Origin of the sequence: Staphylococcus sp. KUGN1, assembly GCF_045984185.1 — a bacterium.
Lineage (GTDB): Bacteria > Bacillota > Bacilli > Staphylococcales > Staphylococcaceae > Staphylococcus > Staphylococcus warneri_A.
Genome location: NZ_JBJQIL010000002.1, coordinates 115,344 through 230,686, shown reverse-complemented (window position 1 = coordinate 230,686; position 115,343 = coordinate 115,344). Strand labels below are relative to the sequence as shown.

General features: G+C 32.3%; 111 protein-coding genes, 3 pseudogenes and 1 riboswitch (2 of these 115 cut by a window edge). Of the genes and pseudogenes, 73 read left to right on the top strand and 41 right to left on the bottom strand.

The genetic code is table 11. The annotated features are described in order from the left end of the window. From nirB to ACJQQZ_RS07530, 11 genes are all read left to right on the top strand, one after another. A protein-coding gene (gene nirB, locus ACJQQZ_RS07580; RefSeq protein WP_145505592.1) for a nitrite reductase large subunit NirB crosses the window boundary here: on the top strand, positions 1 to 1,083 show its 3' end. It extends 1,323 nt beyond the left edge of the window; the window shows 1,083 of its 2,406 coding nt (coding positions 1,324-2,406); the start codon falls outside the window, past its left edge; it ends in the stop codon at positions 1,081 to 1,083. Positions 1,084 to 1,085: 2 nt separating this feature from the next. Then, positions 1,086 to 1,400: a nitrite reductase small subunit NirD gene (gene nirD / locus ACJQQZ_RS07575; RefSeq protein WP_002450340.1), complete on the top strand. Its 315-nt coding sequence runs from the start codon at positions 1,086 to 1,088 to the stop codon at positions 1,398 to 1,400. Beyond that, positions 1,391 to 2,317, top strand: coding sequence for a uroporphyrinogen-III C-methyltransferase (gene cobA / locus ACJQQZ_RS07570; protein ID WP_002450339.1), 927 nt, complete (start codon positions 1,391 to 1,393; stop codon positions 2,315 to 2,317). Before nirD ends, cobA begins: the two co-directional genes overlap by 10 nt. Positions 2,318 to 2,494: 177 nt before the next feature. Beyond that, a complete protein-coding gene (locus ACJQQZ_RS07565) occupies positions 2,495 to 6,178 on the top strand; it encodes a nitrate reductase subunit alpha (RefSeq protein ID WP_145505590.1) in 3,684 nt (1,227 codons plus the stop codon). Next, complete coding sequence (gene narH / locus ACJQQZ_RS07560) at positions 6,168 to 7,721, top strand: nitrate reductase subunit beta (protein ID WP_049425528.1); 1,554 nt, start codon at positions 6,168 to 6,170, stop codon at positions 7,719 to 7,721. The genes ACJQQZ_RS07565 and narH overlap by 11 nt, the downstream gene beginning before the upstream one ends. Further along, on the top strand, positions 7,714 to 8,289 hold the full coding sequence (gene narJ / locus ACJQQZ_RS07555) for a nitrate reductase molybdenum cofactor assembly chaperone (RefSeq protein WP_002450336.1): 576 nt from the start codon (positions 7,714 to 7,716) through the stop codon (positions 8,287 to 8,289). Before narH ends, narJ begins: the two co-directional genes overlap by 8 nt. Continuing rightward, the gene (gene narI, locus ACJQQZ_RS07550) at positions 8,282 to 8,959 is read left to right on the top strand and encodes a respiratory nitrate reductase subunit gamma (protein ID WP_049425529.1); all 678 of its coding nucleotides are present in this window, start codon (positions 8,282 to 8,284) and stop codon (positions 8,957 to 8,959) included. Before narJ ends, narI begins: the two co-directional genes overlap by 8 nt. A gap of 21 nt (positions 8,960 to 8,980) precedes the next feature. Beyond that, complete coding sequence (gene nreA, locus ACJQQZ_RS07545; RefSeq protein WP_002450334.1) at positions 8,981 to 9,433, top strand: nitrate respiration regulation accessory nitrate sensor NreA; 453 nt, start codon at positions 8,981 to 8,983, stop codon at positions 9,431 to 9,433. A gap of 9 nt (positions 9,434 to 9,442) precedes the next feature. Beyond that, positions 9,443 to 10,474, top strand: coding sequence for a nitrate respiration regulation sensor histidine kinase NreB (nreB, locus tag ACJQQZ_RS07540; RefSeq protein WP_049425531.1), 1,032 nt, complete (start codon positions 9,443 to 9,445; stop codon positions 10,472 to 10,474). Positions 10,475 to 10,496: 22 nt separating this feature from the next. After that, entirely contained in the window at positions 10,497 to 11,150 is a 654-nt protein-coding gene (gene nreC / locus ACJQQZ_RS07535) for a nitrate respiration regulation response regulator NreC (protein WP_145505587.1), read from the top strand. A gap of 334 nt (positions 11,151 to 11,484) precedes the next feature. Next, positions 11,485 to 12,636, top strand: coding sequence for a nitrate/nitrite transporter (locus ACJQQZ_RS07530; RefSeq protein ID WP_002450330.1), 1,152 nt, complete (start codon positions 11,485 to 11,487; stop codon positions 12,634 to 12,636). Between the two features lie 53 nt (positions 12,637 to 12,689). On the opposite strand, the gene ACJQQZ_RS07525 is transcribed toward ACJQQZ_RS07530, so the two are convergent. Both ACJQQZ_RS07525 and ACJQQZ_RS07520 read right to left on the bottom strand, forming a co-directional pair. Next, positions 12,690 to 13,106 (bottom strand): Hsp20/alpha crystallin family protein, encoded by a 417-nt coding sequence (locus ACJQQZ_RS07525; protein ID WP_002450329.1) that lies wholly within the window; start codon positions 13,104 to 13,106, stop codon positions 12,690 to 12,692. Between the two features lie 238 nt (positions 13,107 to 13,344). Further along, complete coding sequence (locus ACJQQZ_RS07520) at positions 13,345 to 13,791, bottom strand: MarR family winged helix-turn-helix transcriptional regulator (protein ID WP_002450328.1); 447 nt, start codon at positions 13,789 to 13,791, stop codon at positions 13,345 to 13,347. Positions 13,792 to 13,955: 164 nt separating this feature from the next. Here ACJQQZ_RS07520 and ACJQQZ_RS07515 point away from each other — a divergent pair, with 164 nt between their 5' ends. The 3 genes from ACJQQZ_RS07515 (at position 13,956) to ACJQQZ_RS07505 (ending at position 16,606) form a co-directional block, all read left to right on the top strand. After that, on the top strand, positions 13,956 to 14,585 hold the full coding sequence (locus tag ACJQQZ_RS07515) for a nitroreductase family protein (RefSeq protein WP_145505584.1): 630 nt from the start codon (positions 13,956 to 13,958) through the stop codon (positions 14,583 to 14,585). Positions 14,586 to 14,713: 128 nt separating this feature from the next. Next, positions 14,714 to 15,079, top strand: a complete 366-nt coding sequence (locus ACJQQZ_RS07510) for a DUF3139 domain-containing protein (RefSeq protein ID WP_002450326.1) — start codon at positions 14,714 to 14,716, stop codon at positions 15,077 to 15,079. Between the two features lie 249 nt (positions 15,080 to 15,328). Further along, complete coding sequence (locus tag ACJQQZ_RS07505; RefSeq protein ID WP_002452444.1) at positions 15,329 to 16,606, top strand: cation:dicarboxylate symporter family transporter; 1,278 nt, start codon at positions 15,329 to 15,331, stop codon at positions 16,604 to 16,606. Positions 16,607 to 17,061: 455 nt separating this feature from the next. On the opposite strand, the gene ACJQQZ_RS07500 is transcribed toward ACJQQZ_RS07505, so the two are convergent. From ACJQQZ_RS07500 to ACJQQZ_RS07485, 4 genes are all read right to left on the bottom strand, one after another. After that, complete coding sequence (locus ACJQQZ_RS07500; RefSeq protein WP_002452443.1) at positions 17,062 to 17,406, bottom strand: DUF4889 domain-containing protein; 345 nt, start codon at positions 17,404 to 17,406, stop codon at positions 17,062 to 17,064. A gap of 376 nt (positions 17,407 to 17,782) precedes the next feature. Continuing rightward, positions 17,783 to 18,214, bottom strand: a complete 432-nt coding sequence (locus ACJQQZ_RS07495; protein ID WP_408023110.1) for a pyridoxamine 5'-phosphate oxidase family protein — start codon at positions 18,212 to 18,214, stop codon at positions 17,783 to 17,785. 61 nt (positions 18,215 to 18,275) lie between these two features. After that, complete coding sequence (rsp, locus tag ACJQQZ_RS07490; protein ID WP_408023109.1) at positions 18,276 to 20,378, bottom strand: AraC family transcriptional regulator Rsp; 2,103 nt, start codon at positions 20,376 to 20,378, stop codon at positions 18,276 to 18,278. Between the two features lie 1,185 nt (positions 20,379 to 21,563). Then, the gene (locus tag ACJQQZ_RS07485; RefSeq protein WP_002452439.1) at positions 21,564 to 21,935 is read right to left on the bottom strand and encodes a YbgA family protein; all 372 of its coding nucleotides are present in this window, start codon (positions 21,933 to 21,935) and stop codon (positions 21,564 to 21,566) included. A 188-nt stretch (positions 21,936 to 22,123) separates the two neighbouring features. On the opposite strand from ACJQQZ_RS07485, the gene ACJQQZ_RS07480 reads away from it, so the two are divergent. Continuing rightward, positions 22,124 to 23,563 carry a sucrose-specific PTS transporter subunit IIBC gene (locus tag ACJQQZ_RS07480; RefSeq protein WP_408023108.1) on the top strand — a complete coding sequence of 480 codons (1,440 nt, stop codon included), beginning with the start codon at positions 22,124 to 22,126 and terminating at the stop codon, positions 23,561 to 23,563. 68 nt (positions 23,564 to 23,631) lie between these two features. Here the strand turns inward: ACJQQZ_RS07480 and ACJQQZ_RS07475 are convergent, their stop codons facing one another. Both ACJQQZ_RS07475 and ACJQQZ_RS07470 read right to left on the bottom strand, forming a co-directional pair. Beyond that, positions 23,632 to 24,579, bottom strand: a complete 948-nt coding sequence (locus ACJQQZ_RS07475; protein WP_145505576.1) for a magnesium transporter CorA family protein — start codon at positions 24,577 to 24,579, stop codon at positions 23,632 to 23,634. Between the two features lie 61 nt (positions 24,580 to 24,640). After that, complete coding sequence (locus ACJQQZ_RS07470) at positions 24,641 to 25,249, bottom strand: TetR/AcrR family transcriptional regulator (RefSeq protein WP_002452436.1); 609 nt, start codon at positions 25,247 to 25,249, stop codon at positions 24,641 to 24,643. A gap of 162 nt (positions 25,250 to 25,411) precedes the next feature. Here ACJQQZ_RS07470 and ACJQQZ_RS07465 point away from each other — a divergent pair, with 162 nt between their 5' ends. After that, positions 25,412 to 26,689: a YhgE/Pip domain-containing protein gene (locus ACJQQZ_RS07465; RefSeq protein WP_145505573.1), complete on the top strand. Its 1,278-nt coding sequence runs from the start codon at positions 25,412 to 25,414 to the stop codon at positions 26,687 to 26,689. A 117-nt stretch (positions 26,690 to 26,806) separates the two neighbouring features. On the opposite strand, the gene ACJQQZ_RS07460 is transcribed toward ACJQQZ_RS07465, so the two are convergent. Continuing rightward, on the bottom strand, positions 26,807 to 27,232 hold the full coding sequence (locus tag ACJQQZ_RS07460) for a lipocalin-like domain-containing protein (RefSeq protein WP_049424211.1): 426 nt from the start codon (positions 27,230 to 27,232) through the stop codon (positions 26,807 to 26,809). Positions 27,233 to 27,268: 36 nt separating this feature from the next. Continuing rightward, positions 27,269 to 28,024: an SDR family NAD(P)-dependent oxidoreductase gene (locus tag ACJQQZ_RS07455; RefSeq protein ID WP_145505570.1), complete on the bottom strand. Its 756-nt coding sequence runs from the start codon at positions 28,022 to 28,024 to the stop codon at positions 27,269 to 27,271. Positions 28,025 to 28,323: 299 nt separating this feature from the next. Here ACJQQZ_RS07455 and ACJQQZ_RS07450 point away from each other — a divergent pair, with 299 nt between their 5' ends. Together ACJQQZ_RS07450 and ACJQQZ_RS07445 are read left to right on the top strand one after the other, a co-directional pair. Further along, positions 28,324 to 28,905 (top strand): LysR family transcriptional regulator, encoded by a 582-nt coding sequence (locus ACJQQZ_RS07450; protein ID WP_261369319.1) that lies wholly within the window; start codon positions 28,324 to 28,326, stop codon positions 28,903 to 28,905. A gap of 32 nt (positions 28,906 to 28,937) precedes the next feature. Beyond that, on the top strand, positions 28,938 to 29,237 hold the full coding sequence (locus ACJQQZ_RS07445; RefSeq protein ID WP_408023107.1) for a LysR family transcriptional regulator substrate-binding protein: 300 nt from the start codon (positions 28,938 to 28,940) through the stop codon (positions 29,235 to 29,237). A gap of 59 nt (positions 29,238 to 29,296) precedes the next feature. Here ACJQQZ_RS07445 and ACJQQZ_RS07440 read toward each other — a convergent pair whose 3' ends face one another. Next, complete coding sequence (locus ACJQQZ_RS07440) at positions 29,297 to 30,211, bottom strand: phosphatase PAP2 family protein (protein WP_145505568.1); 915 nt, start codon at positions 30,209 to 30,211, stop codon at positions 29,297 to 29,299. Positions 30,212 to 30,558: 347 nt separating this feature from the next. Here ACJQQZ_RS07440 and ACJQQZ_RS07435 point away from each other — a divergent pair, with 347 nt between their 5' ends. From ACJQQZ_RS07435 to ACJQQZ_RS07395, 9 genes and pseudogenes are all read left to right on the top strand, one after another. After that, positions 30,559 to 31,338 (top strand): SDR family NAD(P)-dependent oxidoreductase, encoded by a 780-nt coding sequence (locus ACJQQZ_RS07435; protein ID WP_002452429.1) that lies wholly within the window; start codon positions 30,559 to 30,561, stop codon positions 31,336 to 31,338. A 167-nt stretch (positions 31,339 to 31,505) separates the two neighbouring features. Beyond that, the gene (locus ACJQQZ_RS07430) at positions 31,506 to 31,925 is read left to right on the top strand and encodes a MarR family winged helix-turn-helix transcriptional regulator (RefSeq protein ID WP_002452428.1); all 420 of its coding nucleotides are present in this window, start codon (positions 31,506 to 31,508) and stop codon (positions 31,923 to 31,925) included. Positions 31,926 to 32,021: 96 nt separating this feature from the next. Next, positions 32,022 to 33,377 carry an MATE family efflux transporter gene (locus tag ACJQQZ_RS07425; protein WP_049424218.1) on the top strand — a complete coding sequence of 452 codons (1,356 nt, stop codon included), beginning with the start codon at positions 32,022 to 32,024 and terminating at the stop codon, positions 33,375 to 33,377. A gap of 207 nt (positions 33,378 to 33,584) precedes the next feature. Then, a complete protein-coding gene (locus ACJQQZ_RS07420; protein ID WP_145505565.1) occupies positions 33,585 to 34,838 on the top strand; it encodes a copper resistance CopC/CopD family protein in 1,254 nt (417 codons plus the stop codon). 11 nt (positions 34,839 to 34,849) lie between these two features. Continuing rightward, the gene (locus ACJQQZ_RS07415) at positions 34,850 to 35,440 is read left to right on the top strand and encodes a YcnI family protein (RefSeq protein WP_145505562.1); all 591 of its coding nucleotides are present in this window, start codon (positions 34,850 to 34,852) and stop codon (positions 35,438 to 35,440) included. Between the two features lie 188 nt (positions 35,441 to 35,628). Continuing rightward, the gene (locus ACJQQZ_RS07410) at positions 35,629 to 36,042 is read left to right on the top strand and encodes a DUF2871 domain-containing protein (protein ID WP_002452423.1); all 414 of its coding nucleotides are present in this window, start codon (positions 35,629 to 35,631) and stop codon (positions 36,040 to 36,042) included. 319 nt (positions 36,043 to 36,361) lie between these two features. Then, a pseudogene (locus ACJQQZ_RS07405) lies at positions 36,362 to 36,526 on the top strand (IS5/IS1182 family transposase); the annotation flags it as partial. Between the two features lie 129 nt (positions 36,527 to 36,655). Beyond that, a complete protein-coding gene (locus ACJQQZ_RS07400) occupies positions 36,656 to 37,690 on the top strand; it encodes an NAD(P)/FAD-dependent oxidoreductase (protein ID WP_002452422.1) in 1,035 nt (344 codons plus the stop codon). A 24-nt stretch (positions 37,691 to 37,714) separates the two neighbouring features. Continuing rightward, on the top strand, positions 37,715 to 38,116 hold the full coding sequence (locus tag ACJQQZ_RS07395) for a GNAT family N-acetyltransferase (RefSeq protein WP_002452421.1): 402 nt from the start codon (positions 37,715 to 37,717) through the stop codon (positions 38,114 to 38,116). 62 nt (positions 38,117 to 38,178) lie between these two features. Here the strand turns inward: ACJQQZ_RS07395 and ACJQQZ_RS07390 are convergent, their stop codons facing one another. Continuing rightward, positions 38,179 to 39,174: an acrylyl-CoA reductase family protein gene (locus ACJQQZ_RS07390; protein ID WP_002452420.1), complete on the bottom strand. Its 996-nt coding sequence runs from the start codon at positions 39,172 to 39,174 to the stop codon at positions 38,179 to 38,181. Positions 39,175 to 39,500: 326 nt separating this feature from the next. On the opposite strand from ACJQQZ_RS07390, the gene efeO reads away from it, so the two are divergent. The 3 genes from efeO to ACJQQZ_RS07375 are packed head-to-tail and all read left to right on the top strand — an operon-like array spanning position 39,501 to position 43,271. Beyond that, positions 39,501 to 40,355 (top strand): iron uptake system protein EfeO, encoded by an 855-nt coding sequence (gene efeO / locus ACJQQZ_RS07385; protein ID WP_145505559.1) that lies wholly within the window; start codon positions 39,501 to 39,503, stop codon positions 40,353 to 40,355. Continuing rightward, a complete protein-coding gene (gene efeB / locus ACJQQZ_RS07380) occupies positions 40,352 to 41,578 on the top strand; it encodes an iron uptake transporter deferrochelatase/peroxidase subunit (protein WP_145505556.1) in 1,227 nt (408 codons plus the stop codon). The genes efeO and efeB overlap by 4 nt, the downstream gene beginning before the upstream one ends. Continuing rightward, entirely contained in the window at positions 41,559 to 43,271 is a 1,713-nt protein-coding gene (locus tag ACJQQZ_RS07375) for an FTR1 family protein (protein ID WP_408023106.1), read from the top strand. The genes efeB and ACJQQZ_RS07375 overlap by 20 nt, the downstream gene beginning before the upstream one ends. Before the next feature lie 22 nt (positions 43,272 to 43,293). Here ACJQQZ_RS07375 and tatC read toward each other — a convergent pair whose 3' ends face one another. Both tatC and tatA read right to left on the bottom strand, forming a co-directional pair. Further along, positions 43,294 to 44,028 (bottom strand): twin-arginine translocase subunit TatC, encoded by a 735-nt coding sequence (gene tatC / locus ACJQQZ_RS07370; RefSeq protein ID WP_002452416.1) that lies wholly within the window; start codon positions 44,026 to 44,028, stop codon positions 43,294 to 43,296. Further along, positions 44,012 to 44,230 carry a twin-arginine translocase TatA/TatE family subunit gene (tatA, locus tag ACJQQZ_RS07365; RefSeq protein WP_002452415.1) on the bottom strand — a complete coding sequence of 73 codons (219 nt, stop codon included), beginning with the start codon at positions 44,228 to 44,230 and terminating at the stop codon, positions 44,012 to 44,014. The genes tatC and tatA overlap by 17 nt, the downstream gene beginning before the upstream one ends. Before the next feature lie 247 nt (positions 44,231 to 44,477). Between tatA and ACJQQZ_RS07360 the strand changes: the two genes are divergently transcribed. The 3 genes from ACJQQZ_RS07360 to ACJQQZ_RS07350 all read left to right on the top strand — a co-directional run bounded on the left by ACJQQZ_RS07360 (position 44,478) and on the right by ACJQQZ_RS07350 (position 48,117). Then, positions 44,478 to 44,990 (top strand): GNAT family N-acetyltransferase, encoded by a 513-nt coding sequence (locus ACJQQZ_RS07360; RefSeq protein ID WP_002452414.1) that lies wholly within the window; start codon positions 44,478 to 44,480, stop codon positions 44,988 to 44,990. A gap of 153 nt (positions 44,991 to 45,143) precedes the next feature. Continuing rightward, the gene (locus ACJQQZ_RS07355) at positions 45,144 to 47,306 is read left to right on the top strand and encodes a bifunctional glycosyltransferase/CDP-glycerol:glycerophosphate glycerophosphotransferase (protein WP_145505550.1); all 2,163 of its coding nucleotides are present in this window, start codon (positions 45,144 to 45,146) and stop codon (positions 47,304 to 47,306) included. A 163-nt stretch (positions 47,307 to 47,469) separates the two neighbouring features. Continuing rightward, positions 47,470 to 48,117, top strand: a complete 648-nt coding sequence (locus ACJQQZ_RS07350) for a TpgX protein (RefSeq protein ID WP_145505547.1) — start codon at positions 47,470 to 47,472, stop codon at positions 48,115 to 48,117. A gap of 84 nt (positions 48,118 to 48,201) precedes the next feature. Here the strand turns inward: ACJQQZ_RS07350 and ACJQQZ_RS07345 are convergent, their stop codons facing one another. Next, positions 48,202 to 49,884, bottom strand: a complete 1,683-nt coding sequence (locus ACJQQZ_RS07345) for a CDP-glycerol glycerophosphotransferase family protein (RefSeq protein WP_002452411.1) — start codon at positions 49,882 to 49,884, stop codon at positions 48,202 to 48,204. Positions 49,885 to 50,225: 341 nt separating this feature from the next. Here ACJQQZ_RS07345 and ACJQQZ_RS07340 point away from each other — a divergent pair, with 341 nt between their 5' ends. Then, positions 50,226 to 51,827, top strand: a complete 1,602-nt coding sequence (locus ACJQQZ_RS07340) for an L-lactate permease (protein ID WP_002452410.1) — start codon at positions 50,226 to 50,228, stop codon at positions 51,825 to 51,827. A gap of 76 nt (positions 51,828 to 51,903) precedes the next feature. Here the strand turns inward: ACJQQZ_RS07340 and ACJQQZ_RS07335 are convergent, their stop codons facing one another. Then, entirely contained in the window at positions 51,904 to 53,049 is a 1,146-nt protein-coding gene (locus tag ACJQQZ_RS07335) for a glycosyltransferase family 4 protein (RefSeq protein ID WP_145505545.1), read from the bottom strand. A 436-nt stretch (positions 53,050 to 53,485) separates the two neighbouring features. On the opposite strand from ACJQQZ_RS07335, the gene mqo reads away from it, so the two are divergent. Further along, positions 53,486 to 54,964 carry a malate dehydrogenase (quinone) gene (gene mqo, locus ACJQQZ_RS07330; RefSeq protein WP_002452408.1) on the top strand — a complete coding sequence of 493 codons (1,479 nt, stop codon included), beginning with the start codon at positions 53,486 to 53,488 and terminating at the stop codon, positions 54,962 to 54,964. Between the two features lie 58 nt (positions 54,965 to 55,022). Here the strand turns inward: mqo and ACJQQZ_RS07325 are convergent, their stop codons facing one another. The 4 genes from ACJQQZ_RS07325 to ACJQQZ_RS07310 form a co-directional block, all read right to left on the bottom strand. Then, complete coding sequence (locus ACJQQZ_RS07325) at positions 55,023 to 55,487, bottom strand: DUF3021 domain-containing protein (RefSeq protein ID WP_002452407.1); 465 nt, start codon at positions 55,485 to 55,487, stop codon at positions 55,023 to 55,025. Next, positions 55,484 to 55,957 (bottom strand): LytTR family DNA-binding domain-containing protein, encoded by a 474-nt coding sequence (locus ACJQQZ_RS07320; RefSeq protein ID WP_232133582.1) that lies wholly within the window; start codon positions 55,955 to 55,957, stop codon positions 55,484 to 55,486. Before ACJQQZ_RS07320 ends, ACJQQZ_RS07325 begins: the two co-directional genes overlap by 4 nt. Before the next feature lie 118 nt (positions 55,958 to 56,075). Beyond that, positions 56,076 to 57,443, bottom strand: a complete 1,368-nt coding sequence (locus ACJQQZ_RS07315) for a sensor histidine kinase (protein ID WP_145505542.1) — start codon at positions 57,441 to 57,443, stop codon at positions 56,076 to 56,078. Continuing rightward, the gene (locus ACJQQZ_RS07310) at positions 57,436 to 58,110 is read right to left on the bottom strand and encodes a response regulator transcription factor (RefSeq protein ID WP_145505539.1); all 675 of its coding nucleotides are present in this window, start codon (positions 58,108 to 58,110) and stop codon (positions 57,436 to 57,438) included. Before ACJQQZ_RS07310 ends, ACJQQZ_RS07315 begins: the two co-directional genes overlap by 8 nt. A gap of 133 nt (positions 58,111 to 58,243) precedes the next feature. Here ACJQQZ_RS07310 and ACJQQZ_RS07305 point away from each other — a divergent pair, with 133 nt between their 5' ends. Continuing rightward, positions 58,244 to 59,302, top strand: coding sequence for an ABC transporter permease (locus tag ACJQQZ_RS07305; RefSeq protein WP_145505537.1), 1,059 nt, complete (start codon positions 58,244 to 58,246; stop codon positions 59,300 to 59,302). Next, a complete protein-coding gene (locus tag ACJQQZ_RS07300) occupies positions 59,302 to 59,976 on the top strand; it encodes an ABC transporter ATP-binding protein (protein WP_145505534.1) in 675 nt (224 codons plus the stop codon). Before ACJQQZ_RS07305 ends, ACJQQZ_RS07300 begins: the two co-directional genes overlap by 1 nt. A gap of 60 nt (positions 59,977 to 60,036) precedes the next feature. Here the strand turns inward: ACJQQZ_RS07300 and ACJQQZ_RS07295 are convergent, their stop codons facing one another. Beyond that, on the bottom strand, positions 60,037 to 60,999 hold the full coding sequence (locus ACJQQZ_RS07295; protein WP_145505532.1) for a YdcF family protein: 963 nt from the start codon (positions 60,997 to 60,999) through the stop codon (positions 60,037 to 60,039). 181 nt (positions 61,000 to 61,180) lie between these two features. Here ACJQQZ_RS07295 and tcaR point away from each other — a divergent pair, with 181 nt between their 5' ends. From tcaR to tcaB, 3 genes are all read left to right on the top strand, one after another. Then, positions 61,181 to 61,639 carry a MarR family transcriptional regulator TcaR gene (tcaR, locus tag ACJQQZ_RS07290; protein ID WP_049424884.1) on the top strand — a complete coding sequence of 153 codons (459 nt, stop codon included), beginning with the start codon at positions 61,181 to 61,183 and terminating at the stop codon, positions 61,637 to 61,639. Between the two features lie 256 nt (positions 61,640 to 61,895). Next, on the top strand, positions 61,896 to 63,311 hold the full coding sequence (gene tcaA / locus ACJQQZ_RS07285; RefSeq protein WP_145505529.1) for a membrane-associated protein TcaA: 1,416 nt from the start codon (positions 61,896 to 61,898) through the stop codon (positions 63,309 to 63,311). Between the two features lie 180 nt (positions 63,312 to 63,491). After that, on the top strand, positions 63,492 to 64,697 hold the full coding sequence (gene tcaB / locus ACJQQZ_RS07280) for a putative multidrug effflux MFS transporter TcaB (RefSeq protein WP_145505527.1): 1,206 nt from the start codon (positions 63,492 to 63,494) through the stop codon (positions 64,695 to 64,697). 71 nt (positions 64,698 to 64,768) lie between these two features. Here tcaB and ACJQQZ_RS07275 read toward each other — a convergent pair whose 3' ends face one another. Further along, entirely contained in the window at positions 64,769 to 65,320 is a 552-nt protein-coding gene (locus ACJQQZ_RS07275) for a TetR/AcrR family transcriptional regulator (protein ID WP_002452397.1), read from the bottom strand. 117 nt (positions 65,321 to 65,437) lie between these two features. On the opposite strand from ACJQQZ_RS07275, the gene ACJQQZ_RS07270 reads away from it, so the two are divergent. Both ACJQQZ_RS07270 and ACJQQZ_RS07265 read left to right on the top strand, forming a co-directional pair. Further along, positions 65,438 to 66,085 carry an HlyD family secretion protein gene (locus tag ACJQQZ_RS07270; RefSeq protein ID WP_002452396.1) on the top strand — a complete coding sequence of 216 codons (648 nt, stop codon included), beginning with the start codon at positions 65,438 to 65,440 and terminating at the stop codon, positions 66,083 to 66,085. A gap of 12 nt (positions 66,086 to 66,097) precedes the next feature. Continuing rightward, complete coding sequence (locus ACJQQZ_RS07265; RefSeq protein WP_002452395.1) at positions 66,098 to 68,065, top strand: DHA2 family efflux MFS transporter permease subunit; 1,968 nt, start codon at positions 66,098 to 66,100, stop codon at positions 68,063 to 68,065. 421 nt (positions 68,066 to 68,486) lie between these two features. Here the strand turns inward: ACJQQZ_RS07265 and ACJQQZ_RS07260 are convergent, their stop codons facing one another. Continuing rightward, positions 68,487 to 69,125, bottom strand: coding sequence for a hypothetical protein (locus ACJQQZ_RS07260; RefSeq protein ID WP_145505524.1), 639 nt, complete (start codon positions 69,123 to 69,125; stop codon positions 68,487 to 68,489). Between the two features lie 228 nt (positions 69,126 to 69,353). Here ACJQQZ_RS07260 and ACJQQZ_RS07255 point away from each other — a divergent pair, with 228 nt between their 5' ends. After that, a complete protein-coding gene (locus ACJQQZ_RS07255) occupies positions 69,354 to 70,256 on the top strand; it encodes an alpha/beta hydrolase fold domain-containing protein (RefSeq protein ID WP_145505521.1) in 903 nt (300 codons plus the stop codon). 47 nt (positions 70,257 to 70,303) lie between these two features. Here ACJQQZ_RS07255 and ACJQQZ_RS07250 read toward each other — a convergent pair whose 3' ends face one another. Next, positions 70,304 to 70,702, bottom strand: a complete 399-nt coding sequence (locus ACJQQZ_RS07250) for a hypothetical protein (protein ID WP_002450252.1) — start codon at positions 70,700 to 70,702, stop codon at positions 70,304 to 70,306. Beyond that, positions 70,699 to 71,184 carry a thioesterase family protein gene (locus ACJQQZ_RS07245; protein WP_002450253.1) on the bottom strand — a complete coding sequence of 162 codons (486 nt, stop codon included), beginning with the start codon at positions 71,182 to 71,184 and terminating at the stop codon, positions 70,699 to 70,701. Before ACJQQZ_RS07245 ends, ACJQQZ_RS07250 begins: the two co-directional genes overlap by 4 nt. 115 nt (positions 71,185 to 71,299) lie before the next feature. Between ACJQQZ_RS07245 and corA the strand changes: the two are divergent. Next, positions 71,300 to 72,247: pseudogene (gene corA / locus ACJQQZ_RS07240) on the top strand (magnesium/cobalt transporter CorA). A gap of 45 nt (positions 72,248 to 72,292) precedes the next feature. Continuing rightward, positions 72,293 to 73,342 (top strand): type 2 isopentenyl-diphosphate Delta-isomerase, encoded by a 1,050-nt coding sequence (gene fni, locus ACJQQZ_RS07235; protein ID WP_002450255.1) that lies wholly within the window; start codon positions 72,293 to 72,295, stop codon positions 73,340 to 73,342. Between the two features lie 62 nt (positions 73,343 to 73,404). Here the strand turns inward: fni and gltS are convergent, their stop codons facing one another. Then, a complete protein-coding gene (gene gltS, locus ACJQQZ_RS07230) occupies positions 73,405 to 74,613 on the bottom strand; it encodes a sodium/glutamate symporter (protein WP_002451949.1) in 1,209 nt (402 codons plus the stop codon). Positions 74,614 to 74,947: 334 nt separating this feature from the next. Between gltS and ACJQQZ_RS07225 the strand changes: the two genes are divergently transcribed. From ACJQQZ_RS07225 to ACJQQZ_RS07215, 3 genes are read left to right on the top strand one after another with little or no spacing between them, the layout of a single operon-like run. Further along, positions 74,948 to 75,271 carry a PadR family transcriptional regulator gene (locus ACJQQZ_RS07225; protein WP_002451950.1) on the top strand — a complete coding sequence of 108 codons (324 nt, stop codon included), beginning with the start codon at positions 74,948 to 74,950 and terminating at the stop codon, positions 75,269 to 75,271. Next, complete coding sequence (locus tag ACJQQZ_RS07220; protein WP_049424193.1) at positions 75,264 to 75,824, top strand: HAAS signaling domain-containing protein; 561 nt, start codon at positions 75,264 to 75,266, stop codon at positions 75,822 to 75,824. The genes ACJQQZ_RS07225 and ACJQQZ_RS07220 overlap by 8 nt, the downstream gene beginning before the upstream one ends. After that, entirely contained in the window at positions 75,821 to 76,609 is a 789-nt protein-coding gene (locus ACJQQZ_RS07215) for a DUF4097 family beta strand repeat-containing protein (RefSeq protein ID WP_002451952.1), read from the top strand. The genes ACJQQZ_RS07220 and ACJQQZ_RS07215 overlap by 4 nt, the downstream gene beginning before the upstream one ends. 47 nt (positions 76,610 to 76,656) lie before the next feature. On the opposite strand, the gene ACJQQZ_RS07210 is transcribed toward ACJQQZ_RS07215, so the two are convergent. Further along, on the bottom strand, positions 76,657 to 77,265 hold the full coding sequence (locus ACJQQZ_RS07210; protein WP_002451953.1) for a DNA-3-methyladenine glycosylase: 609 nt from the start codon (positions 77,263 to 77,265) through the stop codon (positions 76,657 to 76,659). Positions 77,266 to 77,462: 197 nt separating this feature from the next. On the opposite strand from ACJQQZ_RS07210, the gene ACJQQZ_RS07205 reads away from it, so the two are divergent. The 3 genes from ACJQQZ_RS07205 (at position 77,463) to ACJQQZ_RS07195 (ending at position 79,141) form a co-directional block, all read left to right on the top strand. Next, entirely contained in the window at positions 77,463 to 78,077 is a 615-nt protein-coding gene (locus ACJQQZ_RS07205; protein WP_002451954.1) for a DUF805 domain-containing protein, read from the top strand. A 129-nt stretch (positions 78,078 to 78,206) separates the two neighbouring features. Beyond that, positions 78,207 to 78,398, top strand: coding sequence for a helix-turn-helix transcriptional regulator (locus ACJQQZ_RS07200; protein ID WP_037552506.1), 192 nt, complete (start codon positions 78,207 to 78,209; stop codon positions 78,396 to 78,398). A gap of 86 nt (positions 78,399 to 78,484) precedes the next feature. After that, entirely contained in the window at positions 78,485 to 79,141 is a 657-nt protein-coding gene (locus ACJQQZ_RS07195; RefSeq protein ID WP_261369317.1) for a hypothetical protein, read from the top strand. 68 nt (positions 79,142 to 79,209) lie between these two features. Here the strand turns inward: ACJQQZ_RS07195 and ACJQQZ_RS07190 are convergent, their stop codons facing one another. Continuing rightward, positions 79,210 to 80,835, bottom strand: coding sequence for a ribulokinase (locus ACJQQZ_RS07190; protein WP_408023105.1), 1,626 nt, complete (start codon positions 80,833 to 80,835; stop codon positions 79,210 to 79,212). 201 nt (positions 80,836 to 81,036) lie between these two features. Here ACJQQZ_RS07190 and ACJQQZ_RS07185 point away from each other — a divergent pair, with 201 nt between their 5' ends. The 4 genes from ACJQQZ_RS07185 to ACJQQZ_RS07170 all read left to right on the top strand — a co-directional run bounded on the left by ACJQQZ_RS07185 (position 81,037) and on the right by ACJQQZ_RS07170 (position 84,868). Next, the gene (locus ACJQQZ_RS07185) at positions 81,037 to 81,936 is read left to right on the top strand and encodes an ABC transporter ATP-binding protein (protein ID WP_002451958.1); all 900 of its coding nucleotides are present in this window, start codon (positions 81,037 to 81,039) and stop codon (positions 81,934 to 81,936) included. After that, complete coding sequence (locus tag ACJQQZ_RS07180) at positions 81,929 to 83,161, top strand: ABC transporter permease (protein WP_145505513.1); 1,233 nt, start codon at positions 81,929 to 81,931, stop codon at positions 83,159 to 83,161. Before ACJQQZ_RS07185 ends, ACJQQZ_RS07180 begins: the two co-directional genes overlap by 8 nt. A 340-nt stretch (positions 83,162 to 83,501) precedes the next feature. Beyond that, positions 83,502 to 83,828: a YnfA family protein gene (locus ACJQQZ_RS07175; protein ID WP_037552511.1), complete on the top strand. Its 327-nt coding sequence runs from the start codon at positions 83,502 to 83,504 to the stop codon at positions 83,826 to 83,828. A 29-nt stretch (positions 83,829 to 83,857) separates the two neighbouring features. Beyond that, complete coding sequence (locus tag ACJQQZ_RS07170; RefSeq protein WP_145505510.1) at positions 83,858 to 84,868, top strand: aldose epimerase family protein; 1,011 nt, start codon at positions 83,858 to 83,860, stop codon at positions 84,866 to 84,868. 72 nt (positions 84,869 to 84,940) lie between these two features. On the opposite strand, the gene ACJQQZ_RS07165 is transcribed toward ACJQQZ_RS07170, so the two are convergent. Continuing rightward, on the bottom strand, positions 84,941 to 85,594 hold the full coding sequence (locus ACJQQZ_RS07165) for an MOSC domain-containing protein (RefSeq protein WP_049424181.1): 654 nt from the start codon (positions 85,592 to 85,594) through the stop codon (positions 84,941 to 84,943). Positions 85,595 to 85,763: 169 nt separating this feature from the next. Between ACJQQZ_RS07165 and ACJQQZ_RS07160 the strand changes: the two genes are divergently transcribed. Further along, the gene (locus ACJQQZ_RS07160; RefSeq protein ID WP_002451963.1) at positions 85,764 to 86,456 is read left to right on the top strand and encodes a ribose 5-phosphate isomerase A; all 693 of its coding nucleotides are present in this window, start codon (positions 85,764 to 85,766) and stop codon (positions 86,454 to 86,456) included. A gap of 103 nt (positions 86,457 to 86,559) precedes the next feature. Here ACJQQZ_RS07160 and sdpC read toward each other — a convergent pair whose 3' ends face one another. Beyond that, entirely contained in the window at positions 86,560 to 87,657 is a 1,098-nt protein-coding gene (gene sdpC, locus ACJQQZ_RS07155) for a peptidoglycan release complex CPBP-like subunit SdpC (RefSeq protein ID WP_145505507.1), read from the bottom strand. A gap of 235 nt (positions 87,658 to 87,892) precedes the next feature. On the opposite strand from sdpC, the gene hutG reads away from it, so the two are divergent. Then, positions 87,893 to 88,828, top strand: coding sequence for a formimidoylglutamase (gene hutG / locus ACJQQZ_RS07150; protein ID WP_002451965.1), 936 nt, complete (start codon positions 87,893 to 87,895; stop codon positions 88,826 to 88,828). Here the strand turns inward: hutG and ACJQQZ_RS07145 are convergent. Next, positions 88,823 to 89,692: a LysR family transcriptional regulator gene (locus tag ACJQQZ_RS07145; protein ID WP_002451966.1), complete on the bottom strand. Its 870-nt coding sequence runs from the start codon at positions 89,690 to 89,692 to the stop codon at positions 88,823 to 88,825. The genes hutG and ACJQQZ_RS07145 overlap by 6 nt on opposite strands. A gap of 213 nt (positions 89,693 to 89,905) precedes the next feature. Between ACJQQZ_RS07145 and hutU the strand changes: the two genes are divergently transcribed. The 7 genes from hutU (at position 89,906) to ACJQQZ_RS07110 (ending at position 98,101) form a co-directional block, all read left to right on the top strand. Continuing rightward, entirely contained in the window at positions 89,906 to 91,567 is a 1,662-nt protein-coding gene (gene hutU, locus ACJQQZ_RS07140; RefSeq protein WP_002451967.1) for a urocanate hydratase, read from the top strand. Next, positions 91,567 to 92,802, top strand: coding sequence for an imidazolonepropionase (hutI, locus tag ACJQQZ_RS07135; RefSeq protein ID WP_002451968.1), 1,236 nt, complete (start codon positions 91,567 to 91,569; stop codon positions 92,800 to 92,802). Before hutU ends, hutI begins: the two co-directional genes overlap by 1 nt. 150 nt (positions 92,803 to 92,952) lie before the next feature. Next, on the top strand, positions 92,953 to 94,074 hold the full coding sequence (locus tag ACJQQZ_RS07130) for an amidohydrolase (protein ID WP_145505502.1): 1,122 nt from the start codon (positions 92,953 to 92,955) through the stop codon (positions 94,072 to 94,074). Positions 94,075 to 94,164: 90 nt separating this feature from the next. Further along, complete coding sequence (locus ACJQQZ_RS07125; protein WP_408023104.1) at positions 94,165 to 95,046, top strand: SDR family oxidoreductase; 882 nt, start codon at positions 94,165 to 94,167, stop codon at positions 95,044 to 95,046. Between the two features lie 247 nt (positions 95,047 to 95,293). Then, positions 95,294 to 95,866, top strand: coding sequence for a hypothetical protein (locus ACJQQZ_RS07120; RefSeq protein WP_002451971.1), 573 nt, complete (start codon positions 95,294 to 95,296; stop codon positions 95,864 to 95,866). A 53-nt stretch (positions 95,867 to 95,919) separates the two neighbouring features. Further along, positions 95,920 to 96,017, top strand: a riboswitch (SAM riboswitch). A 76-nt stretch (positions 96,018 to 96,093) separates the two neighbouring features. Further along, positions 96,094 to 97,389 carry a Na+/H+ antiporter NhaC family protein gene (locus ACJQQZ_RS07115; RefSeq protein WP_037552513.1) on the top strand — a complete coding sequence of 432 codons (1,296 nt, stop codon included), beginning with the start codon at positions 96,094 to 96,096 and terminating at the stop codon, positions 97,387 to 97,389. Between the two features lie 199 nt (positions 97,390 to 97,588). Beyond that, positions 97,589 to 98,101 carry an SRPBCC family protein gene (locus ACJQQZ_RS07110; protein ID WP_002451973.1) on the top strand — a complete coding sequence of 171 codons (513 nt, stop codon included), beginning with the start codon at positions 97,589 to 97,591 and terminating at the stop codon, positions 98,099 to 98,101. 87 nt (positions 98,102 to 98,188) lie between these two features. Here the strand turns inward: ACJQQZ_RS07110 and ACJQQZ_RS07105 are convergent, their stop codons facing one another. Further along, positions 98,189 to 98,950 (bottom strand): MurR/RpiR family transcriptional regulator, encoded by a 762-nt coding sequence (locus ACJQQZ_RS07105; protein WP_002451974.1) that lies wholly within the window; start codon positions 98,948 to 98,950, stop codon positions 98,189 to 98,191. 208 nt (positions 98,951 to 99,158) lie between these two features. Between ACJQQZ_RS07105 and ACJQQZ_RS07100 the strand changes: the two genes are divergently transcribed. Continuing rightward, entirely contained in the window at positions 99,159 to 100,757 is a 1,599-nt protein-coding gene (locus ACJQQZ_RS07100) for an alpha-glucoside-specific PTS transporter subunit IIBC (RefSeq protein ID WP_145505499.1), read from the top strand. 72 nt (positions 100,758 to 100,829) lie between these two features. Here the strand turns inward: ACJQQZ_RS07100 and ACJQQZ_RS07095 are convergent, their stop codons facing one another. Continuing rightward, entirely contained in the window at positions 100,830 to 101,360 is a 531-nt protein-coding gene (locus ACJQQZ_RS07095; RefSeq protein ID WP_002451976.1) for a hypothetical protein, read from the bottom strand. A gap of 318 nt (positions 101,361 to 101,678) precedes the next feature. Here ACJQQZ_RS07095 and ACJQQZ_RS07090 point away from each other — a divergent pair. From ACJQQZ_RS07090 to ACJQQZ_RS07080, 3 genes and pseudogenes are all read left to right on the top strand, one after another. Then, positions 101,679 to 102,605, top strand: a pseudogene (locus ACJQQZ_RS07090) (bile acid:sodium symporter family protein). Positions 102,606 to 102,695: 90 nt separating this feature from the next. After that, complete coding sequence (locus ACJQQZ_RS07085; protein ID WP_145505496.1) at positions 102,696 to 103,334, top strand: HAD family hydrolase; 639 nt, start codon at positions 102,696 to 102,698, stop codon at positions 103,332 to 103,334. A 10-nt stretch (positions 103,335 to 103,344) separates the two neighbouring features. Then, positions 103,345 to 103,533, top strand: coding sequence for a hypothetical protein (locus ACJQQZ_RS07080; protein ID WP_002451979.1), 189 nt, complete (start codon positions 103,345 to 103,347; stop codon positions 103,531 to 103,533). Between the two features lie 70 nt (positions 103,534 to 103,603). Here ACJQQZ_RS07080 and ACJQQZ_RS07075 read toward each other — a convergent pair whose 3' ends face one another. Beyond that, the gene (locus tag ACJQQZ_RS07075) at positions 103,604 to 103,786 is read right to left on the bottom strand and encodes a hypothetical protein (RefSeq protein WP_002451980.1); all 183 of its coding nucleotides are present in this window, start codon (positions 103,784 to 103,786) and stop codon (positions 103,604 to 103,606) included. Beyond that, positions 103,786 to 104,139, bottom strand: a complete 354-nt coding sequence (locus tag ACJQQZ_RS07070) for a hypothetical protein (RefSeq protein ID WP_002451981.1) — start codon at positions 104,137 to 104,139, stop codon at positions 103,786 to 103,788. Before ACJQQZ_RS07070 ends, ACJQQZ_RS07075 begins: the two co-directional genes overlap by 1 nt. 367 nt (positions 104,140 to 104,506) lie before the next feature. Here ACJQQZ_RS07070 and ACJQQZ_RS07065 point away from each other — a divergent pair, with 367 nt between their 5' ends. Then, positions 104,507 to 105,904 carry an amino acid permease gene (locus ACJQQZ_RS07065; RefSeq protein WP_145505493.1) on the top strand — a complete coding sequence of 466 codons (1,398 nt, stop codon included), beginning with the start codon at positions 104,507 to 104,509 and terminating at the stop codon, positions 105,902 to 105,904. A 186-nt stretch (positions 105,905 to 106,090) separates the two neighbouring features. Here ACJQQZ_RS07065 and ACJQQZ_RS07060 read toward each other — a convergent pair whose 3' ends face one another. From ACJQQZ_RS07060 to ACJQQZ_RS07040, 5 genes are all read right to left on the bottom strand, one after another. Then, complete coding sequence (locus ACJQQZ_RS07060; RefSeq protein WP_408023103.1) at positions 106,091 to 106,963, bottom strand: MurR/RpiR family transcriptional regulator; 873 nt, start codon at positions 106,961 to 106,963, stop codon at positions 106,091 to 106,093. Position 106,964: 1 nt separating this feature from the next. Beyond that, the gene (locus ACJQQZ_RS07055) at positions 106,965 to 108,407 is read right to left on the bottom strand and encodes a PTS transporter subunit EIIC (RefSeq protein WP_145505490.1); all 1,443 of its coding nucleotides are present in this window, start codon (positions 108,405 to 108,407) and stop codon (positions 106,965 to 106,967) included. 13 nt (positions 108,408 to 108,420) lie between these two features. Then, positions 108,421 to 109,308, bottom strand: coding sequence for an N-acetylmuramic acid 6-phosphate etherase (gene murQ / locus ACJQQZ_RS07050; RefSeq protein WP_145505487.1), 888 nt, complete (start codon positions 109,306 to 109,308; stop codon positions 108,421 to 108,423). Positions 109,309 to 109,311: 3 nt separating this feature from the next. Beyond that, a complete protein-coding gene (locus ACJQQZ_RS07045) occupies positions 109,312 to 110,367 on the bottom strand; it encodes a MupG family TIM beta-alpha barrel fold protein (RefSeq protein WP_145505484.1) in 1,056 nt (351 codons plus the stop codon). A gap of 172 nt (positions 110,368 to 110,539) precedes the next feature. Beyond that, the gene (locus tag ACJQQZ_RS07040) at positions 110,540 to 110,884 is read right to left on the bottom strand and encodes a hypothetical protein (RefSeq protein ID WP_107532643.1); all 345 of its coding nucleotides are present in this window, start codon (positions 110,882 to 110,884) and stop codon (positions 110,540 to 110,542) included. Between the two features lie 45 nt (positions 110,885 to 110,929). Between ACJQQZ_RS07040 and ACJQQZ_RS07035 the strand changes: the two genes are divergently transcribed. Then, entirely contained in the window at positions 110,930 to 111,667 is a 738-nt protein-coding gene (locus ACJQQZ_RS07035; RefSeq protein WP_107546764.1) for a CPBP family intramembrane glutamic endopeptidase, read from the top strand. A gap of 20 nt (positions 111,668 to 111,687) precedes the next feature. Here ACJQQZ_RS07035 and ACJQQZ_RS07030 read toward each other — a convergent pair whose 3' ends face one another. Further along, positions 111,688 to 112,386, bottom strand: coding sequence for a helix-turn-helix transcriptional regulator (locus ACJQQZ_RS07030; RefSeq protein WP_002450258.1), 699 nt, complete (start codon positions 112,384 to 112,386; stop codon positions 111,688 to 111,690). Positions 112,387 to 112,808: 422 nt separating this feature from the next. Between ACJQQZ_RS07030 and ACJQQZ_RS07025 the strand changes: the two genes are divergently transcribed. From ACJQQZ_RS07025 to fdhF, 3 genes are all read left to right on the top strand, one after another. Further along, positions 112,809 to 113,600, top strand: a complete 792-nt coding sequence (locus ACJQQZ_RS07025) for an inositol monophosphatase family protein (protein WP_145505481.1) — start codon at positions 112,809 to 112,811, stop codon at positions 113,598 to 113,600. 158 nt (positions 113,601 to 113,758) lie between these two features. Further along, entirely contained in the window at positions 113,759 to 114,718 is a 960-nt protein-coding gene (locus ACJQQZ_RS07020; protein ID WP_408023102.1) for an LCP family glycopolymer transferase, read from the top strand. A 275-nt stretch (positions 114,719 to 114,993) separates the two neighbouring features. Next, on the top strand, positions 114,994 to 115,343 hold the beginning of the coding sequence (gene fdhF / locus ACJQQZ_RS07015) for a formate dehydrogenase subunit alpha (RefSeq protein WP_145505476.1). The gene runs 2,620 nt beyond the window's last position; only the first 350 of its 2,970 coding nucleotides appear in the window; the start codon lies at positions 114,994 to 114,996; its stop codon lies beyond the right edge, outside the window.

The following is a 115,343-nucleotide window of genomic DNA, read 5'->3' as shown; positions in this document are numbered from 1 at the left end:
GTAACAAAAATGACTAAAGCAGGAAATTCGTGTGGGAAATGTAAAGGGCAAATCGCAGATATTCTACAATATGCTTTAGGCGATGATTTTGTAGCATCCAAACCAACTGGTATATGCGCTTGTACAGATTTATCACGTGATCAAATTGTTACTCAAATTAGAGCCAAAGGACTCAAAACATCTAAAGAAGTGAGACATGTACTCAACTTCAAAGATAAAAATGGTTGCCCGAAATGTCGCCCAGCTATCAACTATTATTTGAACATGATTTATCCATATGAGCATAAAGATGAAAAGGAATCACGATTCGCAAATGAACGCTATCATGCAAATATTCAAAATGACGGTACATTTTCCGTTATTCCTCAAATGCGCGGTGGTGTTACAGATGCAGATCAACTTATTAGATTGGGAGAAGTCGCTAAAAAATATAATGTACCACTTGTCAAAGTGACTGGCTCTCAACGTGTGGGATTATATGGATTGAAAAAAGAAGAACTTCCAAGCGTATGGGAAGACTTAGGCATGCGTTCAGCTTCGGCATATGGTAAAAAAACACGTTCAGTTAAAAGTTGTGTAGGTAAAGAATTCTGTAGATTTGGAACACAATATACTACTCAACTTGGTATTAGATTAGAGAAGACATTTGAATATATTGATACACCTCATAAATTCAAAATGGGGGTGTCAGGTTGCCCTAGAAGCTGTGTAGAATCTGGTGTTAAAGATTTTGGTGTAATATCTGTAGAAAACGGTTTTCAACTCTATATCGGTGGCAATGGCGGTACTGAAGTAACAAAAGGACAATTACTAACAACTGTAGAAACAGAAGATGAAGTGATTCGTATTTGTGGCGCATTGATGCAATATTATCGTGAAACTGGAATCTATTCTGAAAGAACTGCGCCATGGTTAGAACGTCTTGGCTTTGAAAATGTGAAAGAAGTATTGTTAGATCCCGAACGTCAACAAGCACTTTTCGATAGAGTGATGGAAGCGAAACAAGCGATTCAAGATGAACCTTGGCAAGCAATCGTAAATGATAAAGCATCACAAAAAATCTTTGAAGTTGAGAGGGTTTAATCATGAAAAATATGCAGAAAATTAAAGTGTCTCGTATAGATGAGTTAACACCACTAATTGGTAAAAAAGTATTCGTAAACGATAAAGAGATTGGTTTGTTTTTAACAAATGAGGGTGAGATATTTGCAGTTAATAATATTTGTCCCCATAAGGAAGGCCCTTTGTCAGAAGGTACTGTAAGTGGAAGTTATGTTTATTGTCCATTACATGATCAAAAAATTGACCTTAAGACAGGTAATGTGCAGGAGCCAGATACTGGTTGTGTAAAAACATATCCAGTAGAAATCATAGATGGAGATATATTTATATGTCTATAAATGAATACGGAACTGTCTACTTAGTAGGTGCAGGTCCAGGTAACCCTAGCTTATTAACTAAAAGAGCACAACGGCTCATTGAAAATGCTGATATCATATTATATGACAGATTGGTTAATCCCTTTATCTTACAATATGCTAAGCCAGAAATAGAAATTGTTGATGTTGGTAAGAAACCATATACTAAGCATATTCAACAAGAAAGCATTAATCAAAAAACGATTGAAGCTGCAAGTAAACATCATCATGTGGTTAGACTTAAAGGTGGCGATCCCGCTATATTTGGACGAGTCCAAGAAGAAGTTGAAGCATTAAATAAGCTGAATATCGACTTTGAAATTGTGCCTGGTGTAACATCGGCAAGTGCAGCAGCGCAATCCATGAACTTAGGTCTAACGATGAGGAGTATAGCTAAAAACGTCACTTTTTCAACAGGTCATTTTAAAGATTCAAAAGATAATGACATTGATATTAGTACATTATTAAATAAAGGAACGCTAGCAGTTTATATGGGGGTTAAACGATTACCTAGAATTATTAAGCAAATCAGACAATATACATCTTATGATTACCCAATTGCTATTGTCTTTCGTGCATCACTTTTTGATGAGAAAATATTGACTGGAAATATCAGTAATATTGAGCAAAAGTTAACCCAATATAATGTAGAAGGATTACCAGGTATTTGTATCATTGGAGATATCATCAACTATTCACTACCTCAAAATAAGGCTAAGCATACAGAAATCATATATATTGTAAAAGGGAATAGAAATCACGCATTGGAAAAATGTGAATTATTATATGAACAAGGATATGGATCCATGATTGAAGTAGATGAGACGTATCATTATTCTCAACAAGCATTATACAAATCAGTACTAAAGCAGTATGCACATCAATTTATTGAAATATAAATCCACAATGAATATTAACTATAACGCAGTGTCTATCTAGAATAGGCACTGCTTTTTTGTAGGAAATTTATAAGTGCAATTAGGACATTCCCTAATATATAAATATTGTGAAAAAATGTACAATCTAATTGAAAAGTTAGGAACGCATATATGAAGTAAAGGTCTAGGAGGATACTTATGGGGAAATTTGGATTAAATTTTTTTAAGCCAACTGAAAAGTTTAATGGTAATTGGTCAGTACTTGAAAGTAAAAGCAGAGAATGGGAAAAAATGTACCGTGAACGATGGAGTCACGACAAAGAAGTGAGAACAACACACGGCGTGAATTGCACTGGATCATGTTCATGGAAAGTTTTTGTTAAGAATGGCGTCATTACTTGGGAAAATCAACAAACAGATTATCTTAGTTGTGGTCCAGAAATGCCGGAATATGAACCAAGAGGATGTCCTAGAGGTGCATCATTTTCATGGTATGAATATAGTCCATTAAGAGTTAAATATCCCTATATCAGAGGTCAACTTTTAGAATTATGGCAAGAAGCACTTGAAGAAAATCATGGAAACAAAATAGCTGCATGGGCATCTATTGTAGAAGATGAAGAAAAAGCAAAACGTTATAAACAAGCACGTGGTATGGGTGGTCATGTAAGATCAAATTGGAAAGATGTAACTGATATTATTGCTGCTCAATTATTATATACCATCAAAAAGGACGGTCCAGATAGAATAGCTGGATTCACACCTATTCCAGCGATGTCTATGGTGAGCTATGCAGCTGGCGCACGATTCATTAATTTATTAGGCGGAGAAATGTTAAGTTTTTATGATTGGTATGCTGATTTACCACCAGCATCACCTCAAATTTGGGGAGAACAGACAGATGTTCCTGAATCAAGTGATTGGTATAACGCTGCTTACTTGATTATGTGGGGTTCAAACGTGCCATTAACACGAACACCAGATGCGCACTTTATGACAGAAGTGAGATATAAAGGGACTAAAGTCGTTTCTATCGCGCCGGATTATGCTGAAAATGTAAAATTTGCTGATAATTGGTTAGCACCTAACCCAGGTACTGATGCTGCAGTTGCTCAAGCAATGACACATGTTATTTTACAAGAATATTATATCAACAATCCTAATTCACGATTTATTAATTATGCTAAACAATATACAGATATGCCTTTTGTATTAATGTTAGATCAAGATGACAATGGTTTGAAAGCAGGCCGATTTTTAAGAGCAAGTGATCTTGGACAAGATACAACAAACGGAGAATGGAAGCCTGTGTTATTTGATAACTTATCAAATCAACTAGTTGTTCCAAATGGCACGATGGGACAACGTTGGGAAGATGGTAAACAATGGAATCTTAAATTAGAAGATGAAGATGGCAATGTTATTCAACCTAGTTTATCCATGGATGAAAGCGATTTTGAATTACAACAAATTCAATTTCCATATTTTGATAGCAATGGTGATGGTGTCTTTGAACGCCCTATACCTACTAAGAAGATTAAATTAGCTAATGGTGATGAAAGATATATTACTACTGTATATGATTTGATGGTTAGTCAATATGGTATCAAACGTTTTAATCATGAATTAGAAGCGACGGGATATGATGATTCGCATTCTAAATATACACCTGCATGGCAGGAAGACATTACAGGTATAAAATCTAGTTTAGTCGTTCAAGTTGCAAAAGAATTTGCCCAAAACGCTATAGACACAGAAGGGCGTTCAATGATCATTATGGGTGCTGGTATCAACCACTGGTTTAATTCCGATACAATTTATCGTTCGATTTTAAATTTAATTATGTTATGTGGCTGTCAAGGAGTAAATGGTGGCGGTTGGGCACACTATGTTGGACAAGAAAAATGTCGACCTATTGAAGGTTGGAATACGATTGCATTTGCTAAAGATTGGCAAGGACCACCTCGTTTACAAAATGGTACAAGTTGGTTCTATTTCGCGACAGATCAATGGAAATATGAAGAATCAAATGTCGATAAATTGAAATCACCTTTAGCGAAACATATTAAACATCAACATCCAGCTGATTACAATGTTACAGCTGCTAAATTAGGTTGGTTACCATCGTATCCTCAGTTTAATAAGAATAGTTTGTTATTCGCAGAAGAAGCTAAAGAAAATGGTGATGATTCAAATGAAGCCATATTAAAACGTGCGATTAATGAAGTGAAAACGAAACAAACAAAATTTGCAGTAGAAGATCCGGATTTAAGAAAAAACCATCCTAAAACATTATTCGTATGGCGTTCTAATTTAATCTCTAGTTCTGCTAAAGGACAAGAATATTTTATGAAACATTTATTAGGTACAAAATCAGGATTATTAGCATCACCAACCGAAGATGATAAACCTGATGAAATTCAATGGCGAGAAGAAACAACAGGTAAATTAGATTTACTCGTATCACTCGATTTTAGAATGACAGCGACGCCATTATATTCGGATATTGTTTTACCAGCAGCAACTTGGTATGAAAAACATGATCTTTCTTCTACTGATATGCATCCTTATGTTCATCCATTTAATCCAGCCATAGATCCATTGTGGGAGTCTCGATCAGATTGGGATATTTATAAAACACTCGCTAAAGCAGTGTCAGAAATGGCGAAGGATTATCTACCAGGTACATATAAAGATGTCGTAACAACACCGTTAGGTCATGATTCCAAACAAGAAATAGCAACACCATTAGGTATCGTAAAAGATTGGTCTAAAGGAGAGATAGATGCCATACCCGGTAAAACCATGCCTAACTTTACAATCGTAGAACGTGACTACACGTTAATTTACGATAAATATGTTTCTGTTGGACCGAAATTAGAGACAGATAATGTAGGGGCACATGGCGTTAGTTTTAGCGTGAAGGAACAATACGAAGAATTAAAAAGTATGCTAGGGACTTGGAATGATAAAGACCCTAATTCTATCAAAAATGATAAACCAAGAATTCACTCTGCTCGAAATGTAGCAGATGCAATGTTGAATATTTCATCTGCTACAAATGGTAAATTATCACAAAAATCTTATCAAGACTTAGAAAAACAAACAGGTATGACGTTAACAGATATTTCAAGTGAACGTGCGTCTGAAAAAATAACATTTTTAAATATTGGTTCTCAACCTAGAGAAGTTATACCAACTGCAGTGTTCCCTGGATCAAATAAAAATGGACGACGTTATTCACCATTTACAACTAATATTGAACGACTCGTTCCTTTTAGAACGTTAACTGGTCGTCAAAGTTACTATATTGATCATGAGGTTTTCCAACAATTTGGAGAAAGTTTACCGATTTACAAACCTACGTTACCGCCAATGGTATTTGGTACTAAGGATAAACAAATTAAAGGTGGCACTGATACTTTAATTCTGCGTTATCTTACACCACATGGTAAATGGAATATTCACTCTATGTATCAAGATAATAAACATATGTTAACGCTATTTAGAGGTGGTCCAACAGTTTGGATTTCTGATGAAGATGCTAAAGAACACAACATTCAGGATAACGATTGGTTAGAAGTATATAACCGAAATGGTGTCGTTACTGCGAGAGCTGTTATTTCACACAGAATGCCTAAAGGTACCATGTTTATGTATCATGCACAAGATAAACATATTCAAACGCCAGGTTCTGAAATTACAGATACTAGAGGTGGATCACATAACGCACCAACACGAATTCATTTGAAACCAACACAGTTAATAGGTGGCTATGCTCAAATTAGTTATCATTTCAATTATTATGGACCAATTGGTAATCAAAGAGATGTATATGTAGCAGTAAGAAAGATGAAGGAGGTCAATTGGCTTGAAGATTAAAGCGCAAATAGCAATGGTGTTGAATTTAGATAAATGTATAGGTTGTCATACTTGTAGCGTTACTTGCAAAAACACATGGACAAATCGACCTGGGGCAGAATATATGTGGTTTAATAATGTTGAAACAAAGCCTGGTACAGGATATCCCAAACGTTGGGAGGATCAAGAGCACTATAAAGGCGGTTGGGTATTGAATCGAAAAGGCAGATTACAACTTAAATCTGGTAGCAAGTGGTCTAAAATAGCCCTTGGAAAAATCTTCTATAATCCTGATATGCCATTAATTCAAGATTATTATGAGCCATGGAATTATAACTATGAGCATTTAACAACAGCTAAGGCAGGTCAACACTCACCAGTAGCAAGAGCTTACTCTGTTATTTCTGGAGAAAAGATGGATATTGAATGGGGACCTAACTGGGAAGATGATTTAGCTGGTGGTCATGTGACTGGACCTAAAGATCCAAATATTCAAAAGATAGAAGAAGATATCAAGTTTCAATTTGATGAAACCTTTATGATGTACCTACCAAGATTGTGTGAACATTGTCTTAATCCAAGTTGTGTTGCATCTTGTCCATCAGGAGCTATGTATAAAAGAGATGAAGATGGTATTGTTTTGGTCGACCAAGATGCATGTCGTGGATGGCGTTATTGTATGACTGGATGCCCTTATAAAAAAGTTTATTTTAACTGGAAAACGAATAAGGCCGAAAAATGTACATTTTGCTTCCCTAGAATTGAAGCAGGCATGCCTACAGTCTGCTCAGAAACCTGTACAGGTCGAATGAGATATTTAGGCGTATTATTATATGATGCTGACAGAGTGGAAGAAATGGCGTCGACTGAAAATGAACAAGATTTATATGAAAAACAATTGGAATTATTTTTAGATCCATTTGATGAAGAAGTCATTGCGCAAGCTGAAAAAGATGGTGTCAATCATGAATGGATTGAAGCGGCACAACAGTCACCGATTTATAAATTAGCAATTGAATATAAATTAGCATTCCCATTGCATCCAGAGTATAGAACTATGCCAATGGTGTGGTATTGCCCACCATTAAGCCCAATTATGAGTTATTTTGAAGGTAAAAATTCAGAACAAGATCCGGATATGATTTTCCCTGCCATAGAAGAAATGCGCTTACCGATAGAATATTTGGCGAACATGTTTACAGCCGGTGCTACAAAACCGGTCAAACAAGCACTACAGAAAATGGCTATGATGAGAAGTTATATGAGAGCACAAGTGACTCAAAAAGATTTCGATGTTGAACGTTTAACGCAACTAGGACTTACTGAACGTCAAACGAAAGATATGTATCGATTATTAGGTTTAGCCAAATATGAAGAACGATTTGTGATACCGACGACACATAAAGAAACTTATTTAGATACTTATCACGCTCAAGGTTCGCAAGGTTATGGTGGTGAAAACTTCGGCGTTAATTGTGAAGGATGCGGCGTCGCTGTTGCTACGGACAAATCAGGTCAAGACATTTATAACGAGCGGTTTTATGGAGGGATTTTCCGTGATTAACTTTGACAATTTATATCGATATCAAGACAGTTTAGGATATATCGCAATGCAATTATGCTTCCCTGAGAAAAAGACATTTAATGAAAATATATTTAACGAAGTCATCGATCCTAGTCATCCGGGGTATGAAGACCTAATAGCATTTAGAGAACAGATGATGCAATATACGTTATCTGAAATTCAACAAATATATACAGATACCTTTGATTTTAGCAAAAAAGCACCATTATATATGACCTATAATCAATTCGACACTCAAAAAGAGAGAGGCCAAATGTTAGCAAAACTCAAAGTTTTGTACGAAATGTTTGGATTAAAAATGGTAGATAATGAATTGTCAGATTATCTACCATTGATGCTACAATTTTTACAGACAATAGAATGGCGTGGCGATGAAAGGGCAGAAGAAAATATTCAATTAGTCATCATGATTATTGAAGATGGAACATTTGTAATGGCAAATGAACTTGGAAAACAAAATCATCCATATGGGTACGTAATACAAGCATTAAGAAAGACTTTGAAATTATGTTTAGAAGTACCAGAAGGGGTGGCTCAACATGATTAATCAATTTTTATGGGTCATTTATCCATACTTATGTTTAGCTATATTTATCATAGGACACATTGCAAGATATAAGTATGACCAGTTTTCTTGGACTGCAAAGTCTAGCGAATTAATTGAGAAAAAGAGACTGAAATGGGGAAGCTTGCTATTTCATTTAGGCGTAATTCCAGTTTTCTTTGGACATGTAGTTGGTCTTGTTATACCGAAATATTGGATGGACTCATTAGGGATTGATGAGCATATGTACCATTTTGGAGCAGTCTATATTGGTAGTATTTTTGGTATAATGACGTTAATAGGTATGTTGTTACTTACTGCTAGAAGAATTACAATTAAAAATGTAAGGCGTTTAAGTTCATTTTCGGATATTTTTGTAAATATTCTTTTATTAATTATTATCTTCATGGGATGTTACTCTACAATAGTTACGAATATCATGCATATCGACTTTAATTATCGTGAAACCATTTCAGTATGGTTTAGACAACTCTTTATGTTTAAACCGCACGCAGATTTGATGGCCAATGTACCATTGCAATTTAAATTACATATGGTATTAGGGTTTACCATTTTTGCATGTTGGCCATTTACGCGTTTAGTTCATGTATGGAGTGTACCATTATCGTATACAAGTAGAAGGTACATTATTTATCGAAAAAATAAACTATAGTAATTCAAAGGTGGAAATAGTATGATGCCAGATTCAATGTTCGAAAGCCAAAGTTTTCAAGAAAATATTGATAGAATTAGATTAGAACAAGGTTTTGATTTTGCGGCGTTAGCTTTTTATGAATCAGCGAGCACCTATTCACCTATAAAATGGCAATATGTATCAGGTAACAATAATGATAGATATAAATTGATTATATTACGTAAAGGTCGAGGTCTAGCTGGTAATGTGATGAAAACGGGAAAGAGAATGATCATTGCTAATGTAGATATGGCCTTAACACCTGATGAAAAGGTGAAGTTTCCTATATTATTAAGTGAAAATTTAACGGCGGTCATAGCTATTCCACTTTGGTATCAACAACAGGTGTATGGGGTTATGTTGTTTGGCCAAAGAAATCATAAGCCATTACCAATTAATGTGTATGATATAGATATTTATAAACAATTAGGCATATTTAATGAAGAAATTTAGGTGATTAACTTGACGGTTAATAATGAACAACTTGAAGTGTTGCTAAGACGTTACTTTGAAAGCACAAATGAAAAGATTGTTTTTGTGAATAATAGCGGAAAGATTATAGCAATGAATGAAGCAGCTAAAGAAGTTATTTCGGAAGAAGAAAATTATAGTGCAATGACGAATGCGATTTGTAGACGATGCGAAGGTTACACGAATGAGTATGACGTACAGTCATGTAGAGATTGCTTTTTAGATGTAGCACAACCTCATCATTCACAATTCCAAGTATTTATGAAAACAAAAAACAGAAAAATCGCACCATTTACAGCTTCTTATCAAACCATAGATCCGGTTAAAGGTATTAATGCATTTACATTGCAAGATGTTGCACCTCAAATTGAACGACAAGAAAAAATGAATCAACGCCGAATGATGAGAAAAACAATATCCGCGCAAGAAAATGAACGTAAGCGTATATCTAGAGAACTACATGATAGTGTTATTCAAGAAATGTTGAATATTGATGTTCAATTACGTTTGTTAAAATATCAACAAGATAAAGAGAAAATATTGAATGATGTTAAAAATATTGAAGGTTTAATGTCACAACTCGTTGACGATGTCAGACATCTATCAGTTGAATTGCGTCCTGCATCTTTAGATGATTTAGGATTAGAGGCAGCATTTAAATCTTATTTTAAACAATTCGAAGAAAATTATGGTATGCAAATTAATTATGTTTCTAATATCGTTAATCATCGCTTTGATAGCGAGGTGGAAACCGTCGTGTATCGAGTTGTGCAAGAGGCTGTTTATAATGCTTTAAAATATGCTGGTGTTAGTGAAGTAGAAGTCACTATTCAACAAAATGAACTGACGTTAATCGCTGAAATTATTGATAGAGGACAAGGATTTGATCCGTCTTCCAAACCGAGAGGATCTGGACTAGGGTTATATGGAATGAAAGAGCGATCCGAACTTGTTGGAGGGAATTTAAATATTGAGACGCATATAGGTAAAGGAACGATTATTACTTTAGAAGTACCACTGTAAATTAATTTTTTGGGGAATAATGTTGAAAATAGTTATTGCCGATGATCATGCAGTTGTTAGAACCGGTTTCTCTATGATATTCAACTATCAAGAGGATATGGAAGTAGTTGCTACCGCTGCTGATGGTGTAGAGGCCTATCAAAAAGTTTTGGAGTTTAAACCTGATGTACTATTAATGGATTTAAGTATGCCACCAGGTGAATCAGGGCTTATCGCAACGAGTAAAATTCATGAAAGTTTTCCTGAAACAAAGATTTTAATCTTAACAATGTATGATGATGAAGAGTATTTATTTCATGTATTGAGGAACGGTGCGAAAGGTTATATTTTGAAAAACGCACCTGATGAACAACTATTGCTTGCTATTAGAACAGTTTATAATGGTGAGACATATGTTGATATGAAATTGACCACCTCATTAGTGAATGAATTTGTGAATAGTAGTAATCAGGAATATACAGATACATCAGATCCATTCAAAGTGTTATTCAAACGAGAATTAGAGATATTGCCATTAATAGCAAAAGGCTATGGCAATAAAGAAATAGCAGAAAAACTATTTGTATCAGTTAAAACAGTAGAAGCACATAAAACACACATTATGAACAAACTAGAATTAAAATCAAAACCAGAACTCGTAGAATACGCCATGAAAAAGAAACTCCTAGAATTTTAAAGCCCCTTATCGCATTAGCGATTAGGGGCTCTTATGCATTAGCGCAAGCTAAGGCGAACCGAAGAGAAAAATCGCTTTAGCGATTAGGGGCTCTTATGCATTTAAAGAAGTACTTCCATTTTCAATGGTTAGTACTTCTTACGCAGTAGCGAAAGCTACTGTGATCCTTTTTAATAGGGGAATTACATAGTCGAATAAGGGATTATCCTAATGTTCAACTTTTCACAAAGTCGATAAAATCAAATTAAGATTAGTTCTATGTTCATTAATAGAGTTATTGAAGGTCAAACCCGCATAGTACTAATAAATAAATGAATTCGACGAGGGTGAAAATATGGACAAGACAAAAGGTGGATTTCAGCTCACATTACAAACACTTAGCTTAGTAGTTGGTTTTATGGCATGGAGCATTATTTCTCCATTAATGCCATTTATTTCTCAAGACATTAAAATTTCAGCTGGACAACTATCCATTATTTTAGCAATACCAGTCATTTTGGGATCAATATTACGTGTTCCTTTTGGATATTTAACTAATATTATTGGAGCCAAATGGGTATTTTTCTGTAGTTTTATAGTGCTTTTATTTCCCATTTACTTTTTAGGGCAAGCACAATCACCAAAAATGATGATGTTATCTGGATTCTTTCTTGGTGTGGGTGGTGCTATATTCTCAGTAGGTGTTACATCAATTCCAAAATATTTCCCAAAAGATAAAGTAGGATTAGCGAATGGTATTTATGGTATGGGAAACATTGGGACAGCGATTTCATCATTTTTAGCACCGCCAATTGCAGGGATTATTGGTTGGCAAACAACAGTTAGAAGTTATTTAATTATTATTGCTATATTTGCAGTATTAATGTTTATATTTGGAGATAACCATGAGCCTAAAGTAAAAGTACCGCTAATATCTCAAATGAAAATCTTATTTAAAAATTATAAACTATACTATACAAGTCTTTGGTACTTTATTACATTTGGTGCGTTTGTAGCTTTTGGACTATTTTTGCCAAACTATCTGGTGCAACATTTTGGTATAGATAAAGTTGATGCAGGCATTCGTTCAGGTATATTTATTGCTTTAGCGACCTTCCTGAGACCAGTCGGAGGCATATTAGGTGATAAACTAAATGCAGTTAAGGTTCTAATGGTAGATTTTATCATTATGATTACAGGTGCATTGATTTTAGGTTTCTCTAATCACATCGCATTATTTACCATAGGATGTTTAATGATAAGTGTGTGTGCAGGTATTGGTAATGGTCTTATTTTTAAATTAGTACCATCATATTTCGCGAAAGAAGCTGGATCAGCGAATGGTATTGTATCAATGATGGGGGGACTAGGCGGCTTTTTCCCACCATTAGTAATCACTTATGTTACAGGGGTAACAGGTTCAAGTCATTTAGCATTTATCTTTTTAGCTATTTTCGGACTCATCGCATTAATCACAATGGTTCATTTAAATAAAAAAGAAGCATAAATATATAACACCCTCATCTTGGTTATACCGTGACGAGGGTGTTATTTTTTGATTTATAATATAGATATAGTTGTTGCGTCTTCAGAATCGTGTTGTTGTTTAGGTAAGCGTATATTTAAGACGCCATCCTCAAATGTTGCTTTGATTAAATCTTTATCTACATCCTCAAATTCAAATCGACGGACAAGTTCTCCGTTAGAACGTTCATTCAATTGCGCTTGTCCATGATGAGGTTCTAGAAACTTATTAGCTTTAATCGTTAATGTATGATGATCAAAAGTTAATGATATATTTTCCTTTTTTACGCCTGCAAGTTCAGCTTCTATTAAATAATGATCACTTTCATTATATAGGTTGGCGGGAAATGCTTGTGAGGAAAACTGATTAAACACTTGCTTACCTAAATCTCTAAACATATCAGTAGGGTCATTTTTTAAAAATGCATTGTTAAAGAAGTCATTACTAGGCATACGATTCGCTCCTTTTAATTAACTAAATTTGAATCATATTTAATTGTAGATTCATTATATGTACTGTTTAGGGTGAGGTAAAGTAAAAAGGATTTATGGAGTGATTATTAGTTCTAGAGAATACAGACAAAAGCTTACAATATGAAACATTTGTTCACATAACTTGGATTTACATGTATAAAAGAAAGATATGAATGTTGAGGGAAAGTTTACTTTTGTCTTTTTCTCTATAGAAGTATTACTTTTCTGTGGATTTATCAAAGTTTTTAGAAACAAACATTTGAAGATGGTTGATTAATTCTTTCGCTTCGTTAACGTCGATATCAAATTCGCCAAATACTTTTAGTGACACTTCAGATAATGGTTTTTTAATACTTTTACCATGATCAGTCAGTGAAATTTGAAGGTTTCTTTCATCTTTTTCTTCACGAGTTCGAACGACGTAATTTTTCTTTTCTAATTTTTTTAGTAATGGTGTTAAAGTGCCTGAATCTAAGAAAACTCTATCACCTAAAGTTTTGATGTTAAGTTTCTCATCTTCTTCAATCGCCATTAGCACTATATAACCAGTGTACGTGAGTTCGTATTCCTTTAAATAACTAGAATACTTTTTGATAATTTCTTTAGATGAAACATAGAATAAAAAGCATAATTGTTTGCTTAAATAACTATTTTCTACATACATTAAATCACTCCTTGTTAAGCTAACAATATTATGAAGTGTATGACTTGTCAAGTGCCGTTCTAAGTGATATAGGCAAATTGCTTTTCATTTAAAAATTACAAAATTATAATAAAACTTAATTGTTTTGTAATATCAAACGACTTATTTAGAAAGAGGAGAACTTTATGGAAAGAATCTCAAAATTTGATGATGTATTAAAAGGCAGAAAATCTGTAAAAGTATTTGATACCGAATATATAATTAGTCACGAAGAAATGGATGAAATGATTCAAAAAGCAACGAAAGCACCATCATCCGTAAATATGCAACCATGGAGATTAATGGTAGTGGATTCTGAAGAAGGTAAAGAGAAAATCTTACCATCATTTGGGATGAACTCAAGACAAGTGAACACATCTTCTGCGATGATTATTGTTTTTGGTGATTTAAAAAATTATGAAAAAGCTGAACAAATTTATGGTGATGCAGTAAGTAAAAAACATATGACTGAAGAGATTAAAGATAAAATGTTAAGTTGGGTGCTTCCTCATTATAAAGGGCTATCAAGAGAAGGCATGAAAGATATCGTAAATATTGATAGTAGTTTAATGACGATGCAATTTATGCTTGTAGCTAAATCTCATGGCTATGATACGAATCCAATCGGTGGATTTGATAAAGCTAATATTGCAGACGTTTTAGGTTTAGATAGTGATCGTTTTGTACCTGTTGTAGCTATTGCAGTAGGTAAAGGGGCGCAAGAAGCGCATGAATCAGTACGTTTGCCACTTGATGATGTTAGACAATATTTATAATAACGTATAGACAAGCGTTTAAGTACAAAATTCAGATAAGAATATTTTGTTACAAAAGTTTTATAAGACTTTAAAAATGTATGCTTTTCGTTCATACTAATTAAGATAAGGCAAAAGGAGTCTATAAAATGAGTAGGAAACAGAAATTAATTAGAATTATTATTATATTAATCATTTCGTTAGTTTTAGCATTTGCATTTTTCTTCGCACTTAAAACATATCAAGGCCATAAAAATATTGAAATGGTCGATAGTTATTTTAAAGAACATCATCTAAAAGATAAGATAAAAAAAGAAGAAACATTATATAGTGCTAAAAAAGGTGTGTATTATAAGGAAGTTATTTTTAAAGATGAGCCTAAAGTAACTTACGTGATACAACCTATAAGTACAAATAAAGGTATCTTTGCAGAAGGTTTTGATACTGAAACTAAGAAAAGTCTAAAGAGTGCTAAACATAATTACTTTAATAAAAATTATAAGCCCTCAAATTAGTCAAAATATTTTTAGGTTATCGATTTAAAAAATCGGTAACCTTTTTTTCTTATTGTGTAAGTTTAATATGTAGTTAGAATTGTGATTAAAACAATAAAAATGGTAAAAGTAACCGTAGTAAAATACTCTGGTTTCACAAATATTTAGAAATTTCAACACAATTATTTGTATTTGTTATTTAAAAAATTATAGCTATTTTTAAGTTATCTGATATAATTAAGTGATGTCAGATGAAGGGGAGTTTGCAATATGGCTCTATTCAAGAGAAAAATTAGTCTTCCAGTGCAAGTATTAATTGCGTTGGTTCTAGGTGTTGTCGTTGGACTTATATTATATGGAAATGAAGAAGCGGCTAACTACATAAAGCCATTTGGAGACGTCTTTTTAAACTTAATTAAAATGATCGTTATTCCAGTTGTGTTCTGTTCTTTAGCGTTATCTATTTCGAACGTAGGGGAGTCGAAAACTGTAGGTCGCTATGGATGGAAAACAATACTTTACTTTGAGATTATAACAACAATCGCTATTGGTCTTGGGATTATTTTTGGTAACTTGTTCAAACCAGGTTCTGGACTTGATCCATCCAAACTACCAAAGGGCGATATTTCTAAATATCAATCATCTGCACACGCTGCAGAACAATCTACATACGGTAATCATTTTATTGATACCATTGTAAACATTGTACCTACAAACTTTTTTGAAGCTTTAACTAAAGGAGAATTATTACCAATTATCTTCTTTGCTGTATTCTTCGGTTTAGGCTTAGCTGCCATCGGTGAAAAAGCAGAACCTGTTAAATCTTTCTTAAGTGGTACATTAGAAGCAGTATTCTGGATGATTAACAAAATTTTAAAATTAGCACCATTAGGTGTCTTTGCATTTATTTGTACAACCATTATTACATTTGGTGCATCAGCTTTACTTCCTCTACTTAAACTTGTATTAGTTGTCGTCTTCGCGATGGTATTCTTTGTAGTTGTAGTATTAGGAATTGTAGCAAGAATGTGTGGCATAAGTATTTTCTCTATTATGAAAATACTAAAAAGTGAAATTCTTTTAGCTTTCTCAACATCAAGCTCAGAAGCTGTATTACCAGTAATGATGAAAAAGATGGAAAAATTTGGTTCACCAAAAGAAATTACATCATTTGTTATACCAATTGGATATACATTTAACCTAGACGGTTCAGCATTGTACCAATCAATCGCTGCTTTATTCGTCGCACAAATGTATGGTATGCATTTAACGTTAACAGAACAAATTGTGTTAATGTTAACATTAATGCTTACATCAAAAGGTATGGCAGCAGTTCCAGGTACTTCAATCGTTGTTTTATTAACAACATTAGGTGCAATGGGATTACCAGCTCAAGGACTTGCATTAATTATAGGAGTTGACCGTTTATTAGACATGGTACGTACAGTCGTTAACGTTATGGGTAACGCTTTATCAACTGTAGTTATCGCAAAATGGGAAAACTTATATGATAAGAAACAAGGCCAAGAGTATTTAAAATCACTATAAAATAATAAATCTGACATTTTTAGAGCCCCTTATCGCTTTAGCGATTAGGGGCTCTTATGCATTAGCGCAAGCTAAGGCGAACCGAAGAGGAGAAAATCGCATTAGCGATTAGGGGCTCTTATGCATTTAAAGAAGTACTTCCATTTTTAATGGTTAGTACTTCTTACGCAGTAGCGAAAGCTACTGTGAACCTTAAAAGCACTTCCATTTTTAATGGTTAGAGGCAGTGGATGACTGGTAAGTTACTACGCGATGCTTGTAACAAACCTAGTCATCTTGTGCCGGTGAAGAACGACGAAATATAAAATTTCTGTTCTTCACCCTCTTACGCAGTAGCGAAAGCTACTGTGACCCTTAAAAGTACTTCCATTTTTAATGGTTGGAATTATGTGAATACGAGCAATATATACAAATAAAAAGGAAGCAAGCCATTGATGACTTGCTTCCTTTTTATATTACATATGCATATGTCCCATATCATGGATTTGAGTCATTAATCCATGTGGTACATCGTCATGATCTACTTTTTTCACTTTAGCAATTTTGCCAGTTTTTTCGTTCTTAGTAATCATAACAAAATCTTCTTTTTTAACAGATACTTTTGCATCTGATGGAAGTTTAATGTTCTTTTCAATTTTTTCGTCTTTTTCACTAATCATTTTATCTATTGTAGTATCATTTTTCATAACACCATAGTATGTTTCTTTTTTGCCGCCAGCCATCATTGCGACAACTAAAACAATACATACAATAAGCATAATTGCGATAAGACCAAAACCTAGTCCTTTTTTACTCTTCATTATATATTCTACTTTAGTATTGTTGTTTTCTATTTCATTTATACAGAAAATTAGAGTAATTTGCAATTAAATTCAAAATATAAGTGTTTATTATTAATTGGAAAATTCATAAAATATACGCATTTGTCATTAATTAACAAAAAATATATCTGAAAGGATTAATTTTACGGATTAGTATTGGACGATCCATTGGTCGTACAAGTTGAGTCACGTAAATGTTTTTATACATAAGCTCCTCTATCATTTAGTTAAGTGGCATTTATTCAATTACATGTGTAAATGTGATATTAAATATAAAAAAGCACAAAGATGATTTATATTTTTTAATCGCCTTTGTGCTATGATTTTGGAGTTGTGTTCTATACTCGCTATATCATTATAATTCAATTGTGAAAGGTGTATCTAAATCTTTGTCATTCATTAGTTTGATAGACTTAGGAATAACTTTTAACACACATAATTCAGGGTCTTTATTAGAATCAAAGAATGATTTGTCCTGTGTTTCCCATAACCAATCAATGACTTTTTGATCTTTAACAACTTCAATCGTTGCATCAATTTCAACAAAGCTATGATTAGTAGTCTCATTATAACCTAATAAAATATAGGCATAAGGATTATCTTCAATCTCTTCAACTTTAATTGAGTTGATATTTGTCTTAGTATAAAGCGTTAATTCATCATTATAAAACACCATATATCTACTATTAGGTTTATTATTAAAAGCAGTAGATAATACACCGACTTTAGAATGATCTAATACTTTTTCAATCGCTTCTGTTGCTTTTTGATTATCCAATATAATCATCTCCTTAGTGACAACTATATCCTTAAATGACCATTGTTAAACTTTAGCTATATTTAAATCATTAATTAGGTTTAATACAAACATACTTCACTTCATCGTGTTTTAAAATCAACTTGATATCTTGATTATCGTGTTCTAGGAGTGACAATTCAGTTTTTGGGTGATTCGAACGTTCTAGTTGTTCAACCATCTCCTTATCAAGAAACAGTTGTTGTCTACTCTTCGGTAATAAATTATCAATAGTGCCATGTTCATTATTCAACGTTTGGATAGTAATTAATGAATTTGCTTTTAAATGATTTTTAAATATGAATTCTAGTTGTGTATCAGATAAATATCGATCATTGATTTTATTAAATAAAATAAAATGATAATTACCATCTTTTCGGCTCATGATGTAATTATTAGAAATTTGAATAGGTTCATTCACAAATACATGTGCCATTTTATAAATATGAATGAGGGGAAGTGCATTACCGAATTCATTAAATAGAGAAATATAAATTGACCCCGTTGCAATCAATTGGTAACTAATGCCACCACCATAGCGTAATAGCGCAATAATATGACACACTAAGTCGGCGAGTTGTAATGGATGTGTACCGTTGTTAGTATATTTGAAACATTTTAATGATAAATAATCATACACAAAGCGTGTGGAGTCTATACCAGAATCCATGATAAATTGCTTATAATTATCAAAATGAGTGGTTGTATGATTATATGTTTTCCTTTTGTTAATCAAGGATAATGTCGTTTCTATATTTTCAATATCTATTAAATAATAATCAAAATTGAGTCTTCTTAAAATATCATATGTTTTATCTAACGTTTGTTCTTGATGCAATAATCCATCTATAGTCACACCATATTTGATATCTCTATTTTTATTTCTAATTTTTAAATGACATAGATGAATATCATGTATGGTCATTGTTGCTGAATCAAAAATGAGCATCAGTTTGACTGTCTTTTTATTTAATTGATAGTCTGTATGACCTTGTAAAAACATCAAGACGAAATGATTAACTGCCTTAAAATCCTCTTTGGATTTAATGGTCATTGCCAAGCCGATATGTCGTTCGAATAATTTATCAAAGCATCTATATAATAAATGATAATTGATTTGATTCGTTGTTAAATCCTTTATATCGTTGATAAGTATGACCGGTTCAGGTAAAAATGAAAAGTCTATATCGAAATAGTCATTGAAGGTGAAGTGAAATAATTCATTGAAATTATCAAGTCGGATAAATGCTTTGGAAGCTTTTGAATGATCTTTAGGATCAAAATGTTCTAAGTCAATTTTCGTAATTTCTGTAGTTATTTGATCATTAAAATTAAAGTTTTCTATGAGTGGTAAAAATGCCTCATTATCGTAATCAACAATGTTTAAATGTGGCATAGTATCAATTTGATTGATATAAGTACGATATTGTTTAGGGCTAAATTGTAAATAGTTTTTAAATTGATTAGTAAAATTGGTATGACTAGTAAAACCAGATGTTTCGGATATAGCGTTGATTGATAAATGAGAGGTCATAAGTAGATTAATAGAATGACATAATTTTAGACTTGTAAAGTAGTCTTTAAAATTCATATTCAAATATCGATTAAATAAATTAGAACAATAAGATTCAGAAATACTACTATTATGAGCAACATCCTTTAAAGAAATTGGCTGAGTCAATTGTTCATCTAGAAATTGAAGACAATTTGCAAATAAAGGAGAATTTACTGCAATGTTAGGTATATAATTGCTTTCTAATTTTATTACTGCTTCTTTATATAAGGTTTGTATGATTTTAGAGCAGACTTGTTGGTCTTTATGATCTTTTGAATCTTGTTGTAATAATTGAAGTAATAGCGTTTTGATGTAATCACTTGATTGCAATAAATGTCTATCAAAGTAACATTCAAAAAACGACGTATCTTCTATGTAGAAATAAAAAATAGGTATATTTAATTGAACTAAATGTGTCGCATTTTTTATTTCATATATATCACCATGATTAATAATTGCAATATGAGCATCTAAATCTTTAAGTTCACCGTTAATTTTAATCCTTAATTCATGACTTAATGAAAATAATATGATGATTTGATTAATATTACGACATGGCTGCGTTTGATGTTGAGTGAATAGGGATAAATGGCATGACATGTTATGTGATGTGACTCCTCTTAGTTTTTTAGTATTAAAATATAATAATCACTTATAAATTGTTCAAATTGAATATATATGAGAATATTCATAGTCTAAGTCATTTAATATGCGATTGAATAATAATAGTTATTATAATAGATTTTCATTCAAATAGTAATAGTTAAAAATAAAAGTTATTATAACAATTTTTGTGAAAACGTAGTCAATTTTGTGTTGTTTGCAATACAAATGGAAATTTAGAAATGTAGTAAAGAGTATTTGGAAATTTTCAATAGAGTGAGAATGAAATATTTAGTGGATAATAATAATAGATTTCAATCCAAAAGAAATTTAAAACATTTAAATCTTGGATTGTTAATCTGTGGTTTTAAATGTACGTTATATTCACATCTTAGATATAACAACAAAAGAGAGAGACAACACAGAATCACATACGCCATATTTAGTGAATAAATAATCAACTTAAAATAAGAATAAACATCGAGATTTAACGCATACAATCCTTATTTCTTCATCACACATAAACTCTATGTGTAAAGGCATAATGACATTGGTTTGAAATCTTTAAGATATATCAACTAGAACATGCAGCTGATTTTGACCAATATAGAAATAGGGTGGCATCCTGAGAAATCACATCTTCTGAAAATTAAAGTATGATGAAGCATCAATTTTTAAGTAGCGATTTTTATAATCATTAATTTGAAATACTCCCCCCGAAGTGATAACAAATTAAATGAAGCATGACAATAACTTTCACTGGATGTTATAGCATTAAGTTCTATTTATTGTTTATTATTATTTTGTGATACATCTTAGAATTAATCTTTCTTTAGAATTTAACATAATGTACATTTAATGTGGATTAAAGGTGACTACCTTTTTGACACAAAATTAAGAGGTTGAGATATAAAGCTTTTTGCTCTGGGAAACCGATTAACGGCGTCCCAAAAGCAGGATTATCGGCAGAAGGGACCCAACATAGAGAAATTGGTATTCCAATTTCTGCAAACAATGCAAGTTGGGCAAACACTCACGATTCGACAAAATTTGGAAAACAATTCAAATGAACAAACTCAACTATTGAGTTTGTAAGAACTACTAACCTATGAATAAGGAAGTAGTTCTTTATCATCGTTTGGTTCTGCACAAATCCTTAACGCTTTTGTCACGACCTCTTTTTTATTCATTTAATACTGTACTTTGTTGTATATACTGCACGTTATATTTATCAGCTAATATACTTAAAAATGACATTAAATCATGAATGGATACGTCATGGTTAATAAATAGTTTCTTTAATTTTTGAGCACTTTGCTTTTCTTCGTCAGTAGCCCATTTTTTAAAGTATCCCCACATATGATCATAAGCATTGATGACACTTCCTTGACTGGGTTCAATAGTGATAGCATGTTCAATCATCATACGAATTTCCTCGTAAGAAACTTGCGATTTTAGTTTTTCTCGAATAGCATCATATTGTTTTTGACTATGCAGTAAAACACGATATTTTTCTTCTCGCCATAATTGTTCGATGTGTCCACGTTCTTTCAAGTTGTAGCCCCCTATGCGTATAGTATTCATATATACCCGTATTCATAACTGTTCAATGACATTGATAAAGCTAATACTTTTAAATTTAATCAAAAAGTAAAAAGGTGGTGTTGATTTAATTATTGGAACCGGTTACAATTAAAGTAGTTATTTTGGAACCGGTTCTAAAAATGGGAGGGATTAGACAAATGAACTATAAACAATCTGCAGAAGAGATACTTAATGCCATTGGTGGCGAAGAGAACTTAGATTCAATGGCCCATTGTGCAACCAGACTTAGATTAATATTGAATGATGAGAGTAAAGTTGATGAAGAAGCCTTATCTAAAATGGATGTTGTTAAAGGAACATTTTCAACTGGTGGACAATATCAAATTATTATAGGGTCTGGAACTGTTAATAAAGTATTTAACGAAATGGAACATATCACTGGTAAAGAAGCGTCTACGACTTCTGAAGTGAAAGACAAATCGACTAAAAATATGAATCCATTACAACGATTTGTCAAAATGCTATCTGATATTTTTGTACCAATTATTCCGGCAATCGTAGCTGGTGGTTTATTAATGGGTTTAAACAATCTATTAACAGCTAAAGACTTATTTTATGCAGGTAAATCTTTAATTGAGGTACACAGCCAATTCGCAGGACTAGCAGATATGATTAATATATTTGCGAATGCGCCATTTACATTGTTACCTATTTTAATTGGTTTTAGTGCTGCTAAAAGGTTTGGGGGCAATCCGTTTTTAGGGGCTGCACTCGGTATGATTTTAGTACATCCAAGTTTAATGAGTGCCTATGATTTTCCAAAAGCAGTAGAAGCAGGTAAAGCGATTCCACATTGGGATGTATTTGGATTACATATTAACCAAGTGGGTTATCAAGGACAAGTATTGCCTATGCTTGTGGCAGCTTATATATTAGCCACAATTGAAAAGTGGTTGCGTAAAGTAGTTCCAACTGTATTGGACAATTTATTAACACCATTGTTATCTATCTTTATCACAGCGTTTTTAACATTTTTATTTGTTGGCCCAATTACAAGACAACTAGGTTATTGGTTATCTGATGGATTAACTTGGTTATATGAATTCGGTGGTGCTATTGGAGGATTAATTTTCGGTTTATTATATGCACCTATTGTCATTACAGGTATGCATCACAGCTTTATTGCAGTGGAAACAACGCTGATTGCAGATCAAGCTAAAACGGGCGGTTCATTTATATTCCCAATTGCTACGATGTCTAATATGGCACAAGGTGGGGCAGCCTTAGCATCATTCTTTATTATAAAAAATAATAAAAAATTAAAAGGTGTTGCTTCAGCAGCAGGTATTTCAGCAGTTTTAGGTATCACAGAGCCAGCCATGTTTGGTGTTAACTTGAAACTACGAGATCCATTTATTGGTGCCATCGTTGGCTCTGGTTTAGGAGCAGCCTATATTTCATTCTTTAAAGTCAAAGCTATTGCATTGGGGACTGCAGGTATACCAGGATTTATTTCAATCAATCCTAACCATGGTGGTTGGTTACATTATCTAATCGGTATGGTCATTGCATTTGTAGTATCTGTGATTGTAACGTTTGTCTTATCTAAAAGAAAAAAATATAAAGAAGTTCAATAAAATAAAAAGATGGACAGTTAGAGTACATTGAACTCTAGTACTGTCCATCTTTTTATATTTAAAACTGGTTATAACTTCTGTTTTCGCCATAAGTATACACTGACAATCGCAACAAGTATCAGTGAGATACCAACAACGATAATCCAAGAAATATAACTATGATCATCTAATGGTAATGGAACATTCATACCAAAGAAACTAAATACGAGTGTTGGAAGGGTTAGTAACACCGTAAACATTGTTAAAGTTTTCATAATGGTGTTCATATCATTAGATAATAGTGATGCATAGGATGTTGTAATACTTTCTAAAATGCGCTGATGTAACTCAGTAGTTTCTATCGCTTGGTTATTTTCAATAATTAAATCTTCCAGTAACTCTTCGTCATCTTCAAATCGTTTAATAGCAGGCAAACGGAATAATTTTTTAATAATGGTATCGTTACCTTTTAATGCGGCTAAAAAGTAGACTAAACTTTTTTCAACTTCCATTAATTTGAAAAGTTGTTTATTTGTAATGTTATTCTTTAATTCTCTTTCAATACGAATTCTTGATTTATTAAGCAATCTTAAGTTTCTATTATAATGGTTCGCAATAGTAGTTAATAGTTCTAAAGCGAATCGACTATGAAATTTGAGATTAATATTATCTTGTCTTGAAAAATTCTCTAAGAACTCATTTTCAGCATCACAAATTGTCATAACAATACCATTTCCAATGACGATACCCAGCGGAATCGTAATAAATGATAAAACACTACGATTAGTAGAATTGATTAATGGTAAATCGATAATAATGAGAGAGTATCCAGTGTCTTCATCATATTCGATACGTGCGCTTTCTTCTGAATCTAATGGATCTCGTATAAAATCTTCAGGTAAATGATAGTGATCCATTAAATATTCGATTTCTTCTCTATCAGGTTCAACAACATTAATCCATAATGCTTGTTGATCTATTGGTGTTTCAATAATTTCATTATTAATTTGATTTGAATGTTTATATGCAGTGATCATTTGTTAAAGTCCTTTCAAAGCTTTTTTTCAAACGCATCACTATGTTTATCGAGCAATGTGTTTAATTCATATGGTTATATCTCTGTTCGGCCATAATCCTTAGTGGACCGTAATAAATAATTTTAAAAATGTGTGTCACTAATTCGTCAACAGAGATACGGTTTGAGTCTAATACCCAATACCTAATGATAGATATTGTAGCACCAGATACGTAACTATGAAAATACATTTCAGGGATGCCTTCAATTTTGTTATCGACACTGACTTGATGTTTCATATTATATTGTATCAAATCGCTTATTTTTTCTTCTAAGCGACTTTTTCTTTCTAAACTCAAAATCGTATTGTAAAAGTCTAGATTATCATACACATGTTGAATAATGTTACGCAACACTTTATCAATAAATAATGTTGCTATCATTTCTACATTATCGCCTTGAATCTCTGAGAATTGAGTGAATTTAGAAATTTGTTCTATACACTCATCTTCCATATCAGTGAGGAGTAAATATTTATCTTCATAATGTAAATAAAAAGTACCTCGATTGATGTCAGCTTTATCTGCAATATCTTGAACTGTAATATTTTCAAGGCTTCGTTCTTTCAATAATTGTATGAAAGCATACTTAATTGCAGATTTAGTTTTGCGAACGCGTCTATCTTCTTTCAAAAATGTAAAACCTCCCTTAGTTAATAGACAATATTCATCATTGTGTTCAATAACGGACGTTTTTCTATTAATTGATTGTTGTTTATTTATTTAAACTCATTATAATTGGAAAAGTGATAAATATTCAACACAATGTTGAATTGCTTCAAGGGAGGAAAAGTTATGAATATATTTAAAAGCAAATTACTATGGTTGACACCAATCGCAATCATTTTAATATTAATGATTTTTGCAATTGCATTTTATCCAGCGTTTAATCCTAAACCTAAAGATATGCCAATCGCAATTGTAAATCACGATGAAGGTACTTCTATTCAAGGTAAAAAGATGAATATTGGTGACAAACTAGAAGATAAATTATTAGATAGTGATTCTAAAGCAATCAAATGGGTCAAAGTAGATAGCGAAAAAGATGCTAAACAAGGCATGGAAGATGAAAAATATTATGGCGCTGCTATATTTGAAAAAGATTTTTCTAAACATGCGATGAGTAAAACTCAAAAAGTAGTCATGGACAGCAAAAAAGCTGAAATGAAAGAGAAAGTTGAATCTGGTGAAGTGCCAGCGCAACAAGCACAAATGATGGCTAAAAAAATGGGTAATCAAAGTGTTGATGTCAAACAAGCACAATTAAAAACAATTGTAAGCCAAGGATCAAGTTTACAAGGTTCTCAAATGGCTACAAATGTATTGTCAGGTATGGGTGACAATATTAACAAACAAATTACTAAACAAAGTCTTCAAACATTAGAAAAACAAAATGTTAAAGTTGATGCTAAAGATATTGATTCTGTAACTAACCCTGTTAAAGTGGATAATGAAAAAATCAATAAAGTAAAAGACCATCAAGGTGGCGGTAACGCACCATTCTTAATGTTTATGCCAATTTGGATGGGATCAATTGTTATTTCTGTTCTACTATTCTTCGCATTTAGAACAAGTGGTAATATTAAAATTGCACATCGTTTAATAGCTTCTGTAGGACAAATTATCTTTACAGTGATTGCAGCATTTCTTGGTAGCTTTGCATATGTGTACTTTATGGGAGGCGCACTAGGATTTGACTTCGATCATCCAAACCGTGTTGCAACGTTTGTAGCGTTAGCGATTATGGGATTTGTTGGTTTAATATTAGGAACAATGACTTGGTTAGGTATGAAATCTGTGCCAATCTTCTTCATTTCAATGTTCTTTAGTATGCAAATGGTAATGTTACCAAAGCAAATGTTACCTAAGTTCTATCAACGTTATATTGTAGATTGGAATCCATTCGTACATTATGCTACAAGCTTAAAAGAAATCATTTATATGAACCACCATATTGAGTTGAATTCAACAATGTGGATGCTTATTGGATTTATGATTTTTGGTGCTGTATCTAGTTTATTAGCAGCAGCTATTAGAAAACATAGTACAAAACGTACTGAAGTACCATCATAAAATCAAGCTTTTTAATATACACTGTCGATAAGATATCATAACTTATCGGCAGTGTTTTGATGTATACAAAAAAGAGCAATCCCTTCTGACGGGGATTGCTCTTTATGTTATGAATAATTAATGATTAACGCGTTGCCAAACGAGTTTTTGATTGGGATTGTTTCCATTTTCAATGCTAAGTGTATGACCTTCAAGTTTGAATATACGTGGTTGTGTATCACCTAACCATGTTGGATTCATACTAACGTTCATCGTATGATAAACGGTTTGGTTTTCTTCATCTAATTCATATTTACCAGCATAAGCTAAATAGCCATGTGCAGCTTTCGCCATTTCATCTTTAGTACCAGTGTGAAGATCACCAGATGCATAAGCAGGACGACCTTGTTGCATCAATTGAGCTGACATATAACCATCTGGATTATACATAATAAACCCAGTTGCATCTTTGCCTAATGGATAGAAAATTTGGCCATTTTCATCTTCATCTTGATAACTTACTAATGACCATGTACCGATTAATTGTTCTTGTAATTGACTCATATTAAAATGCCTTCTTTCTTAAATATTAATTATGAATTATGCGTTTGAATCGCCAGAAACACTGATTGTTTCACCTGTGATCGCAGATGCACCATCTGATGCTAAGAAAACAACAGTATCAGCTATTTCAGAAGGTTCTAATAAGCGATTCATTGGTGATTTACTTGTAATATGTTTTTCCATTGCTTCTTGTTCAGTAGTACCATCTTGTTCTGCTAATTTTGCAAGTTGGTTTTCGATTAATTTTGTACGAACAGGTCCAGGTAATACAGCGTTTGCAGTAATACCATCATCGACTGTTTCAAGTGCAATTGTTTTTGTGAAACCAATTTGTGCGAATTTAGATGCTACATACGCTGATTTGAATGGATCAGCCATTTCACCATGTGCTGATGAAATAGTGATAATACGGCCTTGTTGTTGTTGTTTCATGCTTGGTAATACATGTTTAGTCATTAAGAATGTGCCTGTTTGAATAACACCAATAACTTGGTTCCATTTGTCTAATGGGAAGTCTTCAATTTTAGATATATATTGAATGCCAGCATTGTTAACTAAAACATCGATGGCACCGTATTGATTAGTTACATCTTTGATAGCATTTTTAACCGTCGTTTCATCTGTAACATCTACTTGATATGCAACACCTTTCTCTAATGACTGAGCTGCTGCTTCAGCAGCGTCTTTGCTCATATCAAAAATGAATACACGATCACCTTGTTGATCAAACGCTTGTGCGATAGCATAGCCAATACCTTGACCTGATCCTGTTACGATAACATTTCTATTCATATATGATTCCTCCTAAGCTTGAATTATGACCTAAAATGGTTCGAATAGTGTTTTAATAGTAAATAAATTGTAAAAGTAGTTATAATAATGGATACGACTAACTTAATTGTTGAAAAATCAATTCTATAGAAGCCATACAAATTAGATTTCATGAGATATAACTATTTAATTATATTAAGTTTTAATTTTTGTCGATTTGTTGACAATGATTATTATCTACCTGAAATCGTGATTTGTAAAAGACGTATTAAGATATAAAAGTCATAACTAAATAGTTATAAGGAGAAAGTGGTGAGTTAATGATTAACACAAATTCGGTCCAATATTTAGAAGCGGTAGGACGTTTTGGTAGTATATCTCGAGCAGCCAAACATTTATATATTTCTCAACCATATTTGAGTAAGTTTATTAAGGACATAGAAACTGAATTAGGTGTTACTTTCATAAATAGAGAAAGTAACCCTATCACATTAACGTATGCTGGTGAACGCTATTTAGATTATATGAACCAAATTAACTATACATATAAAGAAATGAAGCAAGAATTACAGAATATTTCAGAATTAAAAAAGGGAAGATTAGTAATAGGTGTGAATCCCATATTAGCAGCTCATACGTTATACGATATATTGCCTGAATTTATAAAAGCGTATCCCGGTATCGAATTAAAGTTAATTGAAGAGCCGTCTCATCGAATAGAGCAGCTTCTGATAGATAATAAAATAGATATCGCATTAACGATATTACCGTTTTATCAAGGGACTTTTAAATATGATGTTTTATATTCAGAAGCGATTTATTTAGCATTACCTCCTGATTACGCATTACTCTTAAGTCAACAAAGTGAGGAAAAAATGCGGAAGACATACATGATGATATAAGAAATGAACGATTTATATTATTGAAACCCAATATGGCGTTAAGACATCTTACAGATCAAATTCTAGAAAATCATGATATCACGCCACAAATTGCAATGGAGACAATGAGTGTTGATAATGCATTAAGATTAGTAAATGAAGGATTAGGTATGACTTATGTTCCTGAGAGTGTTAAAAATAGTATGTCTCAGTTTAAAGGACATTTTATCAAACTCGATGCTTCTAAATATGCTAATCACGCTGTGTTAGCTTATAAATATGATAAACTCAATCATTTGTCCAAAGGTGCATATGCATTTTTAGAAATGGCAAAGTCGATTTATAGGAAGTAAAAATAGTAGCCTGAGACATCAATTACGTGTCTCAGGCTACTATCAGTATGATAAAACTTTTATTCGTAGTGTGGCGTTGAGTGGTGAGTTGTTAATTTTTTGATAAGGAAATCAGCAATTAACATTAAACTAAACATGATAATTAAGCTCATAGTGACATCACTCGTAAAGTGAGCGCCAATTCTTATTCTACTAAGAGCCATCAATACACTATAGATTAATCCTATAATAAACATCCACTGTCTCGTTGATAGTTTTTTAAAGTAAAATGCAAAGAACATGAAGAAAGCGCCGTTTCCAGTATGTCCAGAAGGGAAGGAACTATGCCCTGTATTACCATTAATTGTTAGCCAATTGGTAAAATGACCTGCTTTATCTTCAATTTCATATGGTCTGACACGACCCCAAAGTTCTTTCATATTGTCAACGAGTTCTAATCCGATGAGTAATATCATAAAGCTAATCATAGAGACTTTGAATAGTCTTTCTAATTCTGACATATCTATACGTTTTAGCCAAAATTGATAACAAATGAATGCTATAACGATTAAGATAATAAATGAAATTAAGAAACTCAATCCAATAGATAAAGCTTCACCAGTGTTTCCTTCGTTATTTGCCATGCCCATAGGTTTATGCTTTTTAATGTTTTCTGATGTAGACATCATGTATTGTACAGTTTCAGATACCAATGCATTAGTCTTAATTAATGTATAAACAAAAGATACTATCAAAATGATAGTTTGAGCCAATCTACTCTTAAATGTCTTAAACACATAATAGTTAAAAATAATCATAGATATTATTAGTACAATTGTGGGTGGGAAGAGTCCGTAATTTTGGAAAATAGTGACGAATAACGAGTTTTGATCCATTAAATGTTTAGAAATCGATTGATCTAAAAACGTTGCAACACATAAAACAATAATAAGAACACCTAATGTAGCTGAAGCAAGTTTTTTTGAAATAACCATATGATCCTCCTAGATGTTATGTATTTGTAAAGCGAGATTACAAGCGACGTATCTATACTAAGTTTTCTATAAGTATATTTATGTCTTGTTAAAGGGTAGTAATTATTTTTTAAGTCATTGTTTTGTGAATATTAAGATTATGTAAATGGAAAGTTTTAAATAAAGTAATGTATCTATGGAAATTTTTTGAGTATATATGAGTGTTCATTTGTGCAAATCTATAATTAATTTTATCTTATAAGTGTAATATGAAAAATATTTATCTATAAAAGTAAGCGTTTGCACTATGAATTTAGATTGATTTATTTTAAAATGAGCATATATACAAACATAAGGAGATGAATTGAATGTCAGTATTAGATAAATTTAAATTAGAAAATAAAGTTGCGATTGTAACAGGTGGTGCATCTGGTTTAGGTAAAGCCATGGGGAAAGCATTAGCTGAAGCGGGTGCCAATCTTGTGATTGCTGATATGAATTTAGAAGTTGGTCAACAAACAGCTAAAGAATTCGAAGAAGAGACAGGCAACAAAGCAATTGCATGTGAAGTAGATGTTACAAATATTGATCAAGTTAACGCTATGGTAAAAGAAACAATGGATACATTCGGTCATATCGATATTTTATTTAACAATGCAGGTATTAATGAGCATGTTAACTTTGAAGATATGCCGTATGAACGTTGGAAAAAAACGATGGATGTTAACTTAAATAGTATGGTATTAGTAACGAACGCAGTAGGAGAAGTATTCCGTAAACAACAAAGCGGTGTGATCGTAAATACATCTTCAATGTCAGGTGTTATTGTTAACACACCACAACCACAAGCTGCATATAATACATCAAAAGCAGCTGTTATCATGTTAACTAAAAGTTTAGCTAACGAATGGGCTAAACATAATATCCGTGTCAACACTATTGCACCAGGATACATGAAAACAGAATTAACAAAAGATTATTTCGCTAAAGGCGGCGACATGATTGATACTTGGATGAACATGACACCAATGAATCGTCCAGGTGTTCCTGAAGAATTACAAGGTGCTGCACTTTACTTAGCTTCAGATGCATCATCATTCGTTACAGGATCAGTCATTACTGTTGATGGTGGTTATACTGCATTATAATAATGAAGATTTATAAAGCTAGCTCATTTTTGAGTTAGCTTTTTTATTATTTATAGGTCTATGTACCTGTTTAATAATCAGAAAATTAGAACTTTAATATATCGGTTGTAAATTTGAAAAAGCATGTTATTATATTACTTAGATATCTAACTAAATGAGGTGAAGCGATGGAATTAACGTATCAATTTTTATTAAGAAGCTTAGCGCACCAAATGAAAAACTATGCAGATCGAAGGTTAGATGATTTTGGAATTACTCAAGAACAGAGCCATACATTAGGTTACATTTATCGGCATCAAGATAAGGGTATATCTCAAAAAGATTTGATGCATTTTTTTGATAGAAAAGGATCTACAGTTAGTAACATACTAAAAAATTTGGAGACACAGGGATTAGTTTTTCGTAAAGTAAACCCACAAGATACACGTAGTAAAATATTAAAACTAACAGATGAAGGTGTGTCGTTAGTTGAATCATTTACAAAAGTGTTTGATGAAATTGAAGAACGAATGTTATTAAATTTTTCAGATGAAGAAAAAATAAGATTAAAAGAAAATTTGGAACAGATGATGAAAAACTTAGAATAATACGTGGTTATTGCTAATAATAATAACCACATTATTTTTTGATATATATTTAGATATCTAACTATTAGCCATCTAACGAAAAAGGGAGTAAGAATAATGAAAGACGAACAATTGTATTTTTTTGAAAAAGCACCTATCTTTAAAGCGATGATGCATTTCTCATTGCCAATGATGATAGGGACTTTATTAAGTGTTATTTATGGGATTTTAAATGTATATTTCATAGGATTTTTAGATGATAGTCATATGATTTCAGCTATCTCATTAACATTGCCAATCTTTGCAGCTTTAATGGGGTTTGGTAATTTATTTGGAGTTGGTGGTGGAACATATATTTCACGACTACTGGGTGCTAAAGATTATAGTAAAAGTAAATACGTAAGTAGTTTCTCAATATATGGTGGATTATTATTTGGTATAATTATTGCATTAATTACAATACCGTTTACAGATCAAATTGCACAAATATTAGGTGCACATGGTGAAACAATACATTTCACAAGTGAATATTTAAGAATTATGTTCTTAAGTGCGCCATTTGTTATTTTGTTCTTTATTTTAGAACAATTTGCGCGTGCGGTAGGCGCACCATTTGTATCTATGGCCGGTATGTTAGCAAGTGTTGTATTAAATATGATTCTAGATCCAATATTAATTTTTGGATTTGATTTGAATGTAGTTGGAGCAGCTTTAGGAACAGCTATTTCAAACTTAGCGGCTGCGATCTTCTTTATCATTTATTTTGTGAAAAAAATTGATTCATTATCATTAAATATTAAATTTGCTAAACCTAAAAAAGATATGATGGCAGAAATTTTCAAAATAGGTATTCCTGCTTTCTTAATGGTAGTACTTATGGGAGTAACTGGACTAGTATTGAACTTATTCTTAGCTCATTATGGTAACTATGCGATTGCAAGTTATGGTATTCAATTTAGATTAGTACAATTCCCAGAATTAATTATTATGGGATTAAGTGAAGGGGTTGTACCATTAATTGCTTATAACTTTGTTGCTAATCAATCAAGAATGAAAGATACAATTAAAGCAGTTATAATATCTATCTTTGCAATCTTTGCAGTAAGTATGGTAATTGTGTTCATCTTTGGACACCAAATTATTCAGTTATTTAGTACAGATCCGCATATTGTTAGCCTAGCAACATTTATGCTACAAGTTACAATGACATCATTACTATTAAATGGTATCGGATTCTTATTTACTGGTATGCTACAAGCAACTGGTCAAGGACGTGGTGCAACGATAATGGCTATTTTACAAGGCACAATCATTATTCCAGTTTTATTCGTTATGAATAGTTTGTTTGGTTTAACAGGCGTAGTATGGTCATTATTAATTGCTGAGACATTATGTGCTTTAGCAGCAATGTTAATCGTTTATTTATTAAGAAATAAACTAACTGTTGATAAAGAAGCATTATTAGAAGAATAATCATTAGCATTCAATTGGAGGTTGAGACATAAAATTATTGTGATTTGGGAAACCGATTAACGGTGTCCCCAAAGCATGATTAATCGCTTTGTCTCGACCTTTTTTGTCTAATTCGTGAACAATTTTTAATATTATTGTGAATGATACTGGTAATCGTTATGATGTAATGTGGAAAGAAAGTTGAAGTAATAAAGATAGGGGGATTCGATGGTACATATTCAAAGGTACCCAAAAATCGTTATTGCTTTAATAATGATTTGTTTTCTTTCGTTGATGCCATCACTGATGAATGAAGCTTCAGCTCATGCAACTTTGGAAAAGACGAATCCTAAACAAGATGGCGTTGTAAAACACATGCCTAATGAGATTGAATTAGAGTTTAATGAACCTGTTAACTCTAAGTATTCCAATATCACATTATACAATGATAAAGGAAAAGAATTAGGTAAAGTGAAACCATCGACGTCTGGATGGTCTAAAACGTTAGCATTTTCAACTGACAAAGTCGGCAAAGGTACACATACAATTAAATGGCAAGCTATTTCGGCCGATGGACATGAAGTTGGAGACCAATTTGAATTTTCAGTTGGTAAAGTTACTGCGAAAGATATAGATACATCTAATGCCTTTTATGAAGAACCAAGTTTCTGGTTTGGTGTTATGCGATATATTGCGGAAGGCGCTACGATTATATTAGTTGGTTTCTTTTGGTTGAATCGTATAGCCCAACGAAAGCAATTGAAGTCGTTTGATCTATTTCCAAAACAGTTTGGTATTGCATTGATGTTGATGATGTCATATGTAATGGCATTATTGCTTTACATGATGACATTAACTTCTGACGTAGTAGATGATATTTTGTCGCTTGATATTGATGTTTTGATGCAATTTCCATTTATTTTAAGCTCAATTGCAATGATATTATTATATGCGTTAATCGTAATTAGAAATATGGATCGCATATGGTATGTACTTGTTTCAATTGTAATGGTTTTAACAATAGCGATGTCAGGTCATGCGTGGTCACAAACATTTCCGATTTGGTCCATTGTGATTAGGACGATACATATATCAGGCATGACACTATGGATCGGTGCACTTGTATATCTCGTATGGTATGCAATGATTAAGAAATCATTAGATCAAGTGAAGACAGTTCGCTCAATGCTATTTAAAGTAAATGTGATTGCGGTTACGATGATTATCGTTTCAGGTGTATTAATGGCAATTGATGAAACCAATATTTTGGCGATTTGGTCAAATATGCAAACATGGACTACACTAATGTTAGTTAAAATCATAGGTACGATACTTATGATGGGATTAGGATTTTATCAAACTTCAAAATCACTTGGTAAACGTCAACAAGTCAATCGCATAACATTGATTACAGAATTGGTAATGGGAGTCATACTTATTTTTATAGGTGTGATGATGAGTCAAATTAATATTCCAGGATAAGGAGCAAAATGATGTTTAAAAAATTAATATCGATGAGTTTTATTTTATTTATTGCATTAGGACTATTTAAAGTTGCCGATGCACATGTCACATTAAATCCTAATGAGAGCGAGCCCAAATCATATGATAAATATGATGTACGTGTTCCAGTAGAACAAAATGACAACACAATAAAAGTAGAGTTAACAGTACCAAAAGGTGTGAATCTTGAAAATGTAGCACCAGTTGACGGTTTTAAGCATTCTTTCGAAAAAGATAAAAAAGGGAACATCACAAAAGTAACATGGAAGGCCACTGGTAAAGGTATCGGTCCAAATGAATTTATAGAATTTCCAATTGTAGCGGCTAATCCTGATAAAGAAGGTAGTTTCAAATGGAAAGCCGTTCAAACGTATGATAACGGTGACGTCATAAAATGGAACGGAAAAGAAGATAGTGAACATCCTGCACCAATTACAACTGTGAAAAAAGGTGCTAATCCAAATGGCTCACATAGTGATCAATCATCAACTACAAGTGGTAGTACAATTGCACTATGGATAGTATCTATTGTCGCAATTTTACTTTCACTAATTGCAATTTTTAAGAAAGCACGTAAATAATCATTTGAATTAGAGATAGAGTTATATAACGCTTGAAGCATTGCTATTTTGAATAGCGACATCATACAACGTTATGGCTCTGTCTCTTTTTATATAACTCAATTTTTAAAATAGTAATGATGTTGTTGTATTGTCACTTTCATAATGATAAATATGTTCTATAATATAGAGGTGAGGGAGGAAACATCATGCGTAGATTATTATACTCATTTTTAATTTATATGATTATTGGATTATTTAGTGGTTTTTATTATAGAGAATTGACGAAAATGCACGATTTTACGGGTGATACACAATTATCATTAGTTCATACACATACATTAATTTTAGGTATGTTCATGTTTTTATTATTACTACCTTTAGAAAAAGTTTTTAAATTAAGTAGCTATTATTTATTTAATTGGTTTTTCGTGATTTATCATATTGGTTTATTAGTTACAATTGGTATGATGACAGTCAAAGGTACATATCAAGTTATAGGTAAAACTGTTCCAGCATCTTTCCCTGGTTTTGCAGGTATGGGACATACGGCTATGTTAGCCGCATTATTAATACTGTTTTTCTTATTAAGACAGGCGATCATCAAAGAACCAAGAGATTAAAACGAAGAGTCTAAGATATAAATGCCAAAAATAATAGCACAAAGATGATTTGAAATTTTAAATCATCTTTGTGCTTTAGTTATATTCAATACTTCGTATTGACTGACTTCGCTTTCCTAGGGTGCCGTCTCAGCCACGGCCTTCGACTGGCACTGCTCCCTCAGGAGTCTCGTCACCAATACTCCGTATTAACGTGTAATTTTACTTTGGAAAATAAGGAACTTTAATATAATTTAATAAATGCCACTAAACTAAATTAACGAGGTGCCTTATGTATAAAGTTTATAACATGACTCAACTTACACTACCAATTTTCTAAGGTCGAAAAATAGAAAACTTGTTTAATGATATCATTAGAATGATTTGGTTATCACAAAATTAAACACCCTCATATAAAACTATTAATCGTTTTAGAGTAAACCCCAAAACAGATGCATTAATTGAATCTTTATTTGTCCAGTTTCATAGTCAATGTCTCAAGCAGTTTTTTGTGAAGTGATTTGCTTCATAAGTCAAATATCGTATAGTATAATGAAAAAGTATTAAATGATAATAATTTTCAGTTAAAGTATAAATATATGTTTTTTACAGTGTTATTATAGGGGGAAGCAAAATGGAAGACGTTACAATTATAGGTGGCGGGCCAGCAGGTTTATTTGCAAGCTTTTACTCAGGTCTAAGAGGGATGTCTGTGAGAATCATAGACGTTCAAGATAAATTGGGTGGAAAGATGCAAGTTTATCCAGAAAAAATTATATGGGATATAGGTGGCGTAGCACCTAAACCTTGTTACCAAGTAATTGAAGATATGATTCAACAAGGGTTACACTTTAATCCTAAAGTGAATTTAAATGAACGTGTCATAGATATAAGAAAAATAGATGAAAGACACTTTGAAGTTGAAACTGAAAAAGGCCATATCTTCCATTCTAAATCGGTTATTTTTGCAATCGGTGGTGGGATTATAAATCCTAAACCATTAAATATCAAAGGGGCTGAAAGATATCAACTGACGAACTTGCATTATGTCGTGCAATCATTTGGTAGATTTAAGGGGAAAGATGTACTTATTTCTGGTGGCGGCAATACTGCGTTAGATTGGGCGCGTGATATTGCTCAAATTGCGAACAGTGTGACAGTTATATTTAGAAAACCAGAAGTGTCTGGATATGAAGCAATGACTAAAGTTCTAGAAGATTTAAATGTAACATTGATACCACATACACAAATTAGTGAACTCATAGGTAACGAAGAAGATACTTATATTCACCAAGTTAAATTAGAAAACATAGAGACAGGAGAAATGACTATAGCGTCATTTGATGACGTCATCATTAGCCATGGCTTTGATCATGAAAATCCGCTATTAAAGGATTGTACATCACAATTTGAATTATATGATGAATATCGAGTTAAAGGTTTTGGAAATACAACTACTAATATTCCAGGTATCTTTGCATGTGGTGATATTGTACATCATGAAGCAAAAGTTCACTTGATTGCGAGTGCCTTTAGTGATGCAGGTAACGCAGCTAACCTTGCTAAAACGTATATTCAACCTGATGCTCCAACAGAAGGCTATGTGTCAAGTCATAATGATATCTTCAAAGAGTCTAATAAAGAAATTATAAACCAATATTTATTTTAAAAAGAAAAATTTGGAGGAGTCATAATGGTAGTTATCAAACATATAGCGCCGTCCGTAGAAGATTATTTAAAATTAAGATTAGATGCGGGACTAAGTGCAAAGTCCACTGAAGCGGCTAAAAGAGGATTGCCTAATGCTTGTTTTAATGTCACTTTATATTATGAGTCGTCATTAATAGGTATGGGTAGAATCGTTGGAGATGAGGGAACAGCACTTCAAATTGTCGATATTGCTGTTCATCCAGATTATCAAGGACAAGGATATGGTCGTACAATTATGGAACACATTATGCAATACGTTCATGAAAATGCGGTAAAAGGTACTTATGTGAGTTTAATGGCTGATTATCCCGCAGATAAATTGTATGAAAAATTTGGTTTTCAATCTACAGAGCCACATTCAATGGGGATGTATATTTTATTTTAAACATATTCAAAAGGAGTCCTCGACAATGTAACGAGGACGCCTTTTTGTTGTAAGCTCTTATGTTATTTAACACCAAAGTCGACAACGATTCGACCCATGTGCTGATGATTCATTACACGATCAATACCATTTGGTAAGTCATCAAATGCAATGACTTCTTTAATATCATGTAATTGTTTTGGTTTTAAATCTTTGGCAAGACGACGCCAGACGAGTTTGCGTAGTTTAATTGGAGTGAAGACAGAATCAACGCCTAATATACTGATTCCTCTTAAAATAAGTGGAAAGACAGAACTTTCGAATTGAGTGCCACCAGTCATTCCAATAACGGCTATACTGCCATTATTATCAAGCTTATTGACGATATTAGCTAAACTTTCGCCGCCAACTGGATCTATAGCAGCCTGCCAAGTTCTTGAACCTAATGCTTTACCATCATATTCAGGTAAGCGATCAATAACATCCTTAGCGCCTAATGTTTTCAATTTGTCAGTTGCATCTTTACGCCCAGTACTAGCAACAACGTCATAACCTAATTTATCTAACATAAGGACTGATAGCATACCAACGCCACCAGAAGCGCCTCTAACTAATACATTATCCTTTTCTATTGTTAATCCTTCTGTTTCTAATCGCTCAATAGCTAAACCAGCTGTGTAACCAGCAGTACCATAAATCATAGCTTCTTCTAAAGTTAAATCTTCGGGTAGATCGATAATCCATTCGCTATTCACACGAGCATATTCACTGAAACCACCAAATTGACTCACGCCCAAATCATAGCTTGTTACAATGACTTTATCTCCTACATAGTGACCTGGTGCATTAGATTCTACAATTTCACCTGATAAATCTATTCCTGGTACCATAGGATATTGTTTAACAATTGCATTACGATCTTGTGTAGCTAATGCATCTTTATAGTTAATACTTGAGTAATGTACTTTAATAAGGACATCACCTTCAGGTAAATCATTTATTGTAAGTTGCTTAAAATCTGCAGAGACCTTTCCTTCAGTATCTCTATCTACGACATAAGCTTTAAATTCTTCTGCCAAAACATGTTCACTCCTTCAATATTATTGACCTTCATTATAATTTGTTCATTTACTTATTAAAATGATTTCTACTTTCCTTATTTATATTTAGCAAAATAATGCCATGGTTATTTTAATATAAAACGAAGTGAAATTGCATAAAGTTTTAGAAATTAAAATGTTAAAAAATCTGTCTCATAAAAATTGAAAAGAATTGTTGTTGACACATTTAAAATGGACACATATAATTATTTTGATAATGATTATCAATTGATATTACATAGATAAAAATATTCTGTATATATAGCGCGACAAATCAACGTGAAAAATTTTGAAGAGGTGTAGGAATGAAGAAATTACCAGTAATTTTATTAACGTCGTCATTACTTTTAGCAGCATGTGGTAACAATAGTGATGGCGGTAAAGATAATGCTAATAAGAGTAGTAATAATAGTGAAAACAAAGCTGAATTAAAAGAAGCTACTAAAAAATATGAAAAATATACTGATAAACAATTAGATGAATTCTTAAAAGGGACTCAACAGTTTGTCGATGCAATCGACAATAATGATATGGATAAAGCAAAAGAATTGTATCCTAAAGTACGTATGTACTACGAACGTTCAGAACCTGTTGCAGAAGCATTTGGTGATTTAGATCCAAAAATTGATGCACGTTTGGCAGATATGAAAGAAGAAAAGAAAGAAAAAGAATGGTCAGGTTATCACAAAATAGAGAAACAATTATTTCAGGATAACACTATAGACGATACAACAAAGAAAGATGCTCAACAATTATTAAAAGATGCTAAAGAGCTACATGCTAAGGCTGAAACTTTAGATATTACACCTAAGTTAATGTTACAGGGGTCAGTAGATTTATTAAACGAAGTATCAACGTCTAAAATTACTGGTGAAGAAGAAATTTATTCTCACACAGATTTATATGACTTCAAAGCTAATATCGAAGGTGCACAAAAGATTTATGAATTATTCAAACCAACATTAGAGAAAAAAGATAAAAAATTAAGTGCTGATATTCAAAAGAACTTTGATAATGTGAATGAATTACTTGATAAATATAAAGACGGAGACGGATACAAATCTTATAATGATGTAACTAAGAAAGATAGAAAAGCACTTTCAGATGCAGTGAATTCTTTAGGAGAACCACTAAGTAAGATGGCTGTGGTTACAGAATGAGTAAAGTAGATAATCAATCATCGTCTTCTGTTTCAAGACGCTCATTTTTAAAAATGATGGGTATTGGTGGAGCTGGCGTAGTCATTGGTGCAAGTGGAGCAGGTAGTGTATTTTCATTTAAGTCAATGTTTGATACGCCAGAAGATGAAGAAAAAGATGCATATGAATTTTATGGCAAAGTACAAGCAGGCATTACAACACCAACACAGAAAACATGTAATGTCGTATCGTTAGAACTTAAATCTAAAGATAAAAGTGCCATTAAGGATATGTTTAAGCAATGGACTAAAATGGCAGCAAATATGACTGACGGCGATGCGGTAGAAAAGAATAGTAAGAATCCTTTGTTACCACCCGTTGATACTGGCGAAGCTATCGGTTTAGGCGCTAGTAAATTAACACTCACATTTGGTGTGAGTAAATCATTTATGAAAAAGTTAGGCCTTTCCGACAAAATCCGAAAAGACTATAAAGATTTACCACATTTTCCAAATGATCAAATAGACGAAGACTATAGTGATGGTGACATCATGATTCAAGCTTGTTCTAATGATGAGCAAGTAACATTTCATGCTGTACATAACTTAATTCGTCCGTTTAGAGATTTAGTCAAAGTAAAATGGTCACAAAACGGATTTGTATCAGTCAAAGGTAAAGAAACACCAAGAAATCTAATGGCGTTTAAGGATGGTACAGTTAATCCGCGTAAAACGAATGAATACAAAGATTATGTCTTTATTAATAACGGTTGGGCTAAAAATGGCACATATTGTATCATTCGACGTATTCAAATTCACATCGAAACATGGGATCGTACTGCATTAGAAGAACAAGAAGCTACTTTCGGTAGAAAAAGAAGTTCAGGTGCACCGTTAACAGGTAAAAAAGAATTTGATGAGTTGGATTTAAAAGCTAAAGATAGTAGAGGAGAATATGTCATTCCAGAAGACGCCCATGCACGATTGGCAAGAGAAGCGAAAACTTCAATTAAAAGACGTGCGTATAATTATACTGCAGGTACTAACGAAAAAACTGGCAATTTAGAAACAGGATTATTATTTATTAGTTTCCAAAAATCACCACAACAATTTATTGATATACAGAATCATCTAGGTCATAAAGACAAATTGAATGAATATATTACGCATAGAGGTACTGCTACATTTATCGTATTGCCAGGCGTACAAAAGGGAGGCTACCTAGGTGAAACACTATTTAATTAAAATAGTAGTGATATTAATGATTGGGCTATCTATTTTTAGATTTACACCTGCACACGCCGAATCAGCCTCAATGAGCGAAACATATGTTGCGATTACTGATGCGAAATCGACAATTGCAGATAAAGATAAAAGCCAATCTGATAAAGCTAAAGCATTAAAAGACGTTAAAAAAGAAATTAAAGCGTTAAAGATTAATAATGATAGCAAAGAAGGCAAACAAGTTAATAGCAAGTTGAAAGAAGTAGAACATGCTTCATCAGACGATGCTAAAGCGGACAAACTTGGTGAACTGACTAAAGCGCTTATTGCTTATGAAAACCAACAATCTTCTAAAGACGCTTCAGGAAAGATTAAAGAGTTACAACAAGCAGTTGATGCTAAAGACGCACCAATGAAAAAAGCCATCAAAGATAAAAATCATACAGAACTACAATCATTAAATAATGATTTAAATTCGATATGGACAAGTAATGAAACAGTCATTCGAAATTATGATGATGGTAAATATGGCCAAATTGAAGTTAATTTAATGCAATTAAGAGTTGCCATTCAAAAAGAGCCACTAGATACTGACAAAGTTAAATCAGCATGGTCAACGTTTAAGAACAGTATTGATACCGTTGATCAAAAGCAATCTGATTCAGACTCAGATAAGTATAAAGTTACTCAACTCAATGAAGAATTAGATAAAGCGATTGCTGGTATCAATGACAATGATTTAGATAAAGCAGATGCATCATTATCGCAATTTGTTAAAATCTGGCCATATGTCGAAGGTAAAATTCAAACTAAAAATAGTAGTTTATATACTAAAATAGAAGATAAAATTCCTTACTACCAAAGTATTTTAGATCAATCTAATAAAGACCGTGTGAAAAAAGGGTTACAAGAATTAAATTCAGAAATCAAAGATACGGTCGGACAAGGTGAGTATTCATTTGTAGATGTAATGATTATTTTCCTACGTGAAGGTATCGAGGTCTTATTAATTATCATGACCTTAACAACGATGACACGTAAAGTTAAGGATGTTAAAGGAACGTCTAGTGTAGTAGGCGGTGCCTTATTAGGTCTTATTTTAAGTATTGGACTAGGTATTACCTTTATCTATACGATTGGTAATAATGGCGTCGTAAGAGAAGGTATGGAAGCTATTTTAGGTATCGTAGCAGTGGTATTAATGTATGTTGTTGGTATTTGGATGCATCGAAGATCAAATGCTCAACGTTGGAATGAAATGATCCAGAGCATGTATAACAATGCGATGAGTAATGGTAATTTAATATTACTAGGTACAATTGGATTAATTTCTGTATTACGTGAAGGTGTCGAAGTCATTATCTTCTATATGGGGATGATTGGTAGCATTACTACTAAAGATTTCATTCTTGGTATAGGATTAGCCATCATCATATTAATTATCTTCGCATTTGCATTTAGATTTATTGTGAAACTTATTCCTGTACGATTCATATTTAGAGTACTGTCTATCTTAATATTTGTCATGACATTTAAAATGTTAGGTGTAAGTATTCAAAAATTACAATTGTTAGGCTATATGTCTCAGCATAGTATTGAAGGATTACCAACATTGAGTTGGCTTGGTTTCTATCCAAGTTTTGAAACCATTATTGCTCAAGTCATATTAATCATACTTATTCTTATATTCGTTTTAAACAATCGTAAGAAATAAATAAACATCTCGAATGAAGATATTAGACTTCGTTCGAGATGTTTTGCTGTTTATATGTGATTTTGGCGATGAGCATACTAAATTCAAATAAAAGAATTAAAGGTAACGTTAATAATAAATTAAGTACTAAATCAGGTGGTGCAATGATACTAGCAACTACAAAACATGCAAAATAAATATATTTACGATAAGTACCTAATTGGCGCGGATCAATTAAACCAAAATGCGCTAATCCTAAAAATAGTACTGGAATTTGGAATAAAAAACCAAAAACCAATAGCCATCTTATGAGTTCTCCTAAATATGCTTTTAAACCTATGATTGGTTCGATACTAAGGGCATCTGATAAGTTAATTGAAAAATTAATAATCAGTGGAAAACCAATAAAAAAGGCAAATATAACGCCAAGAATAAAAAGAACTGCACAAAAGATACTATATTTATAGATGAATTTGCGTTCATGTTGATGTAAGCCTGGTGCGATAAATGCCCATAATTGATAGAAAATCATTGGTGCAATAATGCAAAGGGCAACCGTAAATATAATCATAATATAAATTTGTATGGTTTCAGTAAACGAGAATGTGTGCAATGTCACATCAGAACGTTTTACATAATGTAAAAAAGGTTTAACCCACCAATGTGATGATAGGTAAGTTATCACTGTTGCGATAATAAAGGCAATCAGAGTATGTACTAATCGTTGTCGTAATTCAGTAAAATGGTCTAATAATGTCGAGTTATTTTGATTGTTCACGTTGTGATTTTGATGCTTTACTGGGTGTGTCTGTAGAATCGTCGTCCATGTGTTCAGCAGCGGATTTAAATTCTTTTAATGTTGATCCAATAGCACGTCCAAATTGTGGTAACTTCGTAGGTCCAAAAATGATTAAGGCAATAATACTAATGATGACAAGACTTGTAGGTCCAGTAATTCCTAATACAAACAAATTTTCCATTTAATTCCATCCTTTATGAGTGTGATTGATTAATTATAACTTTATACTTATTGATAAAGATTATCAATAAGTATTTTACTTTTTAAAAGATTTTTTATAAAACTAAATACCGTTAGAATCAAAACGAGATGCTTGAAGTCCAAAGTGATTGCTTTAATTATGAAAATAATTAATAATAGATGAATTTTTTTAAGAAATAAGATAAAGTATTGTTAATCTACACGATTAAAGGGGGATTTATGTAATCATGAAACAAATAAGGGAAGTAAGTATTGAAGAAGTTGAAACATTACAAAAGTTAGCGATAGATACGTTTTATGAAACATTTGGACCATTCTATACAGATGAAAATTTACAAAAGTACTTTGATAGTGCGTTTAATATTGAGACTTTAAAAAAAGAATTACAAGAACCGTTATCATTTTATTATTTTTTTACTGAAGATGACGACATTGTTGGATACACAAAATTTAATGTTGATGATGCACAAACTGAACCACATGGCCCCGATTATTTAGAAGTTCAACGTATTTATTTTTATCAATCACATCAAGGTGGAGGCAGAGGCAAAAAATTTATAGACCTTGCTGTTGAGAAAGCAAAAGCATATAAAAAATCCAAAATTTGGTTAGGCGTTTGGGAAAATAATCCTCAAGCCATTAAGTTTTATGAATCACGAGGTTTTGTTGAAACAGGACACCACGAATTTATTACAGGAGATGTTGTGGATAGAGATATTATCATGGAAAAGGAATTATAATTATGTATATATCTATGATTTGATTTGAAATCACATATTGAATTATTCGCATATCAGTACAAAGTCAGATATAATGATGACGTTAATTTTTTAATTATGATTAAAATAATTAGATAAATATAAAAAGATTTAACGTTGGAAAGGACGTATTAGATGCATTCATTGACGATTATTGTCACTTACTATAATTCAGAGGAGTATATTCAAAGTTGTATAGAAAGTATTAAGCAACAACGTACTCAAGATTTTGAAGTTATCATAGTTAACGATGGTTCCACAGATCAAACAGAGGCATTGATGAAAGAATCACTTAAAGATTATGATAAAAAAGTTAATTACATTAAATTAGAAGAAAATCAAGGTCATGCACACGCACGAAATGTTGCAATGAAGGAAGTAGAAACTCCTTATTTCATGTTCTTAGATGCAGATGATGAATTAGCTTCTTATGCAATTACTTTTTACTTAGATAAGTTTAATTATACAGATGGGTTAATTGCACCTGTGCATTCATTTATGCTTAAAAAGCCACAATATGTTGACTTAGACAAAGTAAAAGTTAACTATTTTGATGGTAAACGTAATATTAATTCATTTTTAAGAAAGCAAACAGCATGTAACATTATTTTTAGAACGGCTATCGTCAGAGCACATGATTTAAAGTTTAATGAAGATTTAAATGTGTATACAGACTGGTCATTCGTTATTGAGTATTCAAAATATGTTAATAAATTTATGAGAATTACGAATTTCTCATTCTATTATCGTGGAGAAGTATATGATCCATTTGATGGTAAGACATTAAGTGAACAAGACTTTGACATCTTATTCGAAGATTATGTCAAAATGTTCTATGATGCAATGGCACGTGTCACTCATAAAGAGACTAAATCATTTATTATTAATAAATTAGAACAGCAAATTGCGAGAGATTTTGATCCTACACATCATGATATTAAGAAACGATATGCTGCACACAAAGAAACACTTGTTGAACTTGCACGTTATTTAAATGTGAACTTGATTAAACATCAACATCTTATTAACAAAATTGAAACGATTCTATTAATGAACGAAGATACAGAAAAAGCATTTCAAGTGAATCAATTTAGAAAGACATTAAGACATGTTAAAAATATTGTTTTACGTAATAAGAATAAAAATCGCTCTATTTATGAATTAACAGATAAAGAAGACAATGTTAAGCCAGAAACGATTGTATTTGAATCATTCAGTGGTAAAAACTATAGCGATAGTCCTAAATATATTTATGAATATATGCAAAAATATTATCCGAATTATCGTTATGTTTGGTCATTTAAAAATCCTAAAAATCACGTAGTTCCAGGTAATGCGGAAACAGTTAAACGAAATTCAGAAGCCTATTATAAAGCATATTCTGAAGCGAGTCATTGGGTTTCAAATGCGAGATTACCATTATATTTAAATAAGAAAGAAAATCAAACTTACATTCAAACTTGGCACGGCACACCATTGAAACGCTTAGCTAATGATATGAAAGTGGTTCGTATGCCAGGTACGACGACACCTAAATATAAACGAAACTTTAATCGTGAAACATCAAGATGGGACTATTTAATTTCTCCAAACAGATATTCTACTGAAATTTTCAAAAGTGCATTTTGGATGGATGAACCTAGAATGTTAGAAATTGGTTATCCTAGAAATGATATTTTAGTAAATAGAGCAAACGATGAAGATTTTAAAAATGAAATTAAGAAGAACTTAAATATTCCTGAAGATAAAAAAGTCATTATGTATGCGCCAACTTGGAGAGATGACGAGTTTGTAAGTAAAGGCAAGTATTTATTTGAACTGAAAATCGATCTAGATAATTTATATCAAGAATTAGGCGATGACTATGTTATCCTTTTACGTATGCATTATTTAATTTCAAATGCGATTGATTTAACAGGATTTGAAAACTTTGCTGTGGATGTTTCTAATTATAACGATGTATCTGAGTTATTCTTAGTGAGTGATTGTCTCATTACAGATTACTCTTCAGTTATGTTTGATTACGGTATTTTAAAACGCCCTCAATTCTTCTTTGCATATGATATTGATAAATATGACAAAGGCTTACGAGGCTTCTATATGGATTATAAAAAAGATTTACCAGGTCCTATTTTTACAGAACCTTATGAATTAGCAAAACAACTTAAAGATTTAGATAAGGTGCAACATGACTATCAAGATAAAATTGATGCATTTTATCATCGATTCTGTTCAGTTGATAAAGGCACAGCATCTCAATATATTGGAGATTTAATTCATAAAGATATTGAAGGTTAATCTTTATTAAAATAATACGAAAAATTAATAAAATTAGGGTATAATATTTATAAGTAATTAAATATTATGCCCTTTTTATGTTTTTAATTATCAATGTAACTGCGTTGATAGTAGGGTGAAGATGTTTGAATGGTTAATCAAAATACTATAGGAGGTTTTATTAATGAAGAAATTGTATACGAGTTTGTTAGCTTTATCCTTAATTTTAGGCGCAGCAGCATGTTCTAATGATGATAGTAGTAAAGACAAAGATAAAAATGATAACGTAGCTTCAAACGATAGCAATTCAACAAGTAGTAACCAAGATAGTGATCATAACCAACAAGCGTCATCCAATAATAATGGAAGTAGTTCAGATCAACAAGCACAAAATACGAATGGAAATAATAATGGTGCTACAAACAATAATCAGCAACCAAGTAATACTAATAATAATCAAGGTACACCAAACCAAGGCTCATCAAACCAAGATACACAACAACCTACACAAGGTAATAACGGTTATGTAGCACCTTATCATGGTACTAATGCAGTTAATGTAGCAAGAAGCTTAACAAGAGATAATGTGAATCAATCAGAAGCCTTAAAACAATTACCAAACTTCCAAACTGCCTTAGATATTGCTAAACAAGAAGCTAATTTATATGGTAATCATAATAAAACGTATAATGATTACGGCATTGAAGGTAACAATGGTAATTACAGTTATGTATTTAGTTTTAAAGATCCACAACAAAATGGTGTTTATTCTATTGTTACAGTGAATAGTCAAGGTCAACCTGTTGTTGTTGATCCAGCTTATGGAAAATAGATTAAAATCTGAATTTATATAGTAAGAAAAAAGCGTATCACAAACTCTCACCATTTGTGGTACGCCTTTTTATAAAAAACAATTTTATTTTAGTTCATCTTGAATGAGTTGAGTTAAGTATTGTAATGATTGGTTATCCTTATTGATGTATGGATTATGATTTTTAGGAATCATATCATTGATTAAATCACGTGTTAACAAATCAGCATCTGTGTACCAGACATTAGATAAACTTTTGATAACGTCTATATAAACACCACGTTCTTCGACATATTTTGTGTGATTCGGTGTGTATAAACAAACACGTTTATCTATCGTTAAAGCATCAAAAATAATTGAAGAATAATCTGTTAAAACGACATCAGAAATAAGCAATAGGTCCTGTGTTTCAATACCTTTTTGAGGTAAAATCACGCCATCAGGTAGCTGAGCTACGCGGTCACTTTCAACGTGTCCTTTGAATATGACATTATATTTAGCTAATAATTGTTCTGAGATTGGTAACAATTCATCATCATGATGATCTGAAACCCATGTCGGTGCATATAATAGCACAGGTTTATTTGAGTCGCATCTTAATTCACGTTTAAGTTGTTCATAAAATGAAGACTCATTCAGTTTATTCAACAAATATTGCACTCTTGGATAGCCAATAGGTAACACGTGTGTATGATGTGTTGGGAAAGCTGAATGAAACATATCCATAGCTAGTTTAGAGTCACATACTAAATAATCTTGTTTAGCTAATTTATTATATTTACGGGCTCTGTAATTATAAATATTTAAGTTTTGATTTGGTTCACGACTATCTAAAAATAACTTTTTAATTGGTGTCCCATGCCAAAGCTGAATAATAGTACCATTAGGTTTGATGGCATCTGGCATATAGCTTTCAGTAACCACAACTTTAGCTGTTTCAATCATGGCTTGTGTTTCTGGATTATCAGGCGATATAAAATGTGGTCCTTGTCTATCATTTGTGACAAAATAAGTTTCAATCGTTGGATTACGTTTTACAAAGTAGCTAAATAAATATTTAGAATTGCCACGATAACCATAATCAAATCCGATAAAGACAACATGGTCTTTCAGTACCGATGTGTCTTTATCATATATATAACTTATTTCTCTATGTTTTTTTAAAGAATGATTTTTAAATGGTTTAAACATCCATTTGGGCAATTTGAATTTAGTGCTTAATAACACTGAATCTGAATATCTTAAGTCACTATGGTCATCAAAAGTGAATTTAGGAAATGGTACTTTTTGACGATGTTCATAAGCTATCGTATTTAAATAGAATTGATTGATTTTACTTATATTATCTTTATCAATAGATGACCAAAGTGCAGTACTTGTATGCATAGGTGCTTTGAAATCATAGACGACATGTCCATCGACAGCTAGTTGTCCTTTTAAAATAGTAACTAAAGCTAAATCAAATATTGTTTCAATATTGAATTTTTCTAGGTGAGATAAGGCTGATTTAATTTCAAAAATCACGTTTGGATAATGATTAATATTTTTCACCCAGTCAATAAAATCGATGGTTTCAAGTCCAAAATAACGACAATCATTTAGATATGATTTGTCGATTGTATAATCAACAATGATTGAAGTGCTTTTTAACTCTACAGATTCGAGCATCTTTTGATGGATCATCATATCATTCGAATAAGGGGCAAAATGAGTATAACCTTCATCCAAAGCTTTTATAAGTTGAATATCTATATTTTCTATATTAGTAATATTAATTTGCTTTATCATATCGTTGACCTCTTTAAGACTAAATTTATTCTTTCTATTTTATCATGTGAGTCGTATGAATACATCACAAGGCACTTATTTTTGATTAAGTAACCGTTTTCGCATTTATGCGCATTTTAAAAGAGTTAGTGATTGAGAATATTATAAAATAATTGAGAAAAACTATAAAAACAATGTTGTAATTTTAACTAGAAGATGATATATTTTAATTGTGAAAAAGTTCACAAGTGATAAAAGAATATATTTTAATGAAAAATCACAATTATCGATATTCAATAATTTAATTTTGATATAAATCTAGCTAGAGACAACAAAATTTATAGTAAAGGAAGAGTCAAACTATGTTAGTAAATTCATTCAATCCATTTGATAACTTAGTGTTATCTAGTATTATTGCTGCAATTCCAATTATCTTGTTTTTATTATGTTTAACTGTTTTTAAAATGAAAGGGATATATGCGGCAGTGACAACTTTAGTTGTAACACTGTTAATCGCTATTCCGTTCTTTAAACTTCCAGTAGGTATTGCTTCAGGCGCAGTTGTGGAAGGTTTCTTCCAAGGTATTATCCCTATTGGTTATATTGTTATGATGGCAGTATTACTGTATAAAATCACATTAGAATCTGGACAGTTCTCAACGATTCAAGATAGCATTACGAGTATTTCGCAAGACCAACGTATTCAATTGTTATTAATTGGATTCTCATTTAATGCCTTTTTAGAAGGGGCTGCTGGATTTGGGGTTCCTATTGCGATTTGTGCATTATTATTAGCGCAATTAGGCTTCAAACCATTACAAGCTGCTATGTTATGTTTAGTTGCAAACGCAGCTTCAGGTGCATTTGGAGCTATTGGTATTCCAGTTGGAGTTATTGATACTTTACATTTACCTGGTGATGTATCAGCTATGGGCGTTTCTCAAACATCCGTATTTACATTAGTTATTATCAACTTCTTTATTCCGTTTTTATTAATCTTTATCATTGATGGATTCAAAGGGATTAAAGAAACATTACCTTCAATCTTAGTTGTATCTATTACTTATACTGTGTTACAAGCTTTATTAACAGTATTTAATGGACCGGAATTAGCAGATATTATTCCACCATTAGCATCAATGTTAGCTTTAGCATTATTCTCTAGAAAATTCCAACCTAAACATACGTTTAGAGTTCAAAAAGACGTAAAACCTGAACCAGTAAAACACCACAGTGCTAAATCAATATTATATGCGTGGAGTCCATTTGTCATTTTAACGATCATTGTTATGATTTGGAGCGCACCATCATTCAAAAATTTATTCTTACCTAAAGGTAAGTTATCAAGCTTAGTATTAAACTTTAATTTACCAGGAACATTTAGTGAAGTGGCACATAAACCAATTACATTATCATTGAACCTGATTGGACAAACAGGTACAGCGATTTTAATTACCATTATTATTACAGTATTGATGTCTAAAAAAGTTGGTTTTGGTGATGCAGGGCGTTTATTCGGTGTAACATTTAAAGAGTTATGGTTACCGATATTAACAATTTGCTTTATTTTAGCTATCTCTAAAATTACAACATATGGTGGTCTAAGTAGTGCTATGGGTCAAGGAATTGCAAAAACAGGCGATGTATTCCCATTACTATCTCCAATACTAGGTTGGATTGGTGTATTTATGACCGGTTCAGTTGTGAATAACAACTCACTATTTGCACCTATTCAAGCTTCTGTAGCACAACAAATTGGTACGAGTGGTTCATTATTGGTTGCTTCTAATACAGTTGGTGGTGTAGCAGCGAAATTGATTTCTCCTCAATCCATTGCTATTGCAACTGCAGCTGTTAAAGAAGTTGGTAAAGAATCAGAACTATTAAAAATGACTCTAAGATACAGTGTTGGATTACTCATATTCATTTGTATTTGGACATTTATCTTATCAGTAATATTATAAGAACAAATTAAAGAAGCATTTAAAAACTGATTTCTCGATTTTCGAGAAATCAGTTTTTATTTTAGAAGTTTATATGTTAAGTGAACATATTCATGAAGTCGTGGTATACGGCTTCTGCAGAATATGATTTCAGTGTTTCATGTCCTTCTTGAATGATGTGTTGTAGTTCCTCATCATTATGCATCGTTAGATCGATACGTTTAGCAAGTTGTGATGTATCATCATGAGTTACTAAGTAACCATTCTTACCACTTTTAATGATTGAATCAGGACCAGTATTACCATCGAAACTAATGACAATGTTATCTTGTGCCATAGCTTCTAATATCACCATTCCAAATCCTTCGTTTCTAGATGGTATAACAGTGATTTTACTTTGAGCTAACTTTTGATTAAGTGATGATGTGGCAGGATAAAGGTGTACAATATCTTGTAATTGATATTGGTCGATAAATTGTTTTAAATGTTCTTTCTCTTGTCCATCACCATATAAATGTAATTCATAGTTTAAATGTCTTAAGTCATCTTGAATTAATCTGATACTTTCTAATAAGAGGTCAAATCCTTTTTCGTATTCCAATCTGCCTGCTGCAAGAATAATATTTTTCTTTTGAGCAGCGATACGTTTATTATTAGCAATATTTGGCACTACATAAACGGGCGTTTTTAGTTTGGATTGATATATGGATTGATCGGCTGAAGTTAACGTAGTGATTTTATTAACATCACGGTAGGCATTAATGATTTGATTTTGGAATTTTTGCTCATGTGCATTAAAATTCATATGTTCCATAGCAACGGTAGTGACATTTTTATTCTGATATTTAGCAATTAAGATATTAAAACTTGCTCTTGTACCAATTAGGACATCCGTTGATACACGTTTGATAGCTTTTATCATCTTTTTCTCAACATAACTTGAAAATTGATTTAATCCAGGTTCATATTGAGATAAATGTTTAGGCTTTAACAAGGGTGTATATTTTCTTATTCGATTTGCTAAAATAGCATTAAAATGAGTTGGTTTTAAACGATAATCAACTAAATCTTGTACTTTGATGTCTTTGTGTAAGTTGAAATAAGGTTGATCATTGCCTCTAAAGACAGAAATAATCGTAACAGGATGACCCTTTTCAGCTAATGTGTTAGCTAGTTGTGAAATCGATTTAACTGTACCGCCCATGGCATAGATATTATGCATGAAAAATGTGAACGACTTCATTTGAACACCTCTTATATTTTGTGAATTTTTAATTATTATATCATGACATAGATTACGAAATAGATAAACGAATATGTTAAAATAGATATATTACCAATATTTAGAAAACATCTATTTGGTTGAAATATAGATATATATTAATTTCAATTTAATTATCCTAAGATGATTAATTATAATTATATTGTACAATAGGTGATTGTTTTCATTAAAATAGTCATGTTATGGTACAATATAAAATGTTTTAAGTGTCATGTTTTAGGTAATGGATTGAGTGATTATGACTAGATTTCATGAATAATAAAACCAAGACGACATGATGTTTAGAAAAGAAAAACATAATTGATTTTATTTTTTTTTCTAATTAGAAAGCGCTTTAATATAAGTCTAGATCATTTGATGTTTCATTAATCAACTAAAAAGGGGGACTGTATTTGTTATGAGTACACAACATAGCAAAACAGACGTCATCTTAATTGGTGGCGGTATTATGAGTGCAACACTAGGAACATTATTAAAAGAATTAACGCCTGATAAAGAAATCAAAGTATTTGAAAAGTTAAATCAACCTGGCGAAGAAAGTTCAAATGTATGGAATAATGCTGGTACAGGGCATTCAGCATTATGTGAGTTGAACTATACCAAAGAAGGTAAAGATGGATCTGTAGATATTAGTAAAGCGATTAAAATCAATGAACAATTCCAAATTTCTAAACAATTTTGGGCATATTTAGTTAGAACAGGTCAGTTAGAAAATCCTGAAAACTTTATCCAATCAGTACCACATATGAGCTTCGTTAAAGGTACAAACAATATTGAATTCTTGAAACGTCGTGTAGAAAGTCTTCAAAAAAATGTATTATTCGGTAAAATGGAAATTTCTGAAGATAGAAATAAAATTGCTGAATGGGTACCGTTGATGATGGAAGGTAGAACAGATGACGAACCAGTTGCAATTACTTATGATGAAACTGGTACAGATGTTAACTTCGGTGCTTTAACTAAAAAATTATTCAGTAATTTACAACAAAAGAATGTTGAAATTCAATATAAACACGAAGTGTTAGATATTAAAAAACAAAGTAATGGGACTTGGTTAGTTGAAGTGAAAAATTTAACGAATAATCAAGTAACAACTTATGAAACTGACTTTGTATTTATTGGTGCAGGCGGTGCAAGCTTACCATTACTGCAAAAAACAGGTATCAAAGAATCTAAACATATCGGAGGGTTCCCGGTAAGTGGATTATTCTTAAGATGTAAAAATCCTGATGTAATTAATCGCCATCATGCGAAAGTGTATGGTAAAGCAGAAGTGGGAGCACCACCTATGTCTGTACCGCACTTAGATACTCGATTTGTGAATGGCGAACGTTCATTACTATTTGGACCATTTGCAGGTTTCTCACCTAAATTCTTAAAAACAGGTTCATACTTAGATTTAATTAAATCAGTAAAACCAAATAATATCGTAACGATGTTATCAGCAGGTGTTAAGGAGTTTGATTTAACTAAATATTTAGTATCACAATTAATGCTTTCAAACGAAGAAAGAGTTGACGACTTACGAGTTTTCTTACCAAACGCTAAAGATGAAGATTGGGAAGTCATTACTGCAGGTCAACGTGTACAAGTGATTAAAGATACTAAAGATGCCAAAGGAAACCTACAATTTGGTACAGAAGTGATTACGTCAGAAGATGGCACATTAGCAGCGCTACTTGGTGCATCACCAGGTGCATCCACAGCTGTAGATATCATGTTTGACGTCCTTCAAAGATGTTATAAAGATGACTTTAAATCATGGGAACCAGCTATTAAAGAAATGGTACCTTCATTCGGTTTAAACTTATCAGAACATGAAGATGTGTATCACGCAGTAAATAAAGAAATTGTTAAATATTTAAAAGTTAAATAATAAAAGGAAAGCGCCTCTCTTATAAGTAGATCAACTACTAGTAAGAAAGGTGTTTTTATTAATGATTAGAATTAAATTTGATAAGCTTTTCATTAATGTTTTTGATTTCTTTTTTTGTTTTTAAGTAACTTATAAACCATATCAAGATGTAGATGCCTATGAAAATGATGGTGTATGAAACTAAACTCATCATTTTTAAGGGGAACCAACCTGCTAAGATTGCAAGGATAGTAAATGGAAAATAACTACAAATAAAATGAACAAATGTAGATTTTGTAATACTCCAATCAGTAGCATTGAATATTAGGCTATTAAATGAAAATAAAAGACCTATTAGCATCCAAATAGACATTGATATTAACATAATGATAGGCTCTGAAAAATGATGGTAATAAATTGTGCCCATTGTTGAAGACGGTGACAATGGATGATAGTGTCCATTAGCATAGAGAAAACTGAAAAAATTAGAAAGCAATAATCCAATCATTAAACTAATGAAAAGGGATTTATAAATATTTTTCATAATGATAATCTCTCCTTAATTGATTTTAAATATCTTCTAGAGGAATAAGTGTAATCATCGTCTAAGTTCTTTAAATACATACGTATTAATCCGTTTGCTTCTAATTGTAGTTTAATAATGGCATGTTGATTAACAATTTCAGACTTAGATATACGAATGAAAGTGTTTGGGAGTTGTTCTTCTAACTCATATAGTCGGTATTTAGTATTGAAAACTTTGCCATTGGATACTGCTACAACTTGTTTTTGTTGAGTACGGAAGCTAGCGATATCTTCAATTTTTAGTTGGAATATATCTTCATCTAATTTGCCATTTATTTCGGTTAAACGATCAATGTCTTCAACAGTTTGAATTATTTTTTGTACACTTTTATCCATTTGTGGTGAATGGATTTCTACAAATTGCTTTCGTTCAGTGGGGCTAATAAATAATTTTAATTGCACAGGTGTAACCTCCTCTATATCAATCATTAAAACATAATAATTATTTGGAAAAGGATAAATAAAGATAAGCGGTTAATATATAAAGCTATGTGGTTAATTATCAAAGATAATAACCACATAGCTTTATTGCTCATTTGTGAAAGTATTATATATTTTTGGGCAAAATAATTGTAAAGGTTGTACCATCTTGATGGTTACTAGTAACGTGTATTTTTCCGTGATGGAGCTGGATTATAGATTGTGTAATAGCTAGACCCAACCCGTTACTATTGTCATCTGTACTACGCTTGTAAAAGCGCTCAAACAAATGAGATTGCTCTAACGTGTCGATGATATCACCTTGATTAGTAACTTGAATTTGAATGCCTTGAGCTATTTGTTTCAATTCAATATTAATGAGTGATGCATCGTAAGAATACTTGATGGCATTGCTAATAAGATTACTAACGGCCTGATGTATCAGTCTTTCATTTCCTAGGAAATAAGTAGACTCTAAATCTGACATCAGCATAAGTGATTTTTGATCGATAGCGTAATGTTCATGTCTTACAATGTGATTGATTAATTGATCGAGTTGAATATAATCCGAAAATGTTAAATGCTGTGCATTATCTAGTTCTGAAAGTAATAGTAATTCTTTTGTTAGTTCGCTCAACTGGTTTGTAATTTGATAGATATGATTAATACTTTGTTGACGTTCGTTTTGACTTTTAGCGCGTTCTAAATCGACTAATGATTGTCTAATGTGTGTGAGTGGTGTTTTAATTTCATGTGATACATTCTGAACAAAATGTTGTCGCATTTCATCAACTTGCTTTAAAGATTGACGCATCATATCAAAGCGATATTGTAGTGTGCCTATTTCATCTTGACGGGTCTGTTTGATAGGAGTGTTAAAGTCCCCATTCATTAATCTTTCTGTACCTTGTTTTAATTGTTTAACAGGCCTAACAATGGCATAGGTTGAAGCGATGACAAGTGAAATAGAGATTAATAATAATAAAGTTAAGAGTACTGCTAAAAATAATCTAAACTCACTAAATGTTTCACCAATATCAGGACGCATAAAGACAGCGACGTTTTCGTGATGATTTTTAAATTGTAAACCTACAGTGTTATCCGTTTCATTATCGAAAAAGCCTGTTACAAAAAGTTCGAAAGGCTTATTTTTAATACCGTGATATTCGTTGCCATTTAAGACACTTTTAATATGACGTTGTGATAAGTTGTCTTTTCTAAATTTTGCACCATAGAATGTTTTCTTACCATCCTGATCAACTGTCATAATTTGATAATTCATCTGACCAAGATGTTTAAAGTAATGATTAAGTTGATTATTATTGTAACTTTCAAAATCTCTTGATTCTTTTAACATTGTCATGATTTTCGCATCATTAGACGCCTTTAAATTAAAATGGTAATAGATATTTGTCAAAATAAAACTAATAAAGGCACTGAATAATATGACAGTAATAGTATAGACAGCGATTCTGATATATAACGTTTTAAACATGATGTTCTACCTTATAACCTTGACCACGTACTGTTTTAATTGTCACGTCTGAATCTAGTTGCTGCAATCGTTGTCGCAATCGTTTTATATGTACGTCAATAGTTCTTTCATCACCTTCGTAATCATAACCCCATATTTTTTCGATAAGATGTGTCCTAGAAAATATTTGCTTTTCATTTGAAGCTAATAGAAATAAAAGTTGAAATTCTTTGTTAGGTAATGTCATCGTTTTACCATTTACTACTACTTCCATATAAGCTTGATGTAACGTTAAATTCCCAATCGTTAATGTTTCATCCGCATGGATGTGGTAACGACGTAAGACAGCCTTAATACGATAGATCAACTCTTTAACTTCAAAAGGCTTAGTTAAATAATCATCCGTCCCACTTATAAATGCACGTTCTTTATCACTAAGTGCATCTCTCGCCGTTAACATAATCACTGGTAAATCATAAACTTCTTTAATCATATGACATAATTCAAATCCATCCATCTCATGCATCATAATATCCACGATTGCAATATCGACTGGATGATTATCAAGAAAATGAAGTGCTTCTTCACCATTTGTATGGGTATATGTATAGAAATGTTCTTTTTCTAAATGTGTTACAACGTAATTTAATATTTTAGGATCATCATCTACAATAAGGCAACGATTCATATCCACACTCCTTTTTTCCTTTATTATACAATGAATAAATTTTAGAAAACAATGTATGCTTGAGTTCACATTCAGTTCACAAATGTTTCTTATGATACAACTATCAACAAACATAGTTTAGGAGCGAGTATGAATGAAATTAGCATGGAATGAAATTAAATTTTATAAGTTTAGATATGTATTAATCATGTTAATCATTGTCTTATTAAGCTTAATGGTGTTATTTATTAGTGGTTTAGCACAAGGACTAGCTAGAGAAAATGTGTCTATGTTCGATCAATTTAAATCAACACATTATATTACTCAAGATATGAAAGAACCTCAGATTGAAAAATCTCATCTATCATCAAAACAGCAAATGAAAATTAATAAGTTGATTAATATAAAGTCAACTCAAATGAATATACAAAGTTTAGAAGTGGCTGGTAATAATGATGAAGATGTACTCACAATGTATTCTCCACAAGAACAGCAATTTGATTTGAAGGAAGGACAACTACCTACAAAGAAGAATCAAATTGCAGTAAATCAAAAACTGACAGGTGAAGGTATTAAAATAGGGGATGTTATTCAGTTCAAGCACCATCAACAAACATATAAAGTCACAGGTATTCTTGATGATGCAATGTATGCACATAGCTCTATCGTATTGATGGATCAAAAGGGGTTCCAGGATATTAATAGACAATATGCGTTATTTTATCCTGTTAACACACTATCTCAACAGGAAGAAAAGCAAATAAACGATATTCCAGGAATCAAAGTGACGAGTACCGATGAATTGAAAGCAAACATCGCAAGTTATCAAGCTGAACAAGCACCTTTAAAAATGATGGTGATGAGTCTGTTCGTTATTACAGCAATCGTACTGAGTGCTTTCTTTTATGTCATGACCATTCAAAAAGTATCAGAAATTGGCATTTTAAAAGCAATAGGAATCAAAACAAGACATTTACTGACTTCTTTATTACTTCAAATTCTAATAGTGACATTATTATCCGTAGTCATTTCAGTCGGTATAATTGCTGGTATTGCTATGATTTTACCTGTGACCATGCCATTTCATTTAAATACAATAAATTATATTTTAGTGATTGGTATTTTTATTATCGTTGCTATAGTCGGCGCATTATTATCATTTATTAAAGTTGTTAAGGTTGATCCAATAGAAGCAATAGGAGGTGGAGAATAGTGTCATTACAAGTTAATCATATTGTGAAAACATTTGGTAAAGGAGATACTGAAACAAAGGTATTGAAAAATATTGATATCACAATTGAACCAGGAGAGTTTGTTATACTTTCTGGTGCTTCAGGTTCAGGAAAATCTACTTTATTATCCATTCTAGGTGGTATACTTTCCCAAACAAAAGGAGAGATTAATTACCCAGGAGAGCCATTATTTTCAAATACTCGACGTAATACTGAACGTCGTTTAACGGATATTGGATTTATATTCCAATCATCTCATTTAGTGCCTTATTTATCAGTGATGGATCAACTTACAATTGTAGGAAGAGAAGCAGGAATGTCTAAAAAGGAAGCTTATCAACGAGCGTCTAAGTTATTAACGGACATTGGATTATCAGACAAATTAAATGCCTTTCCTCATATGTTATCGGGTGGACAAAAGCAAAGAGTTGCGATTATGAGAGCATTGATGAATGATCCTAAACTGTTATTAGCAGATGAACCAACAGCTAGTTTAGATGCTAAACGAGCATTATCCGTAGTAAAAATGATTAAAAAGGAAATTATAAATAATGATATGTGTGGCATTATGGTCACACATGACCAACGATTGTTTGAATATGCTGATAAAGTCATTTACCTTGAAGATGGCAAGATTGCAAAGTATATCAATTGATAGAACATTTATAAAAAAGTGTCTTATGTACGTAAGAATGTAGCGTATACAAGACACTTTTTATTTTATCCATAAAATGATGATACTTATCCAAAATGTGAGTGCAAAATATATCGTTAAAAGTAATCGGTATTGATACATCACGCCTAAAAAGTCTCTAATTAAAGAAATATGGAAGAAATGATAGGGCGTATGACTGCCAACACCATAGGTTGGAATATCTAAATTTTGGGCTAACTTGAGTGCTCGCAATATATGAAACTGACTTGTGACACATACCATCTTTGGCATATTGTTGAAATATTGAAGAATAATTTCTTTAGAGTATACAAAGTTTGTGTGTGTATTAGTAGATTGTTGTTCTAATAAAATATTGTCATTAGGGACGCCTTGTTTAATCAAATATCGTTGCATTGCGATTGACTCTGGTATAGGTTCATCTGGCCCCTGTCCGCCTGATACAAGTAGTTGAGGCTTATGTTCAGAATGATGATAAATTTCAAGTGCACGGTTTAATCGTTCTTTTAACATTGGTGTCACTTCTTCAGTAAATATACCTGCCCCTAATACAATAATTAAATCCACTGATTGATTGAAATGACGTGAACCAAAGACAGATGACCATATGAGATAACAAAGAAATGCAAATAATGTTGTAAATCCAATCAAACATAGCCATAATGCAATGCCATTAATAATAAGTAACGGTGACAAGCTAATATAGAAACAAGCACTTATAAATAATGTTAAGCGCATGACGCTCAAACCCATTTGTTTAATAAATTGACGACCACGCGAATTAAACAAAATAGCATGGTGTTTAAATAAACAAAATGAGATTAAAATAAGCATAAGCACCATCAATTCATATGGAATGCTATACGTAATGAGATGAAATATTAAATTTAAGAAACCTAATATAATAGTAGAAATAAATCCTGTCACACTCAAAGTGACGTACTGGTTAATTAATAATGACAAGACAATCATGATGATAAGTAATGTTAAAATCAAAGGAATCATGCGCGCGCACCTCAATATTGTATGTATATATAAATGTAGTTGATAGTAAATAAATAAGCAACTCAAAAGTTATTGTGATAAAACTGTTTTAAAGGTTTCATTTTATAATTTTTCTTGATATCATTTATAGGATGAAAAATAAATAATTTATATAAATCAACACGGTCTTGAGGAGATATATATGACTAGACAATTAGAAGATCATATCGCATTTTTAGAAATGTTTATCAATAATGTAAATACTTTAACTGCTAAATTGTTGAAAGATTTACAAAATGAATACGGCATTTCCGTCGAACAATCCAATGTTTTAGCAATGCTTAATAATGAATCGATGACAATAAGTCAAATTACAGAAAAACAAGGTGTTAATAAAGCAGCGGTAAGCAGAAGAATTAGTAAATTATTAGATGCAGGATTAGTTGTTCTAGAAAAGCCCAATGCTAATATCGATCAAAGGCTTAAGTTTATAACTTTATCTAAAATAGGCAAGTCTTACATGGAGAAGCGTAAAACATTGATTAATGATATCGCAATGGATTTTACAAAAGATTTCTCTTCCGAAGATTTAGATCAAGTTAGACATGTCTTAGAAGTTATTAATTATCGAATGACAAATTACAGCTCTAAATTATCGTAAATATCATTAAATAAACACTATACATAATAGAAGTTTTAGGAATATAATTTGATAATAGATGAGTCATAAGACTAAATATGTATGTTGTTGGAAATCATTTAGTTATATAATGAAATTATCTGTAATAATAGAATGTATATTGATTGAATTATTGAAATTAATAATAAATTAATCGTTTTTAACAATAGATATAAATTGTAGATGTGAAATATTTTTTAAACTGACGAGTGTTTGGAAATTGAGTAGAGGTGATAAGATGAAACAGTGCCCTCAGTGTGGTGCTTCTGTGGATAAGGATGCACACACTTGTCAAAATTGTGGCCAGTCAATAAAAAAAGAAACAAAGAATAAAAGTAAGCAAAGTAATAGCGAACAACATGAAAACAGCACAAATCAATCTTCAAATAAAACGACAAATATAAAGATTAGAAAGATTGTACCAGTTGCGATTATATTTTTTATTATCATCTTATTGGTCATTTTATTTTTCCTATTAAGAAATTTTAATTCACCTAATGCTCAAACAAAAATTTTAGTCAATGCGATAGACAATGACGATAATCAAAAAGTGGCTACATTACTCAGTACTAAAGATAATAAGGTAGATCCTGATGAAGCTTCGGCATATATTAAATATATAAAAAAAGAAGTAGGAATTAAAAACTTTATTAGAGATGTCAGAAATACAGTTGATAAATTAAATAAAAGCCATTCTAGCGTGGCATCTTATATTCAAACAAGGGATGGTCAAGATGTGTTACGCGTGAGTAAAAATGGGACACGATATCTTATATTTGATAATATGAGTTTTAATGCGCCGACGAAACAACCGGTTGTCAAACCGAAAGTAGATACAAAATATGAATTTAAATCCGGTGGTAAACGTAAAAAAGTAATTGCAGAAGCGGATAAAACAACGCCATTAGGCCATTATATTCCAGGTAATTATAGTATTGATGCTACTAAAGAAACGAAGAATGGTGTGTTTAGTGGGAAACTTGACTTTGATTTTAAAGCTACAAATAGTGAGACCGTCAATGTGACTGAAGATTTTGATGAAGCACATCTCAACATTAAATTAAAAGGTGCATCTAAACTTACTGATAAATCAAAAAAAGTGATTATTAATGATCGTACGTTATCATATTCAAATTCTAAAGAGTATGGTCCATATCCTAAGAATAAAGATATCACAGTATCTGCTGAAGGTTCAGCTAAAGATAAAACTTTCGAATCAGAAACTAAGACCATTAAAGCTTCAAAACTTAAAGATAATACGACAATCACATTAGATTTCGACAGTGATGAAATTGATAAATATGTTGCTAAAAAAGAAAAAGAAGAAAATAGTTTGAAAAACAAACTCACTCAATTTTTTAGTGGGTACTCATTGGCATTAAATTCAGCAATGAATGAAAATAACTTTGATTTAATATCAAGTTACTTTAAGAAAAACACTTCATTATATGACACCATGAAACATCAATTAGAGAATAATCAATTAGTATCATTTCAAACAAATCAAGTCATAAGTGCAAGTCAAAGTGGAGATAAAGTGAAAGCGACGATCCAACAAATAAATGAAAATGGTCAATTGATTAATAAAGATTATGAATTAGAAGAAACATCCAAAGGTAATGATTTTAATTTAATTAAAGAATCTAACGAATAAATAGTAATGATGGGCGTAGGACATGTGATCTTATTTTAAATAACGAACACTGACCTGCGTCCTATTTTTATATGTAGGGAGAAAAATATTCAATTGCATAAAATAGAATGTATAGCGTAATATATTGATATATGTAAAAATCTAGCCATTTACTAAATAAATATTAAGGTGGTTTCAGAAATGAATCAGAAGGTACAATCGAAAAAGCAATCCCCTATATTTGTAATCATCTTAGGTGCACTTACAGCAATTGGTGCATTATCTATAGATATGTTTTTACCGGGATTACCAGAAATTAAAAATGACTTCCATACAACAACGTCAAATGCACAACTCACATTATCATTATTTATGATTGGGTTAGCGTTAGGAAACTTATTTGCTGGTCCTATATCAGACGCGACCGGAAGAAAGAAACCGTTATGGATATCCATGTTCATTTATACATTAGCAAGTTTAGGTATTGTCTTTGTTACTAATATCGAAGTAATGATTGCGTTACGCTTTATTCAAGGTGTAACAGGTGGGGCAGCTTCCGTTATTTCAAGAGCTATTGCCAGTGATATGTATAAAGGTAAGGAGTTAACAAAATTTTTATCATTACTCATGTTAGTAAACGGTGTTGCACCAGTTATTGCTCCAGCAATTGGTGGTATTATTTTAAGCTTCGCCGTTTGGAGAATGGTATTTATTATATTAACTGTATTTGGCATATTAATGGTTATTGGTTCTCTAACCAAAGTTCCTGAGTCTTTACAGGAAGATGAAAAAGATAGTAACGGCATTAAAGAAATGTTTAAAAACTTTAAACATCTATTAGCGACACCTAAATTTGTATTACCAATGTTAATTCAAGGATTTTCATTTATTATGTTATTTACCTATATCTCAGCATCACCTTTTATTATTCAAAAAATATATGGCATGTCAGCGTTACAATTTAGTATTCTGTTTGCAGCGATTGGCATTACTTTAATTATTTCAAGTCAATTAGTGGGTGTACTTGTCGATCGAATAGAGAGACGACAATTGTTAAAAATTGTGACATATATTCAAGTACTTGGCGTTGTGATTGTAGCTATGACACTGCTTAATCATTTGAGTTTTTGGATATTAGTCATTGGATTTATTGTCTTAGTTGCACCGGTTACAGCAGTCGCAAGTTTAGGCTTTTCAATTGCTATGGATGAAAGTACAAAAGGGCGAGGCAGTGCTTCCAGTTTATTAGGATTGGTACAATTTCTATTAGGAGGACTTATGTCTTCATTAGTTAATGTCATGGGCGAACATAATGTAACACCTTATGTTGTGATTATTAGTATAACAGCAGTAATTATGATTATTTTACAGACTATTTATACGAGACTACAACGTCGAACATCATAATTGGTTTGAGTAACGATACAAAAAATAGCCAGAAAATGAGTTATATATGCTCATTTTCTGGCTTAATTTGATTATCTTTGTAATTTAATTGTATTTGCTAATAGGTTTTCAGCAATTACTTCTGGAGACTCTTTGCAACCATTGCGTAACCAATAAAATATGACACCAACTTGTCCACCGATAGAATAGGTGATGAACAATGATTTATTTTGAATTGAATTTGGATAATCTTCAATCACATTTTCATAAGCAACTTTAGTAGCGTTAAAATATTCCATTGCTAATCCTTTATTAGGATATGTAATAAATATAGCTCGATAGAATGCTTCTTTACGTTTAATATATTTCGTAACAATTAAAAAGAATTTATATAACTTAGTTTTATCGACACGCACACTTTCAAAGTTGTTATATAAAGACTTGAGTAATTTCAAATATTTAGATAAATGATAATTTTGAATTTGTTCTAATAAATCATATTTATCTTTGTAATGATCATAAAAAGTAGAGCGATTAACGCCACTATAAGCACAGATCATTTTAATCGTTATTTCGTCGAATGGGTATTCATCTAATAAATCTATCATACTTTGAATAATTTTAAATTTAGCTCTTCGTTTCATAAGCAGTCACCTTAGTTATCAATCCGACACATTTTTTTAAAGTGTCGGTGTTATTTTTATCTACATGTATCTATAATAGATAAAGTGAATTTTAAAAGCAAATAGGAGGATATATTCATGAAGAAAATGGTATTAATTAATATCATTACTATCATTGTGTTGATTGTTATCGGAGTAGTCGGTTTCTACTTCTGGAACAATGCAACGAGCTATGTTAGTACTGATAACGCCAAAGTAGATGGCGATCAAATGAAAATAGCAAGCCCTGCTTCAGGTGAAATTAAATCACTTGACGTTAAACAAGGTGAGAAACTTAAAAAAGGCGATAAAGTTGCTGAAGTTGTAGCTCAAGGCGAAGGTGGTCAATCTAAAGAGATGAGCATCAAAATGCCTAAAGACGGCACAATCGTTAAAACAGATGGTATGGAAGGTTCAATGGCTCAAGCTGGGAACCCAATCGCTTATGCGTACAATTTAGATGATTTATATATTACTGCTAACGTTGATGAAAAAGACGTTGCTGATATTGAAAAAGGTAATGACGTTGATGTTGATATCGACGGACAAAAAGCAACTGTAAGTGGTAAAGTCGATCAAATCGGTGATGCTACAGCAGCTAGCTTCTCATTAATGCCTTCATCTAATAGTGATGGTAACTACACTAAAGTATCACAAGTTGTACCAGTTAGAATTTCTCTAGATTCTGAACCATCTAAAAATGTTGTTCCAGGTATGAACGCTGAAGTCAAAATTCATAAAAATTAAGGGGGTCATTAAATGACAACGACCTTCATTATTGTTTATATTTTAATCGCGCTCATACTTCTTGGTTTGATTAATTTCTTCATCGTTAAAAGTAAGAAAAAATCTAAAAATCAAAAAGTGGAACAACGCTCAACAAAAGGTTCTGAGAGTCAATCATATCAATCTAAATTTAAAGCAAGTGATTTAGAAAAATCTGAGTCACAAACATCATCTCCAAATGATTTTAGTTCTACTTCTAATCACATTGAAGATGATAAAAGAAAACATCATTTCGAATCTATAAATGAATCGGATGATTCTATAAAGAATGAACAAGGGACGTTACGTCGCTCTGAAGACACTTCTCATAAATCAGATGTGGAGAATGAAGTTGACGAAGTTCACAAACCAATCAACCCTAACTCAGAAGAGGCTAGAGTTAATGAGAAGATTAAAAATCAACAGTCTGATTTTATCTTCGGTAAAGGTATCACAAGAGGTAAGATTTTAGCGGCAATGTTATTTGGTATGTTTATTGCTATTTTAAACCAAACTTTATTAAATGTTGCCTTACCTAAAATTAATACTGAATTTAATATTTCTGCATCAACTGGTCAATGGTTAATGACAGGATTTATGTTAGTTAACGGTATTTTAATACCAATAAGTGCTTTCCTATTTAATAAATATTCTTATAGAAAGCTATTTATTATAGGTTTAGTACTCTTTACATTTGGTTCATTGATATGTGCGATTTCAATGAACTTCCCGATAATGATGACAGGACGTGTTTTACAAGCTATCGGTGCTGGTATCTTAATGCCATTAGGTTCTAATGTTATTGTTACGATTTTCCCTCCAGAAAAACGTGGTGTAGCAATGGGAACAATGGGTATTGCCATGATTTTAGCACCAGCAATCGGACCAACATTATCTGGTTATATTGTACAAAATTATGACTGGAACTTAATGTTCTACGGTATGTTCTTTATCGGACTTGTTGCAATTGCAGTTGGTTTCTTCTGGTTTAGACTGTACCAAAGAACAACGAATCCTAAAGCCGATGTACCTGGTATTATTTACAGTACAATTGGGTTCGGCGCTTTATTATATGGTTTCTCTGAAGCTGGTAATAAAGGTTGGGGTTCAACTGAAATTGTTTCAATGTTTATCATTGGTATTATTTTCATTACCTTATTTGTTATTAGAGAATTAAGAATGAAAGCACCAATGTTAAATTTAGAAGTTTTAAAATACCCAACATATACACTAACAACAGTGATAAACATGATTGTTATGATGAGTTTATATGGTGGTATGATTCTTTTACCAATCTATTTACAAAATCTACGTGGTTTCTCAGCGTTAGATTCAGGTCTATTAATGCTTCCGGGTGCATTAGTAATGGGTGCCTTAGGTCCTATTGCAGGTAAATTACTTGATACGATTGGTATTAAACCATTAGCTATTTTTGGTATTGGCGTTATGACATACGCAACTTGGGAATTAACTAAATTAAATATGGATACACCATACTTATCAATCATGGGTATTTATGTTTTACGTTCATTTGGTATGGCATTTATCATGATGCCTATCATGACTGCAGGTATGAACGCATTACCAGCGCGTTTAATTTCTCATGGTAACGCATTTGTAAATACGATGAGACAATTAGCAGGTTCAATTGGTACTGCAATTCTTGTTACTGTAATGACTACACAAACAACAAATCATGTTGCTGCATTTGGTGAAGAATTGGATAAAACTAATCCAATGGTTCAAGACCATATGCGTGAATTAGCACAACAATTTGGTGGCGAACAAGGTGCCATGAAAGTGTTATTACAATATGTAAACAAATTAGCTTCTGTAGAAGGTATAAACGATGCATTCATCATTGCAACTATTATAAGTTTAGTAGCACTTATTTTAAGTTTCTTCTTACAAAGTAAGAAAAAAGCAGATGCATCAGCCGCTAAATCAAGAGCAGAAGACTAAGACAAATTGATTAAGACATGACTTAATGAATAAAAGTAATAAAAAGAAGATGATAAAAATTGTGTTGTGGGGGCATGATTTTTATGGGATCGGTGTCGACTTCGATATCGATCCCATTTTTTAGTCAGGCTGGGACATAAATTTATATTTCAAGTTACATTCATATTTAGGCAGTAGTTGACTGAAATGAAGATACGCTTGTACCAAGCTTTTTCATTTCTAGTCAACCTTGCCGGGGTGGGACAACGAAATAAATTTTAAGAAAATATTATTTCTGTCCCACTCCCACTTATGCCTTAGGAAAACTAAGGCGAACCGAAAAGGGAAACGAAGTTTGTTATAGTAGTATTTTAAAGATTTTAAAATAAAAAGTGCTATCGGGGTACACATCTAATCAGATGGCTCCAATGGCACTTTATAATTATTTAATACGAATTCTTCTATTTCTAAAGAATAAACTAATGATTAACAATCCAATACTGCATGCTAATAAAATTAACGCATTATGGATGGCATCAGCTTCAGTCACAACTTGATCCGGTGATACTGATAAATAATATTGTTTAAATGAATCTGCTATTTTTTCAGCTAAGGTATGAATAATATAACTAAAATACATTGTAATAACTAACATAATAGCCAAGAATAACATGTTAATAACTTTTAAAGCACTTCGATTAAAGATAATCGTTAATATAGATAAAATCATACTAATAATACATAAAGCGAAAAAGGCGTAAAAGACCAATAATAAGCGGTCAATGGATTGTTGTAGTTGGTCTATATTACCTAAATTGATATTAATATTACCAACTTGAGTTACAGTATCTTGGAAATTTTTAAGTTGATGGAAATCGATGGTTTGTTTAGCAAATACAATGTTAAAGATTGGTTGATTGTACATGCTATAACCTGTAATTGCTGTTAGTACAAGTACGATAAATTGAATGATCATACTTACCCAAGCGCGTTTTTTCTTACCATATTGTTTACCGCGATGCATTGGTTCATTTTGAAATGCATCATCAAAGTTTTCTAATCTTCTTTGTTGATTAGTCATAATGCTGCCTCCTTGAAAATAGTCATATCTTTATTTATCATTTCCAGTCTTATTTTGTTATAATAATGAATAATCAAAGACAATAAAAATTAGACAATTTATAAAATGAAATTCATGACTAAATTAAAATATACTTTAAATTATATCCCTTTTTAAGTTACGAATGTAGGTTTTTAATCAAATTGTTTTTTAATATTAAAAATTGCAAAGAGGTAGGTTTAGTTATTTATGAAGAATCGATTCATGAACCGAGTGGTAAACAAGTATATTCTGCACAATCGTTCAATATTTTTCGACAATGATGAAGCAGTGGATAAGTTTTTTGAAAAAAGACAAATTGAAAATGAAAAAAAACATAAACAACCCTCTACACTAAATGTTAAAGCGAATTTAGATAAACTGATGTTAGGGGATATGCAGGTATTTAGATTTAACTTTAGACACGAGTCAAAAAGAAAAATATTGTATTTACATGGTGGTTATAATACGTTACAACCTTCACCATTTCATTGGAGATTTATTGATAAGTTAACATTATCTACCATACATGAAGTGGTGTTACCTATTTATCCTAAAGCACCAGACTATCATATTGAAGATTCAGAAAAAGCAGTGAGAGATGTCTATAATCAACTCGTGGATGAAGTAGGTGCTGAACATATTATTGTGATGGGTGATGGATCTGGTGGCGCACTGGCATTGAATTTAGTTCAAACGCTCATCGAAAATAATGAACCAGTACCACGCCAATTATATTTAATTTCACCATTATTAGATGCTACATTATCAAACAAAGACATCACAGATGAACTTTTAGGGAAAGATATATTAATTAGTCGTTTCGGTGTCAATGAGATTATGAAACGTTGGGCAGAAGGTGTGCCTCTCATAGATAAACGTGTATCTCCAATATATGGTCCAATAGAAGGCTTACCACCTGTTTATATGTTTGGTGGTGGAAGAGAAATGATTAATCCAGATATGCATTTATTTAAAGAAAAATTAGAAATGATGGGTCAAGAAATTACGTTCTATGAATATCCAAGAATGGTTCATGATTTCCCACTGTATCCAATACGAGAATCACATAAAGTGATTAAACAAATTACCAAAGCACTTAATAATAATTAATATAAGAAAAACGATGAGCAACAATCTATGTTGTTCATCGTTTTTGTTTATTCCATAATAGAATTGATATGTTTGATAATGAAATTTTGTCCCTTTGAAAAGTAAAGATCAGCTATTGTTTCCTCAAAGTGACTCGGAATATCAGTCAAATTACTAAATGAAAAGACTTTTTCAATATTATCATTTCTTATACGACTTGCTAATTGATTATAGTGTTCAAGGAATTGTTCATCTTCGTCATATGTTTCAAGTAATTGATTCATTTCATCTATGGCTTGTTTTTGTCCTTGTATAAAACTCATACGTGTCGCACGTTTGAATAACTTGGAAGCAGGACCATTGATAGTCAACGCTTTTTGTTCGTTTAAGTCACTTAGTCCTACTTTGACATCATCATACAAATCTAGTAATTCGTTTTGGATGGTATAGCGGATAGATTCACTCATGATTGATCCCCCTTATGAGGAATACCAATACGATGGCCTAATTGCTTAGGCCATTCAATTGTTTGTTGTTCTTGTTGAGCATAGCGCTCAATTTGTTGATAATAATCTTCTGGAAACGCGGCAGAACGGCGCTTGTTTTGGTCGATTCCCATCATCATGACTTCATTGGTTGCAGCAACTTCACCATCTTGACGAATCATTCTTAAAAAGAAATGAACGCGTTTATAATCGTAATCATAAATATATAATTCAACGTAATATTGTTCATTTAATGTTAGTTCTGATAAAAAGCTAGTATGTTCTTCAATTGTAAATGTTGTGTATTCATATTGTGCACGTTCATCTAAAGAAAGACCGTGACTATAATTAAAATCATCAATGACATCACTAAAAATGATATTATAGTATGCATCATGCATATGATTATTGTGATCGATAAAATCTTCTGTCACTGTTTTACTTACAGTAAATGTTTGAGACATGACTATTACTCCTTTATTGTTTGCTTGATACTTATTTTACTAAATTAAATTAAGACATACACGTAATTCAATTCATGATAAAATAAAAAAAAATTGCTTATCAGGGGGTAAAGAGATGACGATGACCATTCGATACCAAACAACTACCCAACCTTTAACTGAGGTGAGTCGCATAGAAGATGTTCCAAGTAAAGCGACAATTGTTTGGTATGATTTTGAAGATGCTACAGAGAAAGAAAATGAATTTTTAAGAAATCATTTTGACTTTAACTATTTAGAAATCGATGATGCGATTAATGGCATTCCTCGTGCGAAATACAAGGCATATGAAGACTATCAATATATTGTTTTTCACAGTATATTAACACATGATTATGCTGCTATTGCTTTAAATGTTTTCTTGCAAGGTAATACATTGGTAACATATCATCATAAACGCTTTGAATCACTTAAAAAAGTAGTTCAAGATAATCAAAAACATCATGTTTCTGATTTGGACTGTGCGGATATAGTGATACATATATTAGATAGCATGGTAGATAAATATTTTAATTTTGTTTATGACATTGAAGATAAGGTATATACATTTGAGGACAGACATGTAGATGATCGCTATAGTAAAAGCGTAATGGATAATGTATTCCAACTACGTTCTGATTTGATTAAAATAAAGCGAGTGTTATTCCCAATGCAAGAATTGGTAGATACGATTAAAAGTGAAGGTAAGTTAATTATCGATACAAAGCATTCTATGTACATACAACATATTGATGACCATTTAATTAAACAACGTAATGTAATTCGTACATCTCAAGAAATGACAAATGAAATACGTGAAAATTACGAATCCTATACTTCATTTAGAATGAATAATATTATGCAAATCTTAACATTAGTATCTGTAATATTTTCACCTTTAACTTTTATTGCAGGTATCTACGGCATGAACTTTGCGTAAATGCCAGAATTAAATTGGCATTATGGCTACTTTATTTGTCTATTTGTCATGCTAATCATATCAATTATTTTAATTATCTTCTTCAAAAGAAAAAAATGGTTTTAAACCTTGTAATTATAAAATGAATCATTTGGAAAAGGCGGTATAGTAATGAGTGACTTTCAGAGAGAGCAAAGAAAAAATGAACATGTTGAAATAGCGATGGCTCAACATGATGCTACATTATCTGATTTTGATAAAGTGAGGTTTGTTCATCATTCGATTCCAAATATTGATGTAGATGATGTAGATTTAACAACTAAGACGTCCGAGTTTAATATGAAATACCCAGTTTATATTAATGCCATGACGGGTGGTAGTGAATGGACAAAACAAATTAATGAAAAATTAGCGATTGTTGCACGTGAAACGGGGCTTGCAATGGCGGTAGGCTCAACACATGCTGCATTACGAAACCCTAAAATGGCAGAATCATTTACGATTGTTCGAGAAACGAATCCAGACGGTGTTATCTTTAGTAATGTTGGTGCTGATGTACCTGTAGACAAAGCAGTTAAAGCTGTTGAATTATTAGATGCACAGGCACTACAGATTCATGTTAACTCACCACAAGAATTAGTGATGCCTGAAGGTAATCGTGAGTTTGCTAATTGGATGGAAAATATCGAAGCAATTGTTAAAGCAGTAAATGTACCAGTGATTGTGAAAGAAGTAGGATTTGGTATGAGTAAAGAGACATATAAATCACTGCTTAACGTTGGTGTTACATACGTCGATGTCAGTGGACGTGGTGGAACCAATTTCGTAGATATTGAAAACGAGAGACGTTCAAATAAAGATATGGACTATTTATCTAATTGGGGACAATCAACAGTTGAATCACTATTAGAAAGTTCTGATTTTCAAGATAAACTGAATGTCTTTGCGAGTGGAGGTTTACGTACCCCATTAGATGCTGTGAAATGTTTAGCGCTAGGTGCGAAAGCAGTAGGTATGTCGCGTCCGTTCTTAAATCAAGTTGAGCAGGCCGGTATAACACAAACGATTGAATACGTTGAATCATTTTTAGATCATATGAAGAAAATAATGACAATGCTAGATGCTAAAGATATCAATGAATTAACCCATAAAGATATGATATTTAATACTGAATTGTTATCTTGGATTGAGCAACGTGGTTTAGATATCCAAAGAGGTTAACTGAATCAAATTAAATAAGCCCGTACGTAAGACATGAGCATGTCTTGCGTACGGGTATTTTATTATTGGAAAAATTGTATGAAGCCCATAACAATGATGACACCTATTAAGTCGATTAAGAAAGCACCGACAATAGGGACAACTAAATAGGCTTTTGGAGAATTGCCATATTTTTTAGTAATTACATCTAAATTCGCCATTGCATTAGGTGTAGCACCTAAACCATGACCTATAAATCCACCGACCATTACTGCTGCATCATAATCTTTTCCTAAACCTCTAAATAGAACGAAAATAGAGAACAAGATCATAAATACAACTTGTACAAGAACGATAATGATTAATGGTAAAGCTAATGAGTAAATTTCAGTTAGCTGAATGCTCATTAAAGCTAATGATAAGAAGATACCTAGCGAAATATCTCCAATTTGTTCGTTAATTTTTAGGTCAACAATGTTGAAACCAGCAGCTTCAGAAATATTACGCACGAATACTGCGACAAACATTGAACCTACATACATTGGTATATTAACGTTAGTTAAATCAGTAAATGTATTTCCAATATATGTACCAAGTGCCATACAGAAAACTAAAATCGTGAACTGTATAAAGAAAATTTGAGTAGGTTTATATTTTTCATGAAGTGATTGATTATATTCAACTTCACCATAATTCTTAAATGAATCGTCACTATGTTCAGGTTTTAGGTTATAACGTTTAATTAAGAACTTAACAACTGGTCCACCAATTAAACCACCAAATACTAAGCCTAATGTTGCGGCTGCAAGGGCGGCTGTGACAGCGGAATCAATCCCCATATCTTGAATGGTTTTACCATAAGCGGCCGCATTACCATGACCACCTTCCATTGACATTGACCCTGCAGTTAAACCTAGTAAAGGTTTGATATTTAATAACTTCGCTAATGAAATACCAATTACATTTTGACAGAATGCCATAATACCACAGAACATAAAGTACAATAGCATGACCTTTCCGCCAACTTTAAATAGTTTAAGAGATGCACCGAGTCCGATTGTTGTGAAGAATGCCAACATAAAGAAATCCTGTATAAATGAGGCATCTAATTTAATTTTCACAATATTAAATGAATCTAAGACAGCTACTAAAATAGCAAAAATTAAACCACCAATTACTGGTGCTGGAATACAAATTCTTCTTAAAATCGAGACATGATTAATGATCGTTTGACCAATAAGATATAAAATACATGCTAAACACAGTGTGGTAATAGCATCTAATTCAATCATTTTAACTCCCCCTTAGAAGTTATCCCAAAACCTATGTTTATGTGCTATTCAATTAAAATATGTAATCGTTATAAAAAGCCACAATATCCATTATACATATGTGTGCACAATAAATCTAGTTTTGAAATTAATACCAATTATATTTATGGCTATTACTCATTAATCTAAAAAAGTTTTTATCTTTATTAATTTAAAAGTGTGGAAGAAGAGAATATGATTATTCGTAAGTAATTATTATCTAGTACCTTGCAATGTACAGTAGCGGGTGTTATATTATAGATACTAACTACTGTGTAATGTTCAGTACTGATTATTACACTATGGAGGTTTAACTATGAACACACAGTTTAAAAAGGGTGCATTAGAACTGATAGTCTTACTTATCATTAAACGAGAAGATCAGTACGGTTATTCTTTAGTACAAAATATTTCTCGTTATATGACGATTGCAGAAGGCACTGTCTATCCTTTGCTACGAAGATTGGTAAAGAACGGAGAACTATCGACGTATTATCAACCATCAAGCGAGGGACCAGCAAGAAAATATTATCGGCTTACCGATCAAGGTCAAGAAAGATTAGCATTATTGAAAGAAGAATGGCAAATGTTTTCAAATGCAGTTAATACCTTTGTAGAGGAGAGTGAACGCAATGAATAAAGATACTTATCTAAAACAACTCATAAGTCATTTAAAACATATGGATAAAGATGAGAAAAAGGATATCTATAATGAATACGAAACACATTTTGTAAGTGGTAAAAATGAAGGTAAATCTGAAGAAGAGATTGCAAAACATTTAGGAAATCCTAAGATGATTGCTAAAGAATTAAATGCTTCATTGGCTATTGATAAAGTTAATGAGAAAAAGAATGCAAAAAATATTTTGAGTGCTATTTTAGCGGTCATGGGTTTAGGATTACTTAATTTCTTTATTGTATTAGTACCGGCATTCTTTTTATTTATGTTTTTGCTTACTTTAGTTGTATTTACAATCACACTCTTAAGTGCACCAGTATTTTTAATTATTAAATATATTACTGAAGGTGTAAATTCTATTATTTTATATGATGTTTATATGAGTGGTTTCATGTTTGGTGTCGGTTTAATGCTATTAGCTATTAGCATTTTCTTATGTCATTGGATACTTAAATTAACGATTATGTATTTAAAATGGAATATCTCAATTGTGAAAGGAAGTGTTCATTCATGAAAAAGCTAGTCTTAACGTTATTTATTTTTGGACTAATTTTAAGTATTGGTTTTGGTATAGGCGTTTTTTCAGAATGGAAAACATTAGCTTCAAAGAAAGACAATGGCACTAAGTTAAATAAAGTTTATAAAGAGCGTATTAATAGCATTAACTTAGATGTTGATGAAAGTGATATTGAAATCAAACATGGTAGTAAGTTCTCAATTAAAGAAAAAGGCAACGAAGATAAGAAAGTCAATAGTAGTGTGAAAAATGGGAAGTGGCATATTAGTGATCAAGACCATCAATCAAATATTAATTTTAGAATTGGTTACATGACAAAGCACAAATTAGTAATCACAGTTCCAAAAGCGATTGATCATTTAACTGTAAAAGGTGACTCTGGTGATGTCACTATCGACAATATAATAAGTAAGAATACAGATATTACGGTAGATTCATCAGATATTTTCTTGAAAGATAGTAAGCTAGGAAAACTAAAAGTAAACAATGATTCAGGAGATATATCAACAACTCACATTGAATTCACCAACGGCAAAGTAAACAATGATTCAGGCGATATAGAATTGAGTAAGAGTGTTCCAGATCAACCCTTATATGTATCGAACGATAGTGGAGATATTACTTTGAATTATCAACATCACCCTAAAAACACAACATTTATTGCACATAATGATTCAGGAGAATCAAAGTTTGATAACAAAGAATTTAAGCGTCATCGAATTGGAAATGGGGACAATAACGTCGAGATGTTTAATGACTCTGGGGATATCAACGTGCAATAAAGTCAATTTTAGAGGTCAGAATTGAAGTTGTTCTGGCCTCTATCATTTTATTTCCAAGTGTCATCAGGATTTAGGAAGTCTGATTTCTTCATTCGAGAAACATAAGGGTTCCCTTTAACTGTGTAACGAAGTGGTTTGTTAGTCCATTCGCCTTTATTCGGTATGCCTATACGTCCGCTTTCAATAATTGATTTAGGGTATTTACGATGTTTGATGTCGATAGAAAGGCGACATTGATTTAAAGTAGCGCCATCAATTGAACGTGGAATATTAAAGGCTTTAGTCCATTTTCCAGGACCATTAGTTACTTCAAACCCACTTTTGCCACGATTAATTTTCATAGCTTCAATACCATCTTCAGGTTCAATTGCGCGTATAAGCACACCTTCAGGTACACCAGCATCTCTTGTCACAAAGTTAATTAGTAGATGCGTATGCATAACGTGTGCATAAATCGTACCACCTGATTGATATAAAGATGTCACTTTAGGTGTTCGCTTTCCACCATATCCGTGAGCAGCACGATCTTTAATACCTAAATAAGCTTCTGTTTCCACAATATAGCCAGTATATGTTTGTTGATCATCTTGATATATAATACGAACACCGAGTAAAGCTTTAGCAATGTCCGTTGTGCTACGTTGTCTAAAATCCATAAATTTGGCACCTCTATAAAAATATTTGTTATAAGAATTTATTCTAAAATTTCTTAAAATATTTTTGATTTATATTTTTAAATGTCTTGTTGTTTGATACAATGACAATAGAAACAATATTATTACTTAATTAATGTATCAGAGTTATTAAGAGTAATAAAATAAATTGAATTGATGATCTGAAGGGAGCCACTAACATGAGAGAAAAAGTTGGTTTTAAAGCATCATTTAAATTATTTTGGTCAAATTATTTTAATTTTAAAGGGAGATCTAGACGTAGTGAATATTGGTTTATGCAATTATGGCATTTAATCTTTATGTGTCCTGCCATTATACTTATGATTATTGGTTACCCAAGTTTATTCTTAGGTGCATTTAATGAAAGTAGTGGCGTTTTAGGTGTTGGGATTATTTGTATATTTATAGGGACTATTTATATACTCATTTATTCATTGGCTACCATTATTCCTAATTTGGCTATTTTAGCACGTCGCTTCCATGACACTTCTCGTTCAATGTTGATTCCAATGATTGCGTTTGTCATTGGAGTATTATTGAATGTATTTAATATTGTTATTAATGCTAGTGGCCTAATAGATAATGTAGGCGCATTGATCACATATTATATTATCGCTTTAATCTGTCTCGTATTAGGTGTTTATAATATTGTGGTGAGTTGCTTAGATAGTAAGAAGGAAAGCAACAAATATGGCCCAAGTCCTAAATATGAAATGAACGAACCGGTTAACGAACCGAATTACAATCCAGTTGACAAAGCGAAGTTATATCGCAATACAACAAATGAAATTTAAATTTTTAAAGGCTAGTGTCATTAATGATGCTAGCTTTTATTTGAAAGTAAGTGTCATATATATTTGACACTTACAAAAATGACTGTCTATAATTAAAGTAATATTAACTGAAAGAAGTGATTGATTGCGTTGAATAGAGTGAAGCAATATCGAGCACATCAAAAGATGTCTCAACAGGAGCTAGCTAGGCGCATTGGTGTATCTAGACAGACAATCAATATGATAGAAAATGATAAATATAATCCATCGCTTAAATTATGTATAAACATAGCTAAAGTATTATCCGTTACACTTAATGATTTGTTTTGGGAAGGTGATTAATTATTTTTAACAAATTCACATTTAAAGATGAATTGAAAAATGAAATTATAAGTGCTTATTTAGCAAAAGTAAGTGTGGTTGTATGTATGATGATATTTTTAATATGGTATTTTGAAATCGTTTTTGATATCAATCGAAGTTATCTATCGCCTTTTTTAATAGGTGGGTTACTGATTCTGATAGTGACCCTGTGTAGATTAGTTATGTATGAAGAGTTTGTAGGTACACCGATGATTTATGTTAATGATGAGAAAGAAAAACGATTTTTAAATCGTAGAACAAGAATGAAACATATCCCTTTTTTAATTTTAATTATGCTATATCTAACATGTGTTGATAATATAGTGGTACCTTTAATAACTCATATTAAAATGTTCGATCATTTAGTTTCGAGTATAGGTTTTATGATTGCGATTATAGTTATGATGTTCGTGAGCGATAAACGTATCAAAATATCTGACACACCCACTGTTCCAGCAATGGAGAAGATTAATACACAAGATCGTATGCTTAATATGATTCCAAATTATAATTTCAGTGATGAATATGAAAGAACTCGAATAATTAAGGCATATTCAAGTAATGCATTATGGCAATTAATCGTGTTATTGTTTGTAAGTATCATTGATATCATTGTTGAACATATTATGGGGCATGTGCCTATTTCGAGTTATGTGGCAATTGCAGTAGTTGTCATTGCAGCACTATGTATCACTTATCGAATAAAAAAACTTAAATCATAAAAAATAGCTATACTTGCGTTGAATCAATTTTATCAACGACAAGTATAGCTATTTATATTTAATAACAATTATTCTGTTTCGTGGATATATGATAGTTCTGGATGTTCACGACCTAATAAATCATGTAGTTTTTGATATTTATCAAATAGTTTTTCATAATGTTTTACTTTTTCTGGATCTGGTTGTTTTTCATAGTATACAGGTTGTTTCATGTGTTGTACGGTTTCTCTTAATGTATCATATGCACCACCCACATTTGCGCCCAACATAGCAGCGCCTAATGCTGTTGCATTTGATGATTCTAAAACGACAACTTTTTTATTTAATACGTTGGCATAGATGTCTACGAGTAATCGACTTTTCTTAGGAATACCACCAGAAGCATAAACAGTATGAACTGGAATATCATTATCTTCGAATTGTTTCATAATCATTTTAGTACCGAAAGCAGTAGATTCTAAGTAAGCACGATGAACCATTTCGAATGGTGTTTGCAATGTTAATCCAAAGACACTTCCTGTTAAATGGCTATCACTTAAAATACTTCTATTACCGTTGTGCCAGTCTAAGACAACCACGTGTTGGTCTTCAACAGAAATTTGAGATGCGAGGGTCTCTAAATATTCTAAGACACTCTTATCTTGTTTCGCTGCTTCTTCAACGATATGTTGTGGTGCCATACGTTCAGAGTAACTGAATAAATCACCTACAGCTGTTTGACCCGCTTCATAAGCATATAACCCAGGAATAATAGCGTCTTTAACTGAACCTGTAATAGAAGGGATAGGTTCTTGTTTCGGGTCTAACATTAAGTGACACGTGCTTGTTCCTATAACCGGTGTGAATTCACCTTTTTCAATTGCACCTGCACCTAAAACGCCAGAGTGGGCATCAATCATGTAAGGGGAAATCTGTACATTGGAAGATAGTCCCCATAAGTTTTGATAGTACTCTGATAATGAACCAGCGCTATCTCCAATTTGAATGACAGGTGCTTCACATTTATCTTTGACGATTTGTGGTAATTCTGGATCTACAGTTTCAAAGAAATCATAATTAAAGCCATTTACTTCATCATAGAATCCTTTGAATCCTATACCACAGTTAGAGCGAATATTTTGATTGACGAGTAAGCTCGTCATATAATCTCCAGCTTCCATTATATAATGGGCACGTTCTAATAACTCAGGTGCTTTATGTTTTACTTCGAGAATTTTTGGAATCATCCACTCACTGTTTACACTATGGCCATAATAATCTAACCAATTTTGATTGGCTTTTTCATTGGCTTCAACCATTTGAGTTGCTTCGTCTTGAGCGCCATGATGTTTCCATAATTTAACATAGGCATGAGGATGATTTGCTAGGTCTTCATTCATATGTAATGGTTTGAAATTTTCATCTAAAAAGACGACTGTACAACTAGTAAAGTCAACACCAATACCTACGACCTCATCTTTATTAACTTGGCTTTCTTCTAAAACGTGTTTCACACCGTTTTCTAGTACGTGGTGATAATCACCAGCATGTTGTAAGAAGTAATTATGGGGTAAGGTTTCTCCACCTAATTCTTCAGCGATGGTACCATGTTGATAAGTCTCTTCATAACTTGAAACAATTTTTCCATCAGATGTATTTACTAAAATGACACGACCAGATGCTGTGCCGTAATCGATACCAATACTATAACTCATTCTATATATCCCCTTTAAATTTAATGTCTTGTTTAATTATCTCTAAGAAGTTAATTTTAATTTAATCTTCTATGATAAAATTAATGATAGTGCTTACATAAATAATTGTAAAGTTTGACATATTGCAAAATCTAAATTCATTAATAGAACTAATAATGTTATATTAAATAATAATAAAAATATGATTTGGGGAGGGTAAACATGTCATTACATATTGATCATGTGACGAAGAAGTTCAATCAATTTACAGCAGTCAATGATATTTCTATTCATCTTGAAAAAGGGAAGATGCTTGGTTTTTTAGGTCGTAATGGTGCAGGTAAGACAACTACCTTTAGAATGATATTAGGATTAAGTGAACCAACTGAAGGACACATTACATATGATGGCCATGCGATAGATCAATCAATGTATAATCGAATTGGGTACTTACCTGAAGAACGTGGCTTACATCCCAAAATGACTGTTGAAGATGAACTAACATATCTTGCAACACTCAAAGGAATGTCTAAATCTGACATTAAGAAAAATATTGATTATTGGCTCAAACGATTTGCTATTACAGAAAATCGTCATAAGCGCATTGATGCATTATCCAAAGGTAATCAACAAAAAATTCAATTATTAGCAAGTATGTTGCACCAACCTGAATTACTTATATTAGATGAACCCTTTAGTGGATTAGATCCTGTTAATGTTGAATTACTCAAATCAGCCGTAAAGGATTTGAATGATCAAGGTTCAACAATTATTTATAGTTCTCATCGTATGGAACATGTTGAAGAGTTATGTGATGATGTATGTATCTTGAACCATGGTGAACTTGTAGTTTCAGGTGACATACATGACGTGAAAGCATCACATGGTTATAAACAAGTTATCATTGAAACGGATAAATCAATGCCTGACATAGCAGATATTGAAGGTGTGTTGGATATTGAAACCAATAAACGGCATATTAAAGTGACGATACAAGATGAATCCGTTGCAGAAAATGTATATCATCAAGTCATCTCTCATGGATATGTACGTCGATTCCAAATGTTAGAGCCTTCTCTGAAAGACATCTTTATTGATAAGGTGGGTGATTTACATGAATAAATTTTGGGCTACATTCGGCCTTACTTATAAGAGTAAAGTGAAATCTAAATCCTTTATCATCTTCATGGCGATTGTCATTATTTTAATGATAGCATTATCCAATGCCGATAAAATCATGGATATGTTTAAAGGTGACGGTGATCAAATCGGTATCGTAACGAATAGTGAACCCATATATAAAGCCATTAAGCAACAAGGAAATGTGATTGATGAAGATGCTTCATTTAAGAAGGTAAATAAACAAGAAGCTAAGAAGCAAGTAAAAAATGAAAAGCTAAAAGAAGCCTATATCATTAAGCTGAAAGATAAACAACAGTTATCAGCAACTATTATCAGTAAAGAAAGTGTCTCACAAGAAAAAGAGCAAAAAGTAAATGGGGTACTGACATCAATTCAATCAAAACTAGTCGCATCGCAACTACATCTCAATAACAATGATTTGAAAAAATTACAGTCTCAAAGTAAGGTTGACAGTCAAGTCCTATCAGATAAGAAAAATCAACAATTGAATGAAGGTCAAAAACTACTTAATTTAGTTCTAGTGTATGCGATACTAATGTTGATGTTCTTTATTGTTTTCAATTATGCAACGCAGGTCGCAATGGAAATTGCTAAAGAGAAAACATCAAGAGTCATTGAAATGATTATTACTAGTGTGTCGCCCATTACTCATATTATGGCTAAGATTGCAGGGGTTATCGCTGTCGCGTTAACACAAATCGTAATGATTGTTGTTGTAGCTATCATTTGTATCTTTGCCTTTGATTTAAAACGAATGTTAAAAGGTTTCGATGTATCCATGAGTCATATCACTTGGCAAGTTTTAATCGTAGGTCTGTTATGTATGATTATAGGCATCTTAACATACGTATTGTTAGCAGCTATATTAGGTTCTTTAGCAACAAGAATTGAAGATATTAATCAAACGTTAATGCCATTAACGTTATTTGCAATGATTGCTTTTTATATCGCGATTTTTAGTATGTTTAAACCAGAAATATTATTATTAAAAATCACTAGTTTTATTCCATTTTTAGCACCTTTTGAATTGTTAGTACGTGCTCAATCGACTGAGTTACAAGTTTGGGAAATCATCGTTAGTATATTAATCTCAGTTGTAGTCATGCTTATTTTATTATGGATTGCTGTTAAAACATATAAAGATTCTGTATTAACTTTTGAAAAAGGACTTTTTAACACCATTAAAAAGGTTATGAAAAAATAAATAAAAGAGGAAGTGCATTAAATTAAACTTGTAAGAGTTTACAAAATGTTCTTCCTCTTTAATTTGCATTTTACTATGGCATATTAGTAGAAAAAGTGTAACAATATGTATGTATTAGAAAGCACGTTAATATTATACAATAGATGATAAATACGCGTCACAATTGACATTAAACATTGATTAGTGACTCACTATCCCGAGTCACATAGACATATGTATTTAACGATAGCACAATAAAGTCCATGTCTCTGATTTAAGAGGTAGATATTTAATATGACTTCATGTATGTTGTATAAAGTGAAGTTTCATAGATAATTAATAGGAAGGCGTTATGATTGTGATGATGTATTCATTTCTCATATTTATATTAGCGGGTGTATGTGAAATTGGAGGCGGCTACTTAATATGGTTATGGCTTAGGGAAGGTCAACCATCCTGGCTAGGCGTTATTGGCGGCTTGATACTCATTTTGTATGGTGTGATTGCAACACTACAAACATTTCCAACATTTGGAAGAGTATATGCTGCATACGGGGGCGTATTCATCGTTATGAGTTTAGTTTGGTCTATGCTTATTGATAAGAATATGCCAGATAAATACGATATATTGGGTGCATTAGTCTGTTTAATAGGCGTTTTAATTATGCTGCTGCCACATAGGGCTTAATAAACGTGTTTGAAAGGGAGAAGTATGTAATGAATGTTGAAATTGAGCATCAAAGATATGGTGTAGACTTAATTAAAATTGATAATGAAGAGACCAAAATTGTGTTTACTAATTATGGTGCAAGAATTGTGTCATGGAAATATCATGACAACAATATTGTATTAGGGAATGTTGTTGAAGCGGACGAATTTTATTTTGATAATCCATTTAGATTTGGGGCGACTGTTGGACGATATGGTGGCCGTATTTCAAATGCGACTTTTAATTTAGAAGGAGAAACATACAAGTTAGAGGCCAACGATGGCCAACATCATATACATGGTGGCAACCATGGTTTAGACTCTAAATTATTTGACTATGAAGTTATAGACGATTTAGGACATGTCAAAATCATTTTCAAAACAACGTTACAAGAAACAGATGATCATTATCCTGGAAATATGGAGATTAAAGTCACTCATACATATGATGCGGATCATTGTTGGACAATTCAATATGAAGCTACATCAACAAAGACTACTTTGTTTAACCCGATGAACCATGTTTATTTTAATCTTAATCGTGATAATAACGTTATTGATAATCATCGAGTGTCTAGTTCTAAATTGAATATGTATCCACTTAATGAGGAGCATATGATCAGTTCAGACAGTACGTTAGATTTACAACGGATATTTAATAAGGACGACATATACTTTAAAGACATATTTGAAAGTAGCCATGATCAAATAGCACAACAAGTGGCTCAATTTAATGGTTTAGATCATCCATTTAAAGTAGGGGAACAACAATTATCAATAGATAATGATGAGTTTCAATTAGATGTTAAAACTGATATGCCTTATGTCGTATTATATACATTTAACCAACCGAAAAATTGGAAAAGTGACGCCAATATTTATAAAGCACATTCGGGTTTAACAATCGAGGCACAATATTTGCCAAATGATATTAACTTATATGATGATCAAGCTTATTCAATATTAAAAGCTAATGAAATGTTTTATTCACAAACGAGCTATCAAATTCATGAAAAATAAGCAAAAGAGTAGAACAAACATCGTCATTTACGATGTTTTTGTTCTACTCTTTTTATTGTTTTATTTTTATGTTTATTTTGTTGCACGTTGATACATTTTTTCTAGTTTCTCATATCTTTTAGCTGATAAATATGGATTCTTCAATGCTAATGCGATTCGGTCTGCATTTTTTCTGTCGTTATAATAAATATCGTTTAATGTTTGTACAGAGAGTTGTGTGTCCAATTCAGCTTCCTTTATTAATTCTAAGTGATGATGTTGATTCACAAACCCTTCTTTAATGACGCGGCAATAAAAACCTGTTTTTCCTGATTGAGACATACGTTTGACTAAATCAGAAATCCCGTACTTTGCTTGGATTTTCCAGCAGGGTTCTCGAATTTCAGAAACTTCGATAATTGCATCACCTAATTGATATTGGTTGCCGAAATAAACGTTACTTTCATCTAAATCTTCGATTGTCAAATTCTCACCAAACATGGCGTAGTCTGGCATATCAAGTAAGTCATCACGATACATGTCATAGTTCGATTTACTAAAACAACATATCGCTTTATCTGGACCACCATGATCTTTATAAGCTTGTTCATCATCAACAAATCCTAATTTTGACAACCACATTTGACCTTTAAAAGGTTGTTTATTAATTGCTGATTGCATGGGTTTAGCCTCATTGTATTGTAGCGATTCTATCTTTCCGGTAGAAATAGCATACACTGGTATCATTATGGTCCCCCCTTAAAAGATTGATTAAGTGATATTTTACTATACATTTGTATTTTTATGAAAGATTTTAAAATATATTAAAAATTAAACGTCAAATACGGTATGTTAAATTGAAAAAGTCATGTAAAATAAGAAATGTAAACGATTTAGAAAAGGGGCTCATGACGTGATGAATGATGTAAAACAACTTAAATTGATGACGCTTGATGATGTTTTAAGTCAAATCGAGGATGGTATGACACTTGGTATTGGAACAGGAACTACAATTGAGTTATTAGTGCCTAAAATTGCTCAACTTATTAAAGAAAAGCATTATAATATTATCGGTGTTTGTACTTCTAATAAGACGGCGTTTTTAGCTAAAGAATTAAATATTAATATTGTTGATGTGAATGATGTTGAAAAAATTGATTTAGCTATTGATGGTGCTGACGAAGTAGATCCTCAACTTAACCTCATTAAAGGTGGCGGTGGAGCGCTATTTAGAGAAAAAGTAATCGATGAAATGGCAGACCGTTTTGTGGTTATTGCTGATGAAAACAAAGTTGTTAACTACCTAGGTGAAACATTTAAATTACCGGTTGAAGTAGATAAATTTAACTGGTATCAAGTTGCTAAGAAAATAGAAACAATTGGCGGCGTGACAACACAACGTCGTGTTACGGATGATGTCCCATTTACGACTGATAATGGTAATTATATTTTAGATTGTGCATTACCAAAAGGTATCGATCCTTATGAAATGCATGAATTTTTAATTCATATCACAGGAGTACTAGAAACAGGCTACTTCCTTGATGTTGCTGACCAAGCAATTATTGGAACACAACAAGGTGTTAAGAAGATGAACAGACAAGATTAATATCTTTAAAGTATGAGTCAATGTTCTGATAAACTAATTTAATTATCATTCACAAAATAAACCGTCCATTCAAATCAACGAATGGACGGTTTTAATTATAATCTTAATATTTATTGTTAGGACTATGTTCTTCAGTCTGTTTGATTTCATCTTTTAAATCAGAAACAACAGATGAGCGACGATCTTGTTTATATGATGAATGTTCTTTTAAATGATCAGTTGAATCAGAGTCATGGGCATCATCATGGTTTTGAATGTCGTGTTTATTATCTTGATGTCTAGAATCTAATGCGTCTTTATGGTGGTCATGATCGTCTGATCTTGAACTATAATCATGATTAGTTTCAGAATAATCATTGTCCTTATCATCGTTAACGTGATCTAAATAATTATTAGGTTCTACTTCGTCTAAACTTTGATTCGTCTTTTTATAAAAGATAGCACGAATGATTAAGCTTGAAATGATATAGATTAAACCAACCGCAGTTGTAGCTAAGGCGATGACTTTCATAGAGAATAAATCGCCAATTTCTTCACTAAACAAGAATACTAAACCAAATGACATTGCTGCGTGGAAAAGCGTAGCAATATAAATAGTACGTCCATTAGTGGCTCTAATTAACTCACCCACAATCATTGAGAAAGCGAATGTATATAAGAAATGATAGCCAGCGAATTCAAGGCCGTATGTTGTATTAGCATTAAATATAGAGTAAATGATACCTACAACAATACTAGCAAATAATGTGTTCATCTTAGTTTCAACGATGTGTTGCAAATATGAACGGAAACCAAATTCTACTACGAACGCCATAATTAAATGACCAATTAAAATTGCGAATATTGACACAGATAAATCAGATGCCTGTAGTAATATAAAACTATCTGCAAATGTATTGAAGCAGAACATACCGATAATAAAAATAAATAAAGGTATGATTAATGCGAGTAATAAACGCTCAATAACTTTGAGACTAAAAGTGAATTTTAAACTCGCCATTTGTTCTTTTTTATGTTTAAAGACAAGTAGACATATGATAGCTGCAATAAATGGGGAAAGATCTGTAATGTCGAATACAAAACGTTTCACCCCTAATGCTGCTTGGAAATCTCTAAGTATTATGAATAGGGCCATTGTTACGACAAAAAACACAAATATTGTCAGTGCCCATTGAAACCCAGAAATTCGATTGTTTTTCATTTTATGTAACCTCCATTACGGAAACAAGCAATTATTGTTTTATTTACAATTATACATCTTAAAAGATGATAGATAAATTGTCTATTTTAATTATCATCAAAATGTAATCGTAATGAATTATAAACGTAATTAAATTTAGGATAAACGGGAATATAAGAACAACATTGAATTAAGTATGTGCCAAAGTTATACTTTAATTATAAGGATAAAGCAAAGAAATCAAGGGGGAAGAACAATGTATCAACAAGCTGAACCAAGCTTATGGACCGGAAGATTAGATAGTGAAACAGATGCAAAACAATTTAGACATTTTCAAACTATTCAATTTAATGACTTAAGACAAGTAGAATTAGCATCTAAACAAAAAGGTGTTGGTATCTTAGGTTATGCGATTGATAAAGGTGTAGAACTAAATAAAGGGCGTGTAGGTGCAAAAGAGGGGCCTAATGCGATAAAAAAAGCATTCGCTGGCTTACCAGATTTGAATCAATGTGAACAAATCGTTGATTATGGAAATGTCGAGCATGATCATGACGCACTAATTGATACTCAAAAGGAATTTGCAGAATTAGCAGCCAAGTCTATTCATAATCATAAACAAACATTCTTATTAGGTGGTGGGCATGATATCGCTTATGCACAATATTTAGCGACTAGACAAGTGTATCCTAATGAGTCAATTGGGGTTATTAATATTGATGCCCACTTTGATACACGTGATGAAGGTGAATCCACTTCAGGTACGAGTTTTAGACAAATACTAGAACAAGATGACAATGCAGATTACATGGTATTAGGTATATCTCAAGGTGGTAACACACAAGGTTTATTCGACTATGCTAAAGAAAAAGGTGTATCATTTGTTTATGCTGATGAATTATTACATCAAGTATCACCACCGATTAAAGATATGATTGAACGATTTATTCACGATCATGATGTAATCATGTTTACGATTTGTATGGATGTTGTAGATAGTGCCTTTGCTCCAGGTGTAAGTGCTCCAGCAGTCTTGGGCATCTATCCACATACAGTGTTTGAATTAGCAAAGCGCATTGTCCCAAGTGAAAAGGTTAAATCAGTAAGTATTGCTGAAATGAACCCTAAATACGATCAAGACAATCGTACAGCGAAACTGATTGCGAATTTAGTGCATCACTTCTTATTATAAATTCCAATAATCAATACATTGTTCAATAAGAGAAAGTACTTGTTCAGAGTGCTTTCTCTTTTTTAAATAATTAATATAAATTTTGCGTCCTAAATTAGGGCGTATTTTAATGTAGTCTAAATTCCGTGTATTAAATGATTGGTAATAAAATCGAGGAATAACCGCATAACCAATACCTAAATGGACTAGATTAGTAGCGGATTCAAAACGATCAGATTCCATAATGATATTAGGGTGGATACCTACTCTATTAAAATAATCATCTAAGTGTTTACGAACTTGAGAATTTTTATTCGGCAAAATTAAAGGTAATTCATCCAATTGAATCGTTTTTTGCTTTGGAAATGCATCTTTAGGTGTTAGTAATATATAAGATTCTTTATATAATGCGATCGATGTAATATCTTGATGGCGTATTTCCTCGTTTGTTAAGGCAAAATGAACATTAAAGTTGGTAAGTTGCTCAATAGATTGATGTTGATCATGTACCTCATAAATACGGTATTGTTGATTAGGATAATGTTTGTGATGAGCATGAATGACATTGGCCATCCATTGACTCGTAGATTCTAAAATGCCCATTTTAATACGGGGTTCCGAAGACACATTTAAATCATACATTTTTTCAACTGTAGAACGATAGGATTCTACTAAATCCTCAGCATATTTATAAAACTGAATACCTTTTTCAGTGATTTTGATATCTTTAGTGGTACGCATAAATAAATCGTATCCTAAATCAGCTTCCATCTTTTTAATAGCTGCAGTTAAGGAAGGTTGACTAATATGTAAAAAATTAGCGGCTTTCGTAAAACTATTGTATTTTACAACGGCTAAAAAATATTCTAATTGAATGATTTTCATAGGTCATCTCCTATTTGTCATAGTTTTTATCTATAAATAATTAGTTTATTTATATTTGTTATCTATATCTTAGCATAATATAATATAGTTGTAACAACCTGATTAATAGTGATTGTTATCTTTTAAATAGTACGAATATTTAGAAGATAATGATTAAAGAGAAACTTAATTTATTTTTGGATTTTGATATTATTTCGGATGGGAGAGATAGTAATGAGAGAAATTCATGCAAAAAAAGGGTTAGATATCGAATGTAAAGGTTGGGAACAAGAAGCAGTACTACGAATGCTATATAATAACTTAGATCCAGAAGTAGCGGAGCACCCAGAAGAGCTTGTGGTATATGGTGGTATTGGTAAAGCTGCTCGTAACTGGAAAGCCTTTGAAGCTATTGAAAATACATTAAGAGATTTAGAAGCAGATGAAACAATGCTTGTACAATCTGGTAAACCAGTAGCGGTATTTAAAACACATGAAGAAGCGCCACGAGTATTAATTTCAAATTCAGTTTTAGTACCTGAATGGGCGAACTGGGATCACTTTAATGAACTAGATAAAAAAGGCTTAATGATGTATGGCCAAATGACAGCAGGTAGTTGGATTTATATTGGTTCACAAGGTATCGTTCAAGGTACTTATGAAACATTTGCTGAACTTGGTAATCAAGAATATCAAAGTGATTTAACTGGTACAGTAACACTTACTGCTGGATTAGGTGGTATGGGCGGTGCACAACCACTTGCTGTGACTATGAATAATGGTGTAGCTATTTGTGTAGATGTCGACGAAAGTCGTGTTGATAAACGTGTCGAAACAAAATATTGCGATATCAAAACTAACGATTTAGATGAAGCATTAAAATTAGCTGAAGACGCTAGACAAAAAGGGGAAGCTTTATCTATTGGATTAGTAGGTAATGCAGTAGACATTCACAAAGCTATTTTAGACAAAGGATTTAAGATTGATATTATTACTGACCAAACAAGTGCACATGACCCATTAAACGGTTATGTCCCACAAGGTTACTCAGTTGAAGAAGCTAAAAAACTACGTAAAGAAGATCCGAAAAAATATGTAGAATTATCTCAAGATTCAATGGCCAAACATGTTGAATTAATGCTTGAATTCCAAAAACAAGGTGCTGTTGCGTTTGATTATGGTAACAATATCCGTCAAGTTGCATATAACAACGGTGTGAAAAATGCATTTGATTTCCCAGGATTTGTGCCGGCATATATTAGACCATTATTCTGTGAAGGAAAAGGTCCATTCCGCTTTGCAGCGTTAAGTGGTGATCCAAAAGATATTGAACGTGCAGATGAAGAAATGAGAAAGTTATTCCCAGATAATGAAAAATTAATTCGTTGGTTAGATCTTGCAGAAGAAAAAATTTCTTACCAAGGTTTACCATCAAGAATTGCATGGCTAGGCTATGAAGAACGTGCCAAAATGGGTCTAGCACTTAATAAATTAGTGCGTGATGGTGAAATTTCTGCACCGATTGTTATCGGACGAGATCATTTAGATTCAGGTTCAGTAGCAAGTCCAAACCGTGAAACAGAAGGTATGCGTGACGGGAGTGATGCAGTAGGTGACTGGGCTGTACTTAATGCATTAATTAATACAGCAGCAGGTGGCTCTTGGATTTCATTCCACCATGGCGGTGGCGTAGGTATGGGTTATTCATTACATGCTGGTATGGTTGTTGTTGCAGATGGTTCAGAACGTGCAGATCGTCGATTAGGACGTGTATTAACTACAGATCCGGGTATGGGAGTAGTAAGACACGTTGATGCTGGTTATGACATCGCCATTCAAACGGCAAAAGATAAAGGCATCAAAATTCCAATGATTGATGAAGCAGGTGATAAATAATGAACGATTTAATTATTCAAAACATTAAAGAGCTTATTTTACCAAAATCAACTGATCGTCCTTTAAAAGGTGCAGAACTTGATCAACTAGATGTGATTGAAAATGGTACGGTCGTTGTGAACGATGGCAAAATTGTATATTCAGGACCACATACTGATAAATATGATGCTGAACAAGTGATTGATGCAACAGGTAAAGTTGTGTCACCATCATTGATTGATGCACACACGCACTTAGTTTTCGGTGGCTCAAGAGAACATGAAATGTCATTGAAACGTCAAGGTAAATCTTATTTAGAAATATTAGAGTCAGGTGGCGGTATTTTATCAACAGTTAAAGCCACACGTGACATAAGTGAAGAAGATTTATTCAAAAAAGCTGAACACGATTTACTAACAATGATTCAACATGGTGTTTTAGGTGTTGAAAGTAAAAGTGGTTATGGTCTAGATAAAGAAAATGAATTGAAACAATTAAGAGTATCTAATCGTTTAGCAGAGAAATACGGTTTAGATATGAGACACACCTTCCTAGGACCACATGCGGTTCCAGAAGAAGCAGAGTCTAATGAGGCGTTCTTAAATGAGATGATTGAACTTTTACCAGAAGTTAAAGAATATGCAGACTTTGCAGATATCTTCTGTGAAACAGGTGTATTCTCAGTTGAAGAATCTAGACATTATATGCAAAAAGCGAAAGAGGCAGGATTTAAAGTTAAAATTCATGCAGATGAAATTGATCCACTTGGTGGTCTAGAGTTAGCTATTGATGAAAATGCAATTTCTGCTGATCATCTTGTTGCTTCAAGTGCAGAAGGTAAAGCTAAATTAAAAAATAGTGACACAGTAGCCGTATTATTACCAGCTACGACATTCTATTTAGATAAAAACGATTATGCAGATGCAAGAGGCATGTTAGATAATGATGGGGCTATCGCTATTGCAACTGACTACAATCCTGGTAGTAGCGTAACTAATAACTTACAATTGGCAATGGCAATAGCCGCATTAAAATTAAAACTTTCACCAAATGAAGTTTGGAATGCTGTAACAGTTAATGCAGCAAAAGCAATTGATTTAGACGCAGGTACAATCAATGAAGGTGACAAAGCTAACATTGTTATTTGGAATGCGCCGAACCATGAATATATTCCATATCACTTTGGTATTAACCATGCTCAAAAAGTGATTAAAGATGGTAGAGTCATTGTGGATAATGAATTTTCATTAGACTAGGACAAAGTGTTCATTGATATGACCGTGCCGACGTTGTCGGTACGGTTTTTTGTTTATAATAAAAGGAAAAAATATATTTTTAGAAAAGTTTGACAATTATGTTAGTATATATAGAAAAATAATTTTAGGTTGAAAGGGATGGAGATATCAATGACTGGTTATACAGATTACGTGAATTGGCGACGTACATTTCACCAATTCCCTGAAATATCAGAGAAAGAATATGAAACTACGCAACGACTTAAACGTATATTAGAAGCACATGATATAAAAATTTTAGATTTACCGTTAGATACAGGATTAGTTGCAGAAATTGGACAAGGGGACCAAATGATTGCGATTAGAACTGATATAGACGCACTACCTATCAATGAGCAAGTTGAACATGAATTTACATCAACCAATCAAGGTGTCATGCATGCATGTGGTCATGATATTCATATGGCAAGTATATTAGGGGTTGCAACACAATTGAAAGCCCAAGAGAGTGAATTAAATGGTCGAGTGAGAATCATATTCCAAGCGGCTGAAGAGCTAGGTCATGGAGCTAAAAAGGTAGTAGATACAGGGGCATTAGATGGTGTGAAAGCAGTATTAGGATTCCATAATTATCCAACGATGGACATTGGTGACTTTGCTATAAAGAAAGGGCCTATTACGTCTGCTGTAGATCGCTTCGAATTTGAGATTAAAGGAAAAGGGGCACATGCTGCTAAACCAGAACAGGGTAATGACCCAACCGTTGCTTTAGGTCAACTGATTAATAGTTTACAAACGATTGTAAGTAGAAATTTATCTGCTTTTGATAATGCAGTTGTTACTATTGGTGAAATTTCATGTGGAAATACATGGAATGTCATTGCCGATCAAGCCTATGTACAAGGGACTGTCCGTTCATTTAAACCAGAACATAGAGCATATATCAAACAACGAATGAATGATATTGCTGATGGTTTAGCACGAACATTTAATATACAGGTAGATTGCCGATATACACGACTTCCTGGAACAGTAATTAATGATGATGAATTAACTGATATGGCGATAGAAGTAGCAAAAGATATCGGTTATCATGTCTCAATGATGGATTTACCATTAACGATTGGTGAAGACTTTTCAGGTTATACAGAAACGTATCCTGGTGTATTTGCATTCATAGGATCTAATAGTGAGTATGACTTACATCATCCTTTATATGATCCAGATGAGCGTATTTTAGAAAAAGTGCCAACTTATTTTGTGACACTGGCGAAACGTCTTCTGAATCAATAGTCACTATACATTGTATAAAGATAATATGATTAACATCTGGATAACCTTGGGTATATGACAACATATACAAATTGAGGAGATGAATTTAAAATGTCAGCACAAGATCCTAGAAATAAATTCAAATCAACAGACTATGAAAAACAAGAGCAGCCACTTCCAGGCTTGCAAAGTCAATTAACGCCTGAACCATATTGCGGTGAGACATCATACGTCGGACACGGGCGATTAAAAGGATATAAAATGTTAGTCACAGGTGGCGATTCTGCCATTGGACGCGCAGCAGCTATTGCTTATGCTAAAGAAGGCGCAGATGTTGCGATTAATTATCTTCCAAGTGAAGACAAAGACGCACAAGACGTTAAACAAGTGATTGAAGAAGCGGGACAAAAAGCAGTGCTAATACCTGGTGATATACGTGATGAACAATTTAACTATGACATGGTCGAAGAAGCACATCAACAGCTTGGTGGACTTGATAATGTAACATTAGTCGCTGGACATCAACAATACCATGATGATATTCGAGGATTTGATACTCAATCATTTAAAGAGACATTTGAAACCAATGTATATCCAATATTTTGGACAGTACAAAAAGCATTAGAGTATTTACAACCTGGGGCATCAATTACTACAACGTCATCTGTTCAAGGATATAATCCAAGCCCTATCTTACACGACTATGCCGCCTCAAAAGCTGCCATTATCTCATTGACGAAAAGTTTATCAGAAGAGCTTGGCGCAAAAGGTATTCGTGTCAATTGTGTGGCACCAGGACCATTTTGGTCACCTTTACAAATTACTGGTGGACAACCACAACGTAATATTCCGAAATTCGGTAAAAATACACCACTTGGCCGTGCAGGTCAACCTGTTGAACTATCAGGAACATATGTACTTTTAGCATCTGAAGAATCAAGTTATACAACCGGACAAGTCTTCGGTGTGACAGGCGGCATTCAAATTAACTAATGAATAGCAGTTGGTCGATAAAGTGTTAATACTTTATCGACCATTTTTTTGTGACAAATTATATGATAACTATATCCAATTTTATTATGAATTTGGAATAAAAATATGTTTAATGTAAAATAAAAATATAAAATTATTAACCTTTTTAATGAATGGAATTTAATTAAAGAATACAGATATATCTAAGGGATAGGTAATTTATACGACAAATTGCAATAGAAATCTTATATCTAAAGGAGGTAATAACATGGTGAAAGATACGTTTATAAGGATTGCTCCGTTCATAATAGGTATAATCGCTATAGTTGTATTTTCGTTATTTACTACGAATCAATGGTTTTTAATCATTTTAATACTTTTATTTGCGCTTACCAATGCATTAAAAAATCTGTATTTTGTTAATAAAAATATTAAAAATCATATCATATGGATTAATAAAACAATCGACCGGTTATTAGGTATTATTATCGGTTGTTTATGGATTGTATTTTTTATGATGATATTATTTCAACAAAATTATACATGGATTACTTTCTTAATTGTATTGGTAACTATGACGTTTGTTTTTTATATAGAAACTAAATTACAAATTGATGATGATACGCAAAGGAAAAACCATCGAGATTATAAAGTGATCTCTCAACAACGTGAACGACAATTTAAAATACTGATGATTAGTATGACAACCATTTCTATTATTTTAATGATGGTATCACTTTATTTAAAATGGTGGGTCGCCTTTGGTATAGCTATTGCAATGTTATTCGTAGTTGCTGTTGCATTAATTATTTATGAAAAATATTTTACGACGAAGTTTTAATTTATGATTGACGTCATAGGAATTATCTTGTAACGTAAACGTTAAATATGAATCACTTATCAAGAGAAGTGGAGGGACTGGCCCTATGAAGCTTCGGCAACATTGAATCATGTGCCAATTCCAGTAACCTATCTAGGTTTGAAGATAAGGGGATAATCGTTGTAGATGGACCTCTTTTCTTTATCATAAAGAAGAGAGGTATTTTTTGTAAGGAAGTAGGTCTAATGATGAAAGAAACTAAAAAGGGTAATGCTTGGGCGTTATTTCCGTTATTATTATTTATGTTGTTATTTTTAGGTGTAGGTATCATCTCGGGTGATTTCACGACGATGCCGTTAAATGTTGCGATAACGATTACAGTAATCGTTGCTTTGTTGATGAATCGCAAAGAAAAATTTGCCACTAAAGTTGAAGTGTTTACTAAAGGTGCAGGTCATTCAAATATTATTTTAATGATGCTTATCTTTATTTTAGCAGGCGCATTTTCTACGACTACAGAGAAAATGGGTGGTGTGACTTCTACTGTAAATTTGGGATTGTCTCTCATCCCTGAAAATTTAATTATAGTAGGTTTATTTATCATTTGTATGTTTGTTTCTATTTCAATGGGAACATCAGTAGGCACAGTAGCAGCTATTGCACCAGTAGGATTTGGATTTGCACAAGCTACAGATGTATCTGCAGCTTTAGCTATGGCTACAGTTGTTGGTGGCGCTATGTTTGGAGATAATCTTTCTATGATTTCTGATACTACGATAGCGGCTGTACGTACACAACATACGAAGATGAAAGATAAATTTAAAGTAAACTTTAGAATTGTTTTGCCAGGTGCGATATTAACCATAGTTGTACTATTTTTCCTAACAAATGGAATTTCCATGGATCATTCTAAAAGTTATGATTTCCAATTAGTTAAAGTCATTCCGTATTTATTGGTGTTGATACTAGCGCTAGTTGGTGTCAATGTGATTATCGTCCTTATTGGTGGGACAGTTTTATCTGGAGTCATTGGCCTTATTGATGGCTCATTTGGTTGGAAAGGATTACTAAGTGCTGTATCTAAAGGAATTATAGGTATGGAAGATATTGCTATGATTGCCTTATTAATTGGTGGTTTAGTAGGACTTATTCAACATAATGGCGGTATAGATTGGTTGTTAAATGTAGTCAGAGGTCGCGTGAAATCTAAACGAGGAGCTGAAATAGGCATTGCCAGTTTAGTAAGTGTGGCAGATATTGCAACAGCTAATAATACTATTTCAATCATTATGTCAGGACCATTAGCTAAAAATATTGCAGATGAATATGATGTTGATCCACGTAAATCAGCTAGTATTTTAGATATATTTGGTGGGTGTTTCCAAGGCTTATTACCATATAGTCCTCAAGTGATTTCAGCTGCAGGAGTAGCGGGCATCTCACCATTCTTACTCGTTCCTTATAGTATTTATCCTATCATGCTTGGTGTATGCGGATTGATTGCTATTTTAATTGGTTATCCAAAATTAAAAAACAAAGCATAAAACGATTATAAACTGAGACGATTTAGTCTCGGTTTTTTAATTGATAAATAGAACAGTACAGAGAAAATGTTTCAAGTCAGCGTTTTAATGGTAAACTAGACTAAATGTGTAGAAGCGCAATCTTTTTTAATGTATAAATGTTTGGAAGTTTGAACAAATACGTTAAAATAGTATTAAGAGTGAAAGTAGGTGACTGAAAGTGGCAAAGTATAATGTGGAAAATGAATATGTAGAAATTGATATTGAACGTTTATTAAAATATTCACCAGAAACAATTTATGAAGCTTGGACGAAAGAAGATATTCTCAAACAATGGTTTATGACGTCGAAACGTACGAATAAATCATTTGAAGCTGATGTCCAAGAAGGTGGTAAGTATCGTATCGTTGATAGTAGAAATGGTAAACAAAATATTATCGAAGGTACATACGAAGAATTAGTCATGGATGAATTTATTAAAATGACAATAGGTATGCCAGGCTTAAGTAACGAGGAGGATATTATAGAAGTAGAATTCTTCGAACGTGAATCAGGTGGCACCCAAATGTTCTTCTATTATCAATCATATATGGAACGTGAAAGAAGATTAACCAATCTTGAATACAAACAGAAAAAGAAAGAATACCATGATTCAACTGCGCATGGATTTGAACTTATGTTTGACAAAATGAATGCAGTATTAGAAGAAATTGAAGAACAGAAAAATAATTAATTTGAATTAATCAATAGTAATATATAAGCCAGTAAATGAATTTAAGAAAGTTCATTTACTGGCTTTTTATCTTTATAGACAAAATGATTATTTGAGTTCACCTTTTTCTTTCCGTTCATTATATTTTCTGAGTAGTGTTTCAAAGAAAATATGATAACTAATAAAACTTGAATAATCAGTGCCATCATTTAAATAGAATGTATTACTAGATACATACACATTATAATTTGCTTGTTGGGCTAACGTATTATCTTTCATCGTTGTGACTGAGATAAAATATTTTTGTCTCAATTGCAATAGCTGTGTTACTTCTTTTAATTGATAAGTTTCACCAGATAGCGAAATGATAAAGAAAAGGTCTTGCGGTACGGTTTTGTTTAAGACCATTTTTAATTCGTGTTCATCATAAAGAATAATGATGTTTTTATGCATTGTTAATAATATTCTTTGTGCTTCTTCAGCCACATTGATTTGAGCTCTACCCGTTCCATATAAATATATCGTTCCAGCATCATTCATTTTATTAGTTAGTAGCTCATAATCTATACGATCTAAATAATTAAATGTATTTTCAATTTCCTGTCTAAATGATTCGATAGAGTCAGAAGGTAATTGATTTTTCTTTTCACTTTCAAATTTTAAAAATGATTTGAAGTCGCTATAACCATCAAATCCTAATTTTCGTGTAAAGCGATGTATTGTAGCGTTTGAAGCATGTGTATGTTGTGCCAAGTCTTGAATTTTTAAATTTTTACATAAATCAACATGGGTATTAACGAAATTCGCAATTTGTAAATCATTGTCATTAAGTTGATTAAAGTTCGCATTCACACGTTCATCTAGAAACATGACGACACCTCATTTATTAGTGTTGAAAAAATTTTCATCATAAGAAAACATAATCTGATTATACAAAATACTTTCAAAATGCGTCAATGACGTTGTGGTTATGTAAGCGTTTACTATATATTAGAAATAAGATATGACATTGAAAGGAATGATTTAAACTCATTTTCAATGTGGAACAGAAAGAAATTGGGATGTGGAGGTTATTATAATGAATGCAATCAAACGTTTTGGTAGTGCAATGATTGTACCTGTCTTGATGTTTGCTTTCTTTGGGATTGTACTGGGGTTTGCAACATTATTCAAAAATCCAACTATTATGGGTGGTTTAGCAGACCAACATACATTTTGGTTTAAATTTTGGTCAGTGATAGAGTCTGGTGGTTGGGTTATATTTAACCACATGGAAATTGTATTTGTAGTAGGGTTGCCACTATCTTTAGCTAAAAAAGCACCAGGCCACGCAGCACTAGCTGCATTAATGGGCTATTTAATGTTTAATACATTTATTAATGCGATATTAACACAATGGCCACATACATTTGGTGCCAATTTAGAAAAAGGTGTTGAAAATGTTACTGGCCTAAAAGCAATTGCTGGTATAGAAACATTAGATACTAATATTTTAGGCGGAATTATTATTTCAGGGATTATTACATGGATTCATAATCGTTATTATAGTAAACGTCTCCCAGAAATGTTAGGTGTATTCCAAGGATTAACATTTGTAGTGACGATTTCGTTCTTTGTGATGTTACCTGTCGCGGCAATTACTTGTGTGGTATGGCCTACAGTTCAACATGGTATTGCGTCAGTACAACACTTTATTATCGGATCAGGATATGTAGGTGTGTGGTTATATCATTTCTTAGAAAGAGTATTGATTCCAACCGGTTTACATCATTTCATTTATGCACCTATTGAAGTGGGCCCTGTCGTTGTCAATCATGGACTTAAAGCGGAATGGTTGCAACATTTAAATCAATTTGCAGAGAGTAGTAAGCCATTAAAAGAACAATTCCCGTACGGATTTATGTTACAAGGTAACGGAAAAGTATTCGGTTGTTTAGGTATTGCATTGGCAATGTATTCCACAACACCAAAAGAGAATCGAAAAAAAGTGGCTGCATTATTAATACCGGCAACACTTACAGCTGTAGTCGCAGGTATTACAGAACCATTAGAATTTACATTCTTATTTATTGCACCATATTTATTCGTATTGCACGCATTACTTGCAGCAACAATGGATACAATCATGTATGGTTTTGGATTAGTAGGTAACATGGGCGGTGGTGTTTTAGACTTCTTAGCTACAAACTGGATACCACTTGGTAAAGAACATTGGATGACATATGTGATTCAAGTGGTTATTGGTTTAATATTTGTAGGTATTTATTATGTATTATTTAGATTTTTAATATTGAAATTAGATATTCCGTTACCAGGTCGTCGTAAAAATGAAGAAAAAGTTAAACTATTCTCTAAACAAGATTACAAAGAGAAAAAAGGCGAAGGCAAGGCATCAAAGTCTCAATCAACTGGAAATGAATATGATGATAAAGCAGCTTATTATTTAGAAGGTCTAGGCGGTAAAGAGAATATTAAAGATGTTACAAATTGTACTACTCGTTTACGATTAACAGTTAATGATGAAAACAAAGTAGAAGACAGTAGTTATTTCACACATAATCAAATGGCACATGGTCTAGTTAAAAGTGGGAAAAGTGTACAAGTCGTAGTCGGTATGTCTGTACCACAAGTGAGAGAAGCATTTGAACACTTAGTATATGATAACGACGGAAAATAAATATATAAAAGGGATTCTGAAACATTGTAGTTTCGGAATCCCTTTTGTTTAATACTTGGATAAGTGGACGAATTATGAAATTCTTGCTTTATTAATCGCCTTAGATTTATATCCTGCTGAAAGAATATCTATGTTACGTGTTGCTACTGTATGTAGTAATTTAGAAAAAATATCAGGAGGACAAATGATACTTGCACAATTTTTATTTAATGTATAGCTGATATCATAATGATTCATATACATATTCATAATATCGATCACTTTGTCTTTGATAAATGCGTCTTGCAAGCCATCGATAGATAATTCAAATCGTTTAGCAGATTGGTACAAACGCTCTGAATCAAGTAATTCGTCTAAGTGCTTTGGTGATAAAATTTGGTAGATGGTAAAGTTATGAAAACTTAAAAAGGTAATAAAGTAAGGTAATTGTTGTTTAGGTAAGCTGACTTCTAAAGCGTACATACCTTGTTGTTTAAAGATTTGGTATTGAAATGATTCACAAAACTTAAGTTGTTTACAAAGCTTTGATAAAGATTTGCGTGATGATCGCGACTTTAAATCTGCGATATTGATGATATAGGTTTCAAATTTGTCTATCAACATGTTATGCCTCCCAATTGCTAACATTCGTACGTGGCTCAAATAATATATGGTTAAGTAGGATATTTGTTTTTTTATTTCGTTAAATTGATTGTACCACGCTTCTTTTTGATATTCACTAGGACTTTTGAATGAAGGTTAAGTAGAATATAGATGAGAAGCTAGTGAAATCAAGTGTATCATGGTGTATAGCATTTTATTAAAATCTCATTACAAAGAATTGATACATCTTAAAATATCGAAAAATTCTGAAAATGATATTGTTCATACTTCTGTGTTGTGATAATATTTGTCATTATTAATGATAAAGGATGTGTTTATATGTTGGACCGTATGAGTCAATTTGCGACTAAGACATTTATATTTTGGATGTTAGTGGCAGCTATAATCGGTTTTGTGTTTCCATCACAATTGTCTATATTAGGAGGATTTGTCCCTTACTTATTAGGTGTTGTCATGCTAGGAATGGGGATGACGATTGATCCCAAAGATTTTAAGATTGTTTTACAATCACCCAAACCTGTCATTATCGGAGTGATTTTACAGTTTACGATTATGCCAACATTAGCTTTTCTGATTGCCAAAGGTTTTTATTTACCACCAGAGATTGCAATTGGTGTCATTCTAGTTGGTTGTTGTCCAGGAGGAACATCTAGTAATGTCATGAGTTACTTAGCTAAAGCAAATGTAGCATTATCTGTAGCAATTACAAGTGTTTCAACACTGATTGCACCTTTTGTCACACCAGCACTGATTTATCTTTTTGCGCATGAATGGCTAAATGTATCATTCACAAGCATGTTGTGGTCTGTTGTTCAAGTGGTACTTATTCCAATTATCATTGGATTTATTTTCCAAAAGATAGCGCACCAATTTGCTCATAAAGCAGCAACAGCATTACCACTCGTGTCTGTTATTGCGACTTCACTTATACTGGCAGCCGTAGTTGCAGGTAGTAAAGCACAAATTTTAAAAACAGGATTGCTCATTTTTTTTAGTTGTCATATTACACAATGTGTTAGGATATACAATTGGTTATCTATTAGCTAAAGTGTTTAAAATGGATTATCCAGATAAAAAGGCGGTTGCTATTGAAGTGGGTATGCAAAATTCTGGTTTAGCAGTTTCGCTTGCTACCGTTCATTTCAGTCCTTTAGCTGCCGTACCTGGGCAGTGTTTAGCTTAGTACACAATATTTCAGGGCCTATTCTTGCTAAGTATTGGTCGTCTAAAAGTAAGCGTCTCTAATACACATTTGAGGGAAATGTAAAGAGTGATTATGTTAAAATATGAATCAATGAGCATGTTTAACTTAAGAGAGACAAAGGAGCATATATTATGTACAGAGCAGTTGTATTTGATTTTGATGGTACGATGATCGATACAGAAAAACATCTTTTCGATGTCATCAATAAACATTTAGCAAAACACAACGAAGCACCCATATCGTTAGCATTCTATCGTAGATCGATAGGTGGTGCAGCAACTGAACTTCATCAGTATTTAGAATCATTACTTGGTTTAGAGAAGAAAGAAGCAATATATAAAGAACATAATGATACAAGTAGCCAACTTCCAATGATTGCAACGATTGAAAAATTAATGGCATATTTAAAACAACGTCACATTCCAATGGCTATTGCCACTAGTAGTCATAGAGAAGATATACTGCCTACTTTTCATAAATTAGGTTTAGATGAATATATTGATGTCATTGTAGGGAGGGAAGATGTTTCTAATGTCAAACCTGATCCTGAACCTTATTTAACAGCGGTGCAACAATTGAATTATAATCCAACAAATTGTTTAGCAATAGAAGATTCAGTTAATGGCGCAACTGCTGCCAATTTAGCTGGATTGGATGTCATCGTTAACACTAATGTGATGACAGAAGAACAAGATTTCACTTCAGTGAACTATGTTGCCAAAGATATAGATTTTGATGATATTGTTCAACGCTTTTTCGAAGTGAAATAGGAGGTGTGTCATGTTATACACGATTCTTTTTTTTATAGCGGGCCCACTTATTATTGGGATAGGTAATTTAATCTTAGGTCCGATATTTAATAAACGTGTCCCATTTCATGTGCATGTAAGATCATTTGTAGTAGGAACAGCTATTTATTTGATTTTAGCTACAATTGGATACTTTCTTTTATTACAAGGTAAACTATAAAAAAAGCCCGTTTCAGATTGAGATCATTAACTCATTTAGAAACGGGTTTCTTCATATATCAAATAAGTTGCTACATGACTTTTAATAGTAATGTAACTAAAATTAATACGATCAAAATCGCATCAATACCAACCATTATGGCAAAACGTGTTGTCTTTTGACCTTGTGATTTTGCTAATTTCATGGCTTTATAATTCGGTATAAAACTTATAATTAATAAAATTAAAATGATGACGCCAATCAATACTGACATTAACGTTGACCTCCATTTCGTTTTTCAATATATTCCCAAATAAAACCAGCTAAGATACCGATAACGATTCCTATTATAACGCCTGTTTGAATCTGTGATATCAATGCACCAATCATTAAACCAATAATGATTGCTATAGGTAATGTGGTACCAAATTTTATTTTTCTCTCTGGAGAATCTAAAACAGTAAAAGCAAATACATAAATTAAAAAGAATGCAACTGCAGCTAATATAGATTTACCAATAAGTGGTATTAAATTCGGGTTTTTAACTGAAAAATAATTGAGTAAGAAAAAGATAATTAAAAATATAGCTGAAATTTTAAATGCTTTTTTAATTAATGTTTGACTCATAACGAACTCCTTAATGATGATATGAAAAGTATATCATAAACCATAATTGTAGAAACGTTAAAGATACTTAATTGGATATATAAGTAAGACTTTAAATCATCTAAATAAGAAAATCTAAAACAGTAACTGTTATCCTATTTCAAAATTAAAAAAGTCTTGTATGATGTTCTTTTTAATAAAAATTATAAAATAGGTTGTTTATTGTAAATGTAGTAAAATTGCGGTTTTGCAAAAGACTGTTATGTCAGTTTTGTAAGCGATTTCAATAAATTGTTAAAATATTGTTTCAATTTCGTCATTTTATAGTATAATTGCGTAAATAAGATTATTATTATTTTATCTTAGTAAAAAGAGGTGGGTTATTGTTATGGAGAATAATGAATTAAAAAGGGGATTGAGTGCACGTCAGATGCAAATGATCGCACTTGGCGGTACGATTGGTGTAGGTTTGTTTATGGGAGCAACAAGCACCATTAAATGGACTGGACCATCAGTGATATTTGCATATTTAATTGCGGGTATATTTTTATTCTTAATTATGCGAGCAATGGGAGAAATGATATATATTAATCCGACAACGGGTTCATTTGCTACGTTTGCAAGTGATTACATACATCCAGCAGCAGGTTATATGACCGCTTGGAGTAATATATTCCAATGGGTTGTTGTTGGTATGAGTGAAGTAATAGCAGTAGGAGAATATATGAATTATTGGTTCCCGAACTTGCCAGCTTGGATTCCGGGAATTATAGCAGTTCTATTATTAACAGCAGCTAACTTAGTATCCGTTAAAGCATTCGGTGAATTTGAATTTTGGTTTGCATTGATTAAAGTTGTAACTATTATTTTAATGATTATTGCTGGATTTGGATTAATTTTATTCGGAATTGGGAATGGAGGACACCCTGTCGGGATTTCTAATTTATGGTCACACGGTGGATTTATGCCAAATGGTATTGTAGGATTCTTCTTTGCATTATCTATTGTCATTGGTTCATATCAAGGGGTAGAATTAATTGGTATTTCAGCAGGAGAAACAAAGGATCCACAAAAAAATATTGTCAAAGCAGTTAATGGTGTCATTTGGCGTATATTAATTTTCTATCTAGGCGCTATCTTTGTTATCGTATCAGTTTATCCGTGGGATGAATTAGGAAACATCGGTAGCCCATTCGTAGCAACATTTGCTAAAGTAGGGATTACATTTGCAGCTGGATTAATTAACTTTGTTGTATTAACAGCAGCAATGTCTGGTTGTAACTCAGGTATCTTCAGTGCGAGCCGTATGATTTATACATTAGCACGTAAAGGTCAATTACCTAAGATATTCACTAAAGTAATGAAAAACGGAGTACCATTATATACAGTATTAGCGATTTCTACAGGTATTTTAATTGGTGCATTATTAAATGTTATATTACCAATGTTCATAAAAGGTGCGGATAGTATTTTCGTATATGTATACAGTGCATCTATTTTACCTGGTATGATTCCTTGGTTTATGATTTTATTTAGCCATATTCGTTTTAGAAAATTACATCCTGAAGAAACGAAAAACCATCCATTCAAAATGCCTGGTGGTATGGTGGCAAGTTACTTAACAATTGCATTCTTAGTTATTGTTCTAATTGGAATGTTATTTAACAAAGAAACAGTAGTTTCTGTAGTGATTGGTATTATATTCTTAGCTATCGTTACTATTTATTATTTCATTAGATATAATAAAGCAGAACAACAAGCAAAAAAAAATAATACATTAAAATAGTGTGAATTTTAGAGATGTTGAGACATAAAGTTTTTGTGCTTTGGGAAACCGATTAACGGGGGCCTTAAAGAAGGATTTTCTGTAGGAAATCCTAAACGCTTTTGTCCTAACCTCTTTTTTCTTTCGAGCTATAGAATTGAAAAAGATACAGTCTAGACACTCATTAATGTCTAAACTGTATCTTTTTTAATGTTTGAAATCAATATTGGAAAGATGCTTTCTATAATTATCTAATGCCATTTTTGATTGTGTAATGAAGTCTAACGACGATTGATAATTAAGTGCTATATAACGATAATACAGTATATCAATCGTAAACATTTGTGCAAATAATGATGTAGTCGCACCCATTCGCATTTCATTTTCGTCAGATTGTCCATAATCTAATACAATATCTGACATTTGAGAAATAATATTTTTTGATGAACTTGTAATTGTAATAATTGGAATATGATAGTCTACTACAACTTTAGCAATGGCTTGCATTTCACTTTGCATTCCATTATTAGTGATGAAAACCACACAATCTCGACTATTACAAGACGCTAACATAGTAGTGAAAATATGTGTCTCTTGTACAAGTTGTACATTCATTCCAATGCGAGATAGCTTTTGATATAAATCAGTTGCAACGACAAATGAAGCGCCATAACCATATATGAAGATGCGATTCGATTGTTTGAATTGATCACAAATACGATCAATGGTTTTATCGTTCAGTGCTTCATTGGCATTATTCAAAGCGCCTTTAGCACGTGAATGCATCTTCTTTTTTAGCGACGCTGTACTCTCATTGTCTACTAATTCCACATTATAGACCGTTGTTTCTTTTGGTAAATATTTAGATAAGCCAATTTTTAATTCGTGGAAACCACCTTCAGTGACTTTTTTGCCAAATCGAATAATTGAAGATGGACTTGTATCTAGTTCTTGTGCTAGATCTTGGGAATTCATCTGCACAACATGGTGTGGTGCATTCAAAATATAATTTGCTATTTTTTTCTCATTTTTTGTTAAATAGGGATACTGGTTATCTATTTCATATAAAATGTTTGTCATTTTAATCACCCAGTTTATTAGAGTTTCTCATTTCTTTTGTTGTTCCGAATAAATAAGTCATGATAAATCCACCGATATAAGCTGACAGCAACCCAGCTATATAACCTAAATACATATTATCTGATATCAGCGGTAATAGAGATAAGCCACTAGGTCCTACAGCTTTAGCTCCGATATGGCCAATGCCACCAATGACGGCCCCTCCAATACCTCCACCAATACAAGCAGTGAAGAATGGTCTTCCAAGTGGTAAGGTAACACCGTAAATCAGTGGTTCACCAATACCTAAGAAACCAACAGGTAATGCACCTTTTAATGTGTTTCTCAGTGGTTGATTATGTCGACATCGAACCCATAATGCTAATGCAGCACCAACTTGACCCGCACCAGACATTGCAGCTATTGGTAGTAAATAGGTTGCACCAGTACTGTTTATGAGCTCAATATGAATTGGCGTGAAAATATGGTGAAGACCTAACATCACTAATGGGAGGAAAAATGCACCAATGATAAATCCACTAAAGATGCCACCAACGTCTATTACCCAATTGACGACATGAACTAAACCATCTGATACAAACCCAGCAATTGGCATTATAATGAAAATAGTTAATAATCCAACCCCGAGTAGTGAAAATGTTGGTGTGACAATAATATCAATAGCATTTGGTGTTACTTTATGTAGTTTTTTCTCAATGATACTTAGTATCCAAACAGCAAATATAACACCTATAATGCCACCTTGACCAGCAACGAGTGGTTCACCTGTGAAAATATTTTGAATTGAATTTTCATCAGTAAGACCGGTTAATAGTGTTGTACCACCAATAACACCACCTAAACCAGGCGTCGCGCCAAATACTTTAGCACTATTAATACCAGTGAAAATGGCTAAATATGCTAACATACCGTCTTTAATCACATTTAATATAGTTACGAGTTGTTTCATAAAATCCCCAGAAATCATATGGGCAGTAAGCATATTGTTGAGCACAGCTGCAATACCACCGATTAAACCTGCACCAATAAATGCGGGGATTAAAGGAATAAAGATATTTGAAATTGATTTCAAGAAACGTTGCCACTTACTTTGTTTCCTTGATTTTTGGTAGTGCTTTTTATTTTCTTTTGCAAGTGCTTTCGCTTGAGATTGATAACTTTGATTGTCCGAATAGGAGATATCTTCACCTAACGGTACATGGCTGTAATCTGCCATATGTCCTGCCACTTTCTCTACTACACCGGGACCCACAATGATTTGAAGTGTTTCATCTTCAACGATGCCTATGACACCTTCTATTTGATGTAACTCATCATAATTGACTATATCTGGATTCTTAATGGATAACCGCACTCTAGTCATACAGTGCATGATACGCTGTATATTATGCATTCCACCTACAGCATTGATGATTTCTTGTGAGAGTCTGTCTTCTTTACTCATAGAATTAGCCCCCTTAACCTTTGATGGCTTGCTTAATCACTCCATTATGTTTTAATAATTTGTTTTGTGCATCATCTTTAGTTGTGTCACATAAATACATCACAACAGCAGTTTTAATGTTTTGATCGGCTTTTTCATAGAGTAACTTGGCTTCTTCGTCATTTAAATCACATATATCTTTAATAATTCGAATTGAACGTTGAATTAATTTTTGATTTGTTGGTTTCAAATCGACCATTAAGTTATCGTAAACTTTACCAACACCAATCATCGTCATGGTAGATATCATATTGAGGATGAGTTTTTGGGCAGTGCCTGATTTTAAGCGAGTTGAACCGGTTAATACTTCTGGTCCAACAGGTACTTCTAATGCATATTGTGATAACTTACTCATCTCACTGTTAGTGTTGCAAGAAAGAGATACGCTTACGGCACCAACCTCGTTTGCAAAGGCTAACGCTGCTTTAACGTAAGGTGTACGTCCACTAGCAGAAATACCTATTACTATGTCTTTTTTAGATAGTTGAATTGCCTTTAAATCATCTTTACCTTGTTCTTCATTATCCTCCGCACCTTCAACAGCTTCTGTCATAGCCTTACTTCCACCGGCAATAATTCCTATGACTTCATCGGGTGAAGTATTAAATGTAGGTACACATTCTGCTGCATCTAAAACACCTAATCTACCACTTGTACCTGCACCAATGTATATCAATCGACCATGTTGCTTGAATTTAGAGATCGCTTCTTTGATAACTTTTGTTAATTCAGGAATGATCGGTTCTATTGCTTTAGGAACGAATTGATCTTCGTCATTCATCGTTATAAGTGCTTCTTGAATTGACATTTCATCTAAATGCATGGTCTCTGTATTACGTGATTCAGTCGTTAAATGATTCAATTGTCATTGCTCCTTTAAACATTTAAATTCAAAAGTATCACCTGGTTTTATCAATTGGATAAATGGTTGATCCTGGTTATAAATTCGTGCAATACGATTGATATTTGGATGTCCTTGAAGTGGTGATTTAATTACTTGTAGTTCACCTTCATAACGACCATTCAGATGATTATCTATGGTAACATCTCCAACTAATCTTTGTTTGACACCAATAGCGTCAATAGATTGATTAATGAAATGTCTAGATTCATGTGATCGTATGACATGTTCAGGCGAATCAACTCTTGAATGATGCTTAGTAAATAATATATTAGATAAGTCATCATTGATGTTTTTTGTAACCTTAACACGCAGTTCAAAGTGTCGTTGGACACACATTTGATAAAGTTGACGCGCTAAATTTAAATCAAACCCAGTATCTCCAATAATAATATTTGAGATACCAATGGATTCTAATTCATGAACTGAGATAGATGGATGCTGATTACGATGTACCTCGATGGTCGGTAGACCTTTAAATATAGGACCTCGTAATTCAGTTCCTGGAATGAAGGCATACACGTCTGCCGTGGAATCAAAAGAATGGATGAGTTCATTTTGTTGTTTGACAAATGTCGCACTTAATCCTGTATCTGGTCTTGGATAATAGTTATGACAGAATACGAGTGATTGTATATTTGAATGACGATATAGCGTGGATAATTCAAATTGCGTTATCGTACTTGCGTTAATACAACAGCGATAACCGTGTTGCTGTATATCATGAATAAGATTGGTATTAAGGTCGTGATCAATTCTGATAACAAAATCCCCATGAGCGTATTGATCTAATAAACTGTAAAAGTGGTGATTAAGTAAAGAAGGATTCACATCAATAATAAAGGTGATTGAATATTGAGATAATAACTGACACAGTTCCCTAAAATGTATCAGTGTAATCTGATCATCCTCTTCGGGTATTTGCAGAGAAGTAAAAATAGTATCGTATCCCTGAGATACCATTGATTGAATATAAGATGTATTCAATTTACTACCTAACGAGACCGAGAAACCGAGCATGATCTTCCTCCTCATTTATAAGCTTAATCATATCCGATTATAACGCTAATATTAGTCATTTACAATTTACATTTTAGAATTAGGTTTATTTTTTTACAAAAATATTAATAAATAAAATAAATAGTACTTTGTGAGAATAAAATGCGTAAAATACAGTAGGAAATAAGTAGAATTAAAAAGTGAGATTTTTGAATTGTACAAGGGTACGATATATCATATTTTGATATTCAATGATATGTTGAAATATGTCGCCATAATTAATAGTATGAAGCGGATGTTCAATGAGGTAAGAAATCAAATTTTGATAATGAACGAAATGACTTAAAGAAGTATAGTTAAGAAATGTTGAATTCGTCTTAATCCAATTATTTTCTTTAATGATGAATGTGTTAAATTCAATTAATGATGATTCGAATTTGCTATAATGTGACATTAAGTAATATTTCAACATTTCAGTATGTGTGATAAGTTGTGTTAATTTTAATTCAATATGGTTTAATGTTTCTTGAGAATTCATAAAGCCTCCGTAGAAGTTAAATGTAAAAAGAAAGGAAATATAGATATGAAACTTTCAAACAAAGGGTACCGTTTTAAAGATATTGCTTGGAGAGATTTATTTTTAATACCAATTATCTTTGTAACAATGTTGATATGTTCAAAGATAGGTGTAAACATATTAAATACGCATTATATACATACAGATAGATTAATGAGTGAGATGGTTGCTACTGTTGCTCAAACCATGAGTTATGTTATTGCCATTTTATGTTTTTACCTTATGCATGTAAGTTCTTTTCCAGAACGTATGAAAAATGGGATAAATTATATCAAAAAGCATTGGAAGTTTTTAATTGTGATGTTCATTATCTCAATATGTGCGTCAAAAGCCTATGAATGGATAATGGAATTATTACCTCAATCATGGCAATTTAATGAAACACAGAATGAATTAGCATTAAATCAATTATTTAAGACGCCGCTATTTTTACCAATCACTTTTATATTGATAGTGATAGTTGGACCTATCGTCGAAGAAATCGTATTTAGACACATCTTAATAGGAGAGTTGGGCAAAAAGTTTAATTTTATTTTTATGGGGATGGTTTCTGCTATTACATTTTCACTAATCCATGTAAGTGGTGCTAAATCACCATTAGAATTTGGTGCATACTTTATACTGGCAGTTATATTAGTGTTTGTTTATTTAAAGTCAAACAGAAATTTAGCTTCTTCTATTACAATTCATATACTCAATAATCTTTTATCATTTATGATCACGATATATACAATTTCTATGTAAAACACAATAAACCCAACTGATTACACGTGTAGGTCAGTTGGGTTTAAAAATTGTTGGTAATTATCAATCGTAATATCCTGAGTTTTAATGGTTTTTTCAAATGAGTAGGAGATATCTTGTATATCTTTAATAGGTAGTTCTCGTGTAGAACCTAATCCAATTTCAAATACCACAGCATGCCATTGACCATCTTTACACAATAAACCAATAAAGATGACATTCTCTGCAATAGTTTGATCTTCTTCAAAAAAATCTACAAGCATGACATTACGTTCAGTACAATAAATTAAAATATCGGAAAAGATATTAGGAAGTGTTATTTGTGCGGTATCTTCGAATTTAATATAGTAATCCATTTTTTTTAATAATTTTCGTACACGAGTTTGAGGTAAGGTTAAACATTGTTTAAGTATCTCTTGAATTTCTTTAGTATAAGGTAGCGTAGAATAAGATTGACTTTCATTTAAGGTAAGAAATAGTGCAGACAATTGACTGTCAGTCAAAGTAAGCGAAATTTTAGATTGTGCATCTTGAATTTTATAACCACCCTGGCTGCCATGTGAAGCATGTATTTGAACGCCTTGATTTTCTAAATCATCAATATCTCTAAGAATGGTGCGCTTAGATACATTAAAACGTTTGGCTAATTCAGTTGCAGTTATTTTATTACTTTGTTGTATTTCTGTTATTAAGCGATTTTGTCGTTCTAACTTATTCAATGAAAGTCACCTCCAAATTAACATTACATATTACAATAATTATATCATATAAGCGACAATGATGACATTTCTAGCGCATTTTTGGATTAAAAAGTGAAAAAATGGGTCAAAAAAATATCAGAAAACGCTTACAAAAGAAAACGCTTTATGTTAATATATTATTTGTAACAGGGGGAGCGATTAACAAAGGGGTAGAGCTATATAACAGATAGCTGGTAATCGTTCGAGTTACACTAAAACATCTTCAATATTTATTACTTACTTTCCTTTCTATTTGTCGGCTAGCATAAGACTAGCCGATTTTTTTTATGGTAAAAAACATGCAATTAGATACTGGCATGTTACTATAGCTATTAATACAATAAATTTGAATAATCATGATAAATCATTAATATTTTTAGATATATAGGAAGGTGTTACTAATGCATTGCAATGACTTACGCAAGATAGATGAAATGATAACAAAATGGTTGAAAAACATTGATCAAATCATTCCAAATTTAATAGCAGAAATGGAAACAGATACTAAGTTAAATCGCTTTGATTTGGTGACAAATGTGGATAAACAAATTCAAAATGAATTCCAGGTATTTCAACAAACACATCTTGAAGGTCATCAGTTATTTGCAGAAGAAAAAAATAATGATGAGATAGATCCTAGACAAGGACATGTTTGGATTATGGACCCTATAGATGGTACGGCCAATTTGGTAAAACAACAAGAGGATTATTGTATTATTTTAGGTTATTTTGTAGATGGAGAACCTAAACTGTCATACATATATGATTACCCACATCAGCATTTATATAAGGCTATTGAGAATGAAGGGGCATTTGATAATGATCAAGCGATGAAACAACCGATTCATATGGATATCAAGGAAGCAATATTGTCATTTAATACACAAGTCATGAATGATGAAACGATTCATCAATTATATGATGCATCATTTAGCCATAGAATTATTGGTTCTTGTGGATTAGATTCAATCAGGGTGATTAAAGGGCAATTTGGTGCACATATCAATACCAATCCTAAACCTTGGGATATTGCAGCACAATTTTTATTTGCGAAAGAACTTGGTTTGAAAATGACATCGTTAAATGGTGGGTCAATAGATTTATCGACGGCCGCGCCATTTATTATCAGTAATGAAGGATGTTATTCAGCCGTACTAGAAATTTTAAATAGTAACTCGGGTTATGAAAGATGATATCAATGGGCGTCATTAAAAATCATTATTCCATTTTCTATTAAGATTAATATATTACAATAAATTTCACATAATAAGACTTTAGAAGTATAGTAAAAATATTTTTCTATTATATAATAATAAAGGTATATAGCATGTAAAGTAAATTTGGAAAAGGAATGATGGGTGTGCGGAGAGCAGAAAAAAATAGAATGAGTCTACCAGCTAAAATTTTAGTATGGTGTGTTGGTATATTATTTATATTAGCACTATTAGCAATGATATATGTCATTGCCAAGATATTTATTACTGGAGATAGGATACATAATCCGTTAAATAGAGATTATTCACATTTAAGAAATGGTAAAGTTAATTTGAAAAATGGTGATCCATTCACGATAGCATTATTTGGTGTGGATTCAGATGCTGAACGTAAAGCACAAGGTGGCGGTTCTCGTAGTGATACGATCATGATTTTATCTATCAATCCAAAAGAGAAGAAGACAGAGATTGTAAGTGTACCTAGAGATACTCAAGCTAAAATGGTTGGTAAGGGTACCACAGAAAAAATAGCACATGCTTATGCGTATGGTGGCCCTAACATGGCAGTTAATTCATTAGAAAAATTAATGAATGTTCCAATTGACCATTATGCAACGATTGATATGGATGGATTGCATGACATGATAGATACAATGGGTGGTATTGATGTTGTAAGTAACGATACGTTTACAACAAACGGAGTACATTTTGAAAAAGGCAAGAAAACGCATGTTAATGGTGAAGAGGCAATGAGCTTTATTAGAAGTCGTAAAGAAGAAGGCGCTGGTGGAGATTTCGGTCGTCAAGAACGCCAACAACTCATTCTAGAAGCTATGGCCAATAAAATGACTAGTGCGTCATCTATTACACATTTTGCCCCGTTAATGAACGAAATACAAAAGAACGTTAAGACTGATTTATCATTAGGGAAACTAAATACGATTAGAAGTAAATATAAAGATGCTAATGATACAGTGAGTAGACATCAATTAGATGGTCAAGGCGGCATACAAGATGACGGATTATATTACTTTGTACCTAGCGATAGCTCACTTCAAGAGAACACGAATTTACTTAAAGACAATTTGAATTTATAACGATTTCAAAATAAATAATAACCAGTTTAAATTAAGGACAATAGCGATAGTTTAAAATCGTCGCTATTGTCTTTTTTTAATTCGATTATTTGTATTGGTTTAAATACTCACATTTAACAATCAATTAAATTTTAAAAATACTTAACATTGCATTGTTAAAGTTATACAATTAAACTGATTCTATCTATACATATATGTGTGGGGCATTTTAAATAGATGGAAGTTAGACATTATAACGTTAGCATATACGGAACTATATATAATGGGGTGAAAATATGAAAGAACATTTAATCGTCACTCTAGATGGTACAGATTATTTGGTTGAACCGGGTACCAACTTACTTGAATTTATACGTTCGAGAGATACGTTCGTACCAGCCATTTGCTATAACGAGTCAATGGGTCCAATTCAAACTTGTGATACCTGTACTGTAGAAATTGACGGCAAAATAGAAAGAGCTTGTGGCACAACGATTGATAGACCAATGACAGTCAATACAACGACGGATCATGTACAAGCATCTCAAAAAGAAGCATTAGATCGTATTTTAGAAAAACATATGTTGTATTGTACAGTATGTGATTATAACAATGGAGATTGTGAAATTCATAATACGATGGACGA

What these genes read in the sequence shown, in the direction of transcription:
- ACJQQZ_RS07225 (WP_002451950.1), top strand. Translation starts at nt 74,948, where the DNA reads ATGAACACACAGTTTAAAAAGGGTGCATTAGAACTGATAGTCTTACTT.
- ACJQQZ_RS07270 (WP_002452396.1), top strand. Translation starts at nt 65,438, where the DNA reads ATGAAGAAAATGGTATTAATTAATATCATTACTATCATTGTGTTGATT.
- ACJQQZ_RS07340 (WP_002452410.1), top strand. Translation starts at nt 50,226, where the DNA reads ATGTTAGTAAATTCATTCAATCCATTTGATAACTTAGTGTTATCTAGT.
- ACJQQZ_RS07520 (WP_002450328.1), bottom strand. Translation starts at nt 13,791, where the DNA reads ATGTATGTAGAAAATAGTTATTTAAGCAAACAATTATGCTTTTTATTC.
- tatA (WP_002452415.1), bottom strand. Translation starts at nt 44,230, where the DNA reads ATGGAAAATTTGTTTGTATTAGGAATTACTGGACCTACAAGTCTTGTC.
- ACJQQZ_RS07440 (WP_145505568.1), bottom strand. Translation starts at nt 30,211, where the DNA reads ATGGTTATTTCAAAAAAACTTGCTTCAGCTACATTAGGTGTTCTTATT.
- ACJQQZ_RS07210 (WP_002451953.1), bottom strand. Translation starts at nt 77,265, where the DNA reads ATGGATTTTAGACAACGTAGCACAACGGACATTGCTAAAGCTTTACTC.
- ACJQQZ_RS07320 (WP_232133582.1), bottom strand. Translation starts at nt 55,957, where the DNA reads ATGATTGATATAGAGGAGGTTACACCTGTGCAATTAAAATTATTTATT.
- nirD (WP_002450340.1), top strand. Translation starts at nt 1,086, where the DNA reads ATGAAAAATATGCAGAAAATTAAAGTGTCTCGTATAGATGAGTTAACA.
- ACJQQZ_RS07130 (WP_145505502.1), top strand. Translation starts at nt 92,953, where the DNA reads ATGACTGGTTATACAGATTACGTGAATTGGCGACGTACATTTCACCAA.
- nreA (WP_002450334.1), top strand. Translation starts at nt 8,981, where the DNA reads ATGATGCCAGATTCAATGTTCGAAAGCCAAAGTTTTCAAGAAAATATT.
- ACJQQZ_RS07460 (WP_049424211.1), bottom strand. Translation starts at nt 27,232, where the DNA reads ATGAGTCAATTACAAGAACAATTAATCGGTACATGGTCATTAGTAAGT.
- ACJQQZ_RS07245 (WP_002450253.1), bottom strand. Translation starts at nt 71,184, where the DNA reads ATGTCTCAAACATTTACTGTAAGTAAAACAGTGACAGAAGATTTTATC.
- ACJQQZ_RS07305 (WP_145505537.1), top strand. Translation starts at nt 58,244, where the DNA reads ATGAAATTAGCATGGAATGAAATTAAATTTTATAAGTTTAGATATGTA.
- ACJQQZ_RS07060 (WP_408023103.1), bottom strand. Translation starts at nt 106,963, where the DNA reads ATGACAAACATTTTATATGAAATAGATAACCAGTATCCCTATTTAACA.
- ACJQQZ_RS07360 (WP_002452414.1), top strand. Translation starts at nt 44,478, where the DNA reads ATGAAACAAATAAGGGAAGTAAGTATTGAAGAAGTTGAAACATTACAA.
- mqo (WP_002452408.1), top strand. Translation starts at nt 53,486, where the DNA reads ATGAGTACACAACATAGCAAAACAGACGTCATCTTAATTGGTGGCGGT.
- ACJQQZ_RS07475 (WP_145505576.1), bottom strand. Translation starts at nt 24,579, where the DNA reads ATGATCACTGCATATAAACATTCAAATCAAATTAATAATGAAATTATT.
- hutG (WP_002451965.1), top strand. Translation starts at nt 87,893, where the DNA reads ATGTATCAACAAGCTGAACCAAGCTTATGGACCGGAAGATTAGATAGT.
- ACJQQZ_RS07415 (WP_145505562.1), top strand. Translation starts at nt 34,850, where the DNA reads ATGTTTAAAAAATTAATATCGATGAGTTTTATTTTATTTATTGCATTA.
- tcaA (WP_145505529.1), top strand. Translation starts at nt 61,896, where the DNA reads ATGAAACAGTGCCCTCAGTGTGGTGCTTCTGTGGATAAGGATGCACAC.
- ACJQQZ_RS07420 (WP_145505565.1), top strand. Translation starts at nt 33,585, where the DNA reads ATGGTACATATTCAAAGGTACCCAAAAATCGTTATTGCTTTAATAATG.
- ACJQQZ_RS07025 (WP_145505481.1), top strand. Translation starts at nt 112,809, where the DNA reads ATGCATTGCAATGACTTACGCAAGATAGATGAAATGATAACAAAATGG.
- ACJQQZ_RS07120 (WP_002451971.1), top strand. Translation starts at nt 95,294, where the DNA reads ATGGTGAAAGATACGTTTATAAGGATTGCTCCGTTCATAATAGGTATA.
- ACJQQZ_RS07215 (WP_002451952.1), top strand. Translation starts at nt 75,821, where the DNA reads ATGAAAAAGCTAGTCTTAACGTTATTTATTTTTGGACTAATTTTAAGT.
- ACJQQZ_RS07070 (WP_002451981.1), bottom strand. Translation starts at nt 104,139, where the DNA reads ATGAGTCAAACATTAATTAAAAAAGCATTTAAAATTTCAGCTATATTT.
- gltS (WP_002451949.1), bottom strand. Translation starts at nt 74,613, where the DNA reads ATGATTGAATTAGATGCTATTACCACACTGTGTTTAGCATGTATTTTA.
- ACJQQZ_RS07205 (WP_002451954.1), top strand. Translation starts at nt 77,463, where the DNA reads ATGAGAGAAAAAGTTGGTTTTAAAGCATCATTTAAATTATTTTGGTCA.
- ACJQQZ_RS07515 (WP_145505584.1), top strand. Translation starts at nt 13,956, where the DNA reads ATGGAAAGAATCTCAAAATTTGATGATGTATTAAAAGGCAGAAAATCT.
- ACJQQZ_RS07315 (WP_145505542.1), bottom strand. Translation starts at nt 57,443, where the DNA reads ATGTTTAAAACGTTATATATCAGAATCGCTGTCTATACTATTACTGTC.
- ACJQQZ_RS07100 (WP_145505499.1), top strand. Translation starts at nt 99,159, where the DNA reads ATGAATGCAATCAAACGTTTTGGTAGTGCAATGATTGTACCTGTCTTG.
- ACJQQZ_RS07395 (WP_002452421.1), top strand. Translation starts at nt 37,715, where the DNA reads ATGGTAGTTATCAAACATATAGCGCCGTCCGTAGAAGATTATTTAAAA.
- efeB (WP_145505556.1), top strand. Translation starts at nt 40,352, where the DNA reads ATGAGTAAAGTAGATAATCAATCATCGTCTTCTGTTTCAAGACGCTCA.
- ACJQQZ_RS07085 (WP_145505496.1), top strand. Translation starts at nt 102,696, where the DNA reads ATGTACAGAGCAGTTGTATTTGATTTTGATGGTACGATGATCGATACA.
- fni (WP_002450255.1), top strand. Translation starts at nt 72,293, where the DNA reads ATGAGTGACTTTCAGAGAGAGCAAAGAAAAAATGAACATGTTGAAATA.
- ACJQQZ_RS07080 (WP_002451979.1), top strand. Translation starts at nt 103,345, where the DNA reads ATGTTATACACGATTCTTTTTTTTATAGCGGGCCCACTTATTATTGGG.
- ACJQQZ_RS07400 (WP_002452422.1), top strand. Translation starts at nt 36,656, where the DNA reads ATGGAAGACGTTACAATTATAGGTGGCGGGCCAGCAGGTTTATTTGCA.
- ACJQQZ_RS07170 (WP_145505510.1), top strand. Translation starts at nt 83,858, where the DNA reads ATGAATGTTGAAATTGAGCATCAAAGATATGGTGTAGACTTAATTAAA.
- ACJQQZ_RS07035 (WP_107546764.1), top strand. Translation starts at nt 110,930, where the DNA reads ATGAAACTTTCAAACAAAGGGTACCGTTTTAAAGATATTGCTTGGAGA.
- ACJQQZ_RS07055 (WP_145505490.1), bottom strand. Translation starts at nt 108,407, where the DNA reads ATGAGTAAAGAAGACAGACTCTCACAAGAAATCATCAATGCTGTAGGT.
- ACJQQZ_RS07165 (WP_049424181.1), bottom strand. Translation starts at nt 85,594, where the DNA reads ATGATACCAGTGTATGCTATTTCTACCGGAAAGATAGAATCGCTACAA.
- ACJQQZ_RS07430 (WP_002452428.1), top strand. Translation starts at nt 31,506, where the DNA reads ATGGAATTAACGTATCAATTTTTATTAAGAAGCTTAGCGCACCAAATG.
- ACJQQZ_RS07185 (WP_002451958.1), top strand. Translation starts at nt 81,037, where the DNA reads ATGTCATTACATATTGATCATGTGACGAAGAAGTTCAATCAATTTACA.
- ACJQQZ_RS07295 (WP_145505532.1), bottom strand. Translation starts at nt 60,999, where the DNA reads ATGATTCCTTTGATTTTAACATTACTTATCATCATGATTGTCTTGTCA.
- sdpC (WP_145505507.1), bottom strand. Translation starts at nt 87,657, where the DNA reads ATGAAAAACAATCGAATTTCTGGGTTTCAATGGGCACTGACAATATTT.
- ACJQQZ_RS07265 (WP_002452395.1), top strand. Translation starts at nt 66,098, where the DNA reads ATGACAACGACCTTCATTATTGTTTATATTTTAATCGCGCTCATACTT.
- ACJQQZ_RS07310 (WP_145505539.1), bottom strand. Translation starts at nt 58,110, where the DNA reads ATGAATCGTTGCCTTATTGTAGATGATGATCCTAAAATATTAAATTAC.
- ACJQQZ_RS07020 (WP_408023102.1), top strand. Translation starts at nt 113,759, where the DNA reads ATGATGGGTGTGCGGAGAGCAGAAAAAAATAGAATGAGTCTACCAGCT.
- ACJQQZ_RS07465 (WP_145505573.1), top strand. Translation starts at nt 25,412, where the DNA reads ATGAATATATTTAAAAGCAAATTACTATGGTTGACACCAATCGCAATC.
- ACJQQZ_RS07335 (WP_145505545.1), bottom strand. Translation starts at nt 53,049, where the DNA reads ATGAAGTCGTTCACATTTTTCATGCATAATATCTATGCCATGGGCGGT.
- ACJQQZ_RS07260 (WP_145505524.1), bottom strand. Translation starts at nt 69,125, where the DNA reads ATGACTAATCAACAAAGAAGATTAGAAAACTTTGATGATGCATTTCAA.
- ACJQQZ_RS07450 (WP_261369319.1), top strand. Translation starts at nt 28,324, where the DNA reads ATGATTAACACAAATTCGGTCCAATATTTAGAAGCGGTAGGACGTTTT.
- ACJQQZ_RS07325 (WP_002452407.1), bottom strand. Translation starts at nt 55,487, where the DNA reads ATGAAAAATATTTATAAATCCCTTTTCATTAGTTTAATGATTGGATTA.
- ACJQQZ_RS07455 (WP_145505570.1), bottom strand. Translation starts at nt 28,024, where the DNA reads ATGAATAGAAATGTTATCGTAACAGGATCAGGTCAAGGTATTGGCTAT.
- ACJQQZ_RS07195 (WP_261369317.1), top strand. Translation starts at nt 78,485, where the DNA reads ATGATGATATTTTTAATATGGTATTTTGAAATCGTTTTTGATATCAAT.
- ACJQQZ_RS07355 (WP_145505550.1), top strand. Translation starts at nt 45,144, where the DNA reads ATGCATTCATTGACGATTATTGTCACTTACTATAATTCAGAGGAGTAT.
- ACJQQZ_RS07565 (WP_145505590.1), top strand. Translation starts at nt 2,495, where the DNA reads ATGGGGAAATTTGGATTAAATTTTTTTAAGCCAACTGAAAAGTTTAAT.
- ACJQQZ_RS07145 (WP_002451966.1), bottom strand. Translation starts at nt 89,692, where the DNA reads ATGAAAATCATTCAATTAGAATATTTTTTAGCCGTTGTAAAATACAAT.
- ACJQQZ_RS07345 (WP_002452411.1), bottom strand. Translation starts at nt 49,884, where the DNA reads ATGATAAAGCAAATTAATATTACTAATATAGAAAATATAGATATTCAA.
- narI (WP_049425529.1), top strand. Translation starts at nt 8,282, where the DNA reads ATGATTAATCAATTTTTATGGGTCATTTATCCATACTTATGTTTAGCT.
- ACJQQZ_RS07530 (WP_002450330.1), top strand. Translation starts at nt 11,485, where the DNA reads ATGGACAAGACAAAAGGTGGATTTCAGCTCACATTACAAACACTTAGC.
- cobA (WP_002450339.1), top strand. Translation starts at nt 1,391, where the DNA reads ATGTCTATAAATGAATACGGAACTGTCTACTTAGTAGGTGCAGGTCCA.
- ACJQQZ_RS07495 (WP_408023110.1), bottom strand. Translation starts at nt 18,214, where the DNA reads ATGATTATATTGGATAATCAAAAAGCAACAGAAGCGATTGAAAAAGTA.
- ACJQQZ_RS07480 (WP_408023108.1), top strand. Translation starts at nt 22,124, where the DNA reads ATGAACTATAAACAATCTGCAGAAGAGATACTTAATGCCATTGGTGGC.
- ACJQQZ_RS07350 (WP_145505547.1), top strand. Translation starts at nt 47,470, where the DNA reads ATGAAGAAATTGTATACGAGTTTGTTAGCTTTATCCTTAATTTTAGGC.
- ACJQQZ_RS07095 (WP_002451976.1), bottom strand. Translation starts at nt 101,360, where the DNA reads ATGTTGATAGACAAATTTGAAACCTATATCATCAATATCGCAGATTTA.
- ACJQQZ_RS07105 (WP_002451974.1), bottom strand. Translation starts at nt 98,950, where the DNA reads ATGTTTCTAGATGAACGTGTGAATGCGAACTTTAATCAACTTAATGAC.
- efeO (WP_145505559.1), top strand. Translation starts at nt 39,501, where the DNA reads ATGAAGAAATTACCAGTAATTTTATTAACGTCGTCATTACTTTTAGCA.
- hutU (WP_002451967.1), top strand. Translation starts at nt 89,906, where the DNA reads ATGAGAGAAATTCATGCAAAAAAAGGGTTAGATATCGAATGTAAAGGT.
- ACJQQZ_RS07180 (WP_145505513.1), top strand. Translation starts at nt 81,929, where the DNA reads ATGAATAAATTTTGGGCTACATTCGGCCTTACTTATAAGAGTAAAGTG.
- ACJQQZ_RS07445 (WP_408023107.1), top strand. Translation starts at nt 28,938, where the DNA reads ATGGCGTTAAGACATCTTACAGATCAAATTCTAGAAAATCATGATATC.
- ACJQQZ_RS07410 (WP_002452423.1), top strand. Translation starts at nt 35,629, where the DNA reads ATGCGTAGATTATTATACTCATTTTTAATTTATATGATTATTGGATTA.
- ACJQQZ_RS07500 (WP_002452443.1), bottom strand. Translation starts at nt 17,406, where the DNA reads ATGAAGAGTAAAAAAGGACTAGGTTTTGGTCTTATCGCAATTATGCTT.
- ACJQQZ_RS07510 (WP_002450326.1), top strand. Translation starts at nt 14,714, where the DNA reads ATGAGTAGGAAACAGAAATTAATTAGAATTATTATTATATTAATCATT.
- ACJQQZ_RS07190 (WP_408023105.1), bottom strand. Translation starts at nt 80,835, where the DNA reads ATGAGTTATAGTATTGGTATCGATTACGGCACAGCATCTGGTCGTGTC.
- ACJQQZ_RS07160 (WP_002451963.1), top strand. Translation starts at nt 85,764, where the DNA reads ATGAATGATGTAAAACAACTTAAATTGATGACGCTTGATGATGTTTTA.
- ACJQQZ_RS07255 (WP_145505521.1), top strand. Translation starts at nt 69,354, where the DNA reads ATGAAGAATCGATTCATGAACCGAGTGGTAAACAAGTATATTCTGCAC.
- tcaB (WP_145505527.1), top strand. Translation starts at nt 63,492, where the DNA reads ATGAATCAGAAGGTACAATCGAAAAAGCAATCCCCTATATTTGTAATC.
- ACJQQZ_RS07435 (WP_002452429.1), top strand. Translation starts at nt 30,559, where the DNA reads ATGTCAGTATTAGATAAATTTAAATTAGAAAATAAAGTTGCGATTGTA.
- ACJQQZ_RS07045 (WP_145505484.1), bottom strand. Translation starts at nt 110,367, where the DNA reads ATGCTCGGTTTCTCGGTCTCGTTAGGTAGTAAATTGAATACATCTTAT.
- hutI (WP_002451968.1), top strand. Translation starts at nt 91,567, where the DNA reads ATGAACGATTTAATTATTCAAAACATTAAAGAGCTTATTTTACCAAAA.
- tcaR (WP_049424884.1), top strand. Translation starts at nt 61,181, where the DNA reads ATGACTAGACAATTAGAAGATCATATCGCATTTTTAGAAATGTTTATC.
- ACJQQZ_RS07115 (WP_037552513.1), top strand. Translation starts at nt 96,094, where the DNA reads ATGAAAGAAACTAAAAAGGGTAATGCTTGGGCGTTATTTCCGTTATTA.
- ACJQQZ_RS07065 (WP_145505493.1), top strand. Translation starts at nt 104,507, where the DNA reads ATGGAGAATAATGAATTAAAAAGGGGATTGAGTGCACGTCAGATGCAA.
- ACJQQZ_RS07525 (WP_002450329.1), bottom strand. Translation starts at nt 13,106, where the DNA reads ATGCCTAGTAATGACTTCTTTAACAATGCATTTTTAAAAAATGACCCT.
- ACJQQZ_RS07175 (WP_037552511.1), top strand. Translation starts at nt 83,502, where the DNA reads ATGATGTATTCATTTCTCATATTTATATTAGCGGGTGTATGTGAAATT.
- ACJQQZ_RS07275 (WP_002452397.1), bottom strand. Translation starts at nt 65,320, where the DNA reads ATGAAACGAAGAGCTAAATTTAAAATTATTCAAAGTATGATAGATTTA.
- rsp (WP_408023109.1), bottom strand. Translation starts at nt 20,378, where the DNA reads ATGTCATGCCATTTATCCCTATTCACTCAACATCAAACGCAGCCATGT.
- ACJQQZ_RS07250 (WP_002450252.1), bottom strand. Translation starts at nt 70,702, where the DNA reads ATGAGTGAATCTATCCGCTATACCATCCAAAACGAATTACTAGATTTG.
- ACJQQZ_RS07220 (WP_049424193.1), top strand. Translation starts at nt 75,264, where the DNA reads ATGAATAAAGATACTTATCTAAAACAACTCATAAGTCATTTAAAACAT.
- ACJQQZ_RS07505 (WP_002452444.1), top strand. Translation starts at nt 15,329, where the DNA reads ATGGCTCTATTCAAGAGAAAAATTAGTCTTCCAGTGCAAGTATTAATT.
- ACJQQZ_RS07040 (WP_107532643.1), bottom strand. Translation starts at nt 110,884, where the DNA reads ATGAATTCTCAAGAAACATTAAACCATATTGAATTAAAATTAACACAA.
- ACJQQZ_RS07425 (WP_049424218.1), top strand. Translation starts at nt 32,022, where the DNA reads ATGAAAGACGAACAATTGTATTTTTTTGAAAAAGCACCTATCTTTAAA.
- ACJQQZ_RS07075 (WP_002451980.1), bottom strand. Translation starts at nt 103,786, where the DNA reads ATGTCAGTATTGATTGGCGTCATCATTTTAATTTTATTAATTATAAGT.
- ACJQQZ_RS07125 (WP_408023104.1), top strand. Translation starts at nt 94,165, where the DNA reads ATGTCAGCACAAGATCCTAGAAATAAATTCAAATCAACAGACTATGAA.